This is a genomic window from Pseudomonas sp. BNK-7 (genome assembly GCF_048072025.1).
Classification (GTDB): domain Bacteria; phylum Pseudomonadota; class Gammaproteobacteria; order Pseudomonadales; family Pseudomonadaceae; genus Aquipseudomonas; species Aquipseudomonas danubii.
The window spans coordinates 2345312-2457645 of record NZ_CP182252.1 but is presented as its reverse complement, the minus strand read 5'-3'; the positions used below and the strand labels follow the sequence as shown (position 1 = coordinate 2457645).

The following is a 112334-nucleotide window of genomic DNA, read 5'->3' as shown; positions in this document are numbered from 1 at the left end:
CCGCGAGGTTCTTGTCGATAACCCCCGAAGCGCTCAACGAGTCCTTCTTCACTTGCTCATACTGCTGCCGACCCTGGGTCTGGGCTAGCAAGGCCGCCTTGATCTGCATATCGGTAAACAGGTCACCAGTACGCAGGGACTCTTCCAGAGCCTCAAGCATAGCCTTGGCCTTGGCCGGGTCGGTTTCCTGGCTGATCTTCGCCTGGGCCTCGGCCATCTTCGCCGCCTTGGCCGGGTCGATGGCCCTGACGTAGCGCATGGCCAGGGCAAAGCTCGCCTCCAGGCTCGACATGCCCTTCTGGATACCGGTATTCAGCGAAGCCTGATAATCAATGCCGGCGTCTTCATAAGCCTTGACCGCCTCACTGGAGCCGATTTTCTCGATCCAGTTCTGCAGTTGGCCAGCGGCCTGATCGGCACTGCCCGCAGTGTTCATCTGCACTTGCAGCATGGACCCCAACTGACTCACCGCCTCCATACCGGTGAGTCCTTCCGCGCTCGCGCTCTTGAGCAGCGCCGGGAGCAAGCGCGCCATGTCGGCCGCCTCGAAATTGCCGGCCTGCCCCTGCAGGGCGATGGCCTCAAGAGCCTGCTCCATGACCTTGGGGTCGCTGATTCCAGCTTTGAGCTCCAGGGCCCGCATCAGCTTCGCGGTGTCGTCGACGCTCGCGCCCTGCCCCACCGCAAACTTGGCGGCCAACCCTGTGTAGCCTTGCGCCTTGTCCAGCGACATGCCGCTGGCCATCATCTGGCTCACCAGAGCCGCCACATCGTTACGGGCCATGCCCGTGTCACGGGAGGTCTGAATCACCGTGCGGCTCAGCTGCGCTTCCTGAGGCTGGTTGACCACATTGGCCTTGATCGCCATGTCGCGGATCAGCGCTTGATAATCAGCACTGATCTTGACCGGGGCGCGGAGCTTATCGACGCCAAACTTTGCCCAGTCATAAGCCGCCTTGAAGTCGGCCTTGCCCTGGGCTACCTGCTGCAGCCCACGAGCCTGAAGCTCAGAACCCCGGGCCACCTTGCCCAGCGCTTGATATTCCTGGCGCAGCTTGTGCACCTCAATACCCTGCTGGCGCAGTCCGTTGCGGCTTTCTTCCAAGCGGCGCAACAGCCCGGCCGCGGAAGCGGCGCCGGTGTCATGGGCCTTTTTCCATTCATCCTGCAGGCGCAGGGTCTGGCCGATGGTCTTTTCCAGCACCCTGGCCTTGCTGCCCTGCTGCTCCAGCTGCTTGATCCGGTCTTCCACCGTCTTGAAGGCGGCGTCCCAGGTCGAACTGAGGGCAGTACCCACTACCACCAACCCCGATACCAGTTTGTTCGCCATGTGCTTCTCCTGATCCTTGGGTGACGGGCTCAATCCGTGAGCCACCAGACCATGTCGGAAAACCTCATGGTCATGATTTCCTCAGCGGCGAAATGCAGCTCGCGAGCGAGCCGTTTCGCCGCCACCTTCATCACCGCAGGATCAAAGCTCGTCGTCTTGCACCAGGCGAAAATAGCCGGCCTGCAGGCGCTGATAGTCCTTGAGTGCCATGCTCTCCAGGTCCTTGGTGCTGATTTGCGCGAGGCTGGCAAACAGCATCAGCTCGCGCTGTTCATCGTCACCAACGCCGGCGGCACTGGCAGCGCGCACATCACGCACCGTCGGCGCTCGCAGGGTGAGCCGGTCGCAGACCACGCCGTTCATCTCCACCGGCTTGCTCAGCGCCAGCACCACGCTGTCGCTGCTCAGGGTCATCCAGCTCGGGGTCTTGTCGCTTGCTTGAGACATGAGGTGTCTTCCTTACAGGCCCAGGGCCGATCGTTGGGCGGCGAGCTGGTCGACGCCATTGATCACACGCTTCATGCCCAGGGCATCGATCTCGTAGATCAGGCGGCCGTCGACTTCCAGCTTGTAGTAGGTCAGGGCCACGTTGTGCTTGATCTCGGCCTTGTCGCCGGACTTCCAGTCGCCCATGTCGACCTCCTTGAGCAGGCCGCGCAGGGTGACGATCACCGGGGTGACCTTGCCCTTGAGGCCCTTGAAGGCGCCACGGAACACACCGTTGAAGCCGCTGCCATCGGCCAGGCCGAACATCTTCAGCGACTCGCGGCGCACGCCGGTGGTGGTGAAGCCGGCCTCTTGCTTCTCCATGCCCATGTCCAGTTCCACCGGCACATCCATGCCGCCGACACGGTGTTCCTCGGTCTTGAGGGTCAACTTGGGCAGGGTCAGGCTCGGCACGTCGCCTTGAAAGCTGATGCCATCGACGAACAGGTTCATGTTCGCCAGGGTTTCGGGAATCATTGCCATTGCTGGGGCTCCTTAAGCGGCTTGGTCGAGGACTTCGGTCAACCACTGGTTGGTGACCTCGACCCGGAAGTTGGGGTTTTCGGCGGGCGGTACGTCGGTGAAGCGGATGTTCCAGTACACCTTGCCCTGCTCCAACTGGCTGGCGGTGTTGAGCTCGGCGTCGGCGTAGACCTCGAAATTGATGATCGCGCCCTGGTTCTTCAGATCACGCATGAAGGCCTGCAGGCCCTCGGTGACGTCCTTGACGTAGGTCGCGGTGATCGAGCGGTCCACGGCCCATTTGTGGCCGAAGAGGATCGCGTCCATGACGATGTCCATGGTCCGCACCCGGGTGACGAAGGCCCATTTCGGATCGCTGGACAGCGTGCGGTTGCCCCACAGGCGGAAGCCCGCATCGCGAATGATGGTGGTGATGTTGGCGTTGTTCAGCAGGTTGGCGCGGCAGGTTTCATCGCCGTCGAGGAACTCGATCGGCCGCTTGGTGCCGGTGATGCCGACGAACTCCTTGTTCGACGGCGAGGCCCAGAAGCCGTACTCGTTGTCGGTCCAGGCGAACAGACCGGCAACCCAGGCCGAGGCCGGCGCATCGACGGTGGCATTGGCGCCGTTGTCCCAGTGCTGAACACCCGGGTCGACCATATAGGCGCGCTTGGCACCGAAGTTCTTGGCGTAGGCCATGGCCGCTTCGTCAGTGGTATTGGGAGCATCGAGAATAGCCAGGCCACGCAGCTTGTCCGCCAGGGCCACCAGGGCGGTGCCGATGGCCAGAGTCGAACTGTGCTTGGGGGTGACCAGCAGACGTGGCTGGGCGTTGAAACGGCTCTTGCCGTCCAGCAGCGCCTGCAGACCGGTACGCTTACCGTCGGCCAGCACCCCGCCGATGATCGCCGAAGTCTGCTCGGCCGCGTCGGTCATCTTGGCCACGCCACAAGCGACGATCACCGCCTTGGCCCGCTGGTAGATGGCCTGGCAGGCCTTGGTGATGGCCGCATCCGGGCCCCAGGCCGCAATGGCCTCGCGCTCGTTGGTGATCAGCAGCAGGTCATTGACCTTGGCAGTGGCGGTCGGGCCTTCGGTGAAGGTGTCCACCAGGCCGATGATCGAAGACGACGGCAGCGAAATAGTGCGCGTGCCGGTGTCGACGTTAGTCACGGTAACGCCGTGGAAAAAACCACTCATGGATAAACTCCAGACATGAAAAAGCCCCGGGTGAAGGGGGCTGTAAGGGATGTTGAGTTAAGGGAAAGCGGGAAAGAAAACGCCCCGGCGGTGCGGGGCGTTTAATCGGTTTGCTCGGCGATCCAGGGCGGCGCCACCGGGCGATGTTCAATCTGTGGAAAGTCCGGGGATTGCGGCCAGTCGCGTAGGGATTGCATGTACACAAGCAGCTCGTTGTACTGATTGTCCGAAAGGGCAGTAGGCACTTTGATTTCAAGCTGATCTCGATGGCGGTCGCGCAGCCATGTAACGGCCGCTAACTCGGCAGCTCGCCAGATTCGTTCATCCTCACCCTGGTTGAAAGGTTCAACCATAGCGTGGAGCGCATCAGGCAGCGGCAACGTGACTGCAGGTGCCGGCCGCATACCTTCGATGACTTTTGCCAATGCCACCGAGTCGATGTCAGGGTTAGTTAAGATTTCTTGGGGGATATAGTGGTTTAACGTCACATTTCCCCAGTCGACAAGCATGGTGCCAGCGGGAGCCGACACAGAGAGAACTTTAAATCCACTCACAAGATATTCCCCTTTACTCGATCAGGGCTGTTGCCCCCTTCAAAGATCAAGTTGTTGCCATTTTTCTCAATCGAATAGCCACCAGCACCAGGTGCATTGGTCGACGCTGCACCGGGGCTACCAGGAGCGCCGCCTGCGCCACCGTTCCATCCGGCTGTATACCAGCCCCCAGCGCCACCAGCATCCAAACTGCCTGCAGCTGGGTAGCCATAGCCGTAAGTAGAAACTTGATACATTCCGCCACCTGCGCCGCCAGGACGTCCCGCGCCACCGCCACCTCCGGTATGCAGTACGTTGGGCCAGTAGGCATCCCCGCCGCCACCTCCGCCACCGAAAATGTAGCCATTGCGGTTATCGAGCGTTGCAGGAAAATCAAGAACAACAGCTGTGGCGCCTGGCAAGGGCCGAGCGGGATAAGCCCCCGCGCCACCCGCACCACGGATGTAGTGTTCATTGACGATTTTTAGCGTGGAGCCTGGTGGAAAAACTCCCGTTCTCAATGAGTATCCCTTACCACCACCGTAGATCATTGCACGGTTGATAAAGAGATAACGTCGCGCCTTGGTCGGCTTGCCCATGAGGTCAAAAATGCTCGCACCCGCTCGTTCTACTGTGTTGATAAACACAATGGTTCGCCGCCAGACCGTGCGCCACCCACTTTCGGTTTTGATGAACAGCTCCGCCCCCTCTCGCCAGCCGTCTGCAAGTTTCACATAAGGCATGACACCAGGCCGGTAACCGCCATCCAGTTTTACGTGGAAGTTCATTATGGTTCCTCGTACTGCAGCCAAAGCGTACCGACCGAGCCATCAGTTGGTTTAGGGGCAACAGGAGAATGGATAAAACGGTCTGAAAACGCAGCCTGCAGTTTTTTAGGTGTGACAATCGTTGAGTCATCTACCCCAGCTAGTACCTGAAGTTGAGTCGCAACTTTTGCCGTACCTCCAATAGTTTCCGTTGCAACTCGCCAAGACAGTTTGAGCGGCGTAATGAACGTAGTGTTGTCAACACCCTCATTTATCTGAGCCTGAGTCGCAACTTTCGCCATGCCCAAGACAGCTTCGGTCGCCTGAGTTGGTACGGATGAGATGAGTTGATCTACTTCAACTTTTGTATATGCGTCGGTAACTCCATATCCCCCAAGCGTTGTCGGGTTAGCGCCCGACAGTACAATCCCTCTTTTATCAATCGTCACCTGCCGGTAGATACCGGGCTTTTTGTCCCCGGGTAAAGCCGCTGCGGCCACCGCACTATCCACATATTCACGGGTAGCCAGAACCACCGCCGGATCGATCTTCAACACGATCTGCGCGGTGTTGGCGACGATGAAGTTCATGCGGATGACTTGGGTCTTGCCGGTGCCCTGAGCCAGCAGGGGCTTGAAGCTCGGGGCGCAGTTGGCCACCGCCACCAGGTCACCGTCGGCATCGAACAAGCCGATCTCACGAATCCAGCGACCGCCAACATCAGGCGGGATGACTTGTTCGGTGATGATGACGTTGGGGTTGGCCGGGTCGGTGCGTACCTGGTTGACCGGGGCGCGACGCCATTCGTTGATCAGCTTGGTCTGAGCCCGGTTCGGGATGGGGTCGGTGCCGTTGGCATCGCCGACCGCCATTTCCTTGAAAGTCCAGGGCGTGCCCAGGGCCGTGGCGTTGGCCTGTTTCGCCTCGCCCACCGCCGTGAGAATGGCAAAGAACTGACTGTTGGAATCAATCATGAGTACACATCCAGGGTGTCTGTTTCATCAATACACATGACCTGGCCATAACGGCCGGTCACTTCGATATCGCGGGGTGTCGGGGGATAAACGTCGATGTCTTCGCCCTGATGTTCATAGGCGCCAAGACCAATCACTCCGGAGCTTTCCAGGCTGATGGCCAGGCCAGTCATGTGCCGGCTGACAGGCCGGGCGTCATCGATCAGCCGGGTCAGCTCCTGGTACATCTCCTCGGTGATGCCGGTATCCAGCACCCCGACTTTCAAGGCAAAGGTGGCCGGTTCGCCTTCAGGGACCGTCTGCCACCATTCGACCACTTCGATCAGGTAGCCCAGCGGTTCCACCACCCGGCGCAGTGCACCGATGGTGCCTTTGCGAGCGTGGATGAAGTACGAGGCACGAATGGCGTTGCGCTTGACCGTCTCGGACCAGCGCGGGTCCCAGCGATCCACCGACCAGGCCCAGGCCAACTGCGGTAGCAGATGCACCGGGCAGGTGGACGGGTTGTACAGGGTGCGCAGCATGATGGCGGTATCGCCTGCGCTGGCCGCCTCAAGGGCGCGCTCCAGCGGCGTGCTATTGATCGGCAATAGGCTGGTCATCTCAGCTCCCCAGCGTGACGCTGTAACCAGTGCAATACGCCGCTTGAGCCTTGGTCGGGGTGATGTCTTGCCAACCCGCCAGATCGACCCGAGCCACGCCGGCCACATGCAACTGCGCATCAATGGCCGAACGAGCCACCTCGATGCCCAGGCGCCGGCGTGGGTTGACCCAGGCAGCCAGCTTGCGCTCGGCTTCTGCCAGGGCAGCGTCACCTTCCGGGCCGGAGCCCTTCATGTGCAGCACCGCGTCGATGCGATACGGCAAGACCTGGGCACTCTGGACCGTGACCCGGTCGCCGAGCGGTCGCACGTCTTCATCGTTGAGGGCTGCGGCAACGGTCGCCAGCAAGTCAGGACTGGCCGCGCCATTTCCCTCCAGGCTCAGCACCGTGACCGTCACCCGGGCCGGTGCCGGGCTTTCGGCCTCGGCGTCTGCTACCAGCGCAGAAGCGTTACGGGCATGCAGGATGTAGCTGTTGCGCGGGCCGGCCGTGGTCAGTCCTTCATAGGCCAATTGCACACGCTCGCGCAGAGCGTCGTCAGCTTCCTTGACCTCCTCCACCGGCGGCACCGCCTGCGGGTCACCCTGCAGGATCACCAGGCGCTGCAGTTTGACGTTGGCCGCCAGGTGATCCAGGTCCGTGCCCTTGGCATGGGCCAGCAGCAGCGCCTTGGCTGCATCGTTGACCCGGGCCCGCAATTGCATATCGCCGTAGGCCGATAGCTCCAGCAGTTTGCTCACCGGGTCGCTTTCCAGGTTGGCCGTCCAGTTATCGCCCATATGCCGGCGAAAGGTGGCCAGCTTGCCTTGGTACAAGGCCTCAAAATCCAGGGCCTCAAGCACCTGCGGCGCCGGCAGCGCCGACAAGTCCAACGTACTCATGCCGTCACCTCCAAAACCGCGCTATCGCCCAGGTACTGGCCGGTCAGTTGAAAGCTGATCAGACCACCCACCACCGCAACCACTCTTACCCGTTCCAGCTTCAGCCGGGGCTCCCAGCGCAACAGCGCTCGGGCCACTTCGGCCTGCACCGCGCTTTTCCACCCGCCGGTTACCGGCAGGTCGACGTAGCGGCGCAGGTTGCTGCCGTATTCCGGGCGCATCCGCCGACTGCCCAGCGGCGTGGTCAGGATGTCCTCGATGGACTGCCGCACATGCTCGATGCCGGACAGCGACAGGCCGGTACGGCGATCCATTCCGATCATCGTGTCACTCCTGCGCTTGCAGATCCGGGTGGGCGTTCAGGTAGTCCAGGGCGACAAGGTCGCCGGCCTTTACCGACACCTGTCCCCGGGCAACCCGCAACTGGCGGCCATCCGGCAGGATCAAATTGCGCGAGGTGTAAAGGGTGTCGCGAAACACCACAGTGCCGGCGCCCACAGGGCGACCGGGAGTTTTCTTAGGGGTGGCCATAGGTATCTCCGGGTACAAAAAAACCGCTCGGGGCGGGTTGATGGGGTGTTCGGTGATGGGTGAGACGTGAGCGCTGAGTCGTGAGGCCCACGACCCGCATGGGTCACTGCGGCGTTGCAGTTGAACCGGGACCCGGCATCACACCCAGATGGGTATGGGTCGAACCGACGTTGACCCCGTTGTGCTTCAAGCTGCCGCCGTTGATGTGCACATCGCCATTCAAGGTGATCGCTCCGCTCAGGGTGATGCTGTCGGCCTTGCCGGTCAGGGCGCTGTCGGTCACCACCGCCGAGCTGCCGCCGACCTGAATGGTCACCGTGCCACTGGGCAGGCTGATGCTGTAGCTCTTGGCCTGCCAGTCATAGACCAGCGAGCCGCCATCCTCGAAACGCCAGACCTCGACATGGTCACGGTTGTCCGGCTGGGGACCGGCGTTACCATACAGGCCGGGAACGAAGGTGCCCTGGGCCGGCTCGCCGCTGGGGCTGATCAGCACGCCCTGCTCCCCCAGGCTCGGCGCCCGCCAGTGCCGGGCCTTGCCCGCGGCCTGGCTGTGCCAGCGCAGCCAGGCGCTGGTCCAGCCGGCGCCATCGGAAACCCGCACCAGGCCAGCAGCCAAATCCACGCCGACCACGCTGCAAGGCAGGATCAGGCCGGCAATCATGCGGTCGTGGGTTGCAGACACGTAACTCACGCCATGTGCTCCGGCGACTGGTAGCCGCCCTCATGACCTGGGCCGGTATCGGGGCTGAACCCCAACACCAGGGTGCCCGGTGGTTGATTCGGCCAGGGCCATTGCTCCTGACCCAGGTAGATAAGCTGCTGCCACTGCACGATCCACTCGGCCCGGTAAACCGACTCTGCAGCCGTACCAACAGGCTTGGCCCACACGGCCATCGCGCCTTCAACAAAGTCCAGATCCCACTGCTGACAACGCAGCAGCTCGATTAACTGAGCCGCCAGAATGGCCGCCTGCAAAGGTGCCTGTGCAAGTTCGGGGTCAACCCGTACCCGGGCCTCCAAAGTGGCCCGCATGCAGCAGCGACCGTCACCCGGGTCGGCTGCCTGGTCCAGGCCGGTGACGGCAAAGTAGAGCGCCGGCTCAGTGGCGCCTTCAAACGCCTTGGGGAATGCCTCAACCGTCTGCAGATGGGGCATTGCCAGCTTGATCGTGGACGTGATGGCGTCTTTTAGCTGGGTCAGTTCGTTCATTGTCTAGTTCCAGAATAAGGTCGAGGCGGTCCAGCCTTCGGGCTCAAGTCCAGTGGACCTTTTTAAAGGCCGGAGCGGATCAGCGCTGATCCGAGTTCGAATCCCGTGAAGGCGGTTCGCAAACCCCGATGCGCTTGGCCGCCCAGCGCTCATAAAGGCCGATGGCAACGTCAGCGCCGGCCATGGCGGTCAGGCAGCCGAAGGCGCAGGCGGTCCAGATCGAGACGCCGGCGGCATACAGCAGCATGATCGCCGAGACCCCGCACACCACGCAGGCTCCGGAGCGCAGCGCCAGGCGCCGCAGCAGCGACCAGCCACGAGCGCCCTCCTTGTCGGCGCGCCACATTTCGCCGGAAACGCCACCGACCAGCGCCAGGACGATGACCAGCCAGATCGGCATGTCCAGCAACGCTTGTTGCTCGTTTGTCATTCACGTCTCCCGTGCGGATTGAGGCCAGCGAGATGGCCAGTTGATAGAAGGCTGATAACGATGTTTCAAGGGGTCCCTGTCTGTTGGTGGCCCACGTTAGGCAGGCATTCCAAAAAGCCCGGTCGCCCGGGCTTTTCAGTAATGCAAACCTTGGTCTTTCGGCACGACTGGTGCGGTACGGACCCATTCAAATTGTTCCTCCGACCGCGACCCTGTCCGCCGGATAACTGCTTCTGGTGCTTTACGCTGCACACCCGGGTCAGTTGCCAACCCTCTGAACCGTCGAGGCCGGTTCATCGCTGCCTTTGCTTTGCCACTAAAGAGCGTCGTTGCAGCCGTTGTTGAACGGCTTGAGGTGGATAATATGCACTCATGCATATGCAGTCAATGCGTAAATGCATTTATTTATGCGTGCGAATTGCGCGAGTGCATGAGAGCCGCATAGATGCAGGGCGGGAGTGATTTTTCGAGGGCGAAAAAAAGCCCGCTCAGTGGCGGGCTTTGTCTGACAGTGATGGCTTAGCGGGCGTACATGCCCCACCAGAAGACGTGACCGAGGATGCTGATCTGCTCCTCCTGGATTTCCTGGAAGCTGTAGTCCTCATCCGGATGCTCATCGCGGTTGAAGCTGCGCAGGCGAATCCCGGTGGGCAAGCGATACAGCTGCTTCACTCGCAGTTGGCCATTGTGGTTGATCGCATACAGGTCGCCATCGACGATATCGCCGATGGCACACTTGCCGGCATTGACCCCGACCGTGGCACCATCGCGCAGCACCGGCAACATACTGTTGCCCCGCACCGTGACGCATTTGGCCTGATCGAACTGCACGCCGTTGTGCCGCAGGCTGCGCTTGCCGAAGCGCAGGCTGGCGCGCTCGCTCTCCTCAATGACGAATCTTCCTGATCCAGCAGCCAATTCAACCTCACGCAGAAAAGGAACCGACACCTCGTCGTCATCGACAGGGGTATCGTCGTCCCACAGGCTTATGTCCTTGAGTTCCGAATGAATCTCGTCGCGGGGCGCAGCAACCCGGGCAGGCGCGATATCCACGCGCCCGCGCAATTGGTCGGTGCTCACCTGGAAGTATTCAGCGATCCGCGAGATGTGTTTATCCGAAGGATCGACGATCTTCCCGCTGAGAATCCGCGAGAGGGTGGATTGAGGCACACCAGTCCGACGGTGAAGCTCCGTGGGGGAGATTCCATCACGATCCAGCAGCTCTCTTAAGACGGTAGAAACATTGCGTATTTGCATAGAACGCATAGTGCTTGAACTTTTAGCCCATGACAAATGCTGTTTTGCATATTTGTGCTGCATTTGCCGGACAAACGCAGTAGTGCCTTGGTGTCTGCGAGGCCAGGGCGCCCATGGTAACCTTGCCGCCATCTGCAAAAAGCCGGGCCCAGCGCTCCTTTGCTTCACCCATTCAACGAATCCGCCTAAATACCAATGAGTAAAAATACCTCCGATCTGTCCTCCCACACGCCGATGATGCAGCAGTATTAGCCGAAACAATGCATAGGCCGCGTAAACCGTGGGTTACAGCGATTCACTGTCTAAAACCATTCAACGAAATAGCACATGTTTCAACCAATGAAATCGAGCTATGCCAGATACTTTTAGACAGCTTCTAGCTCTACAGATAGGCACCATCCACCACCGAGTGGGCTTGAACCAAATACTGGATATACGTACAGCAAGCTGATAAAATCAGGCACAGGAACGAGCCAACGTAAGTGTGTCAAGGAGAAATTGACATCCACCCTTGACTTCGGCAGACTCGCGCCTCATTTTGATATTGATGATCTATAAAGGAGGGCAAGACGATGAGTAGAGATGCGCGCGCAGTTGCCCAGCAAATCCTTAACGAGTGCCGTGAGGCTGGGGATCCTGCTGTAACGCCAATGCAGCTTTTGAAGCTTGTGTACATCGCTCATGGATACATGCTTGCAAGGCATGGAGTGCCATTGATCAACGAGCCTGTACAAGCTTGGCAATACGGCCCAGTGGTCCGCAGTGTTTACCAAGCGGTAAGAGACTTCCGCTCCTCACCAGTTACTCAGGTTCCGTCCGCACCTATGGAAAACTTTAATGCGGATGAGCGGACTATCATGAGGGACGTGGCAAGGACTTATGGGAAAGCAGATGGCGTAACGCTGTCGGCAGCCACCCATCAGCCTGGCACACCTTGGAGTGTGACTTGGAATAATCAGGGCAAGAATGCTGTGATTTCTAACGACATGATTGAAAGCTTTTATCGCTGGATTCTGTCTCAGCCAACTCATTCGATGCTATGAGCGAAGGTACAAGTGGCGGAAGCTCGCCAGAAGGATTACCAGGCAGCTTCCAGCCACCGTCCTCCCAGTCGCAATCTCCATTGCTCGATCCAAATATTGCCAGTGAGGCTCAAGCTTTCGCTGATAACGAAGATCAAGCTAAGAGCGAGTTCCGACCGCCGCCTCCACCGCTGGAATCTCCACTACTTGATCCAACCATTGTTGGTGAAATCCAGGCCTTCGCTAATAACGAAGATCAGGACCAAGCTCAGAAGCGTAAGCAAGATAATGAAATTCATGGCTTGCGCATGGTTCATGCATGGCTTCTTTTTGGTCTGACTATAATCTGGGTATACGTAATTTGGATCGTGATTCTTCTTCAAGGCTTTGGTAGGTGGTTTGTCCCAATGATGCCTGGCTTCAAACCCCTGCATTTTGAGATTTCGGATTCGGTACTAATTGCTTTCATGACAACCACCACCGCGACTGTTCTGGGGTTGTATGGAATCGCCGCTTATTGGCTCTACGGTAAGCCAAAGCAGGAGGGTAAAAATACCTCCAAAGACAAGAAAAGGCCCAGCTAATGCTGGGCCTTTTCTTATTTCTGGGTTGAGAACTGTCGAGCCACTTCTCTGACATATACCTAGCACGCCGCCAGGGCTATCAGGCTCGCCCGCTGCCAGAACCAGCCCGCCGACAGCGCGTTCATGGCGGCCTGCAATATGCCCTAAAACCGCCATAAACCGCTGCGCGCGGAAGGGTCAATTCCTGTCGTCAGTATTATTAGTCGGGCGACTCCTACCCCTACCGCCCGCCATTTATAACGAGCTCATGACCAAAGGAAAATCCACACCGAGAATCACGTCCTTTGGATCTGACTACGAAGGGGGAAAAGATCAAAATTCGCCCAACAATCCTGAGCTAAGCCCGCTCCAAAATGCCTCAAGCCAACCTGAATAACCTTGATCCCTTTCGAGCCTAAATGAGCAGCTGCTGGCGCCATATCGGAATCTTGAGTGACCAACAACGCAACCTCATAAGTCCCATCCAAACCTAAACAAAGCATGTCCGTCACCAGCAAAGTATCTACTCCCTTTTCCTGAGTTGCCTTGATTGCATTCGCACAATGGGGACAGACGTCCATCTCTGCAAAACAGTGGGCACAGTCAGGATTTCGTTTAGGCCGCCGATCCTGACATGACACCCGAATGCCGGGCCTGCGACCTAGTGTTTTGAGGGCAAAGTGTTTGTAGGAGCCATCACCGTTCGGGTCGTTGGACGTATAAATACGAGTTTCTTGATACGTTAACGGCAATGGTGTGCCAGGAGTAGGCGAGGCATGAAGGGCAGCAAGCTGTGTGAGAACGGGGCCCAGATTGAACCAATCAACATTAAAGCGGTGATCTCGTAAGGCTTGGCCCGACAAACCTAAATGCTTCCCGTCCTCCTTCTGAAGCGTCGCCTGTAGGTTCCAATAATCCACAAAAACCATTGTCTTCATGCAAAAAATCCCTATAATGAGTCCATTACTGCCTACCCATAGATATTTCTTTGGGTTTATTGATGTCTAGGGATCCTTCGGGATCCCTTTATCGTTTCAGATGGGTAGTAATTTTCACTACGTAAGATCAAGCCCCACCTGATGCGCGCCATCATAATGACATGAAATCGTAGCGAATGAGGTCTTACGCGCACTTCAGCTTCCCAAGCTGAACACTAGGGTCCGCCCCACCCGCTTCAGGCCCTCCAGCCTCCCCGCTTCAACCGAAGGTGCCTGTTTCTGTTTTTTACAGGCCCTGATTGGAATGAAGCAACGCATGCACCAACGCCTCTAGATTCTATTCTTCCAAATACTCCGGGCACTGCACTGTACAAACCCCAATCCTACTATCGATCAAGCCCTGAGCTCTGACTAACCATGTCGTAGCACACACCAATTATGCTCGGGCATTAACGCAAAAAAGCCCTACAGGCCCTCAGAATAGAGGCTGTAGGGCTTTTCTAACAAAGCAAAATTTAGCGTCACTTGGGGCTAAATGGCCTTGGTTGGCGTATGGATTGTCCCCATTAGCTCCCTCGCCTCACCAGGCATATCCCTTGATCGATTAGCGCAGTACCGGCAGCCACATCCACACCCCGTCCTTTCAAGCTTTAAACTTTTCAACTAGAATGGTTGACAAGCCAGTCTCGGGACGGCTTAATGCAACCATTCTCATGAAAAGCAGAAAGGGGCCGTGACCATGTCGCTTTCCAAATTTGGCGCAAAGGTACGTGAGTATCGCCGCGCATACGGTGTAACGCTTAGCACAATGGCTAGCACACTTGGCGCATCTACTGCGTTTTTGAGTGCGATGGAAACAGGCCGTAGTAAAATCCCAATGGATTGGGTTGAAAAAATTGCCAGCTATTTCAACGAGCTTGGCGAACAAATCAACGTTCAAGAGTTGAAGGCGATTGCTTGCGACGACAACGAGTCAGTCTCGCTTGAAGGGCTGCGCCCGCAGCATCGTATGCTCATCGCTGGTTTTGCCAACTCAGATCTTAACCAAGAGCAGCTGACTCGCTTGGGTCGCTTACTCGGGGAAATCTACGGGGAAAACAGCGATGACCACTCCAAGTGAAGCCAATCACTATGATATGCGCGGGCATCGTGTGCCCGCGCTGAGCCCGACCGACATTGACTTCATTGCCGGCAGGATCTGCAAGATCTTCAAGCTAAGTCGTCAATCGTTCTCGGTACAGAAAATAGGGATGTTCATCAACGACCTCGAAGAAAATGGGATTTTCATTGACTCCATCGAAAACGATGAGTGGATGATGGAGGATATCGCGAGGGCGATGGTAGACCCGCAGAAGGGCTTCATTTACATGCCGGAATGGATGTACGAGAAGCTAAATAGAAGCGACCCTGAGGCTATCAGGATTTTCCTTCACGAGCTGGGACACATCTTTCTGTGTCATAGAGCGATGCTTCATTTTTCGGACACAAAAGGAATTCTCGAAGAGGACTCCGAATGGCAAGCTGACGAATTTGCTGACTCAATCATCAGAAAGCTCAAACTCAAAGCGCCTGGCGCTCAGCTTGAACTTAAGTATTTCTGATTGACCATGCCGCAAACATGATCAACCAGAAATTGGCAGTAGGCCGCAAACCTACTGGGGGAGTTCTCCACTCGCTCTCCGCTTCCGCAGAACCGCTAGTGAAAGCACTGCCTAGAACAGGTGCGAACTCTAGTCCCGTTTGGTGGAGTTGTCCAGAATTAATGAGTAGTGGCCACCTCTTTAGGAGAGTCGCTATGACCTATACCGACGAACGTGGCACGTTCATCCTCCGCTGGAGCCGTCGCCTCAAAAACGGCTACATCCAGCGTGCAGTGGGCAAGCCATTCAAAATTTACATTAGCAAGTAAGTTGAACTGAGCGTCCATAGTGCCTCAGCTTCTACCCACCAACCGGACGAGCGGCAGCACCTAAGGAGGTGCTGCCGCTTTTTTTGAAGCAGTAACCGAACCGCTCAACAATATTGAATAAGTAGCCTCGCACGCCAGCCCAGCTATTCGGGCTCGGTCATATGCTTTCGCCAGCTCTCGATTCGTAGCGACAGACCTGTCGAGCAATTCAGAGAGCACCATGGCGGCGCGGGTGGCTGCCGGGCCTCGAGCGGCAGAGGCGGTATCTGCGGCGCACTTGTTTGCGCCGGCGTATCTGGCCGCGTCGTCGTGCAACCGCTGGCCAGCAGCATCGGCATCATCAGCGCCAACAGTTGCAATCTGTTCTTGTTCCTGGGCATTCACTCTTACCTCTTCCTGTGCCGCAGTGCGGCGTAGCTCTTCCTTTCGCGCCTTGGACTCGGCCAGAGCCCAGGCCTGCTGATCACCTGCATCGCGGACAGCCCAACGCACCTGCCACTCGGCATCCATGGTCGTGCGGCCGTGCCCATAGACACCCCAGAACGCCCAAGCAACCAGCGCCAGCGATACCGCAGCACCACCAACCTTCAACCCCCAGGAGCTCATGCCAACACCTTCGCGGCCAGGTCACGCAAGGCCACCCGTTCGGCCTGACCAGTCAGGCCGCCGTTGATTATCCTGGTGATCTTGGCGAACTGACCCGCGTCGGCCAGTTCGTTGAGCCCGTTCGACTGCCAGAACCAGCCAGCGACCATGGCGGCGGTGTCCGGCTGCTCAACCAGTTCAGGATGATTGATAAGGTCCAGCCCCAAGGCGGCACCGGCGGCGCGGTAGTTGTTAGCCCCGGTCAGCTGGATCAGGCCGCGGCCTCGATACTTCCAGCCATCACCAGGAAGTGTGTTGCCCAAGCGGCCACCATACGCGATGTTTGCGATCTGCTCAGGCTTGCGGGCAACCTGGACAGCTAGGGCGGCGTCAAAGCGATTCGGCCAGACTGCCTGCAGCCGTTCGGCACTGTAGTTCAGATTCTCGACCATGCGCCTCAACTGACCTGACTCATGCCCGACCTGCGCAATGAATGCGGCCATCCGCACCCGCGAGTCGATCTTGAATTGCACCATCGCTTCATTCAGCGCGAACACAAAAAAGCCCGCGACTTGGCGGGCTTGGGGGAGGATCTGCAGCAGCTGCTGCGCTGTAATCGTCATGCCTGATATCTCCAGTGATGATGAGGGTTAAAGCTGCTCGACCCTGAGCGGCTTGGTTGCTTTCTTTTTCTTGCCTTTAGCTTTCGCCTTGCCCTTCTTGCCGCCGTTGCATTCGACGGTGGTACTCCAGCCCGACTGTGTGAACACCTGCTCGACCGAGTCCACCAAGTACTCGCCATCGAGGCCGACCTTGAAGCCCTGGGCATTGATCATGCGTTCAGCGAATAGATCGGTTCGGCCAGGCATCTCCAGCCGCACGCCGGCGGTGCTGCGGTTGAATGCCGCCAACCGCGCCTTGGCAGCCTGCTCGGCAGCGGACTTGTTCGGATAGATGTGGCGGTCGGTGTGCACCGGCGGCAGGCCGTCTGGGGAGTCCTCGTTGCCCAAGTCGACGACCCGCAGCTTTCCGCTCTTCTTGTCCTGGTGCTTGGTTTGCACCGCCTTGTGGGTGCTCTTATCACCCAGGCGGAACTGATAGCGGCTCACATCGCGGCGGGTGATGGTAACGGTGCCAAGGTTCTTGCCGCTGGCGCTCTGCCCGGCCTGCCGGGGCAGCACCAGCAGTTTGCCGTCGGCCACCTTGGCCGTGCAGTCGTACTGTTTGGCCAGGCGGGTGATGAAGTTGAAGTCGGATTCATTGAGCTGATCGACCCGGGGCACCTTGGTGGTCACCGGGCACACCGGTTGCCAGCCATTGCGAGTCGCAACATCGCGCACGATCTGCTGCAGCGGGACGTTTTCCCAGCTCCCGCTGCGGGTGGTCTTGCCACTGCCGCGCATGTCACTGGCCTTGCCCCGGATCTCGATAGAGTCAGGCGGCCCCGTTACCACTACCTCGTCCACCGTGTAGCGCCCCAGGCGAGTCAGTGACTGCCCGGCGTAGCCCATGAACACCTCGATACTGGCACCACGACTGGGCAGCGCCACCGCTCCGTCGCGGTCGTCAATGCGTAGCTCAAACTCGTCCGACTCCATGCCGGGCTTGTCCGAGGTGCGCAGGGTTAACAGCCGGTCATTGATCAGTGCGGTGATGTTCTTGCCGTCCGCAACGATTCGGAATACAGGCGTCATGCAGTAAACCTCCCCCTGGGTGACACAGCGACGGGGACTTCATAGAATCCCGAGCCGTTGCCCCTACAGGAGTTGAGAAAGTGAAAAGGATTTTCGGATTGACGCTGTGTCTGTTGGCCGCCTCGATGGCACAGGCCGAACAGAAACTGCGAGTTATAGATCTGGGTGACGACGCACCCGTGAGCGCCGAAGCCGCAGAACGCGGCAGACAGGCAATCGCAGCTCAAGAAGCGGCCAAGAAGATCAAGCCCGAGGAAGCCCGCGACTTCCTCAAGCGTCTTAACGAGACGGTAGATCGCGGCCAAACCCTGGCGCTGTCCGGAGCTATGGACGGCAAACAAGCTCGCGATCAAGCCATTGCGCTGAAAAAGTTAATGGACGAAAGCGACCGCTTCGGATCGCTGTTCGCCCCCTTCGCTAAATGCCGTTCCGCCGCAATCGACGCGGCTTCATCCTGGCAGGGCATGATTTTCAAAGATGCTCGTCAGTACTCCGAAGACAACACGTCCTACCAGGCCAACGCCAAGGAATGCGCCAAGGCCGCCGGCTAATCCCACAACTGCAGCGCGGCCTCCGTCACCGCCGGCAGCTCCGGCAACACGATCAGCACCCCAGCCCGGAACGGCTGGGGCTCTTCGGCAAGCCCCTGGTTGGCATCCAGCACCGATTCGACACAACCATTCAGATGCCCGTAAAACTGGTGACACAGGGTGTCGAGCAGATCCCCGTCAGACGTTCTGCATGTCGTCGCCATAGCTCACGAACTCCATTGAAAAGCCCTGTTTACGCGGGATGCCCCCGGCCAGCAGATGGCTCTGTTCTTCCTCAAGGCTGGTCAGGCACCAGGTGCCAAGCACTTCTCCGTAGCCCGTGGTCAGACTCAGCGGCTGCAGGCGTCGACCGATGCTGCGCAGTTTCTGCAACTGACCCAGTCCACCCTTGAACCCAGGAAACACCGCGCCCTTGAGGGTAATCTTGTCGTCACCCTGCCCCACCGCCTGCTGCGCGATGCTGCGGGTCAGGCGTTCCTGGCCAGCCCAGCGGAACCCGGTCTGACGGCGCAGCTCTTCAAAGGCGGCCGTATCGAGGTTGAAGTAATACGGCTGTCCACCAGTCTTCAGCGGATGGATGATCAGCAGGTGCGGGAACGGCTTTACCGCCTCGGCGGCCGGAGTACCCAGGCCGCCGAATGAACCGGTCGGAAGGATGTTGCCCAGGGACGGGCTGACCTGTCCGCCGATCCGGTTGATCGCAGCGCTGGCCTTGGCGGTCTGCTCCTGCAACGTACCGAGCCGCTGCTGGATCTGCACCGCCGCCGACACGGCCTGGCTGTACTTGGCCGCCACCTCGCCGACAACAGACTGTGCGGCGGTGATGCCGCGCAAGGTCCGCTGCAGCTTGGCACCCACCTCAGGTCCCACAAACGGGATGTTCTCCAGCTCTGAGGCGGCGCCAGTGATCTCGCTGATGGCTCCATTCAATGGGGTCAGCATGCCATCCGCACTGCTGCGGCCCGCCTCCCCTGCCTCGACCAGGGACTGAAACCCCGACTGCAGTTGTTCCATGTACGCCATGGCACCTCCTTAAACGTGTGGTTCGTCCGACAGCTGACGGGCCGCAGCCTGGCGGCTGAACTCGTCGAACATCCGTCGCAGATGGGGCTCGACTTCCCGGGCCACCTGGGCCGGGTCCTTAACGTCCCCTTGCACCGTGATTGGCACAGTCGGCGCGAAGGTGAATTGCTGGTCGACCTTGGGCACCTGCTTCGCAGGCTCGGGCGCCTTGAGCATTGCCGGCACAGCTGCCGACGGTGAGGCGGTCCCCATGGAGCGCACCACCTGCCCCATCATCGGGGGCGTCTGCCCGGTCTTGAACGATTTCGCGATGTCACCCAGGACCGGAGGAATGTCCTTCCCGGCGTTGACCATCATCAGCGGCCCCGCTGCCGGCATCCGCTTGAGCGAATCGTCGGAACCAAACATTGCTTTGCCGGCATATGAGCCCAGGGCATCGCCCCCAAAGTAACCTACGGTTCCCCCGATGGCGGCACCGATAGCCCCGCCAACGGCCGTGCCGAGGCCTGGAACGACGGAGCCGAGTGCGGCACCAGCGGCCAACCCCATTTTTGCCCCCACCAACGAGCCTGCTAAGCCCCCCGCCGCACCGCCATAACCTTCGGCCTTTTCATCGCGGGTCTTGGCATTCTGGTAGGTGTCCGCAACCTTGAGGCCGGCGCTCAACACCGACAGCAAGCCCACCCCCTTAATCGCTGGCGCCAGTCCCTTGAACAGCGAACCTACCCCTTTCAGCGCTGTCGACCCAAGGCTCGCCGCGCCCTTGGCAACACGTCCCACGCCGCCACGACTGAAGACATTCCTGAGCGTCTGGCCGACACGACCGAACCGCCCCGCCCTTCCTGCACGGCCCCCTTTACCGCCCTTGCCGCCTTTCTTGTCCTTGCCACCGTCGAGATCATAGTCACCACCGCCCAAGCCGCCGGCGTTGGTGACAAATACCCGCTGAATCACATTCGGGTTACCCATCAACGAACCCCGGGCCACGTTGAGCAGGCCTTTGCCGATCTTGAAGGCGGACACCACGCTCTTCAGCGCGACAAGCCCAGCGCCCAGAGCAGTGATCCCCATAACCAGGGGCGGGGATTTTTCTGCCAATCCGGTCAGCGACCTGGCTACCGAGGTGATGTGCTTGGCTACCGCATCCGTTGCCGGCCGCAGAGCATCCCCCACTGCCCGCATACCGTCGTTCATCGCGTGAGCTGTTTCGGCCCAAAGCTGCGATGAGGTTTCCCGGCGCTCGGCTAGGTTCTTGTCGAGAATACCCTTAGCGCCTAGCGAATCTTTCTTGAGCTGCTCGTACAGCTCCCGATTCTGCGAGTACGCCGTCAGCGCTGCCTTGACCTGCATGTCGGCGAACAGATCTCCGGTGCGCAGGGACTGTTCCAGAGCGTTCAGCATGGCCTTGGCCTTGACTGGGTCCGCCTCCTTGCTGATCTTCGCCTGGGCCTCGGCCAGCTTCGCGGCCTTGGCCGGGTCGGTTGCCTTGATGTACCTCATGGCCAGTTCAAAGCTTGACTCCAAGGTCGACTTACCTTTCTGAAGACCGGTACTCATCGAGGCCTGGTAATCAATACCAGCATCCTTGTACGCCTTGACCACTTCACTGGAGCCGATTTTCTCCATCCAGTTTTTCAGGTTGTTGGCTGCCTCATCAGAGCCGCCGGCAGTCTTCATCTGCACCTGCAGCATCGAGCCCAACTGACTCACCGCATCCATGCCGGTGATTTCCATCTTGCCCATGCCAGCCAGCAGCTGCGGGAACCAGCGCGCCATGTCGGCGGCCTCAAAGCTGCCCGCCTGGCCCTGCATGGCGATGGCTTCCAGGGCCTTCTCCATGACCTTGGGGTCGCTGATCTTGGCGTTCTGCTCCAGCGCCTGGATCATCTTGGCGGTGTCTTCACCACCCGAGCCCTGTCCCACCGCAAACTTGGCCGCCACCGGCGCATAAGACAGCGCCTTGTCCAGTTCCATGCCGGCGCCGACCAACTGGTTCACCAGATCGGCTACCTCATTGCGGCCCATCCCGGTGTCTTGCGAGGTCTGAATGATGGTGCGGGTCAACTGGGCTTCTTGTGGCTTGTTTGCCACGTCCGCCTTGATTGCAATGTCGCGAATGATCGCCTGATAGTCCGCGCTTATCTTGGTCGGAATGGCCACCGCACCGACCCCGGCCACGGCCTGGCCGATCCCGGACTTGAGGCCCTCCTTGCCCTGCTGGATCTGCTGGTGCCCCTTGAGCTGCAGATCCGCCCCCCTGGCCACGCGGCCGAGTGCCTGATACTCCTGGCGCAGTTTGTTTACCTGAATACCCTGCTTCTGCAGGCTGCTCAGGTTTCCCTCCAGCTTGCGCAACAAACCGGCGGCCGAGGCGGCACCGGTGTCGTGAGCCTTCTTCCATTCGTCACGCAGGCGCATGGTTTCGCCGATGGTGTTCTTCAGCACCTTGGCCTTGTTGCCTTGTTCCTCCAGCTTCTTGATCCGGCCCTCAACCGTCTTGAAGGCTGCCCCCACCGTCGAACTGACGGCGCCGCCGATCACCAGCCCCAACGCCAGTTTGCTTGCCATCTGATTCACCTATGCCCGAGTTGATGGGCTCAGTCCGTGAGCCACCAGACCATGTCGGAAAACCTCATGGTCATGATTTCCTCGGCGGAGAAATGCAGCTCGCTCGCGAGCCGCTTCGCCGCCATCTTCATCACCGCCGGGTCAAAGTTCGTCGTCTTGCACCAGGCGAAAATAACCGGCCTGCAGGCGCTGGTAATCCTTGAGGGTCATGCCCTCCAGATCCTTGGCGCCGACCTCGGCCAGACTGGAGAACAGCATGAGTTCGCGCTGTTCGTCGTCACTGCCAGCGGCAGTGTTAGCGGCACGCACATCGCGCACAGTGGGTGCGCGCAGAGTGACCTTGTCGCAGACCACGCCATTCATCTCCACCGCCTTGGTGAGGGTCACGGCCACGCTCTCGGCGCACAGGGTCATCCAGGCCGGTGTCTTTTTCGATGCTTGAGTCATGAGTTTTTTCCTTACAGGCCCAGAGCCGAACGTTGAGCGGCGAGCTGGTCGACGCCGTTGATCACGCGCTTCATACCCAGCGCATCGATCTCGTAGATGAGACGGCCGTCTACTTCCAGCTTGTAGTAAGTCAACGCCACGTTGTGCTTGATCTCGGCCTTGTCGCCGGCCTTCCAGTCGCCCATGTCGACCTCCTTGAGCATCCCGCGCAGGGTGACGATCACCGGAGTGACCTTGCCCTTGAGGCCCTTGAAGGCACCCCGGAACACACCATTGAAGGCAGTACCGTCGGCCAGGCCGAAGAGCTTCAACGACTCGCGGCGCACGCCGGTAGTGGTAAAGCCGGCTTCCTGTTTCTCCATGCCCATGTCCAGCTCCACCGGCAGGTCCATACCGCCGGCCCGGTGCTCCTCGGTCTTGAGGGTGAGCTTGGGCAGGGTCAGGCTCGGGACGTCGCCCTGGAAGCTGATGCCATCGGCGAACAGGTTCATGTTCGCCAGGGTTTCGGGAATCATTGCCATTGCTGCGGCTCCTTAAGCGGCGGAATCGAGGACTTCGGTCAACCACTGGTTGGTGACCTCGACACGGAAGTTCGGGTTTTCGGCGGGCGGCACGTCGGTAAAGCGGATGTTCCAGTACACCTTGCCCTGCTCCAGCTGGCTGGCGGTGTTGAGTTCGGTGTCGGCGTAGACCTCGAAATTGATAATCGCGCCCTGGTTCTTCAGGTCGCGCATGAACGCCTGCAGGCCCTCGGTCACATCCTTGACATAGGTCGCGGTGATCGAGCGGTCGACCGCCCACTTGTGCCCGTAAAGGATCGCGTCCATGACGATGTCCATGGTTCGCACCCGGGTGACAAACGCCCACTTCGGATCGCTCGACAGCGTGCGGTTGCCCCACAGCCGGAAGCCCGCATCACGAATGATCGTGGTGATATTGGCGTTGTTCAGCAGGTTGGCCCGGCAAGTCTCGTCCCCATCCAGAAACTCAATGGGCCGCGTGGTACCGGTGAGGCCGACAAACTCCTTGTTCGAAGGCGATGCCCAAAAGCCGTACTCGTTGTCGGTCCAGGCGAACAAGCCCGCTGCCCAGGCCGAGGCCGGCGCATCGACGGTCGCGCTCTCACCGGTGTCCCAGTACTGAATGCCCGGGTCGACCAGATAGGCCCGCTTGGCACCGAAGTTCTTGGCGTACTCCATGGCCGCTTCGTCGGTGGTGTTAGGGCCGTCGAGGATCGCCAAGCCGCGTAGCTTGTCGGCCAGGGCAACCAGGGCTGTGCCGACCGGCAGGCCGGCGCTGTGCTTGGGAGCCACCAGCAAACGCGGCTGGGCATTGAAACGGCTCTTGCCATCCAGCAGTGCCTGCAGGCCGGTACGCTTGCCGCTGGCCAGCACCCCGCCAATGATTGCGGAGGTCTGCTGTGCTGCGTCCTGAACCTTGGCCACACCGCATGCAACGATCACCGCCTTGGCGCGCTGATAGATGGCCTTGCACGCCTTGGTGATGGCCGCATCCGGGCCCCAAGCGGCAATGGCCTCACGCTCGTTGGTGATCAGCAACAAGTCGTTGGCCTTGGCGCTGAAGTCGGGGCCTTCGGTGAAGGTGTCCACCAGGCCGATGATCGAGGACGACGGCAGCGAGATAGTCCGCGTGCCGGTGTCCACATTGGTGACGGTAACGCCGTGAAAGAAACCACTCATGGATAAGCTCCAGAAATGAAAAAGCCCCGCATGAGCGAGGCCGTGGGAGGAACAGGCGCCGAAGCGCGGAAAAGATAACGCCCCGTCGGTGCGGGGCGTTTACTCGGTTTGCTCGGCGATCCAGGGCGGCGCCGCAGGGCGGTGCTCGATCTGGGGAAAGTCAGGTGATTGCGGCCAGTCGCGCAGGGTTTGCATGTACACAAGCAGCTCCTTGAATTGCTCGCCTGTCAGCGTCGTAGGGGCCTCAACTTCCAATTGATCCCGGTGCCGCTCGCGCAGCCACATAACCGATGTCAACTCGGCATCGCGCCACTCGCGTTCCTGGGTCGCCAGATCCGGGACCACTTCGGGCACATCAACAAGATATGGCAGCCCTTGCTCATCGTGAGCACGGACCTTTCCAGGCGGAGGGTTCCCGATCACCGCCATGTAAAGCTCATCAGTGATTTCGACTGCATCGGCGGGCATAGAAGTGTGCATGCCGCGCAAGTACGTGGTTTGGGTTGTCTGGCTATAAAAGCGCATGCGGCCTCCCTCAGCTTCCGATTGCGATGTACTTAGCGCCGTTGGCAACGACACTCCCGTATGTCTTGAAGCTGACGCCATTTTTCGACAGGCCGAACGAGTAAATCGCATCCTGGTTAGATCCGACGTTCGTTTCTCCGAGATATCCGATGGCCAACGCGACATAGGCAGCGGAAGGAAACGCCATTGGAAACGACACGACTGCCGGGGTCGGACTTACAGCGCCCGTCGTCCCCCACTGAATAACCCAGCCGCCAAGCCAGAAAGGCGCTGCAATGTACCCGTTGGAAGCAAGACTGACGGAAAGCCCCCACCGCAGTTTCTTTGGTGTCGGCATGACCAAGTCGTTCGCGCTATCAAGCATCTGCGCGGTAGTTGCGACTTTTGCCGTACCCTGATTGATCTCAGTAGCTTGAGCCGCCAACGGGGCAAGAGCTGCAACGTCGATGTTTCCCTGATTGATGGGCGCGTTCCATGCCTTGATGCACCATATAACCGCAAGGTTGCGCGGGCGCGTTTCCACCCCTCCCGTTGGGTTGGTTCGCAGATCAGCGTCATCAGTGACACCGTTGCCCAGATCGCCATACACCCACGAATCAACGACGCTCCCACCACCCGAAGAGTCGTTCACTGTATGCACGTGGCTCTTGAGCATGTCGGCTTGCCAACTGCCAATAACTCGGCCCGCATCAACCCCCCGCCCATGGTCCCAGCCCCGCAGGAACTCACCCCGGGAATCAGGCAGCCGGAAGTTACCCGCGCCTTCGTTGCCTTGGTTGAATGTGGTTCCCAGGTACGCCGCCAGGTCCGGATAGGCGGCAATGCTCTTATAATTGCCATCCATCTCAAGGAACCCCGGTGGCACGCTCGCTTTGGGAAACGCCACCATCGAGCCCACCGGCAACGACGACGCCTGGGCAACCAGGGCCTCGATCTCAGCCTTGGTGTAGGTGTCGGTAATGCCATGCCCGGCCAGGGTAGTCGGATTGGTCCCGGCAATCACCCGGCCGCACTTGTCGACCGTGACATTGGCATAGGAGCCCGCACTGACACCGGTTCGCCCCGTCGCCATCTCGAAGGCCAGCGGCGTGGTGCCGAGGACAATCGGCCCGTCGGTGACTAACTGCCAAACGCTGTCACCATTGACCGTGCCGGTCTCGATACTGACGAACAGCCCCGGGGTGACCTCCAGACTGGTGTCAGCATCCTGGGCGCGTTTCCACACGCCCGTCGCCGACACGACATACAAGCCGTTGTCCTTGGCCTGGGCCTGGTTCTTCACCAGCACCCGGGCGTCGGCCGGCAGCAACACACCGTCGATGGTCTGAATCCCGTTCAACGCGATGTTGGCCGTGGTGGCCACCAGCGCCGAGTGTTTGAAGTCCAGCTTGGCCAGGGCCTCAATCACCGCATTGTCGACATATTCGCGGGTCGCCAGCACCACCGCCGGATCGATCTTCAACACGATCTGCGTGGTGTTGGCCACGATGAAGTTCATGCGGATAACCTGGGTCTTACCGGTACCCTGGGCCAGCAGGGGCTTGAAGCTCGGCGCGCAGTTGGCCACCGCCACCAGGTCGCCGTCGGCATCGAACAAGCCGATCTCGCGAATCCAGCGCCCACCCACGTCGGCCGGGATCACCTGCTCGGTGATGATGATGTTCGGGTTAGCCGGGTCAGTGCGTACCTGGTTGACCGGAGCCCGGCGCCATTCGTTGATCAGCTTGGTCTGGGTACGGTTCGGGATGGGGTCGGTGCCGTTGGCATCCCCTACCGCCATCTCCTTGAAGGTCCAGGGCACACCGAGCGCCGTAGCGTTGGCTTGTTTCGCCTCGCCCACCGCCGTGAGAATGGCGAAGAACTGACTGTTAGAGTCGATCATGGGTACACGTCCAGGGTGTCTATTTCGTCAATGCACACGACCTGGCCATAACGGCCGGTCACTTCGATATCGCGGGGTGTCGGAGGGTAAATGTCGATCACTTCGCCCTGGTCCACATAGGCGCCGTAACCGATCACCCCGGAGGTTTCCAGACTGATGGCCAGGCCGGTCATATGCCGACTGACGGGCTTGGCGTCATCGATCAGCCGGGTCAGTTCCTGATACATCTCTTCGGTGATGCCGGTATCCAGCACACCGACCTTGAGCGCAAAGGTGGCCGGTTCACCGGCGGGCACCGTCTGCCACCACTCGACCACCTCGATCAGGTAGCCCAGGGGCTCCACCACCCGGCGCAACGCACCGATGGTGCCCTTGCGGGCATGGATGAAGTGGGCCGCCCGGATCGCGTTGCGCTTCACCGTCTCGGACCAACGCGGGTCCCAGCGATCCACCGACCAGGCCCAGGCCAACTGGGGCAGCAGGTGCACCGGACAGGTCGCGGGGTTGTACAGGGTGCGTAGCACAATCGAGGTGTCGCCGGCGTTCGCAGCCTCAAGGGCCCTTTCCAGTGGCGTACTGTTGATCGGCAATAGGCTGGTCATGTCAGCCTCCCAGCGTGACGCTGTAGCCAGTGCAGTACGCCGCCTGGGCCCTGGTCGGGGCGATGTCCTGCCACCCAGACAACTCGACCCGGGCCACACCGGCCACATGCAACTGCGCATCAATGGCCGAACGCGCCACCTCGACGCCCAGGCGTCGGCGCGGGTTGACCCAGGCGGCCAGCTTCCGCTCAGCCTCGGCCAGCGCGGCATCACTTTCCGGCCCTGTCCCCTTCATGTGCAGCACCGCGTCGATGCGATACGGCAGCACCTGGGCACTCTGCACCGTGACCCGATCCCCCAGCGGACGCACGTCCTCATCGTTGAGGGCGGCCGCCACTGTCGCCAGTAGCTCAGGAGCGGCCGCGCCGTCGCCTTCCAGGCTCAGCACCGTGACCGTCACGCAGGCCGGTGAAGGGCTTTCGGCCTCGGCATCGGCCACCAGGGCCGAGGCGTTACGGGCATGCAGGATGTAGCTATTGCGCGGGCCCGCCGTGGTCAGCCCCTCATAGGCCAACTGAACACGCTCGCGCAGAGCGTCGTCGGCTTCCTTGACCTCCTCCACCGGCGGCACCGCCTGCGAGTCACCGGCCTGGATCACCAGGCGCTGCAAGTTCACGTTGGCCGCCAGGTGATCCAAGTCCGTGCCTTTGGCGTGGGCCAACAACAGCGCCTTGGCCGCATCGTTGACCCGGGCCCGTAGCTGCATATCCCCGTAGGCCGACAGCTCCAGCTGCTTGGTGACCGGGTCGCTCTCCAGGTCGGCTGTCCAGTTCTCGCCCAAGTGCCGGCGAAAGGTCGCCAACTTGCCCTGGTACAACGCTTCAAAGTCCAGGGCTTCCAGTACCTGCGGCGCCGGCAGTACCGACAAGTCCAGCATGCTCATGCCGTTACCTCCAAAACCGCGTTATTACCCAGGTACTGACCGACCAGCTCGAAGCTGATCTGGCCCCCCACCACCGCTACCACCCGCACCCGCTCCAGCTTCAAGCGTGGCTCCCAGCGCAACAGCGCCCGGGCCACCTCGGCCTGCACCGCGCTTTTCCAGCCGCCGGTCACCGGCAAGTCGACGTAGCGGCGCAGGTTGCTGCCGTACTCCGGCCGCATCCGACGGCTGCCCAGCGGCGTGGTCAGGATGTCCTCGATGGACTGCCGCACATGCTCGATGCCCGACAGCGGCTGGCCGGTGCGGCGATCCATTCCGATCATTGCGCTACTCATGCAGTTGCAGATCCGGGTGCTTGCTCAGGTACTCCAGCGCGACGCTGTCACCGGTGGGAGCGGATACCCGACCCTGGGCCACGGCCAGCTGACGGCCGCCCGGCAGGATAAGCACTCGGGAGGTATAGAGGATGTCGCGGAACACTGTAGGGCCAGCACTGGCCAATTCGTCGGTGAGTCTCTTGGGGGTGGACATGCTTTTCTCCAGGTACAAAAAAGCCGCTGTAAGCGGCTCGGGTTGAGTAACAGTTGCAGGGGAATCATTGCGGCGGAGCCGTTGCCCCAGGGCCCGGCAGCACGCCCAGGTGGGTATGGGTCGACCCAACATTCACCCCGTTGTGCTTCAAGCTCGCGCCGTTGATTTGCACTTCACCATTCAAGGTGATCTGCCCGGTCAGCGTGATGGTGTCGGCCTTGCCGGTTATGGCGCTGTCCGTCACCACCGCCGAGCTGCCACCGACCAGAATGGTCACCATGCCGCTGGGCAGGTTGATGCTGTAGCTCTTGGCCTGCCAGTCGTAAACCAACGAGCCCCCATCGTCGAAGCGCCAGACCTCGACGTGGTCGCGGTTATCCGGCTGCGCACCGGCGTTGCCGTACAGACCAGGGACGAAGGTGCCTTGTGCGGGTTCACCGCTTGGGCTGATCAAAGCCCCCTGCTCGCCCAGACTCGGCGCCCGCCAGTGCCGGGCCTTGCCTGCGGCCTGGCTGTGCCAGCGGACCCAGGCACTGGTCCAGCCGACGCCGTCAGACACTCGCACCGTCCCACCAGCGAGATCCACACCGACCACACTGCATGGGATGATCAGGCCCGCGATCATGCGGTCATGTGCAGCTGCAACGTAGCCGCTCATGGCTGGACCTCGACACGGACACCCGGGGCATCCTCTCCAAGGTTGAGTTCAAGGACACCCGCCGGCTGATCCGGCCACGGCCATTCCTCTTTGCCGAGGTATATGCCCTGGGTCCATTCCACGACCCAGACCGCGTACCCATCCAGCTCTGGCCGGGTCCAGTCCTGGGCCGACCGCACAAACTCTGCAGCGGCCACCTCGGAGCCCCAGGTCTGCATGCGCAACAGCACCGCAATCTGCGAAGCGACAAAAGCCGCTTGCTGCTGACACTGGGGCAGTTCAGACCCCACGATTACTCGCGCTTCAAAACGAGCCTCCAGCGCCGTTTCGCCAGTCATCTGATCGCTACCAGGCTCCAGCTCCACCAACTCAATCACCACCGCCGGGATCGCCACACGATCCAACAGATCGGGCATGACCGCGACATAGGCCAAGCCCGGGATGGCATCGCGAATGTGTTGCTCTATCGCTCTGTACAACTGGTCAAGGCTGAAAGGTTCATCAGACACGTTTGCCACCTCGCAAATACTTCTGCAGCTCAAAGTTCAGTTCCTGCTCGAGGATTTCCAGCAGCCTTTCATCAGCACGCTTGACCCACTCATCAAAGATCGGCCGCACGTCATCCAGCGACACCTTGGCCTTGGCCAGGGGGAAGCGGTTGTCGTTCTCGTTGATGAAGCCTGAGCGCCGCTTTCCCTCCCGTGTTTCGGGGTAGTCGCTCGGGTCGTAGTGCTTGCTGCCAGTCCGAATCCAGATGTCGGCCTGACTGCCATAGACCTTCTTGAAGAAGGCCCCCTGATAGCGCCGCCCCGCGACCGACACACCCGACCGATTCTGGCGGGCTCGACCGATCCGGCTCGACTCAATCGGGTTGATACCGAACCAGAGCTTGCCCTGTCCGTTGCTGTTGATGGGGTAAGCCCGCAAACGCTGGCGAACCGCCCCAACGGCAATGCGCTCCTTGCTGCTGACAGCCCTGGCGATGTAGGTCCGCAACCAACGCAAGGTCTTGTTGATCGCCCGGCGCTGGGCCGCTGCCGCTGCCTTGGGCACCACGGCCGCAAAGTCCTTGAACGCCTGCATATCGACGGCCGAGGGCTGCAGTGTGATCATGCCTTCGCTGGCCGATTGCCGAGCATAGCTGCCGATGCTCATGGATTGATCCTCAGAATAAGGCTGACCAGGCCGTCGCCTCCTGGCTCAATCAGAACCAAGGTGTACAGGCCACCTCCATCGTGCGCGGGCAGATCGATGCGCACCTGCTGACGTACCTCTACCCCCTCGGCATCCGATACACGGATCACCAGATGTGGCTCGCGCAGGCCCGTATTCATCTTGCCGAGCTTGGGTTGCAGCCAAGGCGCCGAAAACATCCCCAGCACCTCGCGGCCTTCGATATAGGCCGTATCCCCCAGCGCCTCAAACACCGCATCGTCGGCATCGGCGACCAGCTCGCGAATGCCCACGGCTACATCTCCAGCAGGATCTGCGCCAATGGCCGCGTGCACAGGTGCAGCGGGTTCGACTGCGCTTCGCCGGCCATGCCCTTGCCGAACGGCATCGGCTCGATCTTGCTGTAGTACGGCAGGCCCTCGGTGTTGACCGTCTCCATGTAGTCGGCCGGGGCAAACACCGAGATGTACAGATCCGGTACGCCCTCGGGGATCAGCAGGGCCTTGTCGTCATGAACAAATGAAACCCCAGCAACCTTGCCGCGATAGCGCTCCCAGACGATGCCGCCGAACTCGAAGCTCTCGCGGGCATCACCCCGCAGTGCTGCAGCCTGCTGGGTGTTGAGGAAGGTTTGCTTGACCTTCTCGTGGACGATCAGCTTGTTCCAAAAGTTCTTGCCGCAGAAAGCCCGTGCTCCGGTGCTGGTGATACTGCCCAAGGCATCCTCTTGCAGGTCCAGGGCCTCGCCGCATTTGACGCGGATTTCAGTGGCAGGATCGTTGAGCCCCATCGGCATCTTTTTACGAGTCACCCCAAAGGTCTTGTAGATGTCCAACAGCACCGTCTTGCCGTCCGCATCGAGGATCTGGCCGTTCAAGGCACCCATGCGCTGGAATTCGTGGGTGGCGTCCAACTGTCGACGACACTTGGCCAGGCGTTTGTTAACCACGTCTTGCACCGACTGCAGCTCGCTGCGGGTACCGAAGGCGCGGATGCCCTGGATCTCGTCGGCCTTGATGGCGAAGCGTTCCGGCAGGTGCACGGTGTTAAACGGGATCAGGTTGCGCTTGCTACCACCGACCACCAGGCCCGAGGTGCCACGCTCGCCCGCAGGGACCAGGGCGATGGTGTCGCCGTCCTTCTCGATCTGCACTGTCAGGGTGGTAATACCCTGCTCCTGAAACAGACCCAGGCTGCTGATACGACCCGGGAGATACTCCTGATCGTTGATCGCCGCCGTCAGCGAAGAAACAGAAAACGCATCGTCGTTAAAGATCTCAATGTCAGCCATGAAGCTATCTCCAGAAAGCAAAAAACCCGCAAAGGCGGGCTCGGTGAACGAGGATGAATCGCCCTAGCGGACGAACACAAAATGAGTGGCCAGGGCCTTCTCGGCGGCTGGGTCCAAGCCGGTCAGGTGCGCTTCGCTGACCTCGGCCAAACGCACCACGGCGCGACCACGGCGGACTACATCCGACTCGCCCAAGGGACCGTAGAGGATGGCTTGGGCGTTTTCGCTACCGTCCTCGGCGTTCGGGTTGTAAGGGGCAAACTCACCGGTAGCCACCACCAGGCCGAGGATCTGCCCCGGCTCCAGGGCTGGGCCCGCCGCCACGTTGATGGCTTCGCGGGAAATGGTGCCGCGCCCTTCGGACAGCAGGAATTCACCCGCGTGCATCGGCTCACGTTGAATGGTCATGGTCTAACTCCTTTTGCGGATGGGTTTCGTGCAACTTGGCGAGCGGCCCAGATAGAGGGCTGATCAATCTGTTTGGCCTGCACTTTGGGTGGTGGATCTGCTTCGAGCGGCAGGCTGTTGTCGATCTCAAAACCCTTGCCGCTGCCCACCAGCTTGTCGAACAGCCGCGCCCGCACAGCGGCGGCATCCAGACCGGCCGCCACATACTCGGCACTGAACTCAGGCAAACGGGCGGCCACGCACAGATCGTTGATGGCTTTGGCCCGGGTCAAACCCGCCTGAACAACGGCCTCGCTTTCCAGCTGGGTGGACTTCAACAGCGGCTCGATCAGGTTGCTGATACCGGCAGCCGTGCAGCGCTGGGTGACGAGCAGCGCAAGCTGCGCGGCATCCACCACCGGAACCGGCTCTGGCGGATCGGCTGGCACCTGCGGATCGGGCTGCGGCGCTTCATCCAATTGGGCCAGTAGCTCAGCCGGCGCATTGTGAAAGCGTTGCAGCGCGGCGCCCTGGCCCAAGCAAGCTTTGACCGTGACGCCGTCGCCCACCTCGTCCGCCAGGCCCAGGGCCACCGCCTCGTTCGCCGTCAGCCACGTTTCGGCATCAACGAGGCGCCGCAGCTCCTCCTCATCGATGTCCGGTGCCTTGGCCTTATAGGCGGCGATGATGGCTTCCATGGTCTGGTCGAGTACCTGGGCCACCTTGCGAAAATCCTCGGCATCGCCCGAGGCGTAGGTCCAGGGGTTGTGAATCATCAGCATGGCATTGGCCGCGATCACCACCCGATGAGCGCCGCACACTGCCACGCTGGCAGCACTGGCGGCCAGGGCGTCGATACGGCCGGTGCAGCGCTCCCCCAACCGCGACAGCGCGTTGTGAATGGCCAGGCCGTCGAACAGGTCGCCGCCGATGCTGTTAAACGCGGCGATCACCGGAGACGCCCCGTCGTCCAGGGCTCGCAGATCCTGCACAAACTGATTGGCCGTCACGCCCCAGGTGCCGATCTCGCCATACACGAAGACTTCAATGCTGCGCTGTTCGGCTTCGCCACTGGCCCGCAGGGTGTACCAGGATTGGTCCTTGACCGGCACCAGCTTACCGGCGGCGTCATAGACGCGGACCTGAGTTTTCTTGCTCATGGTTGCTCCTTGTCGTCGACAGGATCGACGACTTCGTGAGTTCTGTAGTTGAGTTTTAGGCGCTCGGCCCTTTCCTGATCCGCCGCGTTCTCGGCGTCGACCGTTTCCGCGTCGTAACCCGTGCGCAGCACCATCTCGCTGCGCGAGGCAAAGCCGGCCTGCACTTCCATGCGTCGGGCTTGAACGTCCTGCACTGGCTGGATGTAGGCCCAGCCTTGAGGCACCCAACGGGTACGCAGGTAATCACGGCGACGTTGCGCGTAGTCCTCCAGCTGCAGCGCGCCCGAGAGCACGGCCATGTCCATCCAGGCGGCCCGAACAGGGCGGCACAGCTGGTGCACGTAAACGCCGAACTGCAGTTGCTCCAGGCGGCGCCGAAACTCGTTGAGCACCACCCGCAGCGCCCGGTCGTTGATCTCGCGCATGTCGCCGGTGAGGATCTCGTAGGGCGTGCCGGTACCCGCTGCGGCGGCCATCAGTTGCTGCCGCATGAAGTCGGGGTAGTTGTTGCCCGCGTCCGGCGGCTTGGAGAACTCGACCTCCTCACCCGGCCCCAGCTCCTGCATCGTCCCCGGCTCCAGCGCCACCATCGGTGTGAAGCCATCCCGATCCGCCATCAGCGGCTGGCCGGTGACTGGATCTCGCGGCGCCGGCCCCGTCTCCGGCGTCGGCCGCGAGATGAAACCGGCGAACAGGTTCGCCACCTCCTGCCGGAACAACACCGCATCGTCATAGTTGTCGAGGCTGCGCAGGCGCTTGAGCACCGGCGACAAACGCGGAACACCGCGCAACTGGCCCGGCTCTATCGGTTCAAAGATGTGCAGCACCTGGGACGCCGGAACCCGTACCAGCTGGTTAAAGCCGCCGTTCAACGACGAGGAGTCCCCCGGGTGCGAGCGATACATCCAGTACGCCACCCGCTTGCCCGTGGCGTTGAACTCGATCCCGGCTCGAATGACATTGCCGTCGCGGGTACTTTCAAACTTGTCATGAGGCACGAACTCCGGCGCCAGCAGTTGCAATTGCAGCGGCACCGCCAAGCCTTCGTTCAGACTGCGAGGACGCAGGCGCACAAAGCACTCGCCCGACGTCTCGACCGTTCGAGCCGCCAGGGCCTGCAGGCCATAGAAGTCGGTCAACTCATCGGCGTCCGACTCATCCACCCAGTCCTCCCACAGCTCCTGCAGCAGCTTGCGCAAGTCGTGGTCATCCGTCCGTGGCCTGGGGTTGATCCCGGTGCCAATCAGGTTGCTGACCCGCTTGTCGATCACGTTGAACGCATATGGGTCGTTGCGCACCGCCGCCCGGGAACGCGAGCGCAGGTTGCGCAAGGCCGGGGTGTTGATGGTGTTGATGCCGTTGTCGGGGGCATCCCAGCCCGAGGAACGGCGCCCCTCTCCGGCGCCCTCGTAACTGGCCTTGATATTGGACGGCAGCAAGAAACCGTTACGGGTCAGCGTCGGAAAGTGGCGAGCCATTACAGTCCCTTGCCTCCATGGAAAAGTCGGATCACGCGGGCGCGTGGTCCGGCGGCTGCACTCAGGCTGCCCCGGATCTCCTCGCGGGCCCTGAGCAGTTCATCCACCGTGCGGTACTCCACGGTGCGGTCGCCATAGCGCACGGTTTTCTCACCGCGAGCGATAGCGCCCTCGATAGCGTCGAGGTGTTTCTGGGTAAAGGACATATCAGCGTCTCTTCAGATAGCCGCTAGTAGACATACGGCGTTGAGGGGGTGGAGCTGCTGGCCGGGGCATGACCGCTGGGGCGGTCGGCTGAACCACCGGTTCAACGACTGGAGCTGGTTTTGGCTCATCAGAAACAGACTCCACCTGCGCAGGTGCCGCGGTTGCCACTTCATCGAACAGCCCGGACTGGGCCATGGCCTGCCGCACGCGGTCCCAGTCGGATTCAAGGTAGCGATTGATGCCCAAGTAATGCGCCATCGCCAGGCAGTACACCATCAGGTCGAGCGCCTCGTTTCGGTCGGCCTTGCCCTTCACCCACTCGATGCGCTTGTGGCCTTTGACGTAGCGCGCCACCTTGCTCTCGGCCACGCACTGGTCGAAGAACTCATCGGGCAAGTCATTGGCAAAGTGCAAGGCACCCGGCCCGCTCTCGAAGGGATAGCGGTTATAGATCCAGTCCTTGGCGGTATCGGTACCGACAAACCAGAGCTCGGCGCCATTGCGTTCGGTCTGGCCCTTCCAGGTCACGTCCACCATCGACGGCCGCTGGGCGATCACAGGCCGGCCTGGCTTGCTAGCACCCTTGATGGCGAAGACGCTGCGCCAACGGCGGAGCCGGCAGAACTGATAAACCTCATCCGTGTGATGGCCGCCCGAGTCGACACCAGCGGCAAGGATCGCCAGACCGACGCCGCAGGGGTGCCGGTAACGCGCCTTGAGCTTTTCATCCAGCACCGCCCAAGTCTGCTCATTCGCCGGGTCGCCCCAGATCACCTGGTGGTCGATCACCCAGCGCTCCATGCCGACACCGAAGCCCATCACCATCAGTTCCAGGCGGTTGGCCTGTACGTCGACAGCGGCGGTTAGCATCAGAACACCGGCTGGCATCGACCCGAGGCAATAGCTTTCGAGGCGTGCCCGATCCCGCAGCACATGCGCCTTGGTCTGCTCTTGCGCGCTGTCCCACACCTTAGCAAGCCGGGTGTTATAGAACACCTGCATCGGCTCCAGATCGCCCTTGGCCTGGGCTTTCTTGGCCTTCTCAAACTGACGGGCCAAGTCGCTCCACTCCTTCCAACCTGGGGGCGAGTACAAGGCATTAAGGTGGAAACCAACCGTTTCGCCATCGCCTTGGGCATGCGATCGCCATTCACCGTTGGCCAACATCCAGCCTTTGTGGTGTTCCTCGATCAGAACGTCACAATCCAACCCGGACGCCGCGCACTTGTAATGTACGACGCTGAAATCGGCCGAGTAGAGTAGGTTTTCCCACTCAAGTACCTGCATATGCCCACAATACGGACACGGCACGTAGTAGTAACGCTGGTCGCTGGACTCGAACAGATCGCTGATTCGCGAGGCCCCCTTGATGGTGGGTGAGCTAGAGAAGTAGAACTTGGCGTTACGGCCAAAGGTACTACCCCGGGTCTCTGCCAGTTCGACAGGGTCGCCCTCTTCGCCAACGTCCACTTCCCAGCGGTCAACCTCATCGCCGTACACATAACGAGCCGACAGCTCGGACAGGTTGGCCGCAGAGCCCGCCGTGGTTACATACAAAGAACCACCTTCGAACTCCTTGGTGTCCATGGTGTTGCGCGAATCCCGCGACCGACTGGAGGCCACCCGTTCGTTCAGAACAGGCGTGGCCAGGATGGTCTTGCCGATCCGCGAGGAAACCCGCTTGGCCAAGGTCAGGCTCGGCAACAGCGTGAGGATGTTGGACGGTGCCATATGGATCAACCCACCGATCCAGTTCAGGGCAATCTGGGTTTTCATCAACTGCGAGGCCACCATCGTCACCACGCGCTTGCACGGGTGAGCAGGTGATAGGCAGCGCATGGGCTCTCGTGCGTACGGCGTCCTATCCGTGCGGTACTTGCCGGGCTCTGCGGCCCCCGTATCACGAGGGATACGCATGTACTCATCTGCCCATTCGTCAACCCACAGTTCCGGGTCAGGCTTGAGTCCTCGGCAATACGCATCGCGGTACACCTCTGCACCGTCTGCATATTCGGTAAGCATAGGGTCAGCTCTGTTTCATGGCTTTTTCGAGATCGTCAGCAGTCATCCGCGCAGCGTCCTCAAAGACGCGGCGGAACTCAGCAGTTAGGTGTCTTTCTATTTCCCAGGTGTCGGTCATCGCGACCATCTTTGCCGCCAGTTGTGGCGACAGACCAAGCATCAGATCACGCAACATGCGCCCTGCGACGTAGGCCGCATCGGCGACCGCTTTGCGGTCCACCAGATTGCCCTGAACCCTGTGAAACTCGGCCTCGGCCAACTGGGCCAGGTAGTACTCGCGATGTGCTCGGGACTTCTGAAAGTCCGGCCCCTTACTGGGGGGCAGCACCGCAGGTGTTTCGGCGCTCGGGAGTAGCTCGCTGCGCACGTCGCGCTCAAGCCGAGCCTCTTCGTGCCGGGCCGCAACGGCCGCTTTACTGGGATCTGCCGAGCCGGCGAGCAGGGCCTCAGTCGCTTCCAGCTCGACCCTGCCATCCTCGGTCAGCACCAACCGGCCTTGCTTGGCCAGCTTGGAAACGTACGATTTTGCCCAGCCACGCCGCATCGCAAAGTCCGATTTGCTGATTACGGTCATGTCTTCAATGTCCAGTTAACCCAATGAATACGGGGTGTTCACCAGTTCACCTCCAGTTCACTAAGCTGGTGAACCAGTGACTAACGAAGTCCCGCGGGTTTCCGACCCCGTACCCTCGGGAGCTTCCCAGGGTCCCCGGCGATTTTCTGTGGCTCGGGGGCAGATCCATCCCGCTCGACTAGTATCTGTTGACTATCTGTCAGAGGGAGAGACGTTGTGGAAATGATTACCGTGCGCTCTAGTGCGATGAACGCCGTTGGCTACGATCCAGCAACGAGAAGAATGAGAATCCGCTTTGAACAAGGTCACTCTTACGATTTTTGCGGTGTCCCTCCAGCCATACACAATGGCTTGATGGCAGCAATGTCCAAAGGCACCTACTACAACCGGCACATACGTGACCGTTATAGGTGCTGAACGTCATCTTCCATTTGGAAAGACGGACATCCCTGCACTGATCTCAGCTGCAGGGAATCCGCGAGTTCGCTAACCCGTGTAGGGGCCGGCCCCGGGGGAGGACCCAAAATTCTGGAAATCCGGCCGGGCCCGCCGGGGCCACGCCCCTACCATTCAGGCCGTCCCGCCGCTGGGTGGCTGCTCCGAGACGCCGATTCGCTTCGCCGCCCACCGCTCGTACAGGCCAATGGCGACATCCGCCCCGGCCATCGCCGTCAGGCAGCCAAAGGCGCCCGCCGTCCAAACCGATACACCGGCGCCGATCAGAAGCATCATTGCTGCCATCCCGCAGACGATGCAGGCACCGGACCGCAGCGCGAGACGCCGCACCAAGGCCCAACCTCGCGCCCCTTCCTTGTCTGCTCGCCACATCTCCCCGGAGACGCCGCCTACCAGGGAAAGAACGATCACCAACCAGATCGGCATCTCTGCCAGCGCTTGTTGCTCATTAGTCATGTTGTGCCTCGAATGATTGAGCGCGGCAGACGCCGAAAAAAGAAAACCCCGCCAGGGAAGGCAGGGTTTTCAGTGTCCTGGCTTGCGCCAAGGCGGGGGGTGCACAGCACGTGCTCGGTGAGCGCCAAGGCGCAGATTGCATATCGTGGGGACTTTTTACCCCCTGAGTACGGAACCGAAAAGGGGGCGTTTTCGGTTAACTCGCTCGACGCAACTTTGACGCAACTTTGACGCAGGTTTGAGGCAAATCGCCCCGACGAACGGTAAGCCACTTACGGCCTGCCGCTCTCGTCGTCAGCACCTCCAACAGGCGCAGATGGAGCGCATGCACGTGGTCGTAGTACGTTTGCTTGGCCCCCGAGGTAAGCCCAATCAAATGCATCTGCATCGAAACGGTTGGCGCTGGGTCATCCCCATAACGCAGGCCGGCCAAACGCATCAACCGTTCCCCCCGAGCATCTTGTCTACCGATCTCAGCCAAGGCGGCAGTGATCTCTTGAGCAACACCATCAGGGCCGGAACCAGAACCCAGGAGAATCCGAGAACCAGGCGTCCCACGTGGGGCACAGCCCCCCCACTCCATGATGGTCCCCATGGGGCTCCCCATACTGCCGCTATCACCATTCAAGCGGCATTGCTGCCCCCAGTGCCGCAACAGATATTCGATTTCGTCGATCACGGTGATTACCTCAGCCCTTCATTTCGCCTTACATGCGTGACCTTGCCCGCTCTCTCTGCAGCGTTTTATCCAACTCACGCTCCACCGCTTCTGCACGATTGACCAAAGGCTCAAGCAGTTTGAGAGCTTGCAGGTACTCCGGCAGACGGTTGCTCACCAGAATGTAATCAATGTTCGACTCATCGATATTCACGTCGAACATATACGCAACACCGGGCAGATGCCCCTCTGGCAAATCGTTCTCTGAGTCATAACGGCGGTAGAACTTGTACGCACCCGAGACCTCGTCATAAAGACTGAAGCCCAAGCCACGCATCAGATCGTCCCAGTCCTCCCAGTTGGCCAGTTCTGGCGTCAACATGCTCTCCAAAGTCTCAGCGACCAGTACCAGTTCCCCATTTTCAACTTTATAAACAGCCATTTTTTACTACTCCTTGCTTCTGTCGGTTTGTCGGAATTTTGTCGGATTACTGTCGGAATACTTTTAACCATTAAAAACAGCTACTTAAGCTCATATTCCGACAATCCGACAGGTATTTAGAGATTTTCTCGCCTGTGTATACGCGCACATGAGCAATCCTAAAAAGTCTGTCGGATTGTCGGAATGCCAATATTCATTGAGCAAAACCCGTGTTTTTTGATTGTCGGAATGTTGTCGGAATGTCGGAATCAGAAATCCCCCGGCATAGGCAGTGATCGCCTATCGAAAGCCGTCGCAAACTTCCGGCATTCAAGCCCAGCCTTACCTGCCCAATCGCGCCCCAAGGTCTGTTTCTCAGCAAGGAACGCCGGCGTCACGTAGATTCGCGTCGTCTTGAAATCATCACTCTTGGTCGGATAACGAATGTCCGGTCGAGCTTGCTTCAAGTCCCGCACAGCCTCCTGGGTGAAGTCACGTTGTCGTCGCTTGAACTCATTGGCTCCGTCACACCACTTGCAGAACGCCCGCCAGAGGTCCTCTTGGGTAACAGCGGCGGTCACAGGGAACTCAGTCTCGCCAGCCAGCCATCGCCGCACGAAATACCGCGGCGCAGGCAAACTGCCATCGATCAGGCCCTGCTTCTCCTCGTTCAAGGGAGGCTTGGAGTGCGGACCGAAACCAGTCAAGTCCAGGTTCATCAGGTAGTGGTAAAACGCCTCAATGCCGCCGTTATCAATCTCATCCACCAAGGCTATGAAGTAGTCCGGCGGTGGTACTCGATCAACATAAAGCACCAGGTAGCGCCGATCCCCGTCATCCAGTGCCAGCGGCACCGTCGAGTTGGATAGGAACACGAAATTGAGGTGGTTGCGCTCCTCCCTGACCGGCATGTTCTTCTCGTTGATCTGTAACGTCTCGCCCGTCACAAGGTGCTTGAGCACGCCCTTGTAGTGACGCATTTCCTCGCGGCTGACAACCTCCTCGGCCAGGGCAAACAGCTTGCGGCTCTGCCAGCCTGTGAACTGGCTTTCCAACTGGGCCTGACCGATGGTGGTACCGTAGTCGCCGTAGATTCGACGCAGAACCTTTTCCCACAGCAAGCTCTTACCTGGGCCCTCGGCACCGAACATCACCACGGCGGTCGCCATTTTTGTCCCCGGGTGCTGGAGCGGATAAGCAATCCACTTCAACAGGAATAGGTATTCGTCAGTCCGGTTGTTGCAGAGCAGCCCCAAGTGCTTGCGAATCAGCAAACACCCATCCGCCCCCCGAGGATCGGGTTTTGCGTGAAAGCCGTCGTAAAGGTTCAACATCAGCGGCCCGCATTGCTCGGTGGGATCGAATACGACGTCTTGAGCCATGCGCCGATGCTCGCTTTCCTGCCACCACTTGTAGCGCGTCCGCCCAACGGCCTCACGGATAGCCGACAGCTTGATCATCCGCGAGCGTGCGCAATCCCACGCCACGTCCATTCCATAGATCACTACGAAGTCACGAAGCAGCTCCTGCTCACTGATGCGGAACCCTCCCCCCTCCCCGGGGGTGTGAGTAAGCGCTTTTTCGCCTGGTACTTCGCACTCAGAAGAAGGGGCGCGGGGAAGAAGCTCGGGGGACGTTGCGTAAATATCACCAGAGTCATCGGGAGGTTGTGCGGATGCTCCAGGCTTCAAAGACCCCAGCAACTGCTCACGTACTGCATCCAAACCAGACTTGCAGTGCAGGTCGTTCCAGTCGATTGCCATTTATGCCTGCTCCAATGAAATCGGAAAGGCCGCGAAGCCACCATTGGCCGAGGCAGCCGCTTCGGCCTTGGTCCTACCTGGATTGCCTTTCGCATCGGGATCATCGTCACCGGCCACCAGCAAACGAGCAGCGGGAAACTGGCCACGAAGCGCCCGAGCAACAGCTGGAAGGTTGCCCGAGTCGACAGCCATCGCCACGGGCCAGGCCAAAGCCATATGCACACTGGCAGACGTGGCGTATCCCTCAGCAAGCGCGATATCTAGCGGGTCATCGACAGGGCCAAGAACATGGAAGCATCCAGACTTACGCCCGTACTTGGGAAACAGCTTGGTGCCCTGTGCGTTGATCGCCTGCAAGCTCCAGAGCTTTCCTGAAGCATCCCGTAATGGCACAGCAACTGTGCCCGGCTTGAATACAAGGAAGCTCAGCGAGTCTGGTCGAGGCTTGGGCAAGCTATTGAAGAACTGCATGGCGTTGCTGCCCGACCAGATCTGGCAGCGCTTGTTGTGATCGTCAATCGACAGAATCACGGTGTTTTTGAAAAAGCCGATACCGAACGCACCGACCTGTTTCCGATCCAGGTAAGGGCTGTGGCCTTCCGGCTGGCAATGTTCTGTCCAGATCTTCTGGCAGCAATCGGCGACAAGTGCCCGCATCTCCTCAAGCAAAGCCTCATCGGCTTCAACCTCGGCCTGGCGCTGCTTACGCCGCAACTCTGCTTCAGCCGCGAACCGCCGCTTTTCCTCAGCGGTCATTTCGGTCTTGTCGGGCCGCCAGCCAGCGTCGAGCGCCATCTTGAGGACTGTGCCCATGCCTGTGCCGGCTTTCTTGAACGACTTCCACACTGACAAAGCCGCCTTGCCATCGTATGTCTTGCTGCTCTGGCTCCAGATATTCCAGGGCCCATAACCGTCTTGGCCAAACTCAGACTTCAAGCCCATTCCAACCTCGACCCAGGTATCACGCTGGTCAGGGCTGATGTACTGCAAAAGGGCTGGAAGGTCGTGGAGTTGAAGCGGGATTTTATCGCCGCTCATCGCCGAGCCTCTCGCAGTTCCTGGCAACTGACACAGGTCTGGCAACCCCGGACCATCTGCTGGCGAAGGGACGGGATCGGATCATCGCAGTCTTCACAGAATTCCGCGCTGGCGGCGGTCGTCGCTTGCCGCTGGCGGCGGCTCAACGCCACTTGAAGGAGGTACTCGGCCTGATCGTTGGCCCGGTCGATATCATCAGCCACGGTCGCGTCCCTCCATGGCTTGGCGGGCGCCCGCCATGATCCCTAGTACTGCACGGATCACATCGACGCCATGCTTATCCAGGGTCGCTACTTCGTGCGGCTCCCAGATGCTGTCAGCAGCCCCGGCATGCATGCTTGAAACAAACTCACCGGTTTCCGCGAGCAACTTGCCGACGGCCTTGAGCGCATCACCTGTAGCAGGCACCGGAACTGGCTTGTACCAAACAACCCCAGCCGGACGCATCAGCGCATCGAGCAATGGCGGGTACTGAGTAAGCCTAATGACCTCTTCAAGGTCATCAGGGGTCAGCCAGCGGCGCTCCTCATCGAATTTCAGCTTCTTCTGCAACTCGTCGTACTCCATGACCATGTCATGGGCCAGCGAGGTGATTCCGCCGTGATAATCGCGCCCGGCACGATAAAGTGCCTTGCGCAAAGAAAGGACCGGACCCGCGTCCGGCAACAGATCTGTGCGACTCATAACCGTAAATGCCCCTGTTACGGTGTAGCCAGACGTTAGGGCACGCCCTATCATCCAACCCACGACCGGTGTGCTGTGCGAATCGTGCTGTGCAGCACGGCTCATCGTTCCAGTCGATCCGGGGAGTTCTTGTGGTGAGAGGCCCCGGACCGACGCGCCTTGTAGTGAATTGCATGTAACTGTGTAGCTCGCTGCAGCCGGCCTGTTTTGGCCGGTGTTTCAAGTGGCGGCATGTATGTGCTGGTGCCGCCACCGCTGGGCCGGGGAAATCTTGTGGTGAGAGGCCCCGGACCAGCATCCTTATTGCTCGCCGTGCAGACCTATACGTTTATGCGGCACTTTTCCTAGGCTGCATTGCTCGCTCGGCATAAAACCGTTCGATAGCCTTGCCAAGCTCGTGCCTGACATCCGCCCCCTTGATAGCCCTGCTAATAGTGGGCTGAGTCGTTCCAACCTCAAGAGCAATAGCCTGTTGAGATAAACCAAGGGCTAATAGCGCTTTCAGCATTTCTTGGATGGACATGTTGTTCACCATGCGTTTGCCTGCAACAAATCATACGCAAACGAATAGACCCATGCAATACAATCGCTAATGCATTTAAACATCAGGGTCCTAAAATGATTGGTAAACGAATAGCCGAACGCATGGCCGAGCAAGGATTCTCTGAATCTGAACTAGGTCGCCGGGCTGGAGTGCCACAACCGACCGTCCATAGGATCATCACCGGGGAGTCCTTAAGCCCACGACAGCTAAATATTGAAAAGATTGCCAAAGCACTTGGAGTGAGTGCTAATTGGCTGTGGACAGGAAAAAAGGACCTTCCTTTCCCGAAGAATTCCTCCGTGGAAGAACCGCTCCTTATCGCTTCAGAGCCAGCAAAAACAGGCTCTATCGCTAAACGACGCAGGGCACGAGCTAACACGACAAAGCTTGAAATCAAGGTCGTTAAGAACTCTGAATCTAGTAGTACATTCACTTCCCTTGAGCCCGAAAAACTACTCAGGAACGCGGTTCAAGAACTCCTAGACGACTACATCAGTGAGATCTATCAGGAAGAGCCTATGCTCATTGAGGCCCTGAAAACCTACCGAATTGCTGAGCTGAAGCTGCTGTTGACCCACCCCCTCCCCGAGTAAGGCACAATCCGACGGAAGGACATACCTCCTATCGTCACACCTATACGAAATACTCGAAACGCATAATTTATTCGATAACGTATAGACAACGCAAAAACGTATGTATAACCTCATTCGTACTCCTCTCACCACGAGTACGAATCATGCAAACGACTACACAGCACAGTCCTACCCGCTCCCGCTGCCCGGTGTACCTCCACCCAGCAGCATGCACCAGCCCCGCCGCCGTCGAAGCCATCCAGCGCCAGACCGGCCTGCTGGTGATCGCCAAAACCCGACGCACCGCCGCTGCCAAACCGGTAGACCTGGGCCCGTTCGGAGGTGACGCAGCATGAAACCATTGCTGATCGGCCTTGCCGGCCCGGCTCGCTCGGGCAAATCCACTGCCGCTGACCACCTGGTGCGCAACCACCTGCTGGAGCACTACGCCTTCGCCGACCCGCTGCGCTCTGGGCTCATGGAGATCTTCAACCTCGACCCGGACGACTTCGAAGGCGAGCGCAAAGAGCAGTCCCTGGCCTGGCTTGGCCGGTCCCCGCGTGAACTGATGCAGTCGATGGGCACAGAGTGGGCGCGCCAGATGGTGCACCCAGACGTGTGGGTGAGGATCGCCGAGCAGAACCTCAACTACCTACAAAACTCGCTGTCGAGCGTGGTCGGCTTCGTCGTCAGCGACGTTCGCTTCGAAAACGAAGCCGAATTTATCCGCCAGCGCGGCGGCACCATCATCCATATCGAGCGACCCGACGCGGCGAAAGTGAACCCGCACGTCAGTGAAGCCGGCATTCACCTCAAGCAGCCCGACATGACCGTTCTCAACACCCGGGACCGAGAGCATCTGCGGTGCCTGATAGACAACTGCGTTGTAGTCATCCGGCGTCGCTCCCTGGACCAGACCGCAGCCTGAGGTGGCCACCATGAACCGCACCCTGGACGAAACAGCGGCAGTGCTCGGGATCAAGCCCCGGGCCTTCCGCGCACAACTCCGCGAGCTGCGCATTCTTTCCAAGGATGGCGACCTGGCCAGCCACCACCGCGACCAAGGCCACCTGTTTTCAGACCCGCGCAGCGTGCAGATCGGCAAAACCGGCCGCTACAAGCACTACGCCGTCGTCATGGTGACCGAGGCAGGTGTGCCGTGGCTGGCAAAGAAACTGGGCATCACCATCACGAACAAGGACGCCGCAGCATGAAGACCAACTACTTCAACGCCTACACCCAAGCACTCGGCGCCCTGGCCCTGATCCCGATCTACCTGACCAGCCCCGGCACCGTGAGCAAAGCCACCCTGATCGGCACCGCGAACGAGGCCACGCTGGCTCTGGCGAGCATGCCCGCCTGTGCGGTCGAGTTGGCGGAGGTTTATCGGTGCGTCAGCAGCGTGATCCAACCCGGCCAGATTGCTTACGTCACCCCGACCAATGTCCCCGAGACACCCTTCGGCGCTGTCGTGGCGGATGAGCGCGGCCTGATCTGCGCCGCCGCCCGAGGTGCCAGCAAAGAGGGGCTGGCGGAACTGATCCGCCTCAAGCTGCAGCCCGCCGACGTGGGGGCCGGGGAGGCAAGCGCATGAGCGACACCCTCGACCAGCTCCGGCGGCAGTTTGCTACACCCTGCCCCACCCTGGCGTCCGTTCGGGAGCAGTACTTTTCGCACATTCGCACTGACCGGCATCTGCTCAGCGAAATCAAAAAGGGTCGGGTGAAGCTGATTGTGACGCGCCTTCACGGGTCTGCACGCGCCAAACCCGTGGTTTACCTGCACAACCTGGCCGCCTACCTCGACGCCCAAGCGGAGAAAGCCGCGGCCTGACAACGGTGGCCCCTGCCGTCCAGGGGCGAACATCCAGTGAGACACAGCACATGAAACCAACCGACACCGCCGAATTCATCGGCGAACTCAACGCCGGAGTCTTCGCCAGCCAGATCGGCCACGCGCTTTCAGAAGTCGCTGCAGGCGTGGTTGATCACAGCAAGGTCGGCACCGTGACCATCACCTTCACGCTGAGCCAGATCGCATCCAGCCATCAGGTGACCGTCAACCACAAGCTGGCCTACAAGGTGCCAACCAAGCGCGGCAGCCGCAGCGAGGACACCACCCTCGACACGCCGATGCATGTCAACGAAGGCGGGCGCCTGACCCTGTTTGCCGAGGCCCCAGGCCCGGGGCAGCTGTTCGACCGGAACGACGCACCGATTCACGCCAAGTCGTAACCCCAGCTCCATATCTCTCACCACAGAAGGAACCGATCCATGGAAGCCCAAGCAGTTCAGTTGATTCAGGACACCGCCATTCTGGCCAACGCAAAGCCACTGGACACGCACACCCCAACCCTGGTGCTGCCGTCCGGCCAGAAGATCCACAGCATCGAACAGTTCCAGCCTCTGCGCAGCCGCTTTCGCGGCGAGCTGGTCACCCATTCGCTGCACGACTTCGGCAACTACGTGCAACACCACAGCACCGAAGCTGCAGCCGCCGGCTTCGTTGACGCAGAACAGATGCGCTGCACCGTGTACTTCAACCTGGGTGACATCACCGCCCCCGGTCACGGCGACTTCACCGCAACGCTGAACCTGCGCAAGACCGCCGGGTTTCAGGCCCTGGAGCGCGCCGCCACCGCGACCTTCCAGCAGAAAGACCTAAGTGACTGGATCGAAGACTGGGCCCCTAACCTGGCTTCCCTGGCCGCCGATGACTCCCCCATCGACTTGCGCAAAGCCGCGAGCGCCATTCGCTCGATCAGCATCGAGCAGGCCCGCAAGAGTGAGCACGTCGTGGGCGACCTGAGCGCATCGCGCTCCGCCATGGACCAGATCGAGGCCAAGTCGTCCGAAGGGCTGCCCGCCGAATTCCGTTTCACCGTCGAGCCCTACGAAGGGCTCACGGCGAGAACCATCCGCTTGCGTGTGGCGGTACTGACCGGCGGCGACAAGCCATTGCTCAAGCTGCGCTGGATCGGCGAGGAACAACTGCGCGAAGACCTGGCCCAGGAATTTAAAGAAGTCGTCCAGGCCGATGTGGGCACCGCTGCAACGCTGACCATCGGCAGCTTCAAGCTGGCGTAACCACCTGCAACACCCCGCCGCCGTCCTCTCACCACGTTACACATCCGGCGGCGGGCTCTAACGAGGATCACAGCACATGCAAACTCAACACCTGATCATCATCGCCATAGGCCAACTGGTTGGGCTGGCCTTACTTACCTACTTCATCCGCAGGGCGTTCCTGCGCGCCTTGGCACGTGCCACAGCAGAGGACCGCGACCGGATCTATGCCCTGAACAACGATCTGGCCCGAGCTGTCGAGGCCCGCGAGGAACTGAAACAGCAACTCGCCGACCACAACACCCGCCAGCGCCAGCTCAAGGCGCAACCCTTCACCCTGGAAGACCACCAGACCCTGATCAGCATCGCCCAGGCCCTCAGCCTTGCTGCTTCGACCTACAAGGCGATCCCAGGGACTGCCCCCGTCCAGGCCAAAGCAGATGCCCTGGCCGCCCAAGCCCGCGCCCTGGCGTATCGGGTCTTCCACACCGTCACCGCGGCTACCGCGCATAACGGCGAATCGCTGGACACCCAGCTCATTGAATGGCTCAACACCCACGGCGACCTCTGGGGCAGCCTTGAGAACAGCACCATCACCTTCCCGCATGAGGCAGACACCGAGGGCTATCCGCATGTACGCGAAGCACTGAGGGAAGCCTACGAACTGCACCAGCAGCGTGAAGCCGGCACACTTGGCCAGGAGTACGCGGCATGACTAACCAGCCTCCAGCGACCACTACTCCGCAAATTGCCCCTACTGACGAACTGAATGCACTCCGGAGAAATCTGGACCGTTTCGCGTGGCTACTCGCCGAAGGTGTTCTGATTCTGAAAGAGGACAACCCGAGCGCCGCCGACTGGTTTGCCCAAGCAGAAGCCGACCTCACGGTAATTCACGATCAGGGCTTGTGCGCAGATCTGCCCCTTGAAAACGACGCTGCCGTCGCAGCAATCGAATTCGCCCTAAAGGACGACGACGGCTTGATCTTCCTGCGGCTCTGGCACGGAGGCGAATTCGACGTCATTCGCGCCGAGTGGGAGAACGTACCCGACGAAGTGTTCATCGGCGCCGACCCGCTGTTTCAGCCCACAGTTGATGTTCCGGAACGCGCGGCTGCATACCCGCAAGTCCGGATGGTGCTGGCGCACAAACACACCTGCGCAAATGTACAGCCAGGATCGACCAGCACGGACGCTTGTGACTGCGGCGCGATGACCGATGGCAAGCCTGTAGAAGTCGAGCAGAGCGCGCCGGTTTACCAACTGCGAAACAATGTCCTCGCTACCAACTGGCGCGATGCCGACAAGGCTGCTTATGACAGCGTTGGCGACAACCCAAGTTACGAACGCCGTGTTCTATACACCCACCCAGCCGAGCAGCCCGTACTGGCTTCCGATCAATGGCCCAAGCTGGAAAAACCTGCACTGGTGGGCGCCGGACGATTCAGCATCGGCTTGTCCGCTCGCCTGGTAGTCGAGGCTGCGCAGCGGCACTACGAGTACGAAACAACGCCAGAGAACGAAACGCTGCGTATTGCGACGGGCGAAAACTTTCTGGCGCTACTCGCACAGCTTGAGCAACTGCGGGGGTTGCGCCCGGCAGTTCCCCCTCGCCCGCCGGAAGGCAATGGATTACCCCGCTACGGCCTGCGCTGGAACGGTCCCCAGCAGCCGCTCGCGACACCGATGGACGACGGCTACTGGACGCCATGGCACCTGGCCAACGAGCTGCTCAAGGATGCCGAGCGGTATCAGTGGCTACGCTCCCGCGACCTCGAAACCATCAGCCATGGCGGCGTATTCGCCGGCTTGACCCCTCAGAACATGGTTCTCAACGAGGAAACTCTTGACGAGGCTGTTGATGCAGCCATGGCCAAGGAGGTGCAGCCATGATCCTCCCCGCACTGCTCTACCTCACATGGAACATCTACACGGGGCCAAGGCCATGAACTCAGCGATCACTTACGCGAAAGCCTGTCTGCACCGTGCGATAAACCAGGGCGACAAGGTAATGACGATCTCGACGCTTGACCTCAAGGACGTCCTGGCCGAGCTGGAGAAGCTGGTGACCCGCCAGAACCCTGCGCGCCCAATCGCGCCACTCGTTGGCTGGGCTGATCCAGAGAAGATCCAGCAAATGCGCCAGGGCCAGCGCCGATACCTCACCGTCAGCCGCAAGAAAGGCGAGACGTTCACTCAACAGGTCTGCGCCTCAACGATGAGTCCGAGCGATAGAGGTGGATATGTTTCTGACACCTGAAGAAGTGGCCGAACTGACGGGCTACAAGCGCTACGGCGCCCAGATCAGATGGCTGACAGCCCACAAATACGGTTTTGCAGTTGGTGGAGATGGTCACCCGAAAGTCCTGCGGCAGGTTGTGATCGGCAGGATGGGTGGGGTTCAATCAAGGAAGGAGCCGGAGCTTCGGCTGGGGTGAGGTGAGAACAGATGCGTCCTCGCAAGAAAGATCGGCACCTGCCTGCATGCATGTACGAAAAGCATGGGGCTTACTATCTGGTGCGCAAAGGCAAATGGAAACGCCTGGGAAGTGACTTCCAGGCGGCTCTGGCAGAGTATGCGAAGATCATCGATAGCGGCAGCCAAGGCGGTATGGGCAAGCTGATCGATGACGCTTTAGAGCATATGTCGAAGAAGCTCAAGCCAAACACCATTGTTCAATACCAGGCCGCAGCCGTAAGGCTGAAAGAAGCCTTTGCGGAGTTCGAGCCTCGCGACGTAATGCCCAGGCACGTCGCGAAACTCAAGATGCACATGGCGGACACTCCGAACATGTCCAACCGGGTGATATCTGTTCTGAGAAGTATATTCAGCTACGCCCTGGAACAGCAGATGGTTGACTTCAATCCTTGCACCGGCATCCGCCGACACCCCGAAAAGCAGCGCGACAGGTACATCACCCACGCCGAGTTTGCCGCGATCTGCGGTAAGTCGAGCGATAACATGAGGGTGATTTATGAGATGTGCTACCTGACCGGGCAACGTATCGGCGACGTTCTATCGATACGGCTGGCGGATATTACAACCGAAGGAATTGCTTTCACTCAAGAGAAAACCGGTGCTCGCCTTGTCGTCCGCATGACTCCAGATCTGGAAGAACTGATCAGCAGGATTAAGGCCCTGCCACGGAAGATCCGCGGCTTGACCCTGTTCTGCTCACCTCGCGGCGGCAAACCGGTACATTACAGCTCGGTAAAAGACGCCTTCGCGCTTGCATGCAAGCGGGCCGAGGTTGCCGACGCAACCATTCATGACCTGCGCGCCAAGTCACTGACCGACACCGACGACCAGGGCAACGACGCACAAAAGCTGGGCGGACACACCGACGCCAAGATGACCGCCCGCTACCTGCGACTACGCAGAATTGACGTGGCAGAGCCGCCGACAATGCCTAAGCCACGGGTTACTGAAAAATAGCGTTAATCATTTTCTGAATCGTCCTAGCTCCACTAATTGAAAGAGAGCCTCTACCATAAAGACCTGCCTCCCTCAGTTGCGATACAATTCGCGGACTAACTTCACCATCCATTACCAATTTACTAAAATGCTCGGAAATCGTTTTTAAACCTGCACCAACAAAACCACCATTAAATGACCTGCGCACAAGTGAAGACAAGTTCATATATAGATCTTCACTCAAAAAACCAAACCCATCAAAACCTTCCTGCCCAGCATAGCTTTCTAACGATACACTATGCTTTAGCAACTCCCCCTTTGAGCGATCAACCTCAGCAGCTAGGCTAGCCATACTGGCCCTCATATCAGCCATCTGCTTTTCATCTAGCTGAGCCTTAACCATTAAATCCTCAATTATTTTTTGATACTCCTCCTCACTCTTTTTGAGTGTATCAGCCTCTTTTCGCTGCTCCTCCTTCAGAGCCGTAGCATCAAAAGGAATACTATCGAATCTTTTATTTAAAACATCATAACCTTGATTAATGCTCAGCAACTGAGCCCCAAATCGCTCCTCAATACGCCCTAAGAGCTCGGAAATATTCTTTGTAAATCCATATGAGTTATTATAAAAATTCTTCGAAGACTCATCCGCCTTAAAATAAAACGCTGCGGAAAGCACGATAGCCGAAATAGCCAGAATCAAGCTAAGTAGATCCGTAAAATTAAAACCACTAAAATCAATGGATATTTCTGAAACAGCAAGCCGATAGGCAATAACAAAAAACAGTAGAAGCAGGGCAACATCACGAATATTAGCTAGCGAAACAAATCCTTTTCCACCTACTAGAACCGCGTTCACCTTATCACTAAGCTTTTTTTCACCCTTAAGACTTTCGCTATCTTCAAATTCCATCTTTCCCCATTGCTCCGTTAGGCTATTTACACGAAGCATAATGCTATCACTGTCCGCTCACCCGATACACGCAGCTCACGAAAGCACTGATCGCAAAATCACGACGGTTAGCTGTAATATTAGACAATTTACCTTTGTCAAATAGACACAAAGAGCTGAATCCTACTAATGACGGACCTTTCAAGCCACACGCCGATGATGCAGCAGTACTGGCGCCTCAAGAACCAGCACCCTGATCAACTGATGTTCTACCGCATGGGCGACTTCTACGAGATCTTCTATGAAGACGCGAAGAAGGCCGCCAAGCTGCTGGACATCACCCTGACGGCACGCGGACAGTCGGCGGGACAGGCGATTCCCATGTGTGGCATTCCCTACCACGCCGCCGAAGGTTACCTGGCCAAGCTGGTGAAGCTCGGCGAGTCGGTGGTCATCTGCGAGCAAGTGGGTGATCCGGCCACCAGCAAAGGCCCCGTGGAACGTCAGGTGGTGCGCATCATTACCCCGGGCACCGTCAGCGACGAAGCCCTGCTGGATGAGCGCCGCGACAACCTGATCGCGGCCGTACTGGGTGATGAGCGCTTGTTCGGCCTGGCGGTGCTGGACATCACCAGCGGCAATTTCAGTGTCCTGGAAATCAAGGGTTGGGAGAACTTGCTGGCGGAGCTGGAACGCATCAATCCAGTGGAGCTGCTGATCCCTGATGACTGGCCACAAGGCCTGCCGGCGGAAAAGCGCCGGGGTGTTCGACGTCGTGCCCCCTGGGACTTCGAGCGCGACTCGGCCCACAAGAGCCTCTGCCAGCAATTCTCCACCCAAGACCTCAAGGGCTTTGGTTGCGAGACCCTGACCCTGGCCATCGGCGCCGCCGGATGCCTGTTGAGCTACGCCAAGGAAACCCAGCGCACCGCCCTGCCCCACTTGCGCAGCCTGCGGCACGAACGCCTGGACGACACGGTGGTGCTGGACGGTGCCAGTCGCCGCAACCTGGAGCTGGACACCAACCTGGCCGGTGGACGCGACAACACCCTGCAATCGGTAGTCGATCGCTGCCAGACCGCCATGGGCAGCCGCCTGCTGACCCGCTGGCTGAACCGCCCGCTGCGGGATCTCAAGGTCTTGCAGGCGCGTCAGTCCTCGATCACCTGCCTGCTGGACGGCTACCGTTTCGAACGGCTGCAGCCGCAGTTGAAGGAAATCGGCGATATCGAGCGGATTCTCGCGCGAATCGGCTTGCGTAACGCCCGCCCGCGGGACCTGGCCCGCCTGCGTGATGCCCTGGCAGCCTTGCCAGAGCTGCAAGAGGCGATGACCGAACTGGAGGCAGAGCACCTCAAGCAATTGGCAGTCACCACCAGCACCTACCCGGAACTGGCCGCGTTGCTGGCCAAAGCGATCATAGACAACCCGCCGGCGGTGATCCGCGACGGCGGCGTGCTCAAGACCGGCTACGACGCCGAGCTCGACGAACTGCAATCGTTGAGCGAGAACGCCGGGCAATTCCTGATCGATCTGGAAGCCCGGGAAAAAGCCCGTACCGGCCTGGCCAACCTCAAAGTCGGCTATAACCGCATTCATGGCTACTTCATCGAGCTGCCGAGCAAACAGGCCGAGCAGGCACCGGCGGATTACATTCGTCGCCAGACCCTGAAGGGCGCCGAGCGCTTCATCACTCCGGAACTCAAGGAGTTTGAAGACAAGGCGCTGTCGGCCAAGAGCCGCGCCCTGGCCCGGGAAAAGATGCTCTACGATGCGCTGCTGGAAACCCTGATCAGCCATCTGCCGCCGCTGCAGGATACCGCCGGTGCCCTGGCGGAACTGGACGTGCTGAGCAATCTGGCCGAACGCGCGCTGAACCTGGACCTCAATTGCCCGCGTTTTGTCAGCGAGCCTTGCATGCGCATCACCCAGGGCCGTCACCCGGTGGTGGAGCAAGTATTGACCACACCTTTTGTGGCCAACGACCTGAATCTGGACGACAACACCCGGATGCTGGTGATCACCGGTCCTAACATGGGCGGTAAATCCACCTACATGCGCCAGACTGCGCTGATCGTACTGCTGGCCCATATCGGCAGTTTTGTCCCGGCGGCGAGCTGCGAGCTGTCCCTGGTGGATCGGATCTTTACTCGGATCGGCTCTAGCGACGACCTGGCCGGCGGTCGCTCGACCTTCATGGTGGAAATGAGTGAAACCGCGAACATCCTGCACAACGCCACTGAACGCAGCCTGGTGCTGATGGACGAAGTGGGCCGCGGCACCAGTACTTTCGACGGACTTTCCCTGGCCTGGGCTGCGGCAGAACGTCTCGCCCATCTGCGGGCCTACACCCTGTTCGCCACCCACTATTTTGAACTGACCGTACTGCCGGAAAGCGAGCCGCTGGTGGCCAACGTGCACCTCAATGCCACTGAGCACAACGAGCGCATCGTCTTCCTGCACCATGTATTGCCCGGCCCTGCCAGCCAGAGCTATGGCCTGGCGGTAGCCCAGCTGGCGGGGGTTCCCAGCGCCGTCATCGGGCGAGCCCGTGAACATTTGAGCCGCCTGGAGACCACCAGCCTGCCTCATGAAAAGCCACTACCCGCGCCAGGCAAAGCCTCGGTTCCGCAGCAAAGCGACCTGTTTGCCAGCCTGCCGCACCCAGTCCTCGAGGAACTGGCCAAACTGGATCTGGATGACCTGACGCCACGCCGGGCACTGGAAATGCTCTATACATTGAAGACACGCATCTAACGCGAACGCCTTCAAGCTGTTAGAATCTCGCGCGGTTTGGGATGCTGCGGACTATTAGCCTGGTTCGCAGACTATCGCTCCCAAACCTGGCGACCCCGTCATGTAGGGGCTCCGCTGCCGCCGCCTGAGGAGAGAATTAGAAATGACCTTCGTCGTCACCGACAACTGCATCAAGTGCAAGTACACCGACTGCGTAGAAGTCTGTCCGGTGGACTGCTTTTACGAAGGGCCGAACTTCCTGGTGATTCACCCGGATGAGTGCATTGACTGCGCGCTGTGCGAGCCTGAATGCCCGGCTGTAGCCATTTTCTCCGAGGATGAAGTCCCGGAGGAGATGCAGGAGTTCATTCAGCTGAACGTCGAGCTGGCAGAGATCTGGCCGAATATCACTGAAAAGAAAGAATCGTTGCCGGATGCCGCAGAGTGGGATGGCGTCAAAGGCAAGATCAAAGACCTCGAACGCTGATTGCCCCCGCGTTCCTGAAAAGGCCCCTTGCGGGCCTTTTTGCATTTCTGGGAATAGGGCTCTTGTCCTCCGGACTTTTCGACAGGCAAAAAAAAGGGGCGGTATGACCCGCCCACATTTTTCCCTAGTCCCTGTGTTCCTTTTCATCGTCCTGATGAATCGCTTCCTGCGATGTCCTGACCATCATCCTTGATGGCTGTGTCTATCCGTCGACACAGGGCTGATATTAGAGAATTCCCTGGTAAGAGCAATCGCACTATTCCCCGGAAAACTTGTCGAACACAAACAGAAAGACTTAAAAAATACTTATAAATCAACAACATAAAAAATCACTTAAAACATTTCAGGCAAGTCTGAAGCAATCGAGAACCGAACACTTACGAAAACGTAATCTATTGCTTACACGCCAGTGAAGAGTAATCCCAACCCTGACCAGAATCCCAAAGCTCAGAATCAAAATAATCAAGCAATAAAAAGCCCCGAATAGATCGGGGCTCTTGCGAGTCAGTTCCAGAAGCTACTGAAATAGAGACTCACTGGACAACCCATTCTTTTCAAGGATCTCTCGCAGGCGTTTGAGGCCTTCAACCTGGATTTGTCGAACCCGCTCACGGGTCAGGCCAATCTCCAGGCCAACATCTTCAAGAGTGCTGCTCTCATGACCTCGCAGGCCAAAGCGGCGAACCACCACTTCACGCTGCTTTTCAGTCAATTCGGACAGCCATTGATCGATGCTTTGCGACAGATCATCGTCCTGCAACAGTTCACAAGGATCCGTTGGACGATCGTCAGTCAAGGTATCCAGCAGGGTTTTATCCGAATCCGGTCCCAGCGAGACATCAACCGAAGAAACCCGCTCATTCAGACCGAGCATGCGTTTGACTTCAGCCACCGGCTTCTCCAGCAGGTTGGCGATTTCTTCGGGAGAGGGTTCATGATCGAGTTTTTGCGTCAACTCACGGGCGGCGCGCAAGTAGACGTTAAGCTCTTTGACCACATGAATCGGCAACCGAATGGTCCGGGTTTGATTCATGATCGCCCGTTCGATGGTCTGGCGAATCCACCAGGTGGCGTAGGTCGAAAAGCGGAAGCCGCGTTCCGGGTCGAACTTCTCCACTGCCCGGATCAGGCCGAGATTACCCTCTTCGATCAGGTCCAGCAGCGACAATCCACGATTGACATAGCGCCGGGCAATTTTCACCACCAGTCGCAAGTTACTTTCAATCATGCGCTTGCGCCCGGCGGGGTCGCCACTCTGCGACAAACGCGCAAAGTGCACTTCCTCTTCAGGAGAGAGCAATGGAGAAAAGCCGATTTCATTGAGGTACAACTGCGTTGCATCGAGGGCACGCGTGTAATCAATGTACTTGTGTTGCTTAACTGAAGCGGAGCTTTTGGATTTGGCGCGAACGGAAGGTGGAGTTGCCCCCTCATTATTCGACATCGAATCCATATCGATGCTGCTCTCCATAAGGAGAACTTCATCGTCGATGTCAAACTCCGGCACTTCTTTACTGAGAGCCATTGTTATAGTCCTTTGGTGAGTTCGACCTCAGGCTCAAGCGTCGCCTTAATCCTTGGCAACGCTGGAGCCTGTTCCCTCTACGTGAGCGGAACAGGCTGGTAACGGATCAACGACGTGGCAGGAATTGCAGCGGATCTACAGGTTTACCTTGTCGGCGAATCTCAAAGTGCAGTTTCACCCGGTCTGTACCAGTTGATCCCATCTCGGCAATTGTCTGTCCGACTTTGACCTGCTGTCCCTCCCGAACCAATAGCTTGCGGTTGTGGCCGTAAGCACTGACGTAGGTTTCGTTGTGTTTGATGATGACTAATTCGCCGTAGCCCCTTAAGCCACTCCCGGCGTAAACCACCGTCCCATCAGACGCAGCTAAAACAGGCTGTCCCAAATCCCCGGCGATATCAATGCCTTTATTCAAACTACCGTTTGAAGAGAATTTTCCAATCAGAACACCGTTGGAAGGCCAGCCCCAGCCCGTCGGAGCGGGGCCTGCAGGCGTAACCGGAGCGGGCGCCGGCTTGCTTGCAGTAGCTGTAGAAGTGCCCGTTGCGGTGGCTGTCGTTGCCCCCGCCGGACGACGAATAACCGTGGTCTTGCTGGAGGACGATGCACCAGACTGGGTGCTGGTAACCACAGTTGTCGGCGCAACACCCGTGCGACCATCAAAACGAATGGTTTGCCCAGGATGGATGGTATAGGGCTCGGCAATATTGTTACGAGCAGCCAACGCCTTGTAATCCCAGCCGTAGCGAAACGCGATGGAGAACAGCGTATCCCCGCGACGTACTACATATTGTCCGGTGGTCACAGTTGGACGCTGAGGCGCCGCATTATTACTGCGTTCAACCACACCCACACTGCTGGACTTGGTGCTGGAGCAACCGACCAACAAGGAACTCAAGACAAGGCCAATCATCAGTCGCTGAAAGCTTGTTATACCCATACGCTGCGCAATGACTGTGAGACTCACCCGCCGCTCCCTTTATGGTGGTTGACGATATTAATTGCCTGGCTCAGGCATGAAATGACGCAAGTATAACTGGAGGCCGGCGCTTTACGGCTGGCAAAGCGCAACACACAGTCACAAGAGGTTGCCATTGATCGCCGTCCTACTCATTGCCGATCAACACGGCACTAAGACACAACCCGGCAAACAGAATTCACCCACGCGGCGATAAATGCTCAGGCCAGTGGCCCATTGAGCAACGGCACAAACCGCACCGCCCCCAGGACATGTCGGGCAAAGCCATGTTCTTCACGAATGATCAGCATCAACTGCTGTACTTCTCCGGCTCCCACTGGAATGACCAGGCGCCCACCAGGCGCCAGTTGATCAAGCAGTGCCTGCGGAATATCGGTAGCCACGGCGGTGACGATGATGCCGTTGTAAGGCGCCAACGCTGGCCAGCCCTCCCAACCATCGCCCCAGCGGAACACCACATTACGCAGGTTCAATTCCTGCAGACGCTCCTTGGCCCGATCCTGCAGGACCTTGATCCGCTCCACCGAAAACACCCGCTCAACCAACTGCGACAGTACTGCCGTCTGGTAGCCGGAACCGGTACCGATCTCCAGCACTTTGTCCAGCGGACCTGCCGCCAACAGCAACTCGCTCATGCGAGCCACCATATAAGGCTGGGAGATCGTCTGGTTATGGCCGATGGGCAGCGCTGTGTCTTCATAGGCACGGTGCGCTAGAGCCTCATCAACGAACAGATGCCGTGGTGTACGACGAATGACTTCCAATACCTGGGGATTGGACAGGCCCTCATCGTAAAGCCGTTGGATCAGGCGCTCGCGGGTTCGCTGGGAAGTCATGCCTATTCCCCGTCGTAGCAAATCGTCCTGCTCACGAGCCATCAGCGCAGCCCCTCCAACCAACCATCCAGACTCCTGAACGCCTCATTGAAGGTGCGATCGAGCTGTAACGGCGTGATCGACACATAACCTTGCATGACAGCATGGAAGTCAGTACCTGGACCGCCATCTTCAGCGTCCCCTGCGGCGGCAATCCAGTAACCCGACTTGCCACGGGGATCGACGACCTTCATGGGCGCCGCTGCGCGCGCGCGATGGCCCAGGCGGGTCAGCTGTATGCCACGGATATGATCAAGCGGCAGATTGGGAATATTCACGTTCAACACCGTCCGTGGTGGCAAATCCAGCAAGCCCTGAGCCTGTACCAGCTTGCGCGCGAAATGGGCAGCCGTGGCGAGGTTTTCTACCTGCCTCGACACCAGCGAAAAGGCAATCGCCGGGCGCTGCAGGAAACGTCCTTCAAGCGCAGCGGCGACCGTTCCGGAATACAGCACGTCATCACCGAGGTTGGCCCCCAGGTTGATTCCCGACACCACCATGTCCGGCTCATGCTCCAACAGGCCGTTAAGCCCCAGGTGAACACAGTCGGTCGGTGTGCCATTGATACTGATGAAGCCATTGCCGAGGGTATGCGGATGCAACGGACGGTCGAGCGTCAGCGAACTGCTGGCGCCGCTTTTGTCTTGATCCGGTGCGATAACCACACACTCGGCGTAATCCGCCAACGCAGCATGCAGCGCGGCGATACCGGGTGCAGTTACCCCATCATCGTTAGAAATCAGAATACGCATGAGCTGTCCGTCTGCCCCACCGGCACCAGATCGACGAGTTCACGCACCAATGCGGTGGCGAAACACCCGGCCGGCAGGACGAATTCCAGTTGCAGAATGTCAGGCTCGGGATAATGCCACGTCAAACCGCCAATGGGCAGCCGCAGGATGCGTCGTTCGTGGCTCATGCCGGCTTTAATCAGCCAATCGCACAGTGCCGCCTCACGGTCGGCAATCTGTTGCTCAAGCTCATGGGATACACCGCCCGCCGGAGAAACACCCTCCCCCCACAGCGGCCCGGTGGGGTGCAGGTCGAGAATCGCCAGGCGTGGATCCGAGCATTCATCAGGCCCGGCCATGAAAAAGCTGCGACTGTCGGTAAACGCCAGCAGGTCACCTATCTGCGCCTGCTGCCAGCTGCCGTCCGCCACCCGTGCTGCCAGCACCTGGTTGAACAAGTAGCTGCGGGCCGTAGACAACAACCGCGAACGCACATTGCGCTGCTCTGGCAGTGCCTGGCGCGCGGCCCAGCCGCGGGCATCCACTAGATTGCCGCCGTCGTGGCCAAAACGCTGGGCGCCGAAATAGTTGGGAATCCCAAACTGGGCAATCTGCTGCAAACGCTCATCAATGGCCGAATGGTCCGCCGTAAGCTCTGTGAGACGCAGGGTAAAACCGTTGGCCGCATGGGCTCCACGCTGTAGCTTGCGCTTGTGGCGGGTGGCCTTGAGGATTTTCAGGGTGTGGTTTTCCGCCGCGCCAAGATCCGGATCAGCCTTGCCCGGCAGTTGCACACTGAACCATTGGCGAGTCAGCGCCTGGCGATCCTTGAGCCCGGCGTAGCTCACGGTGCGCAACGACACTCCGGCGGCCTTGGCAATCCGCCGCGCGGCCTCTTCGGTGTTCAAGCCACGCTTTTCCACCCACAGCCACAGGTGCTCGCCTTCACCGCTCAGCGGGATATCGAGCACTTCATCGACCTGGAAATCTTCGGCAGTAGCCTTGAGCACCGCGCTGCCCAGGGCATCACCATAGGCCCGCGGGCCCAACAGTTGCAGTTCATTCATGGGCGCAGCAACAAGGCCACGGAGTGCACCGCGATACCTTCCTCGCGACCGACGAAACCGAGTTTTTCAGTGGTGGTGGCCTTCACGTTCACTTGATCCAGTTCGACTTGCAGGTCCTCGGCAATCAAGGCCCGCATGGTTTCAATATGAGGCGCCATTTTTGGGGCCTGGGCGACGATGGTGTTGTCGACGTTGCCGACCTTCCAGCCTTTGGCATGGATCAGCGCGACAACATGACGCAGCAGGACGCGGCTGTCGGCACCTTTGAACTGCGGATCGGTGTCCGGAAAATGCTTGCCGATATCCCCCAGCGCCGCGGCGCCCAGCAGGGCATCACTGAGTGCGTGCAACAACACATCACCGTCGGAGTGGGCGAGCAAGCCGCAATGATGGGCGATACGCACACCACCCAAAGTAATGAAGTCGCCCTCAGCGAAACGGTGCACATCGTAGCCGTGGCCAATACGCATAAAAAAACGCCCCGAAAAAGTCAGGGCGTGATTCTACCTGCTTTGGCGGGTATTAGGCGTTAAGAGCACGTGCATGGTGCTGCAAGTGATCGTCTATAAAGCTGGCGATAAAGAAGTAGCTGTGGTCATAACCGGGCTGCATGCGCAGCGTCAGCTCATGCCCGGCATTCTTTGCCGCTTGCTGCAGAACTTCAGGCTTGAGCTGGCCGGCAAGGAAATCGTCGCGATCCCCCTGATCCACTAGCAACGGCAGCTTCTCCGTGGCCTCGGCGATCAATACGCTGGCATCCCACTCGCGCCAGCGTGAGCGCTCTTCCCCCAGATACCGGGAAAACGCTTTCTGCCCCCAAGGACAATCCATGGGATTACTGATAGGAGCGAACGCCGAAACCGACTGATAGCGACCGGGATTACGCAACGCACAGACCAACGCCCCGTGACCACCCATGGAGTGGCCGCTGATCCCACGTTTCTGCGACGCGGGAAAGTGCGCCTCCACCAACTCCGGCAGCTCGTTCACCACATAGTCATGCATCCGATAATGCTGGGCCCAGGGCTCCTGTGTCGCGTTCAGATAGAACCCGGCCCCCAGGCCAAAGTCCCAGGCGCCCTCCGGGTCACCGGGCACCCCAGCGCCGCGAGGGCTGGTATCCGGAGCGACGATGATCAGGCCCAGTTCCGCCGCCAGGCGCTGGGCGCCGGCCTTTTGCATGAAGTTCTCGTCGGTGCAGGTCAGGCCGGACAACCAGTAAAGCACCGGCAACTTGCCCCCCAGCTCCGCCTGGGGCGGCAAGTACACGGCGAACACCATGTCACAGCCCAACACCTGAGAATGATGCTTGTAGCGTTTGTGCCAGCCGCCGAAGCTCTTCTGGCAGGAAAGGTTTTCCAGACTCATGGCAGACCTCCAGCCACAAGCCGCAAGCTACGAGCAGCAAGTGGGAAGCCCCTCTTGGTACTTGTGGCTTGCCGCTTGCCGCTGCTCTTAGAAATGAATGACCGAACGAATGCTCTTGCCTTCGTGCATCAGGTCGAAAGCCTTGTTGATATCTTCCAGGCCCATGGTGTGAGTAATGAAGGTATCCAGCGGGATTTCGCCGGTCTGGGACATTTCCACGTAGCTTGGCAGCTCGCTGCGACCACGCACGCCACCGAATGCCGAACCGCGCCAAACGCGGCCAGTCACCAGCTGGAAGGGACGGGTCGATATTTCCTGACCGGCACCGGCCACACCGATGATCACCGATTCGCCCCAGCCCTTGTGGCAGCACTCCAGCGCGGCGCGCATCAGCTGGACATTGCCGATGCATTCGAAGGAGAAATCCACACCGCCGTCGGTCATGTCGACAATGACCTCCTGGATCGGACGATCGAAGTCCTTGGGGTTGACGCAGTCGGTGGCGCCCAGTTGCTTGGCGATCTCGAACTTGGCCGGGTTGATATCGATGGCGATGATGCGCCCGGCCTTGGCCTTGACCGCACCGATTACCGCCGACAGGCCAATGCCGCCCAGGCCGAAGATGGCCACGGTGTCACCGGCCTTGACCTTGGCGGTGTTGATCACCGCGCCAATGCCTGTGGTCACGCCGCAACCCAGCAGGCAGACCTTCTCCAGAGGCGCGTCCTTGGGAATCTTGGCCACGGAGATTTCCGGCAGCACCGTGTACTCGGAGAATGTCGAGGTACCCATGTAGTGGAAAATGGGCTGACCCTTGTAGGAAAAGCGCGTGGTGCCGTCAGGCATCAAGCCTTTGCCCTGGGTAGCGCGAATGACCTGACAGAGGTTGGTCTTGCCCGACAGGCAGAATTTGCACTTGCCGCATTCCGGGGTGTAGAGCGGAATCACATGATCGCCCACGGCCACCGAGGTCACGCCCTCGCCCACCGCTTCCACCACTGCACCACCCTCATGGCCGAGGATCGCCGGAAAGATACCTTCCGGGTCAGCACCGGACAGGGTATAGGCGTCGGTGTGGCAGACGCCGGAAGCGACAACCCGCAACAGCACTTCGCCGGCCTTGGGCATGGCAACATCCACTTCGACGATTTCCAGGGGCTTCTTGGCCTCGAAGGCTACCGCAGCACGTGACTTGATCATCCTGACTCTCCAGCGAATAAAAACGAGGCAGTGAGTGTAAAACAGCGCAAGGCGATGAATAATCCAGGCAAAAGCAAAACATTATTGCCATGCAGGGATAATCAATGAGCGAAAACCGTTGGGAAGGCATCGACGAATTTGTCGCAGTCGCCGAATGCAGCCAGTTCACTGCCGCTGCCGAACGCCTGGGGGTGTCCTCATCTCATATCAGCCGCCAAGTGGTGCGCCTGGAAGAGCGCTTGCAGACCCGCCTGCTGTATCGCAGTACCCGCCGCGTCACCCTGACCGAGGCCGGGCAGACCTTTCTCCAGCATTGCCAACGCTTGCAGGACGGGCGCGAGGAAGCGTTGCGCGCCGTGGGGGACCTGACCAGTGAGCCCAAGGGCATGCTGCGCATGACTTGCGCAGTGGCCTATGGCGAGCGTTTTATCGTGCCGCTGGTCACGCGTTTCATGAGCCTTTATCCGCAGTTGCGGGTGGACATAGAACTGAGCAACCGTCCCCTGGACCTGGTGCACGAGGGGCTCGACCTGGCCATTCGCCTGGGACGCCTGCAGGACTCACGCCTGGTCGCCACTCGCCTGGCACCACGCCGCATGTACCTATGTGCATCGCCGTCCTATCTGGAACGCTATGGCCGCCCTCACAGCCTGTCGGAATTGAGCCGGCACAACTGCCTGATCGGCAGCTCGGATATCTGGCAGTTGGAGGTCGACGGGCGCGAATTTTCGCAAAGGGTGCAGGGCAACTGGCGCTGCAACAGCGGACAGGCAGTGCTGGACGCGGCGTTACAAGGCGTCGGACTCTGCCAACTGCCGGACTACTACGTTCTGGAGCACCTGCAGGACGGTACGCTGGTTTCCTTGCTGGAAGCTCACCAGCCGCCCAACACCGCAGTCTGGGCGCTCTATCCACAGCAACGGCATCTGTCGCCGAAAGTGCGCAAGCTGGTGGACTATCTCAAGCACGGCTTGGCCGAACGCCCGGAATACCGTGATGTGTAGCCTTGCCGCAGGCTGCGGCAAGGCCCGCAGAGCCTTCGGGGTTTCAGGAGCGGCGCCTCCTTCGGAGTCGTTCGCAGCCTGCGGCAGCGGCTACAAGGTTCAGCGCCCGCCCGCGATCAGCGCCGATTGGACCAACGCTGGCGCAGCCACTCAAGATCCTCGGGGCGAGTGACCTTGAGATTGTCGGAACGGCCTTCGATCAGGCGTGGCGCCTGCCCGGCCCATTCCATTGCCGAAGCCTCATCGGTGATCGCCACATCGGCCACCAGGCTGTCGGCCAAGGCGCGGTGCAGCGCGCCAAGACGGAACATCTGCGGTGTGTAGGCTTGCCAGATCAGGCTGCGATCCACGGTTTCCAAAACCCTTCCGTGCTTGTCGATCCGCTTCAGGGTGTCCCGGGCCGGCACCGCCAACAGCCCGCCCACCGGGTCGTGCGCCAATTCACTCAGCAGCTTGTCCAGGTCATCTCGGGAAAGATTGGGGCGTGCGGCATCGTGAACCAGAACCCAATCCTCATCGGCCGCGCCCTGAGCATGCAGATGAAGCAAGGCATTGAGTACCGACCCGGAACGCTCGGCGCCGCCTTCGACCCGCTGAATCCGCGAGTCGTGGGCACAGGCCAGGGTTGGCCAGTAGGGATCGTCCAGCGCCAGGCTGACCACCAGCCCCTTGAGGCCAGGATGGTCGAGGAAACAGCCGAGGCTGTGTTCGAGAATTGTGCGTCCGCCCAGTTGCAGGTACTGCTTGGGACGATCCGCGGCCATGCGAGCACCGACGCCCGCGGCAGGAATCACGGCCCAGAAGGCCGGCAATCTATCGCTCATTGGGCCAACTGGTAGAGGGTTTCACCCTCCTTGACCATGCCCAATTCGTGGCGAGCCCGTTCTTCAACGGTCTCCATGCCCTTCTTCAGTTCCATGACTTCCGCATCGAGTACGCGATTTCGCTCCAGCAAACGCTCGTTTTCAGCGTGCTGGTCGGCAATCTGCTGAGTCAGGTCAGCTACCTGGGCCAAGCTGCCGCTCCCCACCCACAGGCGGTACTGCAAGCCAGCCAGCAGCAAGAGCAAGACCAGGAACAACCAATTGGGACTGCGCATCGAATATCGGGTATCCAGTGAAAAAAGACAGCCATGCCAACAACTTCGGACCTACTGATAGCACGAAGCCTGGAAGAACCAGGCTTGTGCTCTTAAGGCATCAGATTAGTGGCAAAAAACTCGCTGTAGCGATTTTCCCGACACAATCCGGTGTCTTTTTACCATCTACGGCTTAGCCGCGAAACTCGCTGCGACCGTTGTACTTGGCCTTGCCGTTCAATTGCTCTTCGATACGCAGCAATTGGTTGTACTTGGATACGCGGTCGGAACGGCACAGGGAGCCGGTCTTGATCTGGCCAGCCGAGGTGCCCACGGCCAGGTCGGCGATGGTCGAGTCTTCGGTTTCGCCGGAACGGTGCGAAATCACGGCGGTGTAACCGGCAGCCTTGGCCATCTGGATGGCTTCCAGGGTTTCGGTCAGGGTGCCGATCTGGTTGAACTTGATCAGGATCGAGTTGGCGATCTTCTTGTCGATGCCTTCTTTCAGGATCTTGGTGTTGGTCACGAACAGGTCGTCACCGACCAGTTGCACCTTGTCGCCGATCTTGTCGGTGAGGATCTTCCAGCCAGCCCAGTCGGACTCGTCCAGGCCGTCTTCGATGGAGATGATCGGGTAGCGCTGAGTCAGGCCTTTGAGGTACTCAGCAAAACCTTCGGCGGTGAACACCTGGCCTTCGCCGGACAGGTTGTACTTGCCGTCTTCGTAGAACTCGCTGGCGGCGCAGTCCAGAGCCAGGGTCACGTCGGTGCCCAGGGTGTAACCGGCATTGGCCACGGCCTCGGAGATGACTTTCAGCGCATCTTCGTTGGAAGCCAGGTTCGGGGCGAAGCCACCTTCATCGCCCACAGCGGTGTTCAGGCCACGGGCCTTCAGCACGGCTTTGAGGTGATGGAAAATCTCGGTGCCCATGCGCAGACCTTCCGAGAAGGACTTGGCGCCGACCGGCTGCACCATGAACTCCTGGATGTCGACGTTGTTATCGGCGTGCTCGCCACCGTTGATGATGTTCATCATCGGTACCGGCATCGAGTAGACGCCTGGGGTGCCGTTGAGGTTGGCGATGTGAGCGTACAGCGGCAGGTCCTGGTCCTGGGCGGCAGCCTTGGCCGCGGCCAGGGACACGGCGAGGATGGCGTTGGCGCCCAGGGAGGCTTTGTTCTCGGTACCGTCCAGGGCGATCATCGCGTGATCCAGCGCTTTCTGGTCGATCGGGTCTTTACCCAGCAACAGGTCGCGGATCGGACCGTTGATGTTGGCTACCGCCTTGAGCACGCCCTTGCCCAGGTAACGGCTCTTGTCGCCATCACGCAGCTCCAGCGCTTCGCGCGAGCCGGTGGAGGCACCGGACGGCGCGCAAGCACTGCCGATGATGCCGTTGTCGAGAAGCACGTCCGCTTCGACAGTGGGGTTGCCACGGGAGTCGAGAACTTCACGACCTTTGATGTCGACGATTTTTGCCATTGTTGTAAACACTCCAAAGTTGACGAAAACGCTGAGTACCGCTCGATTTATAACTTGTGGGTCAAATTGCATTCTTGTAGGAGCCGGCTGGCTGGCGAACGGGCCCGCGAGGACACCTTCGCCGGCCAGCCGGCTCCTACAGAGGAAGTCGCCGGTTTTACGCGGTTTCTACCGTGGGGAAACTCTTGACCAGCTCGTCCAGAGCCTTGAGCTGAGCCAGGAACGGCTCAAGCTTGTCCAGGCGCAAAGCACAAGGGCCGTCGCACTTGGCGTTGTCCGGATCCGGGTGGGCTTCCAGGAACAGGCCGGCCAAGGACTGGCTCATGCCGGCCTTGGCCAAGTCGGTGACCTGAGCCCGACGACCACCAGCGGAGTCGGCGCGACCGCCCGGCATCTGCAGGGCATGGGTCACGTCAAAGAACACCGGGTACTCGAACTGCTTCATGATGCCGAAGCCGAGCATGTCCACCACCAGGTTGTTGTAACCGAAGCTGGAACCGCGCTCGCAGAGGATCAACTGATCATTACCCGCCTCTTCACACTTGCTCAGGATGTGTTTCATTTCCTGAGGCGCGAGAAACTGGGCCTTCTTGATGTTGATCACCGCGCCGGTCTTGGCCATGGCCACCACCAGGTCGGTCTGCCGCGAGAGAAACGCCGGCAACTGGATGATGTCGCAGACTTCGGCGACCACGGCGGCCTGGGCCGGCTCGTGGACATCGGTGATGATCGGCACGCCGAAGGCCTGCTTCACGTCTTCGAAAATCCGCATGCCCTCTTCCAGGCCAGGACCACGATAAGAAGTCACCGACGAACGGTTGGCCTTGTCGAAGCTGGCCTTGAACACGTAGGGAATACCGAGCTTCTCGGTAACCCGTACGTACTCTTCACAGACCTGCATCGCCATGTCGCGGCTTTCCAGCACGTTCATGCCGCCGAACAGCACCATCGGCTTGTCGTTGGCGATCTCGATGTTGCCTACGCGGATGATCTTCTGCGCCATCAGGTTCAAGCCTTCTTCTGGTGTTGAGCCAATGCTGCTTTGACGAAACCGCTGAACAGTGGGTGACCGTCACGTGGCGTCGAGGTGAACTCAGGGTGGAACTGGCAAGCGACGAACCATGGATGATCCGCAGCTTCGACCACTTCAACCAGCGCGCCGTCGCCCGAGCGACCAGAGATCTTCAGGCCAGCCTCGATCAGCTGTGGCAGCAGCTTGTTGTTCACTTCGTAACGGTGACGGTGACGCTCGATGATCACGTCCTTGGCGTAGCAGTCGTGGACCTTGGAGCCCGCTTCCAGCAAGCATTCCTGGGCGCCCAGACGCATGGTGCCACCCAGATCGGACGCTTCGTTACGCACTTCGACAGCGCCGGTGGCGTCTTCCCACTCGGTGATCAGACCGACGACCGGGTGACCGCTGGTGCGATCGAATTCGGTGGAGTTGGCATCTTTCCAGCCCATGACGTTACGGGCGAACTCGATGACCGCCACTTGCATGCCCAGGCAGATACCCAGGTACGGCACCTTGTTCTCGCGGGCGTATTGCACTGCAGTGATCTTACCTTCCACGCCACGCAGGCCGAAACCGCCCGGGACCAGGATCGCATCAACGCCTTCCAGCAGCGCGGTGCCTTGGTTCTCGATGTCTTCGGAATCGATATAGCGCAGGTTGACCTTGGTGCGGTTGGTGATGCCGGCGTGACTCATCGCTTCGATCAGCGACTTGTAGGCGTCCAGCAGTTCCATGTACTTGCCGACCATGGCGATGGTGACTTCATGCTCAGGGTTGAGCTTGGCGTCTACCACCTTTTCCCACTCGGACAGATCGGCGCCGTTGCATTGCAGGCCGAAACGCTCGACGACGAAATCGTCCAGACCCTGGGCGTGCAGTACGGCCGGGATCTTGTAGATGGTGTCGACGTCTTCCAGGGAGATCACCGCACGCTCTTCAACGTTGGTGAACAGGGCGATCTTGCGACGCGAGGACACATCCACCGGATGGTCGGAGCGGCAGATCAGCACGTCAGGCTGCAGACCAATGGAGCGCAGTTCCTTCACCGAGTGTTGGGTCGGCTTGGTCTTGGTCTCGCCAGCGGTGGCGATGTACGGAACCAGGGTCAGGTGCATCAGCATCGCGCGCTTGGAGCCGACTTCGACCCGCAGTTGGCGGATGGCTTCAAGGAACGGTTGCGACTCGATGTCGCCCACGGTACCGCCGATTTCCACCAGGGCCACGTCGGCATCGCCGGCGCCCTTGATGATGCGACGCTTGATCTCGTCGGTGATGTGCGGAATCACCTGGATGGTGGCGCCCAGGTAATCACCACGGCGCTCCTTGCGCAGCACGTGCTCGTAGACACGGCCAGTGGTGAAGTTGTTGTTCTGGGTCATGGTCGTGCGGATGAACCGCTCGTAGTGGCCCAGGTCCAGGTCGGTCTCGGCGCCGTCGTGGGTGACGAACACTTCACCGTGCTGGAACGGGCTCATGGTGCCCGGGTCGACGTTGATGTACGGGTCCAGCTTGAGCATGGTGACCTTAAGCCCCCGCGCCTCCAGGATGGCCGCCAATGAAGCCGAGGCAATGCCTTTCCCCAATGAAGAAACAACACCGCCCGTGACGAATATGTAGCGCGTCATGAAAAACCCTAGAAGTCTGCGTTAAAGCGGTCAGTGCCGCCGGGGAAAGCGAAGGAAGGCCGAAGCCCCCGATCACCTGCATTAATCACAGTGCACCTTTCAAAAAAACCGCCGCGTGGTGACAGACCGGATGCAAAAACACCGGTAGGTTGCTCGCTACACATTTTTTGGAATCGCCCAGCAAAGACTGCTTGGTAATCGGCAACTCCTGCAATTCAGGCGAATCCACAGAAGTTGTATCAAGAAGGGAGCGTAGTCTACCGGAAAGCCCCTTTCAGCTCAAACCTTGATCGCTGGTCAGTGGTCGCCAATGCAATTGCCAGTCGGCCTGGGGATTTGCCGCAAGCGCCGGCAGGTTTGCCACTGCCAGCAACCGCTCATCCTGGTACAGCAGCGGCAATCTGCCACGGACGAAGCTCGGTAGTCCGGCCTCGTTGAGCAGACGCTTCAGGTCACGATGACCACGTCCGGCCACCTGCATGACTTCCCCACCCTGCCGATAACGGATGTGCAACGGGCCCTGGGGCGCCGAGCCGACGAAAAACACCTGGCCATTGTTAGGCAACTGCAACGGACTGCCCGGATCCTGCCATTCGATCCCGCTTTTCACCTGCTGCAACCAAGCACCAGACAGCCACCAGATTCGCCCTCCCGCGCGATGCACTTCGCCGTCGGCCAGGCACCATCGAGGATGCCCCTGCGCGCTGGCATCCCGCAGACTCTCCCAGCCGGCCCAATGATCGGTGTCCGGCAAACGGCCACGCTTGCTCAGCCAGTGACTCAAGACGTTGCGCTGCCGGGCCGGGGATAACGACTGCAAAGGAGCAAGGGCCAGTGACGGCAAGTCCAGCCAGGGAAAGTCGCTCTCCCCCTCGGCTGGCGCCAGATCCATCATCGCCAACTCATCGAGCAGGCCCTGTGCTTCTCTCAGGTGGGCGGCGCTGCGACTCATGCTGGTCGCGGCCTGAGGCCAGCGAGCAATCAACGACGGCATCACCTGATGCCGCAGATAATTGCGCGAATATTGATGATCGGCATTTGAAGGGTCCTGGACCCAGCTCAGGCAATGCTCGGCGGCGTAACGTTCAAGTTCGGCACGGGACACACCAAGCAAAGGCCGCAACAGGTGCCCTGCGCCCAAAGGTCGGCTTTCCGGCATTGCCGATAGCCCCCGGACGCCAGCACCGCGCAACAGTCGAAACAACAGGGTTTCGGCCTGATCATCACGATGCTGGGCTGTCAGCAGCAACTCATTGGCAGCGGTCAAGCGCTCGAATGCCCCATAACGCGCCTCCCGGGCAGCCCCTTCGAGACTGGAACCGGCCCGCACCTGGACATGAATCACCTGCAACGGCACACCCAGGGCAGCACAGATCGCCTGACAGTGGGCCGGCCAAGCATCCGCCGCCGCTTGCAGCCCGTGATGAACATGCACAGCCGTGAGCCGTGGAAGGCCATGTTGATGCGCCAGATCGACAAGGAGATGCAGCAGGACGGTGGAATCAAGTCCACCGGAGAAAGCGATGCGCCAATGAGCGGCTTCACGCCAGGGCGCCAGGCTTTTTAGGAGTTTGGCGGAGAGAGAGTTCATGAAGCTTCAAGCCCCGCAGGAGCATGTGCTCGAGAAAGGACGACGCCGCAATCTGATCGATTGCGGCGCCTGGGTCGCGAGCAAGCGTACCCCTACAAGGGGGAACAGTGCTCGATCAGAGACCGTAGCTCATCAGGCGGTCATAACGACGGGCCAGCAGGGTGTCGTTATCCATTTCCTTGAGCATTGCCAGCTGCGAGCTGAGTTCGGCACGGATCGAGGCAGCCGCGGCGGCTGGATCACGATGGGCGCCACCCAGCGGCTCGCTGATGACCTTGTCGACAATGCCCAGGCCTTTCAGACGCTCGGCGGTGATGCCCATGGCCTCGGCTGCATCGGCGGCCTTTTCCGAGGTTTTCCACAGGATCGAGGCGCAGCCTTCCGGCGAGATCACCGCATAAGTGGAATATTGCAGCATGTTCAACTGGTCGCAGACGCCGATGGCCAATGCGCCGCCGGAACCACCCTCACCGATCACGGTGGCGATGATCGGGGTCTTCAGGCGCGCCATGACCCGCAGGTTCCAGGCAATCGCCTCGCTCTGGTTGCGCTCTTCAGCGTCGATGCCCGGGTAGGCGCCCGGGGTGTCGATGAAGGTCAGGATCGGCATCTTGAAGCGTTCGGCCATTTCCATCAGGCGGCAGGCCTTGCGGTAGCCTTCCGGACGCGGCATGCCGAAGTTGCGGCGTACCTTCTCGCGCACTTCGCGGCCTTTCTGATGACCGATGATCATCACCGGCTGCTCGTCCAGGCGAGCAACGCCGCCGACGATCGCGGCGTCGTCAGAGAAGTGGCGATCGCCATGCAGCTCGTCGAACTCGGTGAAGATGTGCTGGATGTAATCCAGGGTGTACGGACGACGCGGGTGCCGCGCCAGACGTGCGATCTGCCAGCTGGTGAGCTTGCCGAAGATGTCTTCGGTCAGGGTATTGCTCTTGTCCTGCAGGCGGGAAATCTCATCGCCGATATTCAGCGAATTGTCATTACCGACCAAGCGCAACTCTTCGATCTTGGCTTGCAGGTCGGCGATCGGCTGTTCGAAATCAAGAAAATTCGGGTTCATAGGCGTCCGTCTGGGCTCGACGTCCAAGGGGGCTTGGGCCGGCCGGTTGTCTATTCGCGCCCTACCTTAAGGGACGGACGCGTTGAGGTCGAGATTAAAAATTCATGTGGCGATGAGGCGCAATGATGGCACCTCACCGTCAACGGTATTGGAGGAAGACGTTGTCTCGCCCGAACTGGTCACGCAGGGCTTGAATCAAGCTGTCTGCCGGGTCGATCCGCCAGTTCTCGCCAAACTGCAGCAAGGCCTTGGCGTCGTTACGGGTGTACTCCATGGTGATCGGGCACGCACCGCGGTGACGCTTGAACAACTCACCCAGCCAGCGTAGCTGATCGCCCTTGAGGGCATCGGTATGGACCTTCAGGCGCAGGCTTTCCGCCAGGTTGGTCCGCGCGTCTTCCATGCTCATCACCCGCTTGACCCGCAAACGCAGGCCGCCGGAGAAGTCGTCGTTGCTCACCTCGCCTTCCACCACCACCATGGCGTCGGTCTGCAACAGCGACTGGGCCGAGTGGAAGGCATCGGCAAACAAGGAGGCCTCGATCCGCCCCGAACGGTCGTCGAGGGTGATGAAGCCCATCTTGTCGCCCTTTTTGTTCTTCATCACCCGCAGGGCAATGATCATGCCCGCTACCGTCTGGGTATCCCGGGCCGGTTTCAGGTCAATGATGCGCTGACGAGCGAAGCGGCGGATCTCGCCTTCATACTCATCAATCGGGTGCCCGGTCAGGTACAGGCCGAGGGTATCTTTCTCGCCTTTAAGGCGCTCCTTGAGGGTCAGCTCCTTGGCCTTGCGATGGTTGGCGTAGACATCCGCGTCCTCATCGACGAACACCCCGCCAAACAGGTCGGCGTGGCCGCTGTCGTGGGTACGGGCAGTTTGCTCCGCCGCCTTGATCGCCTCTTCCATGGCGGCCAGCAGTACCGCGCGGTTCTGGTCGATGTTGGCCTGGTAGGCCTTGGGCTCGTCGAAGAAGTGCGGGCCGAGACGGTCCAGGGCACCACTGCGAATCAGACCATCCAGGGTCCGCTTGTTAATGCGCTTGAGGTCGACCCGGGCACAGAAATCGAACAGGTCCTTGAACGGCCCCTCAGCACGGGCTTCGGTGATGGCTTCCACCGGTCCCTCGCCCACCCCTTTGATCGCGCCAAGGCCATAAACGATGCGACCTTCATCGTTCACCGTGAACTTGAATTCGGAAGTGTTCACGTCTGGCGCATCGAGGCGCAGTTTCATGGTCCGCACTTCCTCGATCAAGGTCACGACCTTGTCGGTGTTGTGCATATCCGCGGACAGTACCGCCGCCATGAAGGGCGCCGGGTAGTGAGCCTTGAGCCAGGCAGTCTGGTACGACACCAGGCCGTAGGCGGCGGAGTGGGATTTGTTGAAACCGTAACCGGCGAATTTTTCCACCAGGTCGAAGATGTTGCCCGCCAGGTCCGCATCGATATTGTTGCTGGCGCAACCCTCAATGAAACCGCCACGCTGCTTGGCCATTTCCTCGGGCTTTTTCTTACCCATGGCCCGACGCAGCATGTCCGCACCACCGAGGGTGTAACCGGCCATGACCTGGGCAATCTGCATCACCTGTTCCTGATACAGGATGATGCCGTAGGTCGGCGCCAGAACCGGGCGCAGGCCATCGTACTGATAGTCGGGGTGCGGGTAGGCGAGTTCGGCGCGACCGTGCTTACGGTTGATGAAGTCATCCACCATGCCCGATTGCAGCGGCCCCGGACGGAACAGGGCCACCAGTGCAATCAGGTCTTCCAGGCAGTCGGGCTTGAGCTTCTTGATCAGCTCCTTCATGCCCCGGGATTCAAGCTGGAATACCGCAGTGGTTTCAGCTTTCTGCAACAGGCTATAGGTCGGCTTGTCGTCCAGCGGGATAAAGGCGATATCCAGCGGTTCCTCGCCGACCTTGGCGCGGTCGCGGTTAATGGTTTTCAGCGCCCAATCGATAATGGTCAGGGTCCGCAGACCGAGGAAGTCGAACTTCACCAGACCGGCCGCCTCGACGTCATCCTTGTCGAACTGGGTCACCAGGCCGCCGCCTTCTTCGTCGCAGTAGATCGGCGAGAAGTCGGTGAGCTTGGTCGGCGCGATCACCACACCACCGGCGTGTTTACCGACGTTACGCACCACGCCTTCAAGCTTGCGCGCCATTTCCCAGATTTCCGCCGCTTCTTCATCGACCTTGATGAAATCTCGCAGGATCTCTTCCTGCTCGTAGGCTTTTTCCAGGGTCATGCCAACTTCGAAGGGGATCATCTTCGACAGACGGTCGGCCAGGCCATAGGACTTGCCCTGAACCCGCGCCACGTCGCGCACCACCGCCTTGGCCGCCATGGAACCAAAAGTGATGATCTGGCTTACCGCGTTGCGGCCGTACTTCTCGGCCACGTAATCGATCACCCGATCGCGACCGTCCATGCAGAAGTCGACGTCGAAGTCGGGCATGGAGACCCGTTCCGGGTTAAGGAAACGTTCGAACAGCAGGTCGTATTCCAAGGGGTCGAGGTCGGTGATCTTCTGCACGTAGGCCACCAGGGAGCCGGCACCCGAGCCTCGGCCCGGACCTACCGGCACGCCGTTGCTCTTGGCCCACTGGATAAAGTCCATAACGATCAGGAAGTAACCGGGGAATCCCATCTGGATGATGATATCCAGCTCGAAATTCAGCCGATCGACGTAGACCTGGCGCTTGGCTTCATAGTCCTCGGTGGTGTCCTTGGGCAGCAGCACGCTGAGGCGCTCTTCCAGGCCATCGAAGGAAACCTTGCGGAAATACTCATCGATGGTCATGCCATCAGGAATGGGGTAATCGGGCAGGAAGTGCTTGCCCAGCTTGACTTCGATATTGCAGCGCTTGGCGATCTCGACCGTGTTTTCCAGCGCCTCGGGCAGGTCGCTGAACAGCTCGGCCATTTCCTCGGCGCTTTTCAGGTACTGCTGATCGCTGTAGTTCTTCGAACGGCGCGGATCATCCAGGGCCCGGCCTTCGCCGATGCACACCCGGGTTTCATGAGCCTCGAAATCTTCCTGCTTGATGAAACGCACATCGTTGGTGGCCACCAGCGGCGCACCGATCTTGTCGGCCAGGGCCACGGCGGCGTGTAGCTGCTCTTCATCATTGGGTCGGTTGGTACGCTGCACTTCCAGGTAGAAACGGTCCGGGAAGACCGCCATCCACTCCCGGGCCAGGGTTTCGGCGACCTCCAGGTCACCGGCGATCAGCGCCATGCCAATCTCGCCCTCCTTGGCCGCCGAGAGCATGATCAGGCCTTCTGCGGCCTCTGCTACCCACTCGCGCTCGATGATGATCTGGCCATTGCGCTGGCCATCGATAAAGCCGCGGGAAATCAGCTCGGTCAGGTTGCGGTAACCCACGGCGTTCATCACCAGCAGGCTGATGCGGCTCAGGGGGTTATCCGGGTCCTTGTTCGACAGCCACAGGTCGGCGCCGCAGATCGGCTTGATCCCCGCACCCATGCTGTTTTTGTAGAACTTGACCAGGGAACACATGTTGTTCTGGTCGGTGACCGCCACCGCAGGCATGCCCATGCCGGTGAGAGCCTTGACCAGCGGCTTGATCCGCACCAGACCGTCGACCAGGGAGTATTCAGTGTGCAGGCGCAGGTGAACGAATGAAGCCGGCATAGTGATCCTGTAATAAGCGCGAAAACAACAAGGCCCGGATTGTACCGGGCCTCGACTAAAACATCAGCCTCAGGACTGAATCTCGCCCTGCGCCTCACGGGCTTCATAGGCCTGCCGCACCGGGGCAAAGGAACGCCGGTGAATCGGCGTCGGCCCCAGGCGGGCCAGGGCCTCCAGGTGCACCGGCGTCGGATAGCCCTTGTGGCCACCGATACCGTAACCCGGGTAGATCAGCTCGAAAGCGGCCATTTCCCGGTCGCGGCTGACCTTGGCCAGAATCGACGCTGCAGCGATCGCCGGAACCTTGCTATCGCCCTTGACCACCGCCTCGGCCGGCATCGCCAGCTTCGGGCAACGGTTGCCGTCGATCATCGCCAGCTTCGGCGTCACGCTCAGGCCTTCCACCGCTCGCTGCATCGCCAGCATGGTGGCGTGGAGGATGTTCAGCTCGTCGATCTCTTCGACTTCAGCCCGAGCAATGCACCAGCTCAGGGCCTTCTCACAGATTTCATCGAACAGCTTCTCGCGACGGGCCTCAGTGAGTTTCTTCGAGTCGTTGAGGCCCAGAATCGGCCGTTGCGGATCAAGAATCACCGCAGCAGTGACAACCGCCCCGCACAAAGGGCCACGGCCAACTTCGTCGACACCGGCCACCAGGTCCTCGGCATCGGCCACCAGGGTGAAATCCAGGCCCATCTGCATCTTTGAATTACTCACAGGGTTTTGCCGATCAACCCAAGTACCGCTTGCGCGGCCTGGTTGGACGCATCACGGCGCAAGGTTCGGTGGATCTCGTCAAAGCCGCGGGTCTGCTCTTCACCGCCATCGATCAGCGGCGACAGCGTCTGAGCCAGGGCCTCGGCAGTAGCGTCGTCCTGCAGCAACTCGGGCACCAGCAAACGCTGGGCCAGCAGGTTCGGCAAGGAAATATATGGACTCTTGACCATGCGCTTGAGAATCCAGAAGGTCAGCGGCGCCAGGCGATAGGCCACCACCATCGGACGCTTGTAGAGCAAGGCCTCCAGTGTGGCGGTACCGGAGGCGATCAACACCGCGTCACAAGCGGCCAAGGCCTTATGGGACTGACCATCGAGCAAGGTCAGCGGCAGGTCGCGACTGGCCAGCAGCTCTTCCAGCTGGACCCGACGCTCCGGGCTGGCGCACGGCATGATGAAGCGCACGCCTGGGCGCATGGCTCGTAAACGCTGGGCGGCATCGAGGAACAAGGCACCCAGGCGCCCTACTTCGCCGCCACGGCTGCCGGGCATCAAGGCCACCAGCGGACCGTCGGGCAAGCCCAGCTCCGCACGCGCGGCAGCGCGATCGGCTTGCAACGGAATGGCATCGGCCAGGGAGTGACCGACGAACTTCACCGGTACACCCTGCTCTTCATAGAAGCGAGCCTCGAAGGGAAACAGGGTCAGCATCAGATCGCAGCCTTCGCGGATCTTCAGAACCCGCTTCTGCCGCCATGCCCAGACCGACGGACTGACGTAGTGCACCGTCTTGATCCCGGCCTGACGCAACTTGAGTTCGATATTCAGGGTGAAATCCGGGGCATCGATCCCGATGAACACATCCGGCTTTTCAGCAATCAGGGTCTGGATCAGCTTCTTGCGTCGCGCCAGCAATTCACGCAACCGCCCAAGCACCTCCACCAACCCCATGACCGCCAGGCGCTCCATGGGAAAGTAGGAAGTGAGGCCTTCGGCTTCCATCAGCGGACCGCCGACGCCAATAAATTCAACGGCCGGGTGCTGAGCCTTGAAGGCTCGCATCAAACCGGCGCCGAGAATGTCGCCGGAGGCTTCGCCAGCCACCAGCGCAATACGCAGAGTGTTCATGTTTAACGGGTGATGCCGCGAGTCGAAGACTGGATCGAGTCACGAAACACCGCGACTTCGGGGAACTGTGCAGCCGGCTCGGCCAGTTCGGCCAGGGCCTGATCCACCGTCAGCCCTTGGCGATAGACCGTCTTGTAGGCGCGACGCAGTGCATGGATTGCATCTTCGCTAAAGCCGCGACGGCGCATGCCTTCGAAGTTCATGCTGCGGGCTTCGGCAGGGTTGCCGAACACCGTGACGAATGCCGGCACATCCTTGCCGATGGCGGTGCCCATGCCGGAGAAGCTGTGAGCGCCGATATGGCAGTACTGATGCACCAGGGTGAAGCCGGAGAGAATCGCCCAATCATCCACGTGCACATGCCCGGCCAACGCAGTGTTGTTGACCAGGATGCAGTGGTTGCCAATGACACTGTCGTGGCCGATATGGGCATAGGCCATGATCAGGTTGTGATCGCCCAGAGTGGTTTCGGAACGGTCCTGGACGGTGCCACGGTGAATGGTCACGCCTTCGCGGATCACGTTGTGGTCGCCAATAACCAGGCGGGTTTCCTCGCCTTTGTACTTCAGATCAGGCGTGTCCTCACCTACCGAGGAAAACTGGTAGATGCGGTTGTGCTTACCGATCCGGGTAGGGCCCTTGAGAATCACATGGGGCCCGATCACTGTACCCTCGCCGATTTCCACACCAGCGCCGATGATCGACCACGGGCCAACCTCAACGTCGTCGGCCAGGATGGCCGTCGGATCGATGATTGCGCGAGGGTCAATCAAACTCATAGTTTGCGTTCCGCACAGATGATTTCAGCGGAGCAGACAGGCTTGCCGTCTACCGACGCCTGGCACTCGAACTTCCAGATCTGACGCTTGCAGCTGATGAACTTGGCTTCAAGAATCAGTTGGTCGCCCGGCAGTACTGGCTGACGGAAGCGCAGCTTGTCGGAACCGACGAAGTAATAAAGGGTGCCGTCGGCTGGCTTCACGTCGAGCATCTTGAAACCGAGAATGCCCGCAGCCTGAGCCATGGCCTCGATGATCAACACGCCCGGCATGATCGGATGCGCCGGGAAGTGACCATTGAAGAACGGCTCGTTGATGCTGACATTCTTGTAGGCACGAATGCACTTGCCCTCGACATCCAGGTCCACTACCCGATCCACCAACAGGAAAGGGTAACGGTGAGGCAAGTATTCGCGAATCTCGTTGATGTCCATCATTTCGGGGGGAAGCCTGTAGTAAAGAGTGGGAGCGCGCGACTAACGCACGCCCCTCTAGCAAATCAAGGAGGCAGTCTAGCGGCTGTGCACACTTGATATGGAAATGGTATCAGCCATCTGATGAAGCATTGCCGTCAGGGGTCACGTCCCCAACGCGCTTTTCCAACTGGCGCAAACGCCGCGCAAGGTCATCGAGCTGACGGATGCGTGCCGCGCTTTTGCGCCACTCGGCAGCAGGTTGCATGGCCGTACCGGAAGAGTAAGCGCCCGGCTCGGTAATCGAGTGGGTCACCATGGTCATTCCAGTGAGGAATACGTTGTCACAAATCTCGATGTGCCCTACCAGACCCACACCGCCGGCGAGCATACAGTGCTTGCCGATCTTGGTGCTGCCGGAAATTCCCACACAAGCCGCCATCGCCGTGTGATCGCCGACCTGGACGTTGTGGGCAATCTGAATCTGGTTATCCAGCTTCACACCGTTGCCGATGACGGTATCGGCCAGAGCGCCGCGGTCAATCGCCGTATTGACGCCGATTTCCACATCGTCACCGATGGTCACACCGCCAATCTGCGCGATCTTCTGCCAGATGCCTTTTTCATTGGCAAAGCCGAAACCTTCACCCCCGAGCACCGCCCCCGACTGGATGACCACACGCTGACCAATGCGCACATCGTGGTACAAGGTCACCCGCGGGGCCAGCCAGCCGCCTTCGCCGATTTCGCAGCGAGCGCCGATAAAGCAGTGGGCACCGATGGTTACTCCAGCCGCAATCCGCACACCAGACTCGATCACTGCAAACGGACCAATGCTGGCCGCCGGGTGCACCAGCGCATCGGCAGCAATCACCGCTGACGGATGGATACCCGCTGGCGCCTTGGGCTTGGGATCGAACAGATGGGAAATACGGGCGTAGGACAGATAAGGATCAGCCACCACCAATGCATCGCCGGCATAAGCCTCGGCATCAGCGGCCTTCAGCAATACCGCGCCCGCCTGGCAGTCCACCAGGTACTTGCGATACTGCGGATTTGCCAAAAAGCTCAACTGAGCTGGGCCAGCCTCCTGCAAGGTGGCTAGCCCAGTGATTTCCTTCTCCGCGTCGCCACGCAAGGTGGCGCCGAGGAACTCGGCCAATTGGCCGAGTTTTATGGTCGCGGTCATGGCTTACTTCAGCTGATTCATGCGCTCGATAACTTGGCGAGTGATGTCGTACTGAGGTTTGACATCGATCACTGCGCCACGCTCGAAAACCAGGTCGAAAGCACCTTTCTTGATGACTTCTTCAACGGCGCTGTCCAGCTTCGGCTTCAGTTGCTTGAGCATCTCGCGGTCAGCAACGGCCTTGGCTTCGTTCAGTTCCTTGGACTGGAACTGGAAGTCCCGAGCCTTTTGCTTGAACTCGAGCTCCAGACGCTCACGCTCGCCTTGCTGCATCTTGTCGCCACCGGCCACCAGGCGATCCTGGATGCCCTTGGCACTGCTTTCCAGAGTCTTCAGCTTGGTCAGTTGCGGGCCGAATTTCTTCTCGGCATCCACCGCGTACTTCTTGGCCGCGTCGGACTCCAGCAGAGCCATCTGATAGTTCAGAACAGCGATTTTCATTTCGGCAAACGCCGGGCTCGCGACCAGTACGGAGGCCAGGAGAACCAATTGAGTCAACTTACGCACGATGCACTCCTACAAAATCCATTGTCGTTATCTTGGGTAGACTATTAGAAAGTCTGACCGAGAGAGAATTGGAACACCTGAGTTTCAGCGTCATCCGGTTTCTTGATCGGCATCGCCAGGGCAAAGCTCAATGGCCCCAAAGCAGTGACCCAAGTCACACCAACACCCACCGAACTGGCCAGATTGCTCAAGCTGATATCGTTGCACTGCGTTTTCACATTCGACGCCGCAATGGTGTTGGACGTGCTTTCACAGCGAGAGTTGAAGACGTTACCCACATCCCAGAACAACGAAGTGCGCAGGGAACGCTGATCTTTGACAAACGGCAGCGGGAACAGCAACTCGGCACCACCCTGGATCAATACGTTACCGCCGAATGGCAGTGGATCCTGGTCTGGGTCGGCAGCTGTACCGGCGTTACCGGTTACACCAGCACCACGACTCGGAGTACTGCGCGGCCCCAGGGTACTGTCCTTGAAGCCACGTACCGAGTTGAAACCACCAGCATAGTAGTTCTCGTAGAACGGCAAGCCCTTGGTATCACCAAAGCCGTCGCCATAACCCAGTTCGGTATGGAAGCGCATGGTGTAGTTCTCACTCAGCGGAGTGAACAACTGACCACGGTAGTCGAGCTTGAAGAACGACAGGTCGCTACCTGGAGTAGTGGTTTCCAGAACCAGGCTTTGCGAATGGCCGCGAGTGGCCAGCACACCTTTGTTCAGGGTCGACTCGGACCAGCCGGCCGACGCCTTGAAGTTGAGGTAGCTGTCGCCCTGCTTGTTCACGAAGTCGAAGATTTCGTCGACGGTGTACAGGCCGGTCTTGATCTTGTCCTGCTGCGCGGTCAGGCCGAAGGTCAGACGCGAAGTCTCACTGATCGGGTAGCCCACGCTGACGCCGGCACCGAGGCTGTCCACCGCATAGCTGGCCACGTCGACGTCGAGGTCTTTGTAGTCAGTGGTGCGATAGAAAGCGTTGTAACCCAGGCTCACGCCATCGGCGGTCCAGTAGGGGTCAACGTAGCCGAAGTTGTAGCGGCTCTGGTATTCGCTGCGGGTCAGACCGATGCTGACCTTGTTACCGGTACCCAGGAAGTTGTTCTGGGTAATGGAACCACCGAGGATCAGACCAGCGCTCTGGGCGAAACCGACACTGGCGGTGATCGAACCGGATGCTTGCTCTTCAACCGCGTAGTTCACGTCAACCTGGTCATCAACACCCGGTACAGCCGGGGTCTCGACGTTGACTTCCTTGAAGAAGCCCAGGCGCTCAAGACGGGTCTTGGACTGGTCGATCAGGTAGGTCGAAGCCCAGCCGCCTTCCATCTGACGCATTTCACGACGCAGCACTTCGTCCTCGGACTTGGTGTTGCCACGGAAGTTGATACGGTTGACGTAGGCACGTTTACCCGGGTCTACCACGAAGGTGATGTCCACGGTGTGGTCTTCATCATGAGGCTGAGGCACGCCGTTGACGTTGGCGAAGGTGTAGCCCTCGTTACCCAGACGGCGGGTAATCAGTTCGGAAGTGGTGGTCATCAGCTTGCGCGAGAACACCTGGCCCTTCTCCACCAGCAACAGTGCCTTGACCTGGTCTTCAGGTACTTTCAGGTCGCCGCTGAGCTTCACGTCACGAACGCTGTACTTCTCGCCTTCGTTGACGTTGACGGTAATGTAGACGTGCTTTTTGTCCGGGGTGATGGACACCTGGGTCGAAGCAATATCCATATTGATATAGCCACGGTCCAGGTAGTAGGAACGCAGACGCTCCAGGTCACCGGAGAGCTTTTCACGGGCGTACTTGTCGTCGTTCTTGAAGAACGACAGCCAGTTGGTGGTCTTGAGTTCGAACAGGCCAATCAGGTCTTCGTCTGGGAAGACAGTGTTGCCCACCACGTTGATGTGCTGGATGGCTGCGACCGTGCCTTCGTTGATATTGACCTTCAGGCCGACACGGTTGCGTGGCTGCGGAACCACTTCAGTCTCAACGGTGGCCGAGTAACGGCCCTGGGCGACATATTGGCGCTGCAACTCGTTACGAACGCCTTCGAGTGTTGCACGCTGGAAGATCTCACCTTCGGCCAGACCGGACTGTTTCAGGCCCTTCATCAAGTCTTCGGTGGAGATCGCCTTGTTGCCTTCGATCTCGATACTGGCAACCGACGGCCGCTCGACTACCGTAATGACCAGGACGTTGCCATCGCGGCCCAGTTGGATGTCTTGAAAGAAACCGGTTTTGAACAGCGCACGAGTGGATTCCACCAGGCGACGGTCGTCCGCCTGCTCGCCGACGTTCAACGGCAAGGCACCAAAGACGCTACCCGCGGAAACGCGCTGAAGGCCGTTGACGCGGATATCGGAGATAGTGAAGGACTCGGCGTGAACTTCGGCGATCATCAATACGGTGAGAACCGCAGTTAGCAGCAGACGTTTCATGAAGTCCTTTCTTATTCCAACTGGCAATAAACAAACTGCCGCAAAATGCGGCAGATTCGCAATTCAGCGAAGCGTTACAGACGACCCAGATCGTTGACCAGAGCAAGCAGCATGACTCCGACCACCAAGCTGATACCGATCTGTATCCCCCAACCTTGCACCCGATCCGACAAGGGACGACCACGCGCCCACTCGATCAGATAGAACAACAAATGCCCCCCATCCAATACCGGAATGGGCAACAAATTCAGAACACCCAGGCTAATACTCAGATAAGCAAGGAAATTCAAGAAATCAGCAATGCCCGACTGGGCAGAAGCGCCCGCCACTTTAGCAATGGTTATCGGTCCACTCAAGTTTTTTACCGAGAGCTCGCCGAACAACATTTTCTTCAGTGATTCGAGGGTCAGGACACTCATGGTCCAGGTCCGTCGAGCCCCTTCGCCAATCGCCTCCAGCGGGCCATAACTGACCTCGCGAAGCATCTCCGCAGGCCAGTCGACAGCTTTCACCCCAGCCCCAAGGTAGCCATTGGGCGCTTTGTTTTCGCCACGGCTGGCCAAGGTCACAGGGACGTCGATTTGAGCACCATCGCGCTCGACTTGCAGCACAATTTTCGTATCAGGGTGCACACGAACCCAATCAACCACCTGCTGCCAGTCACTGAGCGACTGCCCATCCAGCGCCAGCAGACGGTCGCCGGTTTTCAGGCCGGCAGCTTGGGCCGGGCCTTTCGGATCGAGCTCAGCCAGCACGGGGGGCAATGCCGGGCGCCATGGGCGAATCCCCAGGGAGCGGATCGGGTCCGGCTCGTCGGCGCCCTTGAGCCATTTGTCCAGTACCAGCTGGCGAGAGGAGTCAACCGTCGCGCCCTGCTCGCGCACCTGCACCTGCAGCGTTCCGCTTTCACCCAGACGGCGCACCAGTTGCAGATTCACCGCCGCCCAACCGGAAGTTGGCTCACCATCGATGGCAACAATTTCCTCGCCGGCACCGAGGCCGGCCTTGGCGGCTATGCTCCCCGCCTCTACGCCACCGATGACCGGTCGGACCTGCTGACTGCCCAGCATCGCCAGGGCCCAGAAGAACACCAGGGCGAGTAGGAAGTTGGCGATCGGGCCGGCGGCAACAATAGCGATACGCTGGCGCACGGACTTGCGATTGAAGGACTGGTCGAGTTCATCGAGGGCCACTTCGCCTTCACGCTCGTCGAGCATCTTCACGTAGCCACCCAGGGGAATGGCGGCGATCACAAACTCGGTACCGCGACGATCGTGCCAGCGCAGCAACGGCATGCCAAAGCCCACGGAGAAGCGCAGCACCTTGACGCCACAGCGACGTGCGACCCAGAAGTGACCGAATTCATGGAAGGTGACCAGCACACCCAGGGCTACCAGGGTGCCGACAATCATATAGAGCGCGCTCATCTACTTTCTCCGCAATCCTATTCGCCGCCACTCGCCCGGTCGCAAATCCTATCGCCCGTTACGCTGCAACCATTGTTCTGCCAGGCTTCGGGCCTTGGCATCCGCCGCAAACACTGCATCGAGCTCATTGACTGCAACTACAGGTTCAAGGAGCAAGACTTCGTCGATGATACTCGCGATCTCCGGGTAACGGATGCGCCGATCAAGAAAGGCCGAAACAGCCACTTCATTGGCCGCATTGAGCATCGCCGGAGCGCTGCCCCCCGCCTCGGCAGCTTGACGCGCCAGACGCAGGCAAGGGAACCGCTGCTCGTCGGGTGCCTGGAAGTCCAGACGGGCAATCGCGAACAGATCCAACGGGGCGACACCGGAGTCGATACGTTCCGGCCAGGCCAGGGCGTTGGCGATAGGCGTGCGCATATCCGGGTTCCCCAACTGGGCAAGCACCGAGCCGTCGACATAATCCACCAGGGAATGGATCACGCTCTGCGGATGCACCACCACCTCGACCTGAGAAGGCTTGGCATCGAACAACCAGCAGGCCTCGATCAACTCCAACCCCTTGTTCATCATGCTCGCCGAATCCACGGAGATCTTGCGCCCCATGGACCAGTTCGGATGGGCACAGGCCTGCTCCGGCGAAACATGTTCGAGCTCGGCCAGAGGCGTCTGACGGAATGGGCCGCCCGAAGCGGTCAACAGAATCCGTCGCACCCCGACCTGACTCAAGCCCCGAGAAAAATCCCCAGGCATGCATTGGAAAATCGCGTTGTGCTCACTGTCGATAGGCAGCAGCACCGAGCCACTCTTGCCTACCGCCTGCATGAACAGTGCGCCGGACATCACCAGCGCTTCTTTATTGGCCAGGAGGATCTTTTTGCCGGCCTCCACCGCCGCGAGGGTCGGACGCAGGCCCGCCGCCCCGACAATGGCCGCCATCACCGCATCGACTTCAGGCGCCGAGGCAACTTCACACAACCCCTGCTCCCCCACCAACACCCGAGTCGACAGGCCAGCGGCTCGCAGATCGTCCTGCAAAGTCCTCGCCGCAGCGACCTCAGGCACCACGGCAAAACGCGGCACATGGCGCACGCACAACGCCAGCAACTCGGCCAGACGGCTGAACCCGCTAAGGGCAAACACCTGATAGCGATCCGGATGACGAGCAATCACATCCAGCGTACTCAGGCCAATGGAGCCCGTAGCCCCCAGAACCGTGATCTGTTGCACACGACTCACAGTGCAGCCATCCACAGCAACACCGCAAACACCGGAATCGCCGCCGTCAGACTGTCGATCCGATCGAGCACACCGCCGTGCCCCGGCAACAGATTGCTGCTGTCCTTGATGCCGGACTGACGCTTGAACATGCTCTCGGTCAGGTCACCGACCACCGAAATGAAGACCACAATGGCCGCACCCAACAGCCCCAACAGGATCTGTCCGAAGGACCAATCACGCACCAGGCCGACCACTGCCGTGATCACCAGGCTCAATACCAGGCCGCCATAGACGCCCTCCCAGCTCTTGCCAGGACTCACCTGTGGCGCCAGCTTGCGCTTACCGAAGGCCTTGCCGGAGAAGTAGGCACCGATATCTGCCCCCCAAACCAGCACCATTACCGCCATGATCAACCAATTGCCCAGTGGCAACTGCTTGATGAACACCAAGCCCTGCCAGGCCGGCAACAGGATCAATAGACCGATCAGCAGCTTGGGGGCCGCCCCGGACCATTGCTCACTGGTGCGCGGATAGGTCAGCACCAGGAAAGTCGCCAACCCCCACCACAACACCGCGGCACCCAGCACCCAAGGCGCAACACCCGGGACCAGATGCATCAAGAACAGCAGCGCCGCCACTACCAGCGCGTAAGCCACCCGAGCCGGCTGCGCCTCGAAACCCGCCAGGCGCGCCCACTCCCAGGCCCCCAGGCTCACCACCAGACCGATGAACAGGGCAAACCCCGAACCTTCGAGCAGGAAAAAACCGCACAAGGCGATCGGCAGCAGGATCAGCGCAGTAATGATTCGTTGTTTAAGCATTAAACCCGGGCTCCAGCCTCGACCTGCTCGCTCGTTTTACCGAAGCGCCGCTGTCGAGATGCGTAATCGGCCAGCGCGTTGCGCATGGCTTCGTGTTTGAAGTCCGGCCAGAACAGGTCGGAGAAATACAGCTCGGCATAGGCCAGCTGCCACAGCAGGAAATTACTGATGCGATGCTCACCACCGGTGCGGATGCAGAGGTCCGGCAACGGCAAGTCGCCGGTTGCCAGACAGGTCTGCAACAGGCCCGGAGTGATGTCCTCGGGCCGCAGGTGACCGGCCTGAACCTCACGCGCCAGGCGCTGGGCGGCCTGGGCGATATCCCATTGACCGCCGTAGTTGGCAGCAATCTGCAGAATGAAACGATCACTGCCCGCGGTAATCGCTTCCGCCTCGCGCATCGCCGCCTGCAACTCGGGATGGAAACGCGAACGGTCGCCAATGATCCGCAGACTGATGTTGTTCTCGTTAAGACGCTTGGCCTCACGCCGCAGCGCCTTGAAGAACAGATCCATCAAGGCACTGACCTCATCGGCCGGGCGCTGCCAGTTTTCACTGGAAAAGGCAAACAGGGTCAGGACTTCAACCTTGGCCTCAGCGCACACTTCGATCACTGCACGTACCGCGTCAACGCCCGCTTTATGCCCGGCAACACCCGGCATAAAGCGTTTTTTTGCCCAGCGGTTATTACCGTCCATGATGATCGCCACATGGCGCGGCACCGAGGACAACACGGACTGCTTGGTCTTTTCCATGAAAACGCCTGACCCTTATACGGCCATCAAGTCCTTTTCTTTTTCCTCAGTCGCCTTGGCGATCTGAGCTTCAAAGTCCTTGATCAACTTGTCGATTTCGGCGCTGCCACGACGCTCTTCGTCTTCGCTGATTTCCTTGTCCTTGGTCAGTTTCTTCAACTCGCCAAGGGCGTCGCGACGGATGTTGCGCACGGCAACCCGCGCATCTTCGGCTGCGGCGCGCGCCTGCTTGGTGAAGCCCTTGCGGGTTTCCTCGGTCAGCGGCGCCATCTTGATCAGCAGCAGCTCGCCCAGGTTGGTCGGGTTGAGGTTGAGACCGGCACTGCCAATGGCCTTGTCGATGGCTCCGAGCATGTTGCGCTCGAACGGCACGACCTGCAGGGTCTGGGAGTCCTTCACGGTCACGTTGGCAACGCCGCTCAACGGCGTGTCGGTACCGTAGTAAGGCACCATCACGCTGCCCAGAATGCTGGGGTGCGCCTTGCCGGTGCGGATCTGGCCGAATGCATGCGCCAGAGACTCCAGGGTTTTCTTCATGCGCTCTTGAGCGTCTTTCTTGATTTCGTTGATCATTGCTCGCCTTCCTCGATCAGGGTTCCTTCAGCGCCACCATGCACGATATTCAGCAGGGCGCCGGGCTTGTTCATGTTGAATACCCGCAGCGGCATCTTGTGGTCGCGGCACAGGCAAATGGCCGTCAGGTCCATCACTCCCAGCTTGCGATCCAGCACTTCATCGTAAGTCAGATGATCGAACTTCTCGGCATGTGGGTCCTTGAACGGGTCTGCAGTGTAAACACCGTCGACCTTGGTTGCCTTGAGTACGACATCGGCATCGATCTCGATGGCGCGCAGGCAGGCTGCGGAGTCGGTAGTGAAGAACGGGTTGCCGGTACCGGCCGCGAAAATCACCACTTCTTTGGAGTTCAGGTGGCGCATGGCCTTGCGACGGTCATAGTGATCGGTCACACCCACCATGGAAATAGCGGACATCACGATGGCCGAGATATTCGCACGTTCCAGCGCGTCGCGCATGGCCAGGGCGTTCATCACAGTGGCCAGCATGCCCATGTGGTCACCTGTGACCCGATCCATCCCGGCAGCACTCAAGGCGGCGCCACGGAACAGGTTGCCACCACCGATCACCAGGCCTACCTGGACGCCGATGCCGACCAGTTGGCCGACTTCCAGCGCCATGCGGTCCAGCACCTTGGGGTCGATCCCGAACTCTTCCGAGCCCATCAGGGCCTCGCCGCTAAGCTTGAGTAGAATGCGTTTATAGCGAGCTTGATAACCACTGCCCTGCTGAGCCATTGCGAATCTCTCCTGCGGCGTATTTTAAAAATTCTTTGCGGGCTGTTTTCAGCCTGCGTTCACTCTAGCTTGACGCTGTCACAGCGCCATCAGAACACGACTTTGTAAACCGGTTCCGAGGTAAAGCAACAAAATTGCCCTGCCCATTTGAAAAGAGGCTGCGCGCGTGAGCGGGCAGCCTCTTCTGGGCGACAGTTGAAAAACCGTCTTACTGTTGCTTGGCAGCAGCCAGTTGTGCAGCAACTTCTTCAGCGAAGTTGTCTTCTTTCTTCTCGATGCCTTCACCTACTGCGAAACGGGTGAAGGAAACGATTTCAGCGCCGCCTTTCTTGGCCAGAGCACCTACGGTGACTTCTGGATCCTTGACGAAAGCTTGCTCAACCAGGCTGGCTTCAGCCAGGAACTTGCTGATACGGCCAGCGATCATTTTCTCGACGATTTCGGCTGGCTTGCCTTTCATCTTGTCTTCGTTCAGCTGCAGGAACACAGCTTTTTCGCGCTCGATGGCTTCGGCAGAAACCTGCGAAGGCAGCAGGAACTCAGGGTTGCTTGCCGCTACGTGCATGGCGATGTCTTTGGCCAGCTCAACGGAGCCGCCCTTCAGGACAACCGCAACACCGATCTTGTTACCGTGCAGGTAAGTACCGACCACGTCACCTTCAACGCGAGCCAGACGACGGATGTTGACGTTCTCACCGGTCTTGCCCACCAGGATCAGACGGTCAGCTTCCTGAGCCTCGATCAGCGGAGCGGCGTCGGTCAGTTTGTCAGCGAACGCTTTTTCAACGCTGGCAGCAACGAATGCCTTGAAGTCGTCCTGCAGAGCCAGGAAGTCGGTCTGCGAGTTCACTTCCAGCAGGACAGCGGCTTTACCGTCGTCCTTGATGGCGATAGCACCTTCAGCAGCCACGTTGCCTGCTTTCTTGGCAGCCTTGATGGCGCCGGAAGCACGCATGTCATCAATGGCTTTTTCGATGTCGCCGCCGGCCTTGGTCAAGGCCTTTTTGCAATCCATCATGCCTTCGCCGGTACGCTCGCGCAGTTCTTTGACCAACGCTGCAGTAATCTCTGCCATTTTCAAAATCCTCTTGGATAGGTTTTCAACCATTCCACCCGATCGAACGGGCGTTCAATTCTTGGGCGCTGCCCCGAATTCACTTCATAACAGCCCCGCATTACAGAAACTGCCGGGGCGCAACGACGAAATGATTTTCGAGTTGGCAAAAAGGGGGCCAAGCCCCCTTTTTGCGTACTGAGTAAACGCTAAGCGTCAGTTACTCAGGCTTCAGCCGCCGGTGCTGCAGCTTCTTCGAACACTTCGGTGCCGCCAGCAACGTTGTTGCGACCACGGATCACAGCGTCAGCCATCGAACCCATGTACAGCTGGATGGCGCGAATGGCGTCATCGTTGCCTGGGATGATGTAGTCAACGCCTTCTGGGCTGCTGTTGGTATCGACAACGCCGATGACCGGGATGCCCAGCTTGTTGGCTTCGGTGATCGCGATGCGCTCGTGATCAACGTCGATCACGAACAGTGCGTCAGGCAGGCCGCCCATGTCCTTGATACCACCCAGGGAACGATCCAGCTTTTCCAGGTCGCGAGTGCGCATCAGCGCCTCTTTCTTGGTCAGCTTGGCGAAGGTGCCGTCTTCTGCTTGCACTTCAAGGTCACGCAGACGCTTGATGGAAGCACGGATGGTTTTGTAGTTGGTCAGCATGCCGCCCAACCAGCGGTGATCGACGTACGGCGAACCGCAACGTGCTGCTTCTTCAGCAACGATCTTGCCAGCGGAACGCTTGGTGCCGACGAACAGAATCTTGTTTTTGCCCTGGGCCAGACGCTCTACGAAAGTCAGAGCTTCGTTGAACATTGGCAGGGTTTTTTCAAGGTTGATGATGTGAATCTTGTTACGCGCACCAAAAATGTACTTACCCATTTTCGGGTTCCAGTAACGGGTTTGGTGACCGAAGTGCACACCGGCCTTCAGCATATCGCGCATGTTGACTTGGGACATGATAGTTCCTTAATAAGTCGGGTTAGGCCTCCACGTATCCCAATGACCAACCAACAGCATGTGCTGAGGGCACCCAGGTCATCGTGTCGACACGTGTGTGGGTTTGAGCTTTTCGGGGCATCCCCGGAAAGCGGCGCATTTTATACCACAGCAAGGGCCAAAACGGAACCCGGATTCACATCCGTCGATCCTTGCAGTTTTCGCCCTGACCTTGGAAACAGCCCTGAATGCACCATTGTATGGAGACAAGCGCCAGCAGAACCTCAGATTTACGCTGAGCCTCTGTTAGAATCGCATCTTTGCGGCTTCCGAAAACCTCACCGATTCCAGCCTTGCAGGGGCAGGTTTTCAAGCCATTCCGTGTATATCGCGCCATTGAGCGTCAAGAGAGCCTGTATGACCGTCACCCTCAAAACTCCCGAGGACATCGCCAAAATGCGTGTCGCCGGCAAACTGGCCGCCGAAGTCCTGGAAATGATTGCCGAGCATGTCAAACCCGGTGTCACCACCGAAGAACTGGACCGAATCTGCCACGACTACATCGTCAACGTGCAGGGCGCTATCCCGGCCCCGCTGAACTACAAGGGTTTCCCCAAGTCCATCTGCACCTCGATCAATCACGTGGTGTGCCACGGCATTCCCAACGAGAAGCCCCTGAAGGACGGCGACACCCTGAACATCGACGTCACCGTCATCAAGGACGGCTACCACGGCGACACCAGCCGCATGTTCCACGTCGGCACCGTGCCAGTCTGGGCCGAGCGCCTGTCGCAGATCACCCAGGAATGCATGTACAAGGCCATCGAACTGGTGAAGCCGGGCTGCCGCCTGGGCGACATCGGCGAAGTGATCCAGAAGCACGCGGAAAAGAACGGCTTCTCGGTCGTGCGCGAATTCTGCGGCCACGGCATCGGCAAGGTATTCCACGAAGAGCCGCAGATCCTGCACTACGGCCGCGCCGGCACCGGCATGGAACTCAAGGCCGGCATGACCTTCACCATCGAGCCGATGATCAACCAGGGCAAGGCCGACACCAAGGTACTGGGCGACGGTTGGACCGCCATCACCAAGGACCGCAAGCTCTCGGCACAGTGGGAACACACCCTGCTGGTGACCGAAACCGGCTACGAGATCTTTACCCTGCGCAGCGATGACACCATCCCTCGGGTATCTGCCTGATCCACAACGCCGCGTCCCGACCTTATAGATAGAAAGGAAAGCCAATCGATGCCGCAGGTGGATCCCGAACTCTTCGACCGTGGCCAGTTCCAGGCGGAACTGGCACTGAAGGCCAGCCCCATCGCCGCCTTCAAGAAAGCCATCCGTCAGGCACGGGAAGTGCTCGACAACCGCTTTCGCAGCGGACGGGAAATCCGCCGGCTGATCGAGGACCGCGCCTGGTTCATCGATAACATCCTGCAAAAGGCCTGGGACCAGTTCACCTGGAGCAACGAGGCCGACATCGCCCTGGTGGCGGTCGGCGGCTACGGTCGCGGCGAGCTTCACCCCTATTCCGATATCGACCTGCTGATCCTCCTGGACAGCGCCGATCACGAGATCTTTCGCGACTCCATCGAACGCTTTCTCACCCTGCTCTGGGACATCGGCCTGGAAGTCGGGCAAAGCGTGCGTTCGGTGGATGAATGCGCCGAGGAGGCCCGGGCCGACCTGACGGTGATCACCAACCTGATGGAAAGCCGCACCATCGCCGGCCCCGAGCGCCTGCGCCAGCGCATGCTGGACGTCACCAGCACCGCACATATGTGGCCGAGCAAGGACTTCTTCCTGGCCAAGCACGCCGAGCAGAAGGCCCGCCACCACAAGTACAACGACACCGAATACAACCTGGAGCCCAACGTCAAAGGCTCCCCAGGCGGCCTGCGGGATATCCAGACCATTCTCTGGGTCGCCCGCCGCCAGTACGGCACCCTGAATCTGCGAGCCCTGGCCGGCGAAGGCTTCCTGGTGGAAAGCGAAAACGCCCTGCTGGCCTCCTCTCAGGAGTTCCTGTGGAAGGTCCGTTACGCCCTGCACATGCTCGCCGGCCGCGCCGAAGACCGCCTGCTGCTGGACCACCAGCGCTCCATCGCCGAGCTACTGGGTTTCAGCGGTGAAGACGTCAAACAGTCGATTGAAAGCTTCATGCAGCAGTACTACCGGGTGGTGATGAGCATCGCTCAGTTGAGCGACCTGATCATCCAGCACTTCGAAGAGGTGATCCTCGCCCCCGAGGACGAAGCCCCGCCGCAGCCGATCAACGCCCGCTTCCAACTGCACGACGGCTACATCGAGGCGATCAACGACAACGTGTTCAAACGCACGCCGTTCGCCATGCTGGAAATCTTCGTGCTGATGGCCCAGCACCCGGAGATCAAGGGCGTGCGCGCCGACACCATACGCCTGCTGCGCGAACACCGGCACCTGATCGACGACGACTTCCGCCACGACATCCGCAACACCAGCCTGTTCATCGAGCTGTTCAAGTGCGAGATCGGCATCCACCGCAACCTGCGGCGGATGAACCGCTACGGCATCCTCGGACGCTACCTGCCGGAGTTCGGCTTCATCGTCGGACAGATGCAGCACGACCTGTTCCACATCTATACCGTGGACGCCCACACGCTGAATCTGATCAAGCACCTGCGCAAGATGCAGTACACGCCGATCTCCGAGAAATTCCCCCTGGCCAGCAAGCTCATGGGCAAGCTGCCCAAGCCCGAGCTGATCTACCTGGCCGGCCTGTATCACGACATCGGCAAGGGCCGCCACGGCGACCACTCGGAGATTGGCGCGGTGGATGCCGAAGCCTTCTGTGTGCGTCACCAACTGCCTTTATGGGACACCCGGCTGATCGTCTGGCTGGTGCAGAACCATCTGGTGATGTCCACCACCGCCCAGCGCAAGGACCTGTCCGACCCGCAGGTGATCCACGATTTCGCCCAGACCGTGGTCGACCAGACCCGTCTCGACTATCTCTACGTGCTGACGGTCGCCGACATCTACGCCACCAACCCGACCCTGTGGAACTCCTGGCGCGCCAGCCTGTTGCGCCAGCTCTACACCGAAACCAAGCGCGCCCTGCGCCGCGGCCTGGAAAACCCGGTGGACCGCGAAGAGCAGATCCGCCAGACCCAGAGCGCCGCCCTGGACATCCTGGTGCGCAACGGCACCGACCCGGACGAAGTGGAACAACTCTGGTCGCAACTGGGGGACGACTACTTCCTGCGCCACACCGCCGGCGATGTGGCCTGGCACAGCGACGCGATCCTCCAGCAGCCGGCGGACGGCGGCCCGTTGGTGCTGATCAAGGAAATCACCCAGCGCGAGTTCGAGGGCGGCACTCAGATTTTCATCTACGCCCCGGACCAGCACGACTTCTTCGCGGTGACCGTGGCCGCCATGGACCAGCTCAACCTGAACATCCATGACGCACGCATCATCACCTCCAGCAGCCAGTTCACCCTCGACACCTACATCGTCCTGGACAACGACGGCGAGTCCATCGGCAACAACCCGCAGCGGGTCGAACAGATCCGCAAGGGCCTGACCGATGCCCTGCGCAACCCCGACGACTACCCGACCATCATCCAGCGCCGGGTGCCGCGCCAGCTCAAGCATTTTGCCTTCGCCCCCGAAGTGACCATCCACAACGACGCCCAGCGCCCGGTCACCGTGCTGGAGCTCAGTGCCCCGGATCGCCCAGGCCTGCTGGCGCGGATCGGCAAGATCTTCCTGGAGTTCGACCTGTCGCTGCAGAATGCCAAGATCGCCACCCTGGGCGAGCGCGTGGAAGACGTGTTCTTCATCACCGATGCGCACAACCAGCCCCTTTCCGACCCCCAGCTGTGCAGCCGCTTGCAGGATGCGATCGTCGAACAGTTGAGTGTCAGCCATGAACCGACTATCGAAATGACCCGCCTGAGCATCTGAAGGGTCCGAACCGCCGCTTTGAGTGAGAAAACGCACCGATGAACAACGCTCTGAACCAGTTGCAGCCCTACCCGTTCGAAAAGCTGCGGGCCCTGCTCGGCACCGTGACGCCCAACCCGGACAAGCGCCCGATCGCCCTGTCCATCGGCGAACCCAAGCACCGCTCGCCGAGCTTTGTCGCCGAAGCCCTGGCCAGCAACCTCGATCAGATGGCGGTCTACCCCACCACCCTGGGCATCCCGGCGCTGCGTGAAGCCATCGCTGGCTGGTGCGAGCGCCGCTTCGGCGTGCCGGCCGGCTGGATCGACCCGGCGCGCAACGTATTGCCGGTCAACGGCACCCGTGAAGCCCTGTTCGCCTTCACCCAGACCGTAGTCAACCGCGGTGACGACGCCCTGGTGGTCAGCCCCAACCCCTTCTATCAGATCTACGAAGGCGCAGCCTTCCTTGCCGGGGCCAAGCCGCACTACCTGCCGTGCCTGGATGAAAACGGCTTCAACCCGGATTTCGACGCCGTACCGGCCGAGATCTGGCAGCGCTGCCAGATCCTCTTCCTGTGCTCCCCGGGCAACCCCACCGGCGCGCTGATCCCGCTGGACACCCTGAAAAAACTGATCGCCCTGGCCGACGAACACGACTTTGTGATCGCCGCCGACGAGTGCTACAGCGAGCTGTACTTCGACGAACAGACCCCGCCGCCGGGGCTGCTCAGCGCCTGCGTCGAACTGGGCCGCAAAGACTTCAAGCGTTGCGTGGTGTTCCACAGCCTGTCCAAACGCTCCAACCTGCCGGGCCTGCGCTCCGGCTTCGTGGCCGGCGACGCCGACATCCTCAAGGGCTTCCTGCTGTACCGCACCTACCACGGCTGCGCCATGCCGGTGCAGACCCAGTTGGCCAGCGTCGCCGCCTGGAACGACGAAGTGCACGTACGCGCCAACCGCGCCCTCTACCGCGAGAAGTTCGACGCGGTGCTGGCGATCCTCGCGCCGGTAATGGACGTGCAGCGCCCGGACGGCAGCTTCTACCTGTGGCCCAACGTGGCCGGGGATGACGCCGCCTTCTGCCGCGACCTGTTCGAGCAGGAACACGTGACCGTGGTCCCGGGTTCCTACCTGTCGCGGGATGTGGACGGCACCAACCCGGGCGCCGGACGGGTGCGCATGGCGCTGGTTGCGCCGCTGGCGGAATGCGTGGAAGCCGCCGAGCGGATTCGCGATTTCGTGTTGCGTCGCAAGTAATATGAGAGACACCCCACTGTAGAAAGCCTTGCCCGAGAAGCGTCTGGCGCGCCCCTGACTGCCCACCAGAACGCCTTCTCCGGCAAGCCCTCTTTCCACAAGGTTGTTGGCGTTCTCGCGGGCCTGTTGTGAGCCCCTTCCCCTAAGGGCTTGCGCCCATTGCCCCCGAGTCTGCCTCCCCCACATTCAATCACCGGATACCGACCTGCAACCTCGGTCATCAACCGCAGCTTCTAGCCAGCACGCATTGAAGACAGGCATCGCGACCTGATTGATATCGGTACTTTTGCGGAGCTTCCATTACCGATGCCGGGTGCCAGCCCCCGTTTTTTTTATTATCTCTCTGTGTAAAATACGCTGGGTATTTAACGAAAAATCATCGCATAAAAACCGCTAATTTTGCCCATCAAGGAGAGAGGGAGTGATAACAACTATTCCCCTATGGAAAATGTTCACAGAAACAAAGGGGAGGGCCTATGGCTTGGCCATTATTGCAACGTTTCCTGTTTTGTGTACTGGTGGCGCTCTGGCATTTCTTGAAGGCTTGCAGACCGGCAAAACCAGAACTGCGATACTTGGACTTATCACCGTAATTCTATTTGGCCTAGGCGCAGTTATTACGCTTACTCCAGGGCGCAAATATATTCCTGGAAAATCCTTCACAGGCTATCGTTCAAAGCAAGCCAAGGTGCAGAAACTCATAAAACATGGCTTCTGGATAATTATCTTACTGGCTGCCGGACTTACACTTATCATCCCTTCCAGATACATAATCATTAGCCTGAGCACCATCGGCGCCTTAACTAGTCTTTATCATTACTCAAAGTCCATAAAATTTCATGAAGACATAGACTTCTCGACCAACCAATACCTCGCCTCCTCTTTGCAAATCGTCCCTGGAGAAAAAGTACTGGCGAGTTACCAGAATTTTCATGACGATGACATCCAAAGAGGTAGCAACGCCTTTATCGTCACAGCGACCAAGCTGATCATCGCCTCCTTCAACGGCGAACATTGGGAAAAATTTTCCCGCGAGCTTAATCAGATTACTCACATAGGCATCGTCGGCAACGAATCCGAGACCTATTTTGTCAAGTTAATCTTCGATGACGGCACTGATGCATTGTTGCGCATCGGTCTTTATGAAAAGCTTACTTCAACCCCAGCCCTGGTTATAAAACGCCTACTTGAAGTGATAGATTCCAGCTTGCTTGGCGATCACAGCGCAGCAAAAGCCTCTCAGCGACGCCGGGTGATTGCGCCTCAAAGCGCGACACAGGCCCCAACGCCCCCGGTCAAATCCGAAACGGCGGCGACACCCCGAAATATAGAAATTGCGCCAACCACGCTGAATGACATAAAGAATTCAGAAGAAGTAAAGTCTGGTAGAAAGCTGGAGCTCTGACATGTCACATTGTACAAAATTTGATTTCACCTACACCGACGAAGAAGCCATAACCAAAGCTTTTGTAAAACTAGGACTAACACCTACAACTGACATTGTGTCCGAGTTCAACAGTGATTTCAGCAAGGAGGTCCTTGGCCCCTTGGGCTACATGGGTCGTCGCCAATTTCGCGCCATCTGCGCATCCGCTGAAGACGACCTCAACTACTTTGCATGCAAGATAGAAAATAACTTTTACAAATTACTTATCGAACGAAGCACCCCCATACCAGGCGATGAAAAAAGAATGGCAGACCTGGCAGCGCGCTTCCAAAGAGCCTATGTCAGCGTTGCCATCGACAACACCATTAGTCGCATAAATGCCTCCGGCATCCCAACCCGACTAAAAGAAGGAGATAACCACTTCGAAATAGAATTCGGCTCAAACTACGAATACAGCATCCGCGTCACTTTTTCTGGCAATTCAGTCGCAGAAGAGGTGTTTGGCGTAAAGGGCGATATATGTACGAAGCTTACCGAAGAACTTGAATCGCTGCTGACCAGCCCTACGGCCGAACTGCTGACCGAATGGAAACCGGAATACACGGTGGTACATGAAGAACAGACGCTACAAATACTGAGCGCCAGGCTTTAAATGAACCTGTATTTACATCATACCGAGTTGAGTCGCGCAAACGGCCCTGGACTGCGGATGGTTGTATGGGTGCAAGGATGCGACCTGAACTGCAAGGGCTGTTTCAATCAGAACACCCATGACTCCGAGACCGGCACCTCTATTTCCGTGAGCGACCTGGCCGAACAGATAAATGCCCTGGACGGGATCGACGGAGTAACCGTCTCGGGTGGAGAACCGCTCGACCAGGCTCTAGCCATAGAAGAACTCATTAACGCCGTGCATGGCGAGAAGAACTGGGTGCTTTACACCGGGTACGCACCGAAGGAAATCTTTCGTGACGCCGCCATGACACGCGTGGTCAAGGCCGTGGATCTAACCCTTGCTGGCCGCTATAACAGCAATGCCATTCACCCTTATCAACACAAGCAGCTAATCAAGACCAGTGACCGAGTAGATATCAATTTTTTCAGGACAACAAGAAGCGTTGAGTTCGTTGTTTCCGGCCTTGGCATGACCAGAACCGGCCTCCCAATACAATCCAAAGAGTCCAATGCGTTGAAGAGATGCCCGACATGAACCGCACCCAGAAAATTACCGACTATCTAAAAGCACGTTATGCGATTTTGGTTATCGAATCGTTTGAAGAAGAGCGTGTAATTGCCGAGCTAAGTGAGATCGCAAAGTCGCTCAATCATCGAATTTTCCTCTGGAACTCGACGCTCGGTATCCAGACAAACGGCGCCGTTGTCGGAGATAAGACCTTTGACCTGAAGCTGGCACTAGATTTCTGCGAAGAAAAGGCGCGAGAGGAAAACAGCAAGAATATTTTCGTATTCTGTGATGCACACAACTACCTTACAACCAGCTGCAACGCCATCTATCGCCGCCGCCTGAAAGATCTGGCTATCAACATCCGCTCACACGGATATAGAAGTAACTGCATAATAGTTTCGCCCAATTTCGAAATCGCCAATGACTTGCAGAAAGAAGTAACCTTAATCGACTTTCCGCTTCCATCCAGGGATGAAGTGAAGACTCAGATCGAGAACTTCTCGAATGTCTGGAAAGACAACGACAATGTAAAAATCAATCTGCCTCTGGACAGCAAAGAAAAGCTCATTGACGCTGCGCTGGGGCTTACCAGCCTAGAAATTGACAACTCTCTTTCACGATCGCTTGTCTCAAACTTGAAGCTGGATGAACACACCTTCAAGGATCTGCTTGCCGAGAAAAAACAGATTATCCGTAAAACCGGGATCCTCGAGTACATAGACTCCCAGTTGAACCTGGATGATGTCGGCGGCTTAGCTACGCTAAAAAAATGGCTGCACCTGCGCAGTCAGTGCTTCGGTCAAGCAGCCAAGGAGTTCGGAGTCGGAACACCTAAGGGCCTGCTGCTGACCGGTGTTCCCGGCTGCGGCAAGTCATTGACTGCCAAGTGCGTAGCCTCGTCATGGAACATGCCATTGCTGCGCCTTGATATGGGCAAGATATTTCAAGGTATCGTGGGCTCCTCTGAATCGAACATTCGCTCGGCACTTCAAACTGCCGAGGCCATTTCACCCTGTATCCTTTGGATCGACGAAATTGAAAAAGGCCTCTCCGGCTCCTCCAGCGGCGCTTCGGATGGCGGAACCGCCACCCGAGTATTTGGCACGCTGCTGACCTGGATGCAGGAGAAAACCGCATCGGTCTTTGTATTTGCCACAGCCAACAACCTTGCCAGTCTTCCACCTGAATTACTGAGGAAAGGTCGATTTGACGAAATCTTCTTCGTTGATTTCCCTTCGGCAGTGGAGAGAAGAAAGATTCTTGAGATACACCTCAGAAAACTCAAACGTGACCCCGGCAAGTTTGATCTGGATCGTCTGGTGGACTTGGGGGGAGAGGCAAATTTCGGAAAAGATATTGTGCTCTCCGGTGCCGAGTTGGAGGCCTGGGTAGGCGACGCCCTGATTGAAGCCTTCTCAAGGCGTATGAGTGGTTCTAACGACCCGGACGACCTGGCGATGAGCGATTTTGAAGCAACGATTTCACGTATGGTGCCCATGAGTAAAGTACGCAAGGATGAATTTGCAATACTGCGCGAATGGGCAAATCAGAATGCAATCAGTGCATCCGCCATGACCGTCAATGAAGATGGAGCTGAAAGACAGATGGGGGGACGCCGCATAGACTTTTGATGGTCTTTGCTTTCCCCCTCTCTGGAGGGGGAACCTCAATCCAACCGTCCGCTCTTAGGAACGCTGCATTCACTTCACCTGCCCCAGATTCGCCTCGCTCAAATCCAGGTCCGCCAACACCTCTCGCAGCACATCGTCACCGATCTGGTGATGCCGGCTCAGGCGGTACAGCTCCAGCCGTTGCGCCCGCAGGGCCTTGAGCCGCAGGCGCCGTTCCAGCAAGTCCATCTGCAATGCCAGGGCCTGGGCCTCGGCGGAATCGTTGTAGACCTCCAACTGATGCCGGTACTCAGCCATCAAGCGTCCCTTGAGCTCGGTGGCCAGCGCCGCCTGGGCCGCATCGGGGGCCTCACTGGTTTCAGCCACTTCCTCGGCTTCCAACGCATGGATCGCCGCCTCGGCGGTCTTGCGCCAGGCATCGCGGACTTCTCCACGGCGTTTGTCGTCGGGGCTTTTGACGATACCGCGCAACAGCAGCGGCAGGGCAATGCAGGCCGCCACCAGGGACAGCAGGATCACCCCGGCAGCGATAAAGATCAGCAGATCACGTTCGGGGAAGGCCTCCCCGGCGCCCAGGAACAAGGGCACCGACATCACGCCGGCCAGGGTCACCGCCCCACGCACCCCGCCCACCGTCAGCAGCCAGCAGGAGCGCGCCGTGGGCACCAGGGTCAGCTCGCCCTTGCCGCGCCAGCGCCGCAGCAACCCGGACAGGCGCCAGATGCTCTGCACCCAGATAAAGCGCAATACCAACAGCACCAGGAAGATCGCCAGCACATCCAGGCAGCGGTAGAACAGGGTCGGCCAGAGCGAAGTTTCATGACTGACCACGGCCTTGATGATGTCAGGCAATTGCAGCCCCAATAGTAGGAAGATCAGGCCATTGAAGGCGAACTCCAGCAGCGACCAGACACTGCGATTGAGCAGTCGGGTGCTGGTCTGGCGCGGCAGCAGGTCGAGCCAGCTCTGCATCATGCCCGCCGCCACCGCCGAGAGAATGCCCGAGGCCCCCAGGCGCTCGGCCAGGACGTAAGCCGCGAAGGGCAATAGCAACATGAACACCACATGGGTCGCCGGATCGTCCCAGCCTCGGGCGATCATCCAGGCCCGCAGGCGCCCGACCAGCCAGCTCAGGGCCACACCGACCGCCAAGCCACCCACCGCCACCAGGACAAAGGTCAGGCTGGCATTGGCCAGGGAGAACACCCCGGTAACGGCGGCCACCAGGGCGAACTTGAAAGTCACCAGGCCCGAGGCATCGTTCATCAGGGCCTCGCCCTGGAGCATGTGCATCAGCGGGGTTGGCAGGCGGTTCTGGGAAATGGCCGACACCGCGACGGCGTCGGTGGGCGACAGCACCGCGGCCAGGGCGAAAGCCACCGGCAACGGGATGGTCGGCAGCAGCCAGTGAATGAAATAACCGGCCCCGACCACGGTGAACAGCACCAGGCCCACCGCCAGGGTCAGGATCGGGCCACGCAAGCGCCAGAACTCGCGCTTGGGCATGCGCCAACCGTCGGAAAACAGCAACGGCGGCAGGAACAGGAAAAGAAACAATTCCGGGTCCAGGGCCACATGCAAACCCAGGGTCGGCCAGGCCAACAGGGCTCCGGCGGCGATCTGTACCAGAGGCAAGGGCAGCGGAATCACCCGTCCGAGCAGTCGCGAAAGACTCACCAGCATCAGCAGGATGAGGACGGTATAGGCGGTTTGCATAAAGCGAAAATCCAAGGCTCAACAGGAAAAATCGTACGCATCTCAGCTGAGAATCGCCGACGAAGTGCCATATTAGCCGCTTAAACTCGGTACTGACCGCTGCACAAAAGTCGCAAGCCCCATGACCTGCCATGCAACAACCTGCGACAAAGCCGATTTCAGGCCGACGCTGAAGCGCTGCGGTCGTGGCATAATCCGTGACCTTTCATCTCCAGCATCTCCAAAGGGGGCAATTCCTTGACCGCTTCAAGCAAAACGTTGCACCTTTTCGGCATCAAAGCCTGTGACACCATGAAAAAGGCGCGCACCTGGCTCGATGAACACGCTGTCAGCTATGACTTCCATGATTACAAAACCTCCGGCATTGACCGTGAGCACCTGAACCAGTGGTGCAACGAGCACGGCTGGCAGGTGGTGTTGAACCGCGCGGGCACGACCTTTCGCAAACTCGATGACGAAAGCAAAGCCGATCTCGACCAGGCGAAAGCCGTTGAACTGATGCTCGCGCAACCTTCGATGATCAAGCGCCCGGTGCTCGACCTCGGAGACAAGACCCTGATTGGCTTCAAGCCAGACCTTTACGCAGCGGCGCTCAAGTAAGCCTGCTCACTCTATTTCGCAAGAGGTAACTGCATGTCCACTACTCTGTTCAGCCTGGCATTCGGTGTCGGCACCCAAAATCGTCAAGGCGCCTGGCTGGAAGTGTTCTACGCATCGCCACTGCTCAATCCTGCCGCCGAAATCGTTGCCGCTGTCGCACCGATCCTCGGCTACAGCGAAGGCAACCAGGCCATCACCTTCACCACCGCCCAGGCCGCGCAAATGGCCGACGCGCTGAAAGGCATCGACGCCACCCAGGCTGCCCTGCTGACCCGCCTGGCCGAAAGCCACAAGCCGCTGGTAGCCACCCTGCTGGCCGAAGACGCTCAATTGACCTCCACCCCAGAGGCTTACCTGAAGCTGCACCTGCTGTCCCACCGTTTGGTCAAGCCACATGGCCTGAGCCTGGCCGGGGTGTTCCCCCTGCTGCCGAACGTGGCCTGGACCAGCCAGGGCGCCATCGATCTGGGCGAGTTGGCCGAGCGGCAACTGGAAGCCCGCCTGCGCGGCGAGCTGCTGGAAGTGTTCTCGGTGGACAAGTTCCCGAAAATGACCGACTACGTGGTGCCGAGCGGCGTGCGTATCGCTGACAGCGCGCGGATTCGCCTGGGCGCCTACATCGGCGAAGGCACCACCGTGATGCACGAAGGCTTCGTCAACTTCAACGCCGGCACCGAAGGCCCGGGCATGATCGAAGGCCGTGTGTCGGCGGGCGTGTTCGTCGGCAAGGGTTCGGACCTGGGCGGTGGCTGCTCCACCATGGGCACCCTGTCGGGTGGCGGCAACATCGTGATCAAGGTCGGCGAAGGCTGCCTGATCGGCGCCAACGCCGGTATCGGCATTCCCCTGGGCGACCGCAACACCGTGGAGTCGGGTCTGTACGTGACCGCTGGCACCAAGGTGGCGCTGCTGGACGAGAACAACCAGCTGGTCAAGGTGCTCAAGGCCCGTGAACTGGCTGGCCAGCCGGACCTGCTGTTCCGCCGCAACTCGGAAACCGGCGCCGTGGAGTGCAAGACCCACAAGTCGGCCATCGAGCTGAACGAAGCGCTGCACGCTCACAACTAGGCCTGTAGGAAAACTCGCCGAGCAACGATCAGGCAGGCAAAAGCAGGCGAGGAAGCGCAGTGTAGGGACCTACATGAGCCTTCCGAGCCTGCTTCTGCGTAATGCCGAAGGCGCCCAGCGCGCCGCATGCTCGAAGCGCAGGCAGTTTTCCTGCAGCGCCGAAGCAGAGATTCGGTTTCATCGGAACCTGCCGGGCGCTTATCATCGGCGCCCGGCCTGTTCAAACGAGTTCTGCCACCATGCTTGTAACCTCCCCCTGGCGCGCCGACTTCCCGGCCATCGCCGCCCTGCATCGCCAGGACCAGACGTACCTGGACAACGCCGCCACCACGCAAAAACCCCAAGCCCTGCTGGACGCCCTGGCCCACTACTACGCCAATGGCGCGGCCAATGTGCATCGCGCGCAGCACCTGCCCGGCGCCCATGCCACCCAGGCCTTCGAGGACAGTCGCAGCAAGGTCGGCCAATGGCTCAATGCCGGTGACAGCGGACAGATCATCTTCACCCACGGCGCCACCAGTGCGCTGAATCTCCTGGCTTATGGCCTGGAGCAGCAATTTGAAAGCGGCGATGAGATCGTCATCAGCGCCCTTGAACACCATGCCAACCTGCTGCCCTGGCAACAGTTGGCCCAACGTCGCGACCTCAAGCTGCTGATCCTGCCCCTGGATGCCGACGGACTGATCGATATTGATGCGGCAAGCCGTCTGATTGGCCCGCGCACTCGCCTGCTGGCAGTGAGCCAGTTGTCCAATGTGCTCGGCGCCTGGCAACCCTTGACGCCACTGCTGGCCATGGCCAAGGCCCAGGGCGCACTGACGGTGATCGACGGCGCCCAGGGCGTGGTCCATGGCCGTCACGATGTGCAGGCCCTGGGCTGCGACTTCTATGTGTTCTCCAGCCATAAACTCTATGGTCCGGACGGCGTCGGCGTGCTGTTCGGCCGTCATGCCGCGCTCAAGCACCTGCGTCATTGGCAGTTCGGCGGAGAAATGGTCCAGGACGCCGACTACCAGCACGCCAGCTTTCGCCCGGCGCCCCTGGGATTCGAGGCCGGCACCCCGCCGATCGCCGGAGTCATTGGCCTGGGGGCGACCCTGGATTACCTCGCTGGCCTGGATCAGCAGGCAGTGGCCACGCACGAAGCCGCGCTGCATGCCTATCTGCTGCAGGGCTTGCAGGCACGCAATGGCATCCGCCTGCTGGGCACGCCGCAACTGGCTCTGGTCAGCTTCGTCGTCGATGGCGTGCACAACGCCGACCTGGCCCACCTGCTGACCGAACAGGGCATTGCCGTGCGGGCCGGTCATCATTGCGCCATGCCGCTGATGAAAAGCTTCGGCCTCGCCGGGGCGATTCGCGTATCCCTGGCGCTGTACAACGACTCCGAAGACTTGGAGCGTTTCTTCGAAGCCCTGGATCAGGCCCTGGAGTTGCTGCGATGAGCCTGCCGGCGGACGCCGTGGCCGCCCTTGAAGTTTTCCAGGGGGCTGCCGGCTGGGAACAACGGGCCCGCCTGCTGATGCAATGGGGCGAGCGCCTGCCAGCCCTGAGCGAGGCCGACAAGGTCGAAGCCAATCGGGTGCACGGCTGCGAAAGCCAGGTCTGGCTGGTGGCGAGCCTGAAAAATGATCATTGGCAATTTGCCGCCGCCAGCGACGCGCGGCTGATTCGCGGCCTGGTGGCCTTGCTGCTGGCGCGGGTCAATGGCCTGACGGTGCAGCAATTGCAGGAAGTGGACCTGGCGGACTGGTTCAACCAACTGGGCCTGTCGCGCCAGCTCTCGCCGTCGCGCAGCAATGGCCTGAACGCCGTCTTGCAACGCATGAACGAACTGGCCGGCGCCCTGTAGCCGCTGCCGAGCCTGCGAGGCTGCGAAAAGGTCCGCAGGACCTTGCCTGGCGATCTCCCGCCAGCCCCCTAGCGGCCTCAAGCCCCCACGGCCCGCCGGTCCGCTCGCAGCCTGCGGCAGCGGCTACAAGGGTTTACTGCGTTCCGAGGGGCGGCGCACGCCGGCAACGATCTTGTCCACCGCCTTGGTCGCGGCCACCATGCCAAAGGTCGCGGTCACCATCATCACCGCGCCAAAACCGCCGGCGCAGTCGAGCTTGACCCCGTCGCCGACAAAGCTCTTCTGCAGGCAGATGCTGCCATCGGGTTTCGGATAACGCAGTTGCTCGGTGGAAAACACGCAGGGCACGCTGTAGTGCCGGGTCACGGTACGCGAAAAACCATAGTCACGACGCAAGGTGGAACGCACCTTGGAGGCCAGTGGGTCATTGAAGGTGCGGTTCAGGTCGCAGACCTGGATCAGCGTCGGGTCGATCTGCCCGCCGGCACCGCCAGTGGTGATGATCTGGATCTTGCGCCGCTTGCACCAGGCAATCAGCGCCGCCTTGGCATTCACGCTGTCGATGCAGTCGATCACGCAGTCGATGTTCGGAGTGATGTATTCGGCCATGGTCTCGCGGGTGACGAAATCCGCCACCGCATGCACGCGGCAGTCCGGATTGATGCCGCGCAGGCGCTCGGCCATGACCTCGACCTTGGGCTTGCCCACGGTGCTGTCCAGGGCATGAAGTTGCCGGTTGCTGTTGCTGACGCAGACATCGTCGAGGTCGAACAGCGAGATCTCCCCGACCCCGCAACGGGCGATAGCTTCCGCCGCCCAGGAACCGACTCCGCCGACGCCAACGATCGCCACATGGGCCGCCCGCAGCCGCTCCAGGCCTTCAATGCCATACAAACGGGCGACGCCGGCAAACCGTGGATCTTCTGTACTCATGACCATCACCTAAAAAACCGGCGCGCATTATAGGGCCTCAAGGCGACAAGTTTTAACCTTGAAGCTACAAGTAAAGAACTTAAACCCGAATACAGTGCCCAAGGTCTGGCTTTCCTCTGTGCGCTGTACGCTCAGTTGAGGGCCGGTGTAGGATGCCCGCCGTTTGGCGCCTGCCAACCCTTCCCTCGTTCCACACCTTTTGGAACCCGAAATAGCTATGTCATCGCGTAAATTTGGACTCAATCTGGTGATAGTGCTGGCCATTGCCGCGCTGTTCACCGGTTTCTGGGCGCTGATCAATCGCCCGGTCTCGGCCCCCGACTGGCCGGAACAGATCTCCGGTTTTTCCTACTCGCCTTTCCAGCAGGGCCAGTTCCCGCAGAAGGAGCAGTACCCGTCCGACGATGAAATGCGTCGTGACCTGGAGATCATGAGCAAGCTGACCGACAACATCCGTACCTATTCGGTGGACGGCAGCCTGCAGGATATTCCCAAGCTGGCGGAAGAGTTCGGCCTGCGCGTGACCCTGGGGATCTGGATCAGCCCGGACCTGGAGCGCAACGAGCGGGAAATCATGCGCGCCATCGAGCTGGCCAACAGCTCACGCAGCGTCGTCCGCGTAGTGGTGGGCAACGAAGCGATCTTCCGCAAGGAAATCACCGCCGACCAGTTGTCGGTGATTCTCGACCGGGTCCGCGCTGCGGTGAAAGTCCCGGTCACCACCTCGGAACAGTGGCACGTCTGGGAGGAACACCCGGAGCTGGCCAAGCACGTCGACCTGATCGCCGCGCACATCCTGCCGTACTGGGAGTTCATCCCGGTGGACAAGGCCGAGCAGTTCGTCCTCGATCGCGCCCGCGACCTGAAGAAGATGTTCCCGAAAAAGCCGCTGCTGCTGTCCGAAGTGGGCTGGCCGAGCAACGGCCGCATGCGCGGTGGCGCTGATGCCAGCCCCGCGGACCAGGCGATCTACCTGCGCACCCTGGTCAACAAGCTCAATCGCCAGGGCTACAACTACTTCGTCATCGAAGCCTTCGACCAACCGTGGAAGGCCAGCGACGAGGGTTCGGTGGGCGCCTACTGGGGCGTGTTCAACGCCGCGCGCCAGCAGAAATTCAACTTCGAAGGCCCGGTAGTGGCGATCCCGCAATGGCGGGTGCTGGCCATCGGCTCGGTGGTGCTGGCGCTGCTGTCGCTGACCCTGCTGATGATCGACGGCTCGGCCCTGCGCCAGCGTGGCCGCACCTTCCTGACCTTCATCGCCTTCCTCTGCGGTTCGGTGCTGGTGTGGATCGGCTACGACTACAGCCAGCAATACAGCACCTGGTTCAGCCTGACCGTGGGCTTTCTCCTCGCGCTCGGTGCGCTGGGGGTGTTCATCGTGCTGCTCACCGAGGCCCATGAGCTGGCCGAGGCGGTGTGGATCCACAAGCGGCGGCGCGAGTTCCTGCCGGTGGAAGGCGACTCCAGCTACCGGCCGAAAGTCTCGATCCACGTGCCGTGCTACAACGAGCCGCCGGAGATGGTCAAACAGACCCTCAATGCCCTGGCCAACCTCGATTACCCGGACTTCGAAGTCCTGATCATCGACAACAACACCAAGAACCCGGCGGTCTGGGAGCCGGTGCAGGCCTATTGCGAGACCCTGGGCCCGCGCTTCAAGTTCTTCCACGTCGCGCCATTGGCCGGTTTCAAGGGCGGTGCGCTGAACTACCTGCTGCCGCACACCGCCAAGGATGCCGAAGTGATTGCGGTGATTGACTCCGACTACTGCGTCGACCGCAACTGGCTCAAGCACATGGTGCCGCACTTCGCCGATCCGAAGATCGCCATCGTGCAGTCGCCCCAGGACTACCGCGACCAGAACGAAAGTACCTTCAAGAAGCTCTGCTATGCGGAATACAAGGGCTTCTTCCATATCGGCATGGTCACCCGCAACGACCGTGACGCGATCATCCAGCACGGCACCATGACCATGACCCGGCGTTCGGTGCTGGAAGAACTCGGCTGGGCCGACTGGTGCATCTGCGAAGACGCCGAGCTGGGCCTGCGCGTGTTCGAGAAAGGCCTGTCGGCGGCCTACCATCACGAAAGCTACGGCAAGGGCCTGATGCCCGATACCTTCATCGACTTCAAGAAGCAGCGCTTCCGCTGGGCCTATGGCGCGATCCAGATCATCAAGCGCCACACCGCCAGCCTGCTGCGTGGCAAGGACACCGAGCTGACCCGTGGCCAGCGCTACCACTTCCTGGCGGGTTGGCTGCCGTGGGTGGCGGACGGCATGAACATTTTCTTCACCGTCGGCGCCCTGCTGTGGTCGGCGGCGATGATCATCGTGCCGCAACGGGTCGACCCGCCGCTGCTGATCTTCGCGATCCCGCCGCTGGCGCTGTTCGTGTTCAAGGTCGGCAAGATCATCTTCCTCTACCGCCGGGCCGTGGGGGTCAACCTCAAGGATGCGTTCTGCGCGGCCCTGGCCGGCCTGGCCTTGTCCCACACCATCGCCAAGGCGGTGCTATACGGCTTCTTCACCAGCAGCATCCCGTTCTTCCGCACCCCGAAGAACGCCGACAACCACGGCTTCTGGGTAGCCATCTCGGAAGCCCGGGAAGAGTTGTTCATCATGCTGCTGTTGTGGGGCGCGGCGCTGGGGATCTTCCTGGTGCAGGGCCTGCCCAGCAACGACATGCGCTTCTGGGTGACCATGCTTCTGGTGCAGTCGCTGCCCTATGTGGCGGCACTGATCATGGCGTTCCTGTCGTCACTGCCAAAACCTGCGGAACACCCCGAGCCGGCTCCAGCCGCCTAAATCGATGCAAAGCACTAAACGGCGGCCTCAGGCCGCCGTTTTGCTTTAAGATATCCGCCATTTTGCGCGCCCCGCCCAACCCTGTAGGCGCTGGCTGACCAGCGAACCACGCGACGCGGTGTAACCAGTAAACCGCCATCGCCGGCCAGCCGGCTCCTACACAATGCCTTGCACCGGAGTTCCCCATGACGGCCCCTGCCAAGCTTTCGCCGACCCTGCAACTTGCCTGTGATCTGATCCGTCGCCCCTCGGTGACGCCGATCGACGCCGACTGCCAGAAGCTGATGATGCAGCGCCTGGGGGATGCCGGCTTCAAGCTGGAACCGATGCGCATCGAGGACGTGGACAACTTCTGGGCCACCCATGGCCAGCATGAAGGCCCGGTGCTGTGCTTCGCCGGCCACACTGACGTGGTGCCCACCGGCCCGGTCCAGGCCTGGCAGAACGATCCGTTCGAAGCCCTGATCGATGAACACGGCATGCTGTGCGGCCGTGGCGCGGCGGACATGAAAGGCAGCCTGGCCGCCATGCTGGTGGCCGCCGAGCGCTTTGTCGCCGACTACCCGGACCACAAGGGCTCGGTAGCCTTCCTGATCACCAGCGACGAAGAAGGCCCGGCGCACCACGGCACCAAGGCGGTGGTGGAACGCCTGGCGGCACGCAAGGAGCGCCTGGACTGGTGCATCGTCGGTGAACCTTCGAGCACCAGCCTGGTGGGCGATGTGGTCAAGAACGGCCGCCGCGGCTCCCTCGGCGCCAAGCTCACGGTCCGCGGGGTACAGGGCCACGTGGCCTACCCGCACCTGGCCAAGAACCCGATCCACCTGGCAGCTCCGGCCTTGGCGGAACTGGCGGCCGAACACTGGGACGACGGCAATGCCTTCTTCCCGCCCACCAGCTTCCAGATTTCCAACCTCAATTCCGGGACCGGCGCCACCAATGTGATCCCGGGGGATCTGGTGGCGGTGTTCAACTTCCGCTTCTCCACCGAATCCACCGTTGAAGGCCTGCAACAACGGGTTGCAGCGATCCTCGACAAGCACGGCCTGGACTGGCACGTGGACTGGGCCCTGTCCGGCCTGCCGTTCCTCACCGAACCCGGCGCCCTGCTGGACGCGGTCTCGGCCAGCATCAAGCAAGTCACAGGTCGCGAGACCCAGGCGTCCACCAGCGGCGGCACGTCCGACGGGCGCTTCATCGCCACCCTGGGCACCCAGGTGGTGGAATTGGGCCCGGTCAACGCCACCATCCACCAGGTCAACGAGCGGATCCTGGCCAGCGACCTGGATGTGCTGACCGAGATCTACTATCAGACTCTCGTCAAGTTGCTTGCCTGATGCTTGCCTGTCCTCTTTGCAACGCACCGCTGAACGCCGTGGACAACGGCGTGGTCTGCCCGGCCGGGCATCGCTTCGACCGTGCCCGCCAGGGCTACCTGAACCTGCTGCCGGTGCAGCACAAGAACAGCCGTGACCCGGGCGACAACCAGGCCATGGTCGAGGCCCGCCGCGACTTTCTCAACGCCGGGCACTACGCCCCGGTGGCCCGGCGCCTGGCAGAGCTGGCGGCAGAACGCACGCCCCAGCGCTGGGTCGACATCGGCTGCGGCGAGGGTTACTACACCGCGCAGTTGGCCGACGCCCTGCCCGACGCCGACGGCTACGCCCTGGATATTTCCCGGGAGGCCGTGAAACGCGCCTGTCGTCGCGCGCCGCAACTGACTTGGATGGTCGCCAGCATGGCGCGCATCCCGTTGGCCGATGCCAGCTGCCAGTTTCTCGCCAGCGTCTTCAGCCCCCTCGACTGGCAAGAGGCCAAGCGCCTGTTGAGCCCGGGTGGCGGCCTGATGAAAGTCGGCCCTACCAGCGGCCACCTGATGGAGCTGCGCGAACGCCTGTACGACGAAGTGCGTGAATACACCGACGACAAGCACCTGGCCCTGGTGCCGGAGGGCATGGCCCTGGCCCACAGCGAAACCCTGGAGTTCAGGCTGCGCCTGGAACGCCCGGAAGATCGCGCCAACCTGTTGGCCATGACGCCCCACGGCTGGCGCGCCAGCGCCGAACGCCGGGCCGCAGTGATCGAGCAGGCCGAGCCTTTCGAGGTCAGCGTGTCGATGCGCTACGATTACTTCGTGCTGCAATAACACCCTACTTAACCCAACGACCGCGGGCATGGGCCCGGGGTCGAAGAAATCCGCGAATGGATTTTTCAGACCGGCAATGAGGACATCCATGCGCCAGCCCGATATCGAGATTTACCTGAAAGACGCCGACGTCGACTACAAGGCCATCGCCACCTGGCTCGGCGCCGTGCTCGGCCCGTGCAGCGACTGGGTGCAAAAGGGCCAGACCTACAAATGCACCGCAGGCTCAGTACCCGTGACCTGGCTGCCCAAGGCCGTGGGCAAGTGGAACAGCCTGTACCTGGAAAGCGACCAGACTCCGTGGGATGACGACATTGCCTGTGCCCGCGCCGCCTTTGCCGCGCTGAATGTGGAAGTGCGCTGCGCACCGGGCAGTTGGGTCGAGGAAGAAGGTGAAGAGACCGCCGATCGCTGGATTCGCATCAGCACCGACGGCGAAGAAGAGATTACCTGGCGCACTGCCTGAACAGCGCAATCCGGTAGGAGCCGGCTTGCCGGCGAAAAGGCTCCTGAGCCTTGCATCGTCAGCGCCTCCTTCGCTGGCAAGCCAGCTCCTGCTGGGTTGGTTACAGGCCGACGACGTCTTCGGCTTGCAGACCTTTCTGGCCTTCGACCACGGCGTATTCCACCTGCTGGCCTTCGGTCAGCGAACGGTGGCCTTCGCCACGGATCGCTCGGTAATGGACAAACACGTCCGCCCCACCTTCACGCTGGATAAAGCCGTAGCCCTTGGCGTCGTTGAACCACTTCACGTTGCCGGTCTCACGAGTAGTCATGAATCCACACCTCATTTTTTATTATTGGCTGGGCGTACTGCCACCCTGCCTTGAGAACTTTCCCTCGAGCTGCCTCTCTATGACTGGAGGCAATACGACCGCGGGAGAGTCGGCCGAGTATATGACAGGCGTAAAAACTCTCAACTCAATCTTGTTTGGGTGCTTTTTTGCCGATTTTCGGCGAATCCGGCACACTACCGGCCCCGAGCAGGTGCTCGGTTTTGATTTCTTATTCACTCACGCAGAAGCCGTATGACCCGCTCCCCGATCCGTCGTCTTGTGTTTGGCACCTTGCGCCGCCTGCTGTACCTCTGGGTGCGCTCGGAAACCATCAACCAGTCGTCCTTCACCCTCGACCTCGACCGCAGCCGGCCGGTGTTCTACGTCCTGCAAAACCCATCCCTGACTGACCTCGCCGTGGTCGATACCGAATGCACCAAGGCCGGCTTGCCACGCCCGGTACTGCCGGTGTCGGTGGGCAACCTGCTGGAGCCCGCGGCGTTCTTCTACCTGACCCCGGAACCCGACTGGCTCGGTCGCCAGGACAAACGCGGCGCACCGCCAACCCTGACCCGACTGGTCAGCGCCCTGACCCAGAACGCTGCCGAAGATGCGCAGATCATTCCGGTCAGCGTGTTCTGGGGCCAGTCCCCGGACAGCGAGTCCAGCCCCTGGAAACTGCTGTTCGCCGACAGTTGGGCAGTCACCGGGCGCCTGCGCCGGCTGCTGAGCATCATGATCCTGGGGCGCAAGACCCGGGTGCAGTTCTCCGCGCCGATCAACCTGCGGGAACTGATCGAGCACAACAAGGGGCACGAGCGCACCGTGCGCATGGCCCAGCGCATCCTGCGGGTGCACTTTCGCAACCTCAAGGCCGCGGTCATCGGCCCGGACATTTCCCACCGGCGCAACCTGGTCAAGGGCCTGCTCAACCAGCCCCTGGTGAAACAGGCGATCCTCGACGAGGCCGAGCGCGAGAAGATCTCCCCGGAAAAGGCCAAGGCCCAGGCCCTGCGCTACGGCAATGAGATCGCCTCGGACTACACCTACACTGCAATTCGCTTTCTGGAAGTGGTGCTCAGCTGGTTTTGGAACAAGATCTACGACGGGATCAAGGTCAACCACCTCGAAGGCGTACAGAAAATCGCCCAGGGTCACGAAGTGATCTACGTGCCCTGCCACCGCAGCCATATCGACTACCTGCTGCTGTCCTACCTGCTGTTTCGCAACGGCCTGACGCCGCCGCACATCGCCGCCGGGATCAACCTCAACATGCCGGTAATCGGCAGCCTGCTGCGCCGCGGCGGGGCCTTCTTCATGCGCCGCACCTTCAAGGGCAACCCGCTGTACACCTCGGTGTTCAACGAGTACCTGCACACCCTGTTCACCAAGGGTTTCCCGGTGGAGTACTTCGTCGAAGGCGGCCGCTCGCGCACCGGGCGCATGCTGCAACCCAAGACCGGGATGCTGGCCATCACCCTGCGCAGCTTCCTGCGTTCCTCACGCATGCCCATCGTCTTCGTGCCGGTGTACATCGGCTACGAGCGGGTCCTGGAAGGCCGCACCTACCTGGGCGAACTGCGCGGCGCGAGCAAGAAGAAGGAGTCGATCTTCGACATCTTCAAGGTCATCGGCGCCCTCAAACAGCGCTTTGGCCAGGTGGCGGTGAACTTCGGCGAACCGATCAAACTGGCGGAATTTCTCGACCAGGAACAACCGGACTGGCGCACCCAGGAGCTGGGCCCGCAATACCGCCCGGCCTGGCTCAACGAAACCACCAACCGCCTGGGCGAGCGGGTGGCCCAGCACCTCAATGAAGCCGCGGCGATCAACCCGGTGAACCTGGTGGC

General features: G+C 59.8%; 121 protein-coding genes and 1 pseudogene (2 of these 122 running past the window's edge). 38 read left to right on the top strand and 84 right to left on the bottom strand.

Features of this window, described 5'->3' with window-relative positions:
* The 15 genes and pseudogenes from ACMGF8_RS11400 to ACMGF8_RS11330 all read right to left on the bottom strand — a co-directional run.
* A protein-coding gene (locus tag ACMGF8_RS11400; protein WP_416759664.1) for a phage tail tape measure protein crosses the window boundary here: on the bottom strand, positions 1-1330 show its 5' portion. Its footprint begins 1226 nt before the window's first position; 1330 of the gene's 2556 nt are visible here — the first part of the coding sequence; the start codon lies at positions 1328-1330; its stop codon lies off the left edge, out of view.
* Between the two features lie 141 nt (positions 1331-1471).
* On the bottom strand, positions 1472-1777 hold the full coding sequence (locus ACMGF8_RS11395) for a phage tail assembly protein (protein ID WP_416759662.1): 306 nt from the start codon (positions 1775-1777) through the stop codon (positions 1472-1474).
* A 12-nt stretch (positions 1778-1789) separates the two neighbouring features.
* A complete protein-coding gene (locus tag ACMGF8_RS11390) occupies positions 1790-2299 on the bottom strand; it encodes a phage major tail tube protein (protein ID WP_016965333.1) in 510 nt (169 codons plus the stop codon).
* Positions 2300-2311: 12 nt separating this feature from the next.
* Entirely contained in the window at positions 2312-3478 is a 1167-nt protein-coding gene (locus ACMGF8_RS11385; protein WP_416759660.1) for a phage tail sheath subtilisin-like domain-containing protein, read from the bottom strand.
* Between the two features lie 101 nt (positions 3479-3579).
* A complete protein-coding gene (locus tag ACMGF8_RS11380; RefSeq protein ID WP_242553905.1) occupies positions 3580-4032 on the bottom strand; it encodes a phage tail assembly chaperone in 453 nt (150 codons plus the stop codon).
* Positions 4029-4799, bottom strand: a complete 771-nt coding sequence (locus tag ACMGF8_RS11375) for a hypothetical protein (RefSeq protein ID WP_416759658.1) — start codon at positions 4797-4799, stop codon at positions 4029-4031. Before ACMGF8_RS11375 ends, ACMGF8_RS11380 begins: the two co-directional genes overlap by 4 nt.
* Positions 4800-5271: 472 nt before the next feature.
* Positions 5272-5752, bottom strand: a pseudogene (locus tag ACMGF8_RS11370) (phage tail protein); the annotation flags it as partial.
* The gene (locus tag ACMGF8_RS11365) at positions 5749-6354 is read right to left on the bottom strand and encodes a phage tail protein I (protein ID WP_416759656.1); all 606 of its coding nucleotides are present in this window, start codon (positions 6352-6354) and stop codon (positions 5749-5751) included. The pseudogene ACMGF8_RS11370 and the gene ACMGF8_RS11365, both read right to left, overlap by 4 nt.
* A gap of 1 nt (position 6355) precedes the next feature.
* Positions 6356-7237 (bottom strand): baseplate assembly protein, encoded by an 882-nt coding sequence (locus ACMGF8_RS11360; protein ID WP_102861400.1) that lies wholly within the window; start codon positions 7235-7237, stop codon positions 6356-6358.
* Positions 7234-7560: a GPW/gp25 family protein gene (locus ACMGF8_RS11355; RefSeq protein WP_416759654.1), complete on the bottom strand. Its 327-nt coding sequence runs from the start codon at positions 7558-7560 to the stop codon at positions 7234-7236. The genes ACMGF8_RS11360 and ACMGF8_RS11355 overlap by 4 nt, the downstream gene beginning before the upstream one ends.
* A gap of 4 nt (positions 7561-7564) precedes the next feature.
* Positions 7565-7768: a hypothetical protein gene (locus ACMGF8_RS11350; protein WP_305948858.1), complete on the bottom strand. Its 204-nt coding sequence runs from the start codon at positions 7766-7768 to the stop codon at positions 7565-7567.
* A 103-nt stretch (positions 7769-7871) separates the two neighbouring features.
* A complete protein-coding gene (locus ACMGF8_RS11345) occupies positions 7872-8462 on the bottom strand; it encodes a phage baseplate assembly protein V (RefSeq protein WP_115581709.1) in 591 nt (196 codons plus the stop codon).
* Complete coding sequence (locus ACMGF8_RS11340) at positions 8459-8980, bottom strand: hypothetical protein (RefSeq protein ID WP_115581708.1); 522 nt, start codon at positions 8978-8980, stop codon at positions 8459-8461. The genes ACMGF8_RS11345 and ACMGF8_RS11340 overlap by 4 nt, the downstream gene beginning before the upstream one ends.
* A gap of 79 nt (positions 8981-9059) precedes the next feature.
* Positions 9060-9410 (bottom strand): phage holin family protein, encoded by a 351-nt coding sequence (locus ACMGF8_RS11335; protein WP_102861395.1) that lies wholly within the window; start codon positions 9408-9410, stop codon positions 9060-9062.
* Between the two features lie 519 nt (positions 9411-9929).
* Positions 9930-10676 (bottom strand): LexA family transcriptional regulator, encoded by a 747-nt coding sequence (locus tag ACMGF8_RS11330; protein WP_102861394.1) that lies wholly within the window; start codon positions 10674-10676, stop codon positions 9930-9932.
* 563 nt (positions 10677-11239) lie between these two features.
* Here ACMGF8_RS11330 and ACMGF8_RS11325 point away from each other — a divergent pair.
* The gene (locus ACMGF8_RS11325; RefSeq protein WP_207815410.1) at positions 11240-11710 is read left to right on the top strand and encodes a Panacea domain-containing protein; all 471 of its coding nucleotides are present in this window, start codon (positions 11240-11242) and stop codon (positions 11708-11710) included.
* Complete coding sequence (locus ACMGF8_RS11320) at positions 11707-12273, top strand: hypothetical protein (protein ID WP_207815411.1); 567 nt, start codon at positions 11707-11709, stop codon at positions 12271-12273. Before ACMGF8_RS11325 ends, ACMGF8_RS11320 begins: the two co-directional genes overlap by 4 nt.
* A 275-nt stretch (positions 12274-12548) precedes the next feature.
* Here the strand turns inward: ACMGF8_RS11320 and ACMGF8_RS11315 are convergent, their stop codons facing one another.
* Complete coding sequence (locus ACMGF8_RS11315) at positions 12549-13190, bottom strand: NYN domain-containing protein (RefSeq protein WP_416759649.1); 642 nt, start codon at positions 13188-13190, stop codon at positions 12549-12551.
* A gap of 739 nt (positions 13191-13929) precedes the next feature.
* Between ACMGF8_RS11315 and ACMGF8_RS11310 the strand changes: the two genes are divergently transcribed.
* Together ACMGF8_RS11310 and ACMGF8_RS11305 are read left to right on the top strand one after the other, a co-directional pair.
* Positions 13930-14310, top strand: coding sequence for a helix-turn-helix domain-containing protein (locus ACMGF8_RS11310; protein WP_102881884.1), 381 nt, complete (start codon positions 13930-13932; stop codon positions 14308-14310).
* Positions 14294-14791 carry an ImmA/IrrE family metallo-endopeptidase gene (locus tag ACMGF8_RS11305; protein WP_416759647.1) on the top strand — a complete coding sequence of 166 codons (498 nt, stop codon included), beginning with the start codon at positions 14294-14296 and terminating at the stop codon, positions 14789-14791. Before ACMGF8_RS11310 ends, ACMGF8_RS11305 begins: the two co-directional genes overlap by 17 nt.
* Before the next feature lie 368 nt (positions 14792-15159).
* Here ACMGF8_RS11305 and ACMGF8_RS11300 read toward each other — a convergent pair whose 3' ends face one another.
* The 3 genes from ACMGF8_RS11300 to ACMGF8_RS11290 are packed head-to-tail and all read right to left on the bottom strand — an operon-like array spanning position 15160 to position 17378.
* Positions 15160-15705, bottom strand: a complete 546-nt coding sequence (locus ACMGF8_RS11300) for a DUF2514 domain-containing protein (RefSeq protein ID WP_416759645.1) — start codon at positions 15703-15705, stop codon at positions 15160-15162.
* The gene (locus ACMGF8_RS11295) at positions 15702-16307 is read right to left on the bottom strand and encodes a glycoside hydrolase family 19 protein (protein WP_416759643.1); all 606 of its coding nucleotides are present in this window, start codon (positions 16305-16307) and stop codon (positions 15702-15704) included. Before ACMGF8_RS11295 ends, ACMGF8_RS11300 begins: the two co-directional genes overlap by 4 nt.
* Positions 16308-16334: 27 nt before the next feature.
* Positions 16335-17378, bottom strand: coding sequence for a phage late control D family protein (locus ACMGF8_RS11290; RefSeq protein ID WP_416759641.1), 1044 nt, complete (start codon positions 17376-17378; stop codon positions 16335-16337).
* Positions 17379-17458: 80 nt separating this feature from the next.
* On the opposite strand from ACMGF8_RS11290, the gene ACMGF8_RS11285 reads away from it, so the two are divergent.
* Positions 17459-17929 (top strand): hypothetical protein, encoded by a 471-nt coding sequence (locus ACMGF8_RS11285; protein WP_416759639.1) that lies wholly within the window; start codon positions 17459-17461, stop codon positions 17927-17929.
* On the opposite strand, the gene ACMGF8_RS11280 is transcribed toward ACMGF8_RS11285, so the two are convergent.
* The 23 genes from ACMGF8_RS11280 to ACMGF8_RS11170 form a co-directional block, all read right to left on the bottom strand.
* A complete protein-coding gene (locus ACMGF8_RS11280; RefSeq protein WP_416759637.1) occupies positions 17926-18132 on the bottom strand; it encodes a tail protein X in 207 nt (68 codons plus the stop codon). The genes ACMGF8_RS11285 and ACMGF8_RS11280 overlap by 4 nt on opposite strands.
* Entirely contained in the window at positions 18107-18952 is an 846-nt protein-coding gene (locus ACMGF8_RS11275; protein WP_416759635.1) for a phage tail protein, read from the bottom strand. The genes ACMGF8_RS11280 and ACMGF8_RS11275 overlap by 26 nt, the downstream gene beginning before the upstream one ends.
* Before the next feature lie 9 nt (positions 18953-18961).
* The gene (locus tag ACMGF8_RS11270; RefSeq protein WP_416759633.1) at positions 18962-21520 is read right to left on the bottom strand and encodes a phage tail tape measure protein; all 2559 of its coding nucleotides are present in this window, start codon (positions 21518-21520) and stop codon (positions 18962-18964) included.
* Positions 21521-21661: 141 nt separating this feature from the next.
* A complete protein-coding gene (locus ACMGF8_RS11265; RefSeq protein ID WP_060839734.1) occupies positions 21662-21967 on the bottom strand; it encodes a phage tail assembly protein in 306 nt (101 codons plus the stop codon).
* An 11-nt stretch (positions 21968-21978) separates the two neighbouring features.
* Entirely contained in the window at positions 21979-22488 is a 510-nt protein-coding gene (locus ACMGF8_RS11260) for a phage major tail tube protein (RefSeq protein WP_041118645.1), read from the bottom strand.
* A gap of 12 nt (positions 22489-22500) precedes the next feature.
* Complete coding sequence (locus tag ACMGF8_RS11255) at positions 22501-23667, bottom strand: phage tail sheath family protein (protein ID WP_102863720.1); 1167 nt, start codon at positions 23665-23667, stop codon at positions 22501-22503.
* 99 nt (positions 23668-23766) lie between these two features.
* Complete coding sequence (locus ACMGF8_RS11250; RefSeq protein WP_416759630.1) at positions 23767-24192, bottom strand: phage tail assembly chaperone; 426 nt, start codon at positions 24190-24192, stop codon at positions 23767-23769.
* A gap of 10 nt (positions 24193-24202) precedes the next feature.
* Positions 24203-26074 (bottom strand): phage tail protein, encoded by a 1872-nt coding sequence (locus ACMGF8_RS11245; protein ID WP_416759628.1) that lies wholly within the window; start codon positions 26072-26074, stop codon positions 24203-24205.
* Positions 26071-26676 (bottom strand): phage tail protein I, encoded by a 606-nt coding sequence (locus tag ACMGF8_RS11240; protein WP_416759626.1) that lies wholly within the window; start codon positions 26674-26676, stop codon positions 26071-26073. The genes ACMGF8_RS11245 and ACMGF8_RS11240 overlap by 4 nt, the downstream gene beginning before the upstream one ends.
* A gap of 1 nt (position 26677) precedes the next feature.
* Positions 26678-27559: a baseplate assembly protein gene (locus ACMGF8_RS11235; protein ID WP_416759624.1), complete on the bottom strand. Its 882-nt coding sequence runs from the start codon at positions 27557-27559 to the stop codon at positions 26678-26680.
* Positions 27556-27882, bottom strand: a complete 327-nt coding sequence (locus ACMGF8_RS11230; protein ID WP_072444073.1) for a GPW/gp25 family protein — start codon at positions 27880-27882, stop codon at positions 27556-27558. Before ACMGF8_RS11230 ends, ACMGF8_RS11235 begins: the two co-directional genes overlap by 4 nt.
* Positions 27883-27886: 4 nt before the next feature.
* Complete coding sequence (locus ACMGF8_RS11225; protein ID WP_416759622.1) at positions 27887-28090, bottom strand: hypothetical protein; 204 nt, start codon at positions 28088-28090, stop codon at positions 27887-27889.
* A 64-nt stretch (positions 28091-28154) separates the two neighbouring features.
* Complete coding sequence (locus ACMGF8_RS11220; RefSeq protein WP_416759620.1) at positions 28155-28748, bottom strand: phage baseplate assembly protein V; 594 nt, start codon at positions 28746-28748, stop codon at positions 28155-28157.
* On the bottom strand, positions 28745-29257 hold the full coding sequence (locus tag ACMGF8_RS11215) for a hypothetical protein (protein ID WP_416759618.1): 513 nt from the start codon (positions 29255-29257) through the stop codon (positions 28745-28747). The genes ACMGF8_RS11220 and ACMGF8_RS11215 overlap by 4 nt, the downstream gene beginning before the upstream one ends.
* On the bottom strand, positions 29250-29903 hold the full coding sequence (locus ACMGF8_RS11210; RefSeq protein ID WP_161467337.1) for a hypothetical protein: 654 nt from the start codon (positions 29901-29903) through the stop codon (positions 29250-29252). The genes ACMGF8_RS11215 and ACMGF8_RS11210 overlap by 8 nt, the downstream gene beginning before the upstream one ends.
* On the bottom strand, positions 29900-30214 hold the full coding sequence (locus tag ACMGF8_RS11205) for a hypothetical protein (RefSeq protein ID WP_416759616.1): 315 nt from the start codon (positions 30212-30214) through the stop codon (positions 29900-29902). Before ACMGF8_RS11205 ends, ACMGF8_RS11210 begins: the two co-directional genes overlap by 4 nt.
* A 2-nt stretch (positions 30215-30216) precedes the next feature.
* Entirely contained in the window at positions 30217-31212 is a 996-nt protein-coding gene (locus ACMGF8_RS11200; RefSeq protein ID WP_416759614.1) for a major capsid protein, read from the bottom strand.
* A 63-nt stretch (positions 31213-31275) separates the two neighbouring features.
* Positions 31276-31620, bottom strand: a complete 345-nt coding sequence (locus ACMGF8_RS11195; protein ID WP_416759612.1) for a head decoration protein — start codon at positions 31618-31620, stop codon at positions 31276-31278.
* Positions 31617-32759, bottom strand: a complete 1143-nt coding sequence (locus ACMGF8_RS11190) for a head maturation protease, ClpP-related (RefSeq protein ID WP_416759610.1) — start codon at positions 32757-32759, stop codon at positions 31617-31619. Before ACMGF8_RS11190 ends, ACMGF8_RS11195 begins: the two co-directional genes overlap by 4 nt.
* On the bottom strand, positions 32756-34237 hold the full coding sequence (locus tag ACMGF8_RS11185) for a phage portal protein (protein ID WP_416759608.1): 1482 nt from the start codon (positions 34235-34237) through the stop codon (positions 32756-32758). The genes ACMGF8_RS11190 and ACMGF8_RS11185 overlap by 4 nt, the downstream gene beginning before the upstream one ends.
* Entirely contained in the window at positions 34237-34443 is a 207-nt protein-coding gene (locus tag ACMGF8_RS11180; RefSeq protein ID WP_047287306.1) for a phage head-tail joining protein, read from the bottom strand. Before ACMGF8_RS11180 ends, ACMGF8_RS11185 begins: the two co-directional genes overlap by 1 nt.
* 1 nt (position 34444) lies before the next feature.
* Positions 34445-36466: a phage terminase large subunit family protein gene (locus tag ACMGF8_RS11175; protein ID WP_416759606.1), complete on the bottom strand. Its 2022-nt coding sequence runs from the start codon at positions 36464-36466 to the stop codon at positions 34445-34447.
* A gap of 4 nt (positions 36467-36470) precedes the next feature.
* A complete protein-coding gene (locus tag ACMGF8_RS11170; protein ID WP_416759604.1) occupies positions 36471-37040 on the bottom strand; it encodes a terminase small subunit in 570 nt (189 codons plus the stop codon).
* A 222-nt stretch (positions 37041-37262) separates the two neighbouring features.
* Here ACMGF8_RS11170 and ACMGF8_RS11165 point away from each other — a divergent pair, with 222 nt between their 5' ends.
* Positions 37263-37457 carry a KTSC domain-containing protein gene (locus tag ACMGF8_RS11165; protein ID WP_123394691.1) on the top strand — a complete coding sequence of 65 codons (195 nt, stop codon included), beginning with the start codon at positions 37263-37265 and terminating at the stop codon, positions 37455-37457.
* 153 nt (positions 37458-37610) lie between these two features.
* Here the strand turns inward: ACMGF8_RS11165 and ACMGF8_RS11160 are convergent, their stop codons facing one another.
* From ACMGF8_RS11160 to ACMGF8_RS11130, 7 genes are all read right to left on the bottom strand, one after another.
* A complete protein-coding gene (locus ACMGF8_RS11160; protein ID WP_058436810.1) occupies positions 37611-37952 on the bottom strand; it encodes a phage holin family protein in 342 nt (113 codons plus the stop codon).
* Positions 37953-38659: 707 nt separating this feature from the next.
* Positions 38660-39052: a hypothetical protein gene (locus ACMGF8_RS11155; RefSeq protein WP_414159874.1), complete on the bottom strand. Its 393-nt coding sequence runs from the start codon at positions 39050-39052 to the stop codon at positions 38660-38662.
* A 248-nt stretch (positions 39053-39300) separates the two neighbouring features.
* Positions 39301-40794, bottom strand: coding sequence for a DUF5906 domain-containing protein (locus ACMGF8_RS11150; RefSeq protein WP_416759601.1), 1494 nt, complete (start codon positions 40792-40794; stop codon positions 39301-39303).
* On the bottom strand, positions 40795-41832 hold the full coding sequence (locus ACMGF8_RS11145; protein WP_416759599.1) for a PriCT-2 domain-containing protein: 1038 nt from the start codon (positions 41830-41832) through the stop codon (positions 40795-40797).
* Positions 41829-42035 carry a TraR/DksA C4-type zinc finger protein gene (locus ACMGF8_RS11140; RefSeq protein WP_416759597.1) on the bottom strand — a complete coding sequence of 69 codons (207 nt, stop codon included), beginning with the start codon at positions 42033-42035 and terminating at the stop codon, positions 41829-41831. Before ACMGF8_RS11140 ends, ACMGF8_RS11145 begins: the two co-directional genes overlap by 4 nt.
* Entirely contained in the window at positions 42028-42516 is a 489-nt protein-coding gene (locus ACMGF8_RS11135; RefSeq protein ID WP_416759595.1) for a phage regulatory CII family protein, read from the bottom strand. The genes ACMGF8_RS11140 and ACMGF8_RS11135 overlap by 8 nt, the downstream gene beginning before the upstream one ends.
* 328 nt (positions 42517-42844) lie before the next feature.
* Positions 42845-43039: a helix-turn-helix domain-containing protein gene (locus ACMGF8_RS11130; protein ID WP_265532294.1), complete on the bottom strand. Its 195-nt coding sequence runs from the start codon at positions 43037-43039 to the stop codon at positions 42845-42847.
* Between the two features lie 95 nt (positions 43040-43134).
* On the opposite strand from ACMGF8_RS11130, the gene ACMGF8_RS11125 reads away from it, so the two are divergent.
* The 13 genes from ACMGF8_RS11125 (at position 43135) to ACMGF8_RS11065 (ending at position 50133) form a co-directional block, all read left to right on the top strand.
* Positions 43135-43653 carry a helix-turn-helix domain-containing protein gene (locus ACMGF8_RS11125; protein WP_416759593.1) on the top strand — a complete coding sequence of 173 codons (519 nt, stop codon included), beginning with the start codon at positions 43135-43137 and terminating at the stop codon, positions 43651-43653.
* Between the two features lie 143 nt (positions 43654-43796).
* On the top strand, positions 43797-43988 hold the full coding sequence (locus ACMGF8_RS11120; RefSeq protein WP_416759591.1) for a hypothetical protein: 192 nt from the start codon (positions 43797-43799) through the stop codon (positions 43986-43988).
* A complete protein-coding gene (locus tag ACMGF8_RS11115) occupies positions 43985-44560 on the top strand; it encodes a deoxynucleotide monophosphate kinase (protein ID WP_416759589.1) in 576 nt (191 codons plus the stop codon). The genes ACMGF8_RS11120 and ACMGF8_RS11115 overlap by 4 nt, the downstream gene beginning before the upstream one ends.
* 10 nt (positions 44561-44570) lie before the next feature.
* On the top strand, positions 44571-44846 hold the full coding sequence (locus ACMGF8_RS11110; RefSeq protein WP_077934327.1) for a phage antirepressor KilAC domain-containing protein: 276 nt from the start codon (positions 44571-44573) through the stop codon (positions 44844-44846).
* Positions 44843-45226, top strand: a complete 384-nt coding sequence (locus ACMGF8_RS11105) for a hypothetical protein (RefSeq protein ID WP_416759587.1) — start codon at positions 44843-44845, stop codon at positions 45224-45226. The genes ACMGF8_RS11110 and ACMGF8_RS11105 overlap by 4 nt, the downstream gene beginning before the upstream one ends.
* The gene (locus ACMGF8_RS11100; protein ID WP_174394873.1) at positions 45223-45465 is read left to right on the top strand and encodes a pyocin activator PrtN family protein; all 243 of its coding nucleotides are present in this window, start codon (positions 45223-45225) and stop codon (positions 45463-45465) included. Before ACMGF8_RS11105 ends, ACMGF8_RS11100 begins: the two co-directional genes overlap by 4 nt.
* Before the next feature lie 50 nt (positions 45466-45515).
* Positions 45516-45866 carry a hypothetical protein gene (locus ACMGF8_RS11095; protein WP_102879044.1) on the top strand — a complete coding sequence of 117 codons (351 nt, stop codon included), beginning with the start codon at positions 45516-45518 and terminating at the stop codon, positions 45864-45866.
* Positions 45867-45905: 39 nt separating this feature from the next.
* Entirely contained in the window at positions 45906-46718 is an 813-nt protein-coding gene (locus tag ACMGF8_RS11090) for a DUF2303 family protein (protein WP_416759584.1), read from the top strand.
* A gap of 76 nt (positions 46719-46794) precedes the next feature.
* Positions 46795-47412, top strand: coding sequence for a hypothetical protein (locus tag ACMGF8_RS11085; RefSeq protein ID WP_416759582.1), 618 nt, complete (start codon positions 46795-46797; stop codon positions 47410-47412).
* Positions 47409-48590 carry a hypothetical protein gene (locus ACMGF8_RS11080; protein WP_416759580.1) on the top strand — a complete coding sequence of 394 codons (1182 nt, stop codon included), beginning with the start codon at positions 47409-47411 and terminating at the stop codon, positions 48588-48590. Before ACMGF8_RS11085 ends, ACMGF8_RS11080 begins: the two co-directional genes overlap by 4 nt.
* Positions 48591-48642: 52 nt before the next feature.
* Positions 48643-48957 (top strand): hypothetical protein, encoded by a 315-nt coding sequence (locus ACMGF8_RS11075; RefSeq protein ID WP_416759579.1) that lies wholly within the window; start codon positions 48643-48645, stop codon positions 48955-48957.
* Positions 48941-49135, top strand: a complete 195-nt coding sequence (locus ACMGF8_RS11070) for a DUF4224 domain-containing protein (protein WP_065364539.1) — start codon at positions 48941-48943, stop codon at positions 49133-49135. The genes ACMGF8_RS11075 and ACMGF8_RS11070 overlap by 17 nt, the downstream gene beginning before the upstream one ends.
* Before the next feature lie 11 nt (positions 49136-49146).
* On the top strand, positions 49147-50133 hold the full coding sequence (locus ACMGF8_RS11065) for a tyrosine-type recombinase/integrase (RefSeq protein WP_416759578.1): 987 nt from the start codon (positions 49147-49149) through the stop codon (positions 50131-50133).
* Here the strand turns inward: ACMGF8_RS11065 and ACMGF8_RS11060 are convergent.
* Positions 50120-51025 (bottom strand): hypothetical protein, encoded by a 906-nt coding sequence (locus ACMGF8_RS11060; RefSeq protein ID WP_416759577.1) that lies wholly within the window; start codon positions 51023-51025, stop codon positions 50120-50122. The genes ACMGF8_RS11065 and ACMGF8_RS11060 overlap by 14 nt on opposite strands.
* 168 nt (positions 51026-51193) lie before the next feature.
* Between ACMGF8_RS11060 and mutS the strand changes: the two genes are divergently transcribed.
* On the top strand, positions 51194-53761 hold the full coding sequence (gene mutS, locus ACMGF8_RS11055; RefSeq protein ID WP_416759576.1) for a DNA mismatch repair protein MutS: 2568 nt from the start codon (positions 51194-51196) through the stop codon (positions 53759-53761).
* Between the two features lie 142 nt (positions 53762-53903).
* Positions 53904-54227 (top strand): ferredoxin FdxA, encoded by a 324-nt coding sequence (gene fdxA / locus ACMGF8_RS11050; protein WP_102861392.1) that lies wholly within the window; start codon positions 53904-53906, stop codon positions 54225-54227.
* 517 nt (positions 54228-54744) lie between these two features.
* Here fdxA and rpoS read toward each other — a convergent pair.
* The 8 genes from rpoS to ACMGF8_RS11010 form a co-directional block, all read right to left on the bottom strand.
* Entirely contained in the window at positions 54745-55752 is a 1008-nt protein-coding gene (rpoS, locus tag ACMGF8_RS11045) for an RNA polymerase sigma factor RpoS (protein ID WP_102861391.1), read from the bottom strand.
* 106 nt (positions 55753-55858) lie between these two features.
* A complete protein-coding gene (locus tag ACMGF8_RS11040; RefSeq protein WP_102878564.1) occupies positions 55859-56719 on the bottom strand; it encodes a peptidoglycan DD-metalloendopeptidase family protein in 861 nt (286 codons plus the stop codon).
* 212 nt (positions 56720-56931) lie between these two features.
* A complete protein-coding gene (locus ACMGF8_RS11035) occupies positions 56932-57567 on the bottom strand; it encodes a protein-L-isoaspartate(D-aspartate) O-methyltransferase (protein WP_170001073.1) in 636 nt (211 codons plus the stop codon).
* Positions 57568-57608: 41 nt separating this feature from the next.
* Complete coding sequence (gene surE / locus ACMGF8_RS11030; protein WP_102861388.1) at positions 57609-58358, bottom strand: 5'/3'-nucleotidase SurE; 750 nt, start codon at positions 58356-58358, stop codon at positions 57609-57611.
* Complete coding sequence (truD, locus tag ACMGF8_RS11025; RefSeq protein ID WP_102861387.1) at positions 58346-59404, bottom strand: tRNA pseudouridine(13) synthase TruD; 1059 nt, start codon at positions 59402-59404, stop codon at positions 58346-58348. The genes surE and truD overlap by 13 nt, the downstream gene beginning before the upstream one ends.
* On the bottom strand, positions 59401-59874 hold the full coding sequence (gene ispF, locus ACMGF8_RS11020) for a 2-C-methyl-D-erythritol 2,4-cyclodiphosphate synthase (RefSeq protein ID WP_060837777.1): 474 nt from the start codon (positions 59872-59874) through the stop codon (positions 59401-59403). Before ispF ends, truD begins: the two co-directional genes overlap by 4 nt.
* A 52-nt stretch (positions 59875-59926) precedes the next feature.
* On the bottom strand, positions 59927-60772 hold the full coding sequence (fghA, locus tag ACMGF8_RS11015) for an S-formylglutathione hydrolase (protein ID WP_102861386.1): 846 nt from the start codon (positions 60770-60772) through the stop codon (positions 59927-59929).
* 87 nt (positions 60773-60859) lie between these two features.
* Complete coding sequence (locus tag ACMGF8_RS11010; protein WP_416759575.1) at positions 60860-61972, bottom strand: S-(hydroxymethyl)glutathione dehydrogenase/class III alcohol dehydrogenase; 1113 nt, start codon at positions 61970-61972, stop codon at positions 60860-60862.
* A 104-nt stretch (positions 61973-62076) separates the two neighbouring features.
* On the opposite strand from ACMGF8_RS11010, the gene ACMGF8_RS11005 reads away from it, so the two are divergent.
* On the top strand, positions 62077-62976 hold the full coding sequence (locus ACMGF8_RS11005; RefSeq protein ID WP_221809325.1) for a LysR substrate-binding domain-containing protein: 900 nt from the start codon (positions 62077-62079) through the stop codon (positions 62974-62976).
* A gap of 116 nt (positions 62977-63092) precedes the next feature.
* Here the strand turns inward: ACMGF8_RS11005 and ispD are convergent, their stop codons facing one another.
* The 23 genes from ispD to rpsB form a co-directional block, all read right to left on the bottom strand.
* A complete protein-coding gene (ispD, locus tag ACMGF8_RS11000) occupies positions 63093-63800 on the bottom strand; it encodes a 2-C-methyl-D-erythritol 4-phosphate cytidylyltransferase (protein WP_102861383.1) in 708 nt (235 codons plus the stop codon).
* Positions 63797-64075: a cell division protein FtsB gene (ftsB, locus tag ACMGF8_RS10995; RefSeq protein ID WP_102861382.1), complete on the bottom strand. Its 279-nt coding sequence runs from the start codon at positions 64073-64075 to the stop codon at positions 63797-63799. Before ftsB ends, ispD begins: the two co-directional genes overlap by 4 nt.
* 172 nt (positions 64076-64247) lie before the next feature.
* Complete coding sequence (eno, locus tag ACMGF8_RS10990; protein WP_207167136.1) at positions 64248-65537, bottom strand: phosphopyruvate hydratase; 1290 nt, start codon at positions 65535-65537, stop codon at positions 64248-64250.
* Between the two features lie 157 nt (positions 65538-65694).
* A complete protein-coding gene (gene kdsA, locus ACMGF8_RS10985; RefSeq protein ID WP_011059542.1) occupies positions 65695-66540 on the bottom strand; it encodes a 3-deoxy-8-phosphooctulonate synthase in 846 nt (281 codons plus the stop codon).
* Positions 66541-66545: 5 nt separating this feature from the next.
* Entirely contained in the window at positions 66546-68177 is a 1632-nt protein-coding gene (locus ACMGF8_RS10980; protein ID WP_102878557.1) for a CTP synthase, read from the bottom strand.
* Between the two features lie 274 nt (positions 68178-68451).
* Positions 68452-69768 (bottom strand): tRNA lysidine(34) synthetase TilS, encoded by a 1317-nt coding sequence (gene tilS / locus ACMGF8_RS10975; RefSeq protein WP_416759573.1) that lies wholly within the window; start codon positions 69766-69768, stop codon positions 68452-68454.
* Between the two features lie 115 nt (positions 69769-69883).
* The gene (locus ACMGF8_RS10970) at positions 69884-70831 is read right to left on the bottom strand and encodes an acetyl-CoA carboxylase carboxyltransferase subunit alpha (protein ID WP_016964689.1); all 948 of its coding nucleotides are present in this window, start codon (positions 70829-70831) and stop codon (positions 69884-69886) included.
* A 139-nt stretch (positions 70832-70970) separates the two neighbouring features.
* Positions 70971-74492, bottom strand: a complete 3522-nt coding sequence (gene dnaE, locus ACMGF8_RS10965) for a DNA polymerase III subunit alpha (RefSeq protein WP_102861378.1) — start codon at positions 74490-74492, stop codon at positions 70971-70973.
* A 69-nt stretch (positions 74493-74561) separates the two neighbouring features.
* The gene (gene rnhB, locus ACMGF8_RS10960) at positions 74562-75194 is read right to left on the bottom strand and encodes a ribonuclease HII (RefSeq protein ID WP_102861377.1); all 633 of its coding nucleotides are present in this window, start codon (positions 75192-75194) and stop codon (positions 74562-74564) included.
* 11 nt (positions 75195-75205) lie between these two features.
* Complete coding sequence (gene lpxB, locus ACMGF8_RS10955; protein WP_102861376.1) at positions 75206-76336, bottom strand: lipid-A-disaccharide synthase; 1131 nt, start codon at positions 76334-76336, stop codon at positions 75206-75208.
* Between the two features lie 2 nt (positions 76337-76338).
* On the bottom strand, positions 76339-77115 hold the full coding sequence (gene lpxA, locus ACMGF8_RS10950) for an acyl-ACP--UDP-N-acetylglucosamine O-acyltransferase (RefSeq protein ID WP_102861375.1): 777 nt from the start codon (positions 77113-77115) through the stop codon (positions 76339-76341).
* Positions 77112-77552 (bottom strand): 3-hydroxyacyl-ACP dehydratase FabZ, encoded by a 441-nt coding sequence (gene fabZ, locus ACMGF8_RS10945; protein ID WP_007924058.1) that lies wholly within the window; start codon positions 77550-77552, stop codon positions 77112-77114. The genes lpxA and fabZ overlap by 4 nt, the downstream gene beginning before the upstream one ends.
* Positions 77553-77661: 109 nt before the next feature.
* Positions 77662-78717, bottom strand: a complete 1056-nt coding sequence (lpxD, locus tag ACMGF8_RS10940) for a UDP-3-O-(3-hydroxymyristoyl)glucosamine N-acyltransferase (RefSeq protein ID WP_102861374.1) — start codon at positions 78715-78717, stop codon at positions 77662-77664.
* Positions 78718-78720: 3 nt separating this feature from the next.
* On the bottom strand, positions 78721-79224 hold the full coding sequence (locus tag ACMGF8_RS10935) for an OmpH family outer membrane protein (protein ID WP_102861373.1): 504 nt from the start codon (positions 79222-79224) through the stop codon (positions 78721-78723).
* 44 nt (positions 79225-79268) lie between these two features.
* Complete coding sequence (gene bamA / locus ACMGF8_RS10930; protein ID WP_102861372.1) at positions 79269-81659, bottom strand: outer membrane protein assembly factor BamA; 2391 nt, start codon at positions 81657-81659, stop codon at positions 79269-79271.
* A 74-nt stretch (positions 81660-81733) separates the two neighbouring features.
* A complete protein-coding gene (rseP, locus tag ACMGF8_RS10925) occupies positions 81734-83086 on the bottom strand; it encodes a sigma E protease regulator RseP (RefSeq protein ID WP_102861371.1) in 1353 nt (450 codons plus the stop codon).
* Between the two features lie 48 nt (positions 83087-83134).
* Positions 83135-84325, bottom strand: a complete 1191-nt coding sequence (gene ispC / locus ACMGF8_RS10920) for a 1-deoxy-D-xylulose-5-phosphate reductoisomerase (RefSeq protein ID WP_115581700.1) — start codon at positions 84323-84325, stop codon at positions 83135-83137.
* The gene (locus tag ACMGF8_RS10915) at positions 84322-85128 is read right to left on the bottom strand and encodes a phosphatidate cytidylyltransferase (RefSeq protein ID WP_102861369.1); all 807 of its coding nucleotides are present in this window, start codon (positions 85126-85128) and stop codon (positions 84322-84324) included. Before ACMGF8_RS10915 ends, ispC begins: the two co-directional genes overlap by 4 nt.
* A complete protein-coding gene (uppS, locus tag ACMGF8_RS10910; RefSeq protein WP_011059528.1) occupies positions 85128-85883 on the bottom strand; it encodes a polyprenyl diphosphate synthase in 756 nt (251 codons plus the stop codon). The genes ACMGF8_RS10915 and uppS overlap by 1 nt, the downstream gene beginning before the upstream one ends.
* A gap of 15 nt (positions 85884-85898) precedes the next feature.
* Positions 85899-86456 carry a ribosome recycling factor gene (gene frr / locus ACMGF8_RS10905; protein WP_102861367.1) on the bottom strand — a complete coding sequence of 186 codons (558 nt, stop codon included), beginning with the start codon at positions 86454-86456 and terminating at the stop codon, positions 85899-85901.
* Positions 86453-87196 (bottom strand): UMP kinase, encoded by a 744-nt coding sequence (gene pyrH / locus ACMGF8_RS10900; RefSeq protein ID WP_011059526.1) that lies wholly within the window; start codon positions 87194-87196, stop codon positions 86453-86455. Before pyrH ends, frr begins: the two co-directional genes overlap by 4 nt.
* A gap of 208 nt (positions 87197-87404) precedes the next feature.
* Positions 87405-88271: a translation elongation factor Ts gene (gene tsf / locus ACMGF8_RS10895; protein WP_016962579.1), complete on the bottom strand. Its 867-nt coding sequence runs from the start codon at positions 88269-88271 to the stop codon at positions 87405-87407.
* A gap of 203 nt (positions 88272-88474) precedes the next feature.
* Entirely contained in the window at positions 88475-89212 is a 738-nt protein-coding gene (rpsB, locus tag ACMGF8_RS10890; protein WP_011059524.1) for a 30S ribosomal protein S2, read from the bottom strand.
* Positions 89213-89608: 396 nt separating this feature from the next.
* Here rpsB and map point away from each other — a divergent pair, with 396 nt between their 5' ends.
* The 7 genes from map (at position 89609) to ACMGF8_RS10855 (ending at position 98584) form a co-directional block, all read left to right on the top strand.
* On the top strand, positions 89609-90391 hold the full coding sequence (gene map / locus ACMGF8_RS10885; protein ID WP_102861366.1) for a type I methionyl aminopeptidase: 783 nt from the start codon (positions 89609-89611) through the stop codon (positions 90389-90391).
* A gap of 48 nt (positions 90392-90439) precedes the next feature.
* Complete coding sequence (locus ACMGF8_RS10880; protein WP_102861365.1) at positions 90440-93142, top strand: [protein-PII] uridylyltransferase; 2703 nt, start codon at positions 90440-90442, stop codon at positions 93140-93142.
* Between the two features lie 38 nt (positions 93143-93180).
* Positions 93181-94380, top strand: coding sequence for a succinyldiaminopimelate transaminase (gene dapC, locus ACMGF8_RS10875; RefSeq protein ID WP_416759564.1), 1200 nt, complete (start codon positions 93181-93183; stop codon positions 94378-94380).
* 421 nt (positions 94381-94801) lie between these two features.
* Positions 94802-95785, top strand: coding sequence for a hypothetical protein (locus tag ACMGF8_RS10870; protein ID WP_102861363.1), 984 nt, complete (start codon positions 94802-94804; stop codon positions 95783-95785).
* 1 nt (position 95786) lies between these two features.
* Positions 95787-96419, top strand: a complete 633-nt coding sequence (locus ACMGF8_RS10865; protein WP_102861362.1) for a DUF2997 domain-containing protein — start codon at positions 95787-95789, stop codon at positions 96417-96419.
* Positions 96420-96977 (top strand): 4Fe-4S single cluster domain-containing protein, encoded by a 558-nt coding sequence (locus tag ACMGF8_RS10860; RefSeq protein WP_102861361.1) that lies wholly within the window; start codon positions 96420-96422, stop codon positions 96975-96977. It abuts the gene before it with no gap.
* Positions 96974-98584: an AAA family ATPase gene (locus ACMGF8_RS10855; RefSeq protein WP_102861717.1), complete on the top strand. Its 1611-nt coding sequence runs from the start codon at positions 96974-96976 to the stop codon at positions 98582-98584. Before ACMGF8_RS10860 ends, ACMGF8_RS10855 begins: the two co-directional genes overlap by 4 nt.
* Before the next feature lie 69 nt (positions 98585-98653).
* On the opposite strand, the gene ACMGF8_RS10850 is transcribed toward ACMGF8_RS10855, so the two are convergent.
* Positions 98654-100300 carry a Na+/H+ antiporter gene (locus tag ACMGF8_RS10850; RefSeq protein WP_250329142.1) on the bottom strand — a complete coding sequence of 549 codons (1647 nt, stop codon included), beginning with the start codon at positions 100298-100300 and terminating at the stop codon, positions 98654-98656.
* Between the two features lie 237 nt (positions 100301-100537).
* Between ACMGF8_RS10850 and ACMGF8_RS10845 the strand changes: the two genes are divergently transcribed.
* From ACMGF8_RS10845 to ACMGF8_RS10830, 4 genes are all read left to right on the top strand, one after another.
* A complete protein-coding gene (locus tag ACMGF8_RS10845) occupies positions 100538-100900 on the top strand; it encodes an ArsC family reductase (protein ID WP_102861359.1) in 363 nt (120 codons plus the stop codon).
* Between the two features lie 33 nt (positions 100901-100933).
* Positions 100934-101968, top strand: coding sequence for a 2,3,4,5-tetrahydropyridine-2,6-dicarboxylate N-succinyltransferase (dapD, locus tag ACMGF8_RS10840; RefSeq protein ID WP_102861358.1), 1035 nt, complete (start codon positions 100934-100936; stop codon positions 101966-101968).
* Positions 101969-102207: 239 nt separating this feature from the next.
* Entirely contained in the window at positions 102208-103413 is a 1206-nt protein-coding gene (locus ACMGF8_RS10835) for an aminotransferase class V-fold PLP-dependent enzyme (protein ID WP_416759559.1), read from the top strand.
* The gene (locus ACMGF8_RS10830) at positions 103410-103820 is read left to right on the top strand and encodes a SufE family protein (RefSeq protein ID WP_416759557.1); all 411 of its coding nucleotides are present in this window, start codon (positions 103410-103412) and stop codon (positions 103818-103820) included. Before ACMGF8_RS10835 ends, ACMGF8_RS10830 begins: the two co-directional genes overlap by 4 nt.
* A gap of 123 nt (positions 103821-103943) precedes the next feature.
* Here ACMGF8_RS10830 and tcdA read toward each other — a convergent pair whose 3' ends face one another.
* Entirely contained in the window at positions 103944-104759 is an 816-nt protein-coding gene (tcdA, locus tag ACMGF8_RS10825) for a tRNA cyclic N6-threonylcarbamoyladenosine(37) synthase TcdA (protein WP_082729180.1), read from the bottom strand.
* A 211-nt stretch (positions 104760-104970) separates the two neighbouring features.
* Here tcdA and ACMGF8_RS10820 point away from each other — a divergent pair, with 211 nt between their 5' ends.
* The 4 genes from ACMGF8_RS10820 (at position 104971) to ACMGF8_RS10805 (ending at position 110174) form a co-directional block, all read left to right on the top strand.
* Positions 104971-107562 (top strand): glycosyltransferase, encoded by a 2592-nt coding sequence (locus tag ACMGF8_RS10820; RefSeq protein WP_416759554.1) that lies wholly within the window; start codon positions 104971-104973, stop codon positions 107560-107562.
* A 185-nt stretch (positions 107563-107747) separates the two neighbouring features.
* A complete protein-coding gene (gene dapE, locus ACMGF8_RS10815) occupies positions 107748-108899 on the top strand; it encodes a succinyl-diaminopimelate desuccinylase (RefSeq protein WP_416759552.1) in 1152 nt (383 codons plus the stop codon).
* Positions 108899-109708: a putative RNA methyltransferase gene (locus ACMGF8_RS10810; RefSeq protein WP_102861353.1), complete on the top strand. Its 810-nt coding sequence runs from the start codon at positions 108899-108901 to the stop codon at positions 109706-109708. Before dapE ends, ACMGF8_RS10810 begins: the two co-directional genes overlap by 1 nt.
* A gap of 88 nt (positions 109709-109796) precedes the next feature.
* Positions 109797-110174 (top strand): hypothetical protein, encoded by a 378-nt coding sequence (locus ACMGF8_RS10805; protein ID WP_102861352.1) that lies wholly within the window; start codon positions 109797-109799, stop codon positions 110172-110174.
* 100 nt (positions 110175-110274) lie between these two features.
* On the opposite strand, the gene ACMGF8_RS10800 is transcribed toward ACMGF8_RS10805, so the two are convergent.
* On the bottom strand, positions 110275-110484 hold the full coding sequence (locus ACMGF8_RS10800) for a cold-shock protein (protein WP_011059510.1): 210 nt from the start codon (positions 110482-110484) through the stop codon (positions 110275-110277).
* Positions 110485-110736: 252 nt separating this feature from the next.
* Here ACMGF8_RS10800 and plsB point away from each other — a divergent pair, with 252 nt between their 5' ends.
* Positions 110737-112334, top strand: partial view of a glycerol-3-phosphate 1-O-acyltransferase PlsB gene (gene plsB / locus ACMGF8_RS10795; RefSeq protein ID WP_416759549.1) — the 5' portion only. It continues 907 nt past the right edge of the window; only the first 1598 of its 2505 coding nucleotides appear in the window; its start codon is at positions 110737-110739; its stop codon lies off the right edge, out of view.

Bases quoted from the DNA above. Each gene is read 5' to 3' on its own strand.
- dapE (WP_416759552.1), top strand. From the start codon at position 107,748: ATGACGGCCCCTGCCAAGCTTTCGCCGACCCTGCAACTTGCCTGTGAT.
- rnhB (WP_102861377.1), bottom strand. From the start codon at position 75,194: ATGCAGATGGGCCTGGATTTCACCCTGGTGGCCGATGCCGAGGACCTG.
- ACMGF8_RS11230 (WP_072444073.1), bottom strand. From the start codon at position 27,882: ATGATCGGAATGGATCGCCGCACCGGCCAGCCGCTGTCGGGCATCGAG.
- ACMGF8_RS11195 (WP_416759612.1), bottom strand. From the start codon at position 31,620: ATGACCATTCAACGTGAGCCGATGCACGCGGGTGAATTCCTGCTGTCC.
- ACMGF8_RS10980 (WP_102878557.1), bottom strand. From the start codon at position 68,177: ATGACGCGCTACATATTCGTCACGGGCGGTGTTGTTTCTTCATTGGGG.
- fabZ (WP_007924058.1), bottom strand. From the start codon at position 77,552: ATGATGGACATCAACGAGATTCGCGAATACTTGCCTCACCGTTACCCT.
- rpoS (WP_102861391.1), bottom strand. From the start codon at position 55,752: ATGGCTCTCAGTAAAGAAGTGCCGGAGTTTGACATCGACGATGAAGTT.
- ACMGF8_RS11300 (WP_416759645.1), bottom strand. From the start codon at position 15,705: ATGAGCTCCTGGGGGTTGAAGGTTGGTGGTGCTGCGGTATCGCTGGCG.
- truD (WP_102861387.1), bottom strand. From the start codon at position 59,404: ATGAATGAACTGCAACTGTTGGGCCCGCGGGCCTATGGTGATGCCCTG.
- ftsB (WP_102861382.1), bottom strand. From the start codon at position 64,075: ATGCGCAGTCCCAATTGGTTGTTCCTGGTCTTGCTCTTGCTGCTGGCT.
- ACMGF8_RS11340 (WP_115581708.1), bottom strand. From the start codon at position 8,980: ATGAACGAACTGACCCAGCTAAAAGACGCCATCACGTCCACGATCAAG.
- ACMGF8_RS11295 (WP_416759643.1), bottom strand. From the start codon at position 16,307: ATGACGATTACAGCGCAGCAGCTGCTGCAGATCCTCCCCCAAGCCCGC.
- uppS (WP_011059528.1), bottom strand. From the start codon at position 85,883: ATGGAAAAGACCAAGCAGTCCGTGTTGTCCTCGGTGCCGCGCCATGTG.
- ACMGF8_RS11190 (WP_416759610.1), bottom strand. From the start codon at position 32,759: ATGAGCAAGAAAACTCAGGTCCGCGTCTATGACGCCGCCGGTAAGCTG.
- ispF (WP_060837777.1), bottom strand. From the start codon at position 59,874: ATGCGTATTGGCCACGGCTACGATGTGCACCGTTTCGCTGAGGGCGAC.
- fghA (WP_102861386.1), bottom strand. From the start codon at position 60,772: ATGAGTCTGGAAAACCTTTCCTGCCAGAAGAGCTTCGGCGGCTGGCAC.
- ACMGF8_RS11155 (WP_414159874.1), bottom strand. From the start codon at position 39,052: ATGGCTGTTTATAAAGTTGAAAATGGGGAACTGGTACTGGTCGCTGAG.
- ACMGF8_RS11220 (WP_416759620.1), bottom strand. From the start codon at position 28,748: ATGAGCGGCTACGTTGCAGCTGCACATGACCGCATGATCGCGGGCCTG.
- ACMGF8_RS11070 (WP_065364539.1), top strand. From the start codon at position 48,941: ATGTTTCTGACACCTGAAGAAGTGGCCGAACTGACGGGCTACAAGCGC.
- ACMGF8_RS11235 (WP_416759624.1), bottom strand. From the start codon at position 27,559: ATGAGCATGCTGGACTTGTCGGTACTGCCGGCGCCGCAGGTACTGGAA.
- ACMGF8_RS11375 (WP_416759658.1), bottom strand. From the start codon at position 4,799: ATGAACTTCCACGTAAAACTGGATGGCGGTTACCGGCCTGGTGTCATG.
- ACMGF8_RS11335 (WP_102861395.1), bottom strand. From the start codon at position 9,410: ATGACAAACGAGCAACAAGCGTTGCTGGACATGCCGATCTGGCTGGTC.
- ACMGF8_RS11280 (WP_416759637.1), bottom strand. From the start codon at position 18,132: ATGGCGACGACATGCAGAACGTCTGACGGGGATCTGCTCGACACCCTG.
- ACMGF8_RS11275 (WP_416759635.1), bottom strand. From the start codon at position 18,952: ATGGCGTACATGGAACAACTGCAGTCGGGGTTTCAGTCCCTGGTCGAG.
- ACMGF8_RS11185 (WP_416759608.1), bottom strand. From the start codon at position 34,237: ATGGCTCGCCACTTTCCGACGCTGACCCGTAACGGTTTCTTGCTGCCG.
- ACMGF8_RS11175 (WP_416759606.1), bottom strand. From the start codon at position 36,466: ATGCTTACCGAATATGCAGACGGTGCAGAGGTGTACCGCGATGCGTAT.
- ACMGF8_RS11120 (WP_416759591.1), top strand. From the start codon at position 43,797: ATGCAAACGACTACACAGCACAGTCCTACCCGCTCCCGCTGCCCGGTG.
- ACMGF8_RS10880 (WP_102861365.1), top strand. From the start codon at position 90,440: ATGCCGCAGGTGGATCCCGAACTCTTCGACCGTGGCCAGTTCCAGGCG.
- ACMGF8_RS10855 (WP_102861717.1), top strand. From the start codon at position 96,974: ATGAACCGCACCCAGAAAATTACCGACTATCTAAAAGCACGTTATGCG.
- ACMGF8_RS11385 (WP_416759660.1), bottom strand. From the start codon at position 3,478: ATGAGTGGTTTTTTCCACGGCGTTACCGTGACTAACGTCGACACCGGC.
- tcdA (WP_082729180.1), bottom strand. From the start codon at position 104,759: ATGGTCATGAGTACAGAAGATCCACGGTTTGCCGGCGTCGCCCGTTTG.
- ACMGF8_RS11035 (WP_170001073.1), bottom strand. From the start codon at position 57,567: ATGACTTCCCAGCGAACCCGCGAGCGCCTGATCCAACGGCTTTACGAT.
- ACMGF8_RS11110 (WP_077934327.1), top strand. From the start codon at position 44,571: ATGAACCGCACCCTGGACGAAACAGCGGCAGTGCTCGGGATCAAGCCC.
- ACMGF8_RS11090 (WP_416759584.1), top strand. From the start codon at position 45,906: ATGGAAGCCCAAGCAGTTCAGTTGATTCAGGACACCGCCATTCTGGCC.
- ACMGF8_RS11135 (WP_416759595.1), bottom strand. From the start codon at position 42,516: ATGAGTCGCACAGATCTGTTGCCGGACGCGGGTCCGGTCCTTTCTTTG.
- ACMGF8_RS10860 (WP_102861361.1), top strand. From the start codon at position 96,420: ATGAACCTGTATTTACATCATACCGAGTTGAGTCGCGCAAACGGCCCT.
- ACMGF8_RS10970 (WP_016964689.1), bottom strand. From the start codon at position 70,831: ATGAACCCGAATTTTCTTGATTTCGAACAGCCGATCGCCGACCTGCAA.
- dapD (WP_102861358.1), top strand. From the start codon at position 100,934: ATGTCCACTACTCTGTTCAGCCTGGCATTCGGTGTCGGCACCCAAAAT.
- kdsA (WP_011059542.1), bottom strand. From the start codon at position 66,540: ATGGCGCAGAAGATCATCCGCGTAGGCAACATCGAGATCGCCAACGAC.
- mutS (WP_416759576.1), top strand. From the start codon at position 51,194: ATGACGGACCTTTCAAGCCACACGCCGATGATGCAGCAGTACTGGCGC.
- ACMGF8_RS11060 (WP_416759577.1), bottom strand. From the start codon at position 51,025: ATGGAATTTGAAGATAGCGAAAGTCTTAAGGGTGAAAAAAAGCTTAGT.
- tsf (WP_016962579.1), bottom strand. From the start codon at position 88,271: ATGGCAGAGATTACTGCAGCGTTGGTCAAAGAACTGCGCGAGCGTACC.
- pyrH (WP_011059526.1), bottom strand. From the start codon at position 87,196: ATGGCTCAGCAGGGCAGTGGTTATCAAGCTCGCTATAAACGCATTCTA.
- lpxB (WP_102861376.1), bottom strand. From the start codon at position 76,336: ATGAACACTCTGCGTATTGCGCTGGTGGCTGGCGAAGCCTCCGGCGAC.
- ACMGF8_RS11115 (WP_416759589.1), top strand. From the start codon at position 43,985: ATGAAACCATTGCTGATCGGCCTTGCCGGCCCGGCTCGCTCGGGCAAA.
- dapC (WP_416759564.1), top strand. From the start codon at position 93,181: ATGAACAACGCTCTGAACCAGTTGCAGCCCTACCCGTTCGAAAAGCTG.
- ACMGF8_RS11320 (WP_207815411.1), top strand. From the start codon at position 11,707: ATGAGCGAAGGTACAAGTGGCGGAAGCTCGCCAGAAGGATTACCAGGC.
- ACMGF8_RS11240 (WP_416759626.1), bottom strand. From the start codon at position 26,676: ATGACCAGCCTATTGCCGATCAACAGTACGCCACTGGAAAGGGCCCTT.
- ispD (WP_102861383.1), bottom strand. From the start codon at position 63,800: ATGAGCGATAGATTGCCGGCCTTCTGGGCCGTGATTCCTGCCGCGGGC.
- ACMGF8_RS11325 (WP_207815410.1), top strand. From the start codon at position 11,240: ATGAGTAGAGATGCGCGCGCAGTTGCCCAGCAAATCCTTAACGAGTGC.
- ACMGF8_RS11225 (WP_416759622.1), bottom strand. From the start codon at position 28,090: ATGTCCACCCCCAAGAGACTCACCGACGAATTGGCCAGTGCTGGCCCT.
- ACMGF8_RS11360 (WP_102861400.1), bottom strand. From the start codon at position 7,237: ATGAGTACGTTGGACTTGTCGGCGCTGCCGGCGCCGCAGGTGCTTGAG.
- tilS (WP_416759573.1), bottom strand. From the start codon at position 69,768: ATGAACTCTCTCTCCGCCAAACTCCTAAAAAGCCTGGCGCCCTGGCGT.
- rpsB (WP_011059524.1), bottom strand. From the start codon at position 89,212: ATGTCCCAAGTCAACATGCGCGATATGCTGAAGGCCGGTGTGCACTTC.
- ACMGF8_RS10805 (WP_102861352.1), top strand. From the start codon at position 109,797: ATGCGCCAGCCCGATATCGAGATTTACCTGAAAGACGCCGACGTCGAC.
- ACMGF8_RS11255 (WP_102863720.1), bottom strand. From the start codon at position 23,667: ATGAGTGGTTTCTTTCACGGCGTTACCGTCACCAATGTGGACACCGGC.
- map (WP_102861366.1), top strand. From the start codon at position 89,609: ATGACCGTCACCCTCAAAACTCCCGAGGACATCGCCAAAATGCGTGTC.
- ACMGF8_RS11365 (WP_416759656.1), bottom strand. From the start codon at position 6,354: ATGACCAGCCTATTGCCGATCAATAGCACGCCGCTGGAGCGCGCCCTT.
- ACMGF8_RS11160 (WP_058436810.1), bottom strand. From the start codon at position 37,952: ATGACTAATGAGCAACAAGCGCTGGCAGAGATGCCGATCTGGTTGGTG.
- ACMGF8_RS11130 (WP_265532294.1), bottom strand. From the start codon at position 43,039: ATGTCCATCCAAGAAATGCTGAAAGCGCTATTAGCCCTTGGTTTATCT.
- ACMGF8_RS11330 (WP_102861394.1), bottom strand. From the start codon at position 10,676: ATGCGTTCTATGCAAATACGCAATGTTTCTACCGTCTTAAGAGAGCTG.
- fdxA (WP_102861392.1), top strand. From the start codon at position 53,904: ATGACCTTCGTCGTCACCGACAACTGCATCAAGTGCAAGTACACCGAC.
- ACMGF8_RS11095 (WP_102879044.1), top strand. From the start codon at position 45,516: ATGAAACCAACCGACACCGCCGAATTCATCGGCGAACTCAACGCCGGA.
- ACMGF8_RS11305 (WP_416759647.1), top strand. From the start codon at position 14,294: ATGACCACTCCAAGTGAAGCCAATCACTATGATATGCGCGGGCATCGT.
- ACMGF8_RS11010 (WP_416759575.1), bottom strand. From the start codon at position 61,972: ATGATCAAGTCACGTGCTGCGGTAGCCTTCGAGGCCAAGAAGCCCCTG.
- ACMGF8_RS11350 (WP_305948858.1), bottom strand. From the start codon at position 7,768: ATGGCCACCCCTAAGAAAACTCCCGGTCGCCCTGTGGGCGCCGGCACT.
- ACMGF8_RS11170 (WP_416759604.1), bottom strand. From the start codon at position 37,040: ATGACCGTAATCAGCAAATCGGACTTTGCGATGCGGCGTGGCTGGGCA.
- ACMGF8_RS11080 (WP_416759580.1), top strand. From the start codon at position 47,409: ATGACTAACCAGCCTCCAGCGACCACTACTCCGCAAATTGCCCCTACT.
- bamA (WP_102861372.1), bottom strand. From the start codon at position 81,659: ATGAAACGTCTGCTGCTAACTGCGGTTCTCACCGTATTGATGATCGCC.
- ACMGF8_RS11100 (WP_174394873.1), top strand. From the start codon at position 45,223: ATGAGCGACACCCTCGACCAGCTCCGGCGGCAGTTTGCTACACCCTGC.
- ACMGF8_RS10810 (WP_102861353.1), top strand. From the start codon at position 108,899: ATGCTTGCCTGTCCTCTTTGCAACGCACCGCTGAACGCCGTGGACAAC.
- ACMGF8_RS11395 (WP_416759662.1), bottom strand. From the start codon at position 1,777: ATGTCTCAAGCAAGCGACAAGACCCCGAGCTGGATGACCCTGAGCAGC.
- rseP (WP_102861371.1), bottom strand. From the start codon at position 83,086: ATGAGCGCGCTCTATATGATTGTCGGCACCCTGGTAGCCCTGGGTGTG.
- ACMGF8_RS10835 (WP_416759559.1), top strand. From the start codon at position 102,208: ATGCTTGTAACCTCCCCCTGGCGCGCCGACTTCCCGGCCATCGCCGCC.
- ACMGF8_RS11210 (WP_161467337.1), bottom strand. From the start codon at position 29,903: ATGAGCATCGGCAGCTATGCTCGGCAATCGGCCAGCGAAGGCATGATC.
- ACMGF8_RS11165 (WP_123394691.1), top strand. From the start codon at position 37,263: ATGATTACCGTGCGCTCTAGTGCGATGAACGCCGTTGGCTACGATCCA.
- ACMGF8_RS11355 (WP_416759654.1), bottom strand. From the start codon at position 7,560: ATGATCGGAATGGATCGCCGTACCGGCCTGTCGCTGTCCGGCATCGAG.
- ACMGF8_RS10800 (WP_011059510.1), bottom strand. From the start codon at position 110,484: ATGACTACTCGTGAGACCGGCAACGTGAAGTGGTTCAACGACGCCAAG.
- ACMGF8_RS11265 (WP_060839734.1), bottom strand. From the start codon at position 21,967: ATGACTCAAGCATCGAAAAAGACACCGGCCTGGATGACCCTGTGCGCC.
- ACMGF8_RS10820 (WP_416759554.1), top strand. From the start codon at position 104,971: ATGTCATCGCGTAAATTTGGACTCAATCTGGTGATAGTGCTGGCCATT.
- ACMGF8_RS11065 (WP_416759578.1), top strand. From the start codon at position 49,147: ATGCGTCCTCGCAAGAAAGATCGGCACCTGCCTGCATGCATGTACGAA.
- ACMGF8_RS11200 (WP_416759614.1), bottom strand. From the start codon at position 31,212: ATGGCTGACATTGAGATCTTTAACGACGATGCGTTTTCTGTTTCTTCG.
- ACMGF8_RS10830 (WP_416759557.1), top strand. From the start codon at position 103,410: ATGAGCCTGCCGGCGGACGCCGTGGCCGCCCTTGAAGTTTTCCAGGGG.
- ACMGF8_RS11085 (WP_416759582.1), top strand. From the start codon at position 46,795: ATGCAAACTCAACACCTGATCATCATCGCCATAGGCCAACTGGTTGGG.
- ACMGF8_RS10915 (WP_102861369.1), bottom strand. From the start codon at position 85,128: ATGCTTAAACAACGAATCATTACTGCGCTGATCCTGCTGCCGATCGCC.
- ACMGF8_RS11005 (WP_221809325.1), top strand. From the start codon at position 62,077: ATGAGCGAAAACCGTTGGGAAGGCATCGACGAATTTGTCGCAGTCGCC.
- ACMGF8_RS11260 (WP_041118645.1), bottom strand. From the start codon at position 22,488: ATGGCAATGATTCCCGAAACCCTGGCGAACATGAACCTGTTCGCCGAT.
- ACMGF8_RS11290 (WP_416759641.1), bottom strand. From the start codon at position 17,378: ATGACGCCTGTATTCCGAATCGTTGCGGACGGCAAGAACATCACCGCA.
- ACMGF8_RS11075 (WP_416759579.1), top strand. From the start codon at position 48,643: ATGAACTCAGCGATCACTTACGCGAAAGCCTGTCTGCACCGTGCGATA.
- eno (WP_207167136.1), bottom strand. From the start codon at position 65,537: ATGGCAAAAATCGTCGACATCAAAGGTCGTGAAGTTCTCGACTCCCGT.
- ACMGF8_RS11315 (WP_416759649.1), bottom strand. From the start codon at position 13,190: ATGAAGACAATGGTTTTTGTGGATTATTGGAACCTACAGGCGACGCTT.
- surE (WP_102861388.1), bottom strand. From the start codon at position 58,358: ATGCGTATTCTGATTTCTAACGATGATGGGGTAACTGCACCCGGTATC.
- ACMGF8_RS11310 (WP_102881884.1), top strand. From the start codon at position 13,930: ATGTCGCTTTCCAAATTTGGCGCAAAGGTACGTGAGTATCGCCGCGCA.
- ACMGF8_RS10850 (WP_250329142.1), bottom strand. From the start codon at position 100,300: ATGCAAACCGCCTATACCGTCCTCATCCTGCTGATGCTGGTGAGTCTT.
- lpxD (WP_102861374.1), bottom strand. From the start codon at position 78,717: ATGACCGCGACCATAAAACTCGGCCAATTGGCCGAGTTCCTCGGCGCC.
- ACMGF8_RS11105 (WP_416759587.1), top strand. From the start codon at position 44,843: ATGAAGACCAACTACTTCAACGCCTACACCCAAGCACTCGGCGCCCTG.
- ACMGF8_RS11150 (WP_416759601.1), bottom strand. From the start codon at position 40,794: ATGGCAATCGACTGGAACGACCTGCACTGCAAGTCTGGTTTGGATGCA.
- dnaE (WP_102861378.1), bottom strand. From the start codon at position 74,492: ATGCCGGCTTCATTCGTTCACCTGCGCCTGCACACTGAATACTCCCTG.
- ACMGF8_RS11250 (WP_416759630.1), bottom strand. From the start codon at position 24,192: ATGCGCTTTTATAGCCAGACAACCCAAACCACGTACTTGCGCGGCATG.
- frr (WP_102861367.1), bottom strand. From the start codon at position 86,456: ATGATCAACGAAATCAAGAAAGACGCTCAAGAGCGCATGAAGAAAACC.
- ACMGF8_RS11180 (WP_047287306.1), bottom strand. From the start codon at position 34,443: ATGTCCTTTACCCAGAAACACCTCGACGCTATCGAGGGCGCTATCGCT.
- ACMGF8_RS11390 (WP_016965333.1), bottom strand. From the start codon at position 2,299: ATGGCAATGATTCCCGAAACCCTGGCGAACATGAACCTGTTCGTCGAT.
- ACMGF8_RS11245 (WP_416759628.1), bottom strand. From the start codon at position 26,074: ATGATCGACTCTAACAGTCAGTTCTTCGCCATTCTCACGGCGGTGGGC.
- ACMGF8_RS11125 (WP_416759593.1), top strand. From the start codon at position 43,135: ATGATTGGTAAACGAATAGCCGAACGCATGGCCGAGCAAGGATTCTCT.
- ACMGF8_RS10865 (WP_102861362.1), top strand. From the start codon at position 95,787: ATGTCACATTGTACAAAATTTGATTTCACCTACACCGACGAAGAAGCC.
- ACMGF8_RS11270 (WP_416759633.1), bottom strand. From the start codon at position 21,520: ATGGCAAGCAAACTGGCGTTGGGGCTGGTGATCGGCGGCGCCGTCAGT.
- lpxA (WP_102861375.1), bottom strand. From the start codon at position 77,115: ATGAGTTTGATTGACCCTCGCGCAATCATCGATCCGACGGCCATCCTG.
- ACMGF8_RS11145 (WP_416759599.1), bottom strand. From the start codon at position 41,832: ATGAGCGGCGATAAAATCCCGCTTCAACTCCACGACCTTCCAGCCCTT.